Raw genomic sequence first — 113,056 nt, 5'->3', positions numbered from 1 at the left:
GTGCCAGGGGACTTTGGCGCACGCAAGCCTGTCGCCAATCGGGTGTTTTTTGGATGTCGACGCAATACCTTGACCACTGGTAAGTGCGCAGTTCGACCTGCGCTGTCACCTTGCTCCAGGTCCCAGCCCTCAGCCAGGTTGTACGGGAAATGGACCCTGAGTAAGAGGTCAACGCCCTCGTGAGGAAAGACCGTCACCCACGCCACGACATGAATTGATCGTGCGGCAGCGCTTGTATGGCAAGGAACCTTACCACTAGGTCCCGATTGCCCGCTCAAACTCAGATTTCGCACAACCGCCTTGTTATCACGCAAGCACGATTCCGAGGCAGCGCTCGGCGTGGGCATATCCGAACCGCTGATCCGCCGAGCGCGCGCGCTTGCGCCGCAGCATACGCCGGTTCCAATGATGCCGATTTCCATGGTGGATACCTCGTTCAAGCATGTTTCGTCGGCCCGCCGTGTCACGCGAGATGGAATTTCTTCCGCAGGCTTGCATCGACCGGGCCGGCAGGCATGAAGCGCCGCAACTTGCGCAGCAGCGACGCCTCGCCGGCCGGCGTGCGGCGCATCCGCCACGCGCCGAGCGCCGCGTCGACGATGGTGGCGGCCACGCCCTCGGGGAGCGGCGCGGTTTTCACGCTGTCGACGACGGCGCGCGACGCAAGCGTGCGCTCGCGGTCGTACTCGGCGATCGGCGCGCTGGCCTGCGGCGCATTGACGTCCAGGTGGGTCCGCGTAAACGACGGCTCGACCAGCGTCGCGCGAATGCCGAACTGGCGCAGTTCGTGATCGAGCGATTCGGTCAAACCTTCCACCGCATGTTTGGATGCCGAATAAAGCCCCATATAGGGCGCCGGCAGGAAGCCGAGCACCGAGCTGACATTGACGATCCGGCCGCGCCGTTGCGCCCGCATGTGCGGAAGCACCGCATGGGTCGTACGCAGGAGGCTGAATACGTTGGTGTCGAACAGGGCCGCTGCCTCGTCCACCGACGTTTCCTCCACCGCGCCGATCAGGCTCATGCCCGCGTTGTTCACGAGCACGTCGATACGCGCGGCGCGGTCGATGATCGTCTGGAATCCGGATCGAACGGACGCGTCGTCACGCACGTCCATCTCGATCAGCTCGACGCCGGCAACCGGCGCCGTTCGCGCGATGCCGCGCACGGTGCCGAACACGCGGCACCCGCGTTTGGCGAATCGTTCTGCGGCGGCGCGCCCGATGCCCGACGACACGCCGGTCACGACGACAACGGTGGAATTCGACATGGCTGCTTCCTTTGATACGGTGAATGGGGCGGAGTAATCAATCGCGCGCGTCCAGCACGGGCTGAAGTGCGGTCTCGCCGGGCGTTGCCGGTTCACGGCCGTGGCGGGCCGCGGAGGCAGGGTCGGGCCGGATCCTGAACCAGATCGCGTACATCGCCGGCAGGAACATCAGCGTGAGGATCGTCCCGGCGAACGTGCCGCCGATCAGCGTGTACGCGAGCGTGCCCCAAAACACCGAATGCGTGAGCGGAATGAACGCGAGCACGGCCGCCATCGCGGTGAGAATCACCGGGCGCGCCCGCTGCACGGTCGCTTCGACGACCGCGTGGAACGGATCCAGCCCCGCCTGTTCGTTCTGGTGGATCTGGCCGATCAGGATCAGCGTGTTGCGCATCAGGATCCCCGACAGCGCGATGAGGCCGACCAGCGCATTGATGCCGAACGGCTGCCCGAACAGGATCAGCGTCGGCACCACGCCGATCAAGCCGAGCGGGCTCGTCATGAACACCATCACCATCGCGGAGATCGAGCGCACCTGGAAGATGATGATGACGAGCGTGACCGCCAGCATGATCGGGAAGAGCGGCAGCATCGCCTTCGTGGCCTTGCCGGATTCCTCGATGGAGCCGGCTTCCTCGATTCGATAGCCGCTCGGCAGCGCGGCGACGATCGGCTGAAGCTGCTTCGTGATCGCGGCCGACACGTCCGGCGGCTGCAGGCCGTCGGCGATGTCGCCGCGCACCGTGAGCGTCGGCACGCGGTCGCGCCAGCGCATGATCGGCTCCTCCATCCGCACATCGACCTTGCCGACCTGCGACAGCGGGATGCGCTGTCCGTTCGCGCCGGCGAGCGTGAAGTCGTCGAGCCGCGCCGGGTCGAGCCGCGCATCGCCGCCCGAGCGCGCGATCACCTGTACGGTCCGGATATCCTCGCGCACCGCGGTGACGGGCACCCCGGTCAGCAGGAACTGCAGCTGCTGCGCGACCGCGCTGGAGGTCAACCCGACTGCCTGCAGGCGGTCCTGCTGCAACGTGAAGTGCAGCGTCGGCGCGCGCGTGCCCCAGTCCGCATTGACCGTGCGCATCATCGGGCTGCCGTTCATCACACGCTCGACATCCGTCGCGATGCCGCGCAGCGTGTCCGGATCGGGGCCCGTGATCCGGTAGGCCACCGGGAACGGCGAATACGGACCGAACACGAGCTGCGTCACGCGCACGCGCGCGTCGGGCGCGAGGCCGTCGGCGATGGCCCGCCGCAGGCGCGCCTTCAACGCGTCGCGCTCGTCCTGGCTGTCGGTGCGGATCACGATCTTCGCGAACGACGGATCGGGCAGTTCCGGCCCCATCGCCAGATAAAAACGCGGCGCGCCCTGGCCGACGTACGCGGTGACGATCCTCGCCTCCTTCTGCTTCGCGAGCCACGCCTCGACCTTCGACGTGGCGGCGCTCGTTTGCGAAATCGACGTGCCGTACGGCATCTGCACCTCGATCAGCACCTCGGGGCGATCGGAGATCGGGAAAAACTGCTTCTTGACGATCGCCATGCCGAGAATCGCGAGCACGAAGAGGGCGACGACCGACCCGGCGACGAGCCATTTGCGGGCGATCACGCGCGTCAGCAGTTGCCGGAAGCGGTTGTAGCGGGGCGTGTCGTAGATCGCATCGTGGCCGCCTTCGAACTTCTTGAGGTTCGGCAGCATCTTCACGCCGAGGTACGGCGTGAACGCGACGGCGACGACCCACGAGGCGATCAGCGCGATTCCGACGATCCAGAACATGTTGCTGGTGTATTCGCCGGCGGTGGAGCGCGCGAAGCCGTTCGGCATGAAGCCGACCGCGGTGACCAGCGTGCCGGCCAGCATCGGCGCGGCCGTATGGCTCCACGCATACGCCGACGCGGCCACGCGGTCGTAGCCTTCCTCCATCTTCACGACCATCATCTCGATCGCGATGATCGCGTCGTCGACCAGCAGCCCGAGCGCGAGGATCAGCGAGCCGAGCGTGATGCGGTCGAAGTTCTTGCCGGTGGCGGCCATCACGACGAACACCACGGCCAGCGTCAGCGGCACGGCCGCGGCGACGACGAGGCCCACGCGCCAGCCCATGCTGACGAAGCTCACCAGCATCACGACGAGCAGCGCGGCGAAGAACTTGACCATGAACTCGTCGACGGCGGAGCTGATGTTCACGGACTGGTCGGTGACCTTGGTCAGGCTCATGCCGAGCGGCAGCGCCGCGTTGATCGCGCCGACTTCCCGGTCCAGCGCGCGGCCGAGCTCGAGCCCGTTCCAGCCGTCGCGCATCACGACGCCGAGCAGCAGCGCGGGTTCGCCGTTGTTGCGAATCAGGAACGTGGACGGGTCTTCGTAGCCGCGCTCGACGGTCGCGATGTCGGACAGTTTCAGCGTGCGGCCCTGTGCGACGATCGGCGTGTCGCGAATTTTCTGCAGCGTGTCGAACGCGCCGTCCACGCGAATGAAGATCTCCGGCCCGCGCGTCTCGACGGAGCCGGCCGGCGTCAGCAGGTTCTGGCCGTTGAGCGCGGCAAACACGTCCTGCGGGCTCACGCCGAGCGTTGCGAGCCGGTCGTGCGACAGCTGCACGTAGATGCGCTCCGCCTGTTCGCCGATGATGTCGACCTTCTTCACGCCCGGCACATGCAGCAGGCGCTGGCGCTGCGTCTCCGCATCGCGCACCAGCAGGCGCTGCGGTTCGCCCTTGGCCTTCAGCGCGAACAGCGCGAACGTGACGTCCGCGTATTCGTCGTTGACCAGCGGGCCGATCACGCCGGCCGGCAGATCGTTCGTCACGTCGCCGATCTTCTTGCGCGCCTGATAGAACTGCTCCTGCACCTCGGACGGCGGCGTGCTGTCGAGCAACGTCAGCGTCGTGAACGCGAGGCCGGGGCGCGTGTAGGTTTCGCTGCGGTCGTACCAGCGCAGCTCCTGCATGCGCTTTTCGATCTTTTCGGCTACCTGGTCGTGCATTTCCTGCGCGGTCGCGCCCGGCCATGCGGTGACGATGGTCATCACCTTGACGGTGAAGGCCGGGTCTTCCGCGCGGCCGAGCTTGAAGAACGACACGAGCCCCGCGAGCGAAATCAGGCAGATCAGGAACAGTGTGATCGCGCGCTCGCGCACCGCGAGCGCCGACAGGTTGAAGCGGCGTTCGCTCAAGGTCGTGCTCCTTTGCTCGCGAGCGTGGCGGCCGGTGCGGCCACGCGAACCACATCGCCGTCATGCAGCAACTGCGCACCGAGCGCGACGACCCGCTCGCCTTGCCTGAGTGCGCCGGACACGCGCGCGCTGTCGTCGTCCACATGCTCGACCGTGACCGGCCGCCATCCCACCTTGGCCGGCTCGCCTGCGACGACCCACACGCCGGGCCCTTTGCCCCCGTCCAGCAGCGCGCCGATCGGCACCTGCAGGCCGGCCTGCGGCGTCACGCGTGCGTCGTCCGGTAGGCGGATCGTGACGGTCGCGCCCAGCGGCGCGGCAGCCAGCGGGCCTTGCAGCACGTAGCGCGCCTCGAACGTGCGCGTACGCGCATCGGCGGTATCGGAAAGCTGGCGCAGCGTGGCGGGGACGCTCGAGCCCGGCTTGCCGAACAGCTCGGCCTGCGCGACGGAGCCGACCGCGGGGCGCAGGGTTTCCGGTAACTGGATCACGGCTTCCCGGCTGCCGGCGTGCGCGAGCCGCACGACCGGCTGGCCGGCGCTGACGACCTGGCCGGGCTCCGCGAGCGTGTCCATCACGACGCCGTCGCCGTCCGCGACGAGTTCCGCATAGCCGGTCGCATTGCGTGCGACGCCGGCGTCGGCCTCGGCGGCGCTCAGCTGGGCTTGCGCGGCATCGGCCGCTGCCTTGACCTGGTCATAAGCGGAGGCCGATATCGCGCCGGTGCCGCGCAGGTCGCGGTAGCGCGCTTCGTCCTCGGCGGTCTGCCGCGCGCGTGCCCGTGCCGCGGTCACGGCTTCGTCGCGTGCGCGCGCCGCGAGCTTCAGGTCGACGGGATCGATTCGCATCAGGAGCTGGCCGCGCCGGACGGTTTGCCCGGTATCGACGAGCCGCTCCAGCACCTTGCCGGACACCCGGAACCCGAGGTCGCTCTGCACCCGGGCGGCGACGGTGCCGGTAAACGAGCGGAACGCGGGCGCGGCTGCCTGGACGATGGCAGTGCGCACGAGCGGCGCCTCCGTGCGCGGATCGGACGGCGCTTTTCCGCTGCAGGCGGCTAGCGCGAGGGGCAGTGCGGAAGCGACTGCGAGGAGAGCGAGGCGACGCCGGACCATGAAAGACCCACTGACGAAGTGATCGGGGCTTTCATTGTGTATCTAGTGACCAATATAGTCAATGGTCACAAATGGTGCCGGTTCAAGGGGCGAGGCTGCGGAGTACCAGGCTCGACAGCTGCGCGGGCGCGGCGTCGGTCGTGTCGAGGTTGTATTGCAGCAGCAGCGGATTCAGGTACGGCCGCATCACGAGGTAGATCGCCGTCGCGGTTTCGTCCAGCGGCGTCTTGCGCTCGAACTCGCCGCTTTGCCGGCCCGCCTGCAGCACCTCCTGCAGCAGTTGCTGCACGCGCGCCTCATAGGCCTGCACCGACTGCCAGTTGCCGGTCGCGGCCGACGCGGCGATGTCGTACAGCTTGCGGTCGCGGAAGAACAGCCGCAGGCTCGCTTCCGTAAAGACCTTGAACATGCGCCGCAGCTTTTCGGTGGGCCGTTCCGCTTCGGCGACGGCGGTGCGCACGTCGGTTTCGATTTCGTGCAGGCAGTTCGCGCAGATCATCTCGCCGATCGCCTGTTTCGATTCGAAGAACTTGTAGATATAGGCCTTCGAGAAACCGATGGACTTCGCGAGGTCGGACACGGTCGTCTTCTCGTAGCCATACCGGCTGAAGTGCTCGGTGGCGGCAGCCACGATCTGATCGCGCACGTCGTGATCGGCCGGGCCGCGCGCGGGCGCGGGGGAAGCGGTGGTTTCTTTCATGGATTGCGGCTGGCAGGGATGGACAACGAGTGACTATTTGGTATTATAGTCACCACCTGATCTCGGCTGAAACCGTCATGCTACCGAAACCCATCGTTGCCGCGGTGCTCGCCGCGCTCCTGTCGGCGGGATGTGCCGTCGGTCCCGACTACGTGCGCCCGGACATCGCCATGCCGCAGCGCTTCCAGGGCCAGAGTGCCGTGGAGCAGCGGCGCGCGGCGGCCGAGGCGGAGCTCGCGACTTGGTGGACAGGCTTCGGCGATCCGCAGTTGACCCGGTTCGTCACGCTCGCGCTCGCGCAGAACCTCGATCTCGCGCAGGCCGCGGCACGCGTCACGCAAGCGCGTGCCGGGCTCGGTGCGGCCAATGCAGCGCTGTTGCCTTCGGGCAATGTGACCGGTCAAGCCGCGCGTGTCTACCAGTCGGTCGAAACGCCGTTGGGGCGCGTGCTGAATTCCACGCCCGGTTTCGACCGTCACGGCAGCGACTACGAGGCCGATTTCAACGCGAGCTGGGAGGTGGACGTGTTCGGCGGGTTGCGCCGTGGGCGGGAAGCCGCGCTCGCCGACTATCAGGCCTCCGAAGCAGCGGCGGTCGCCACGCGCCTTGCCGTGGCCGCGCAGACGGCGGACATCTACATCACGATTCGCGGGTTGCAGGGCCGGCTGAAGGTCGCGCGGCATCAGGTGCAGACCGAACAGGATCTGTTGTCGACCATCAATCTGCTGTATGGAAAGGGGCTCGCGGCGGAGCTTCAGGTCAGGCAGGCCGAAGGTGCGCTCGCTCAGGTTCGTGCCACGGTGCCGGTACTCGAAGCGGCGCTGGACGCGGCGATGAATGCGCTCGACGTGATGCTCGGCTCGCAACCCGGTACGTATCGAGCGGAATTGCTCGACGGCGGTGACGTGCCGGTTGCACCGCGGATCGCGGCGACGGGAACGCCGGGCGAACTTCTCAGGCGGCGGCCGGACCTGATCGTCGCCGAGCGGCGCCTTGCGGCGTCGAACGCGCGCATCGGCGTGGCCATTGCCGAGTATTACCCGAAGTTCTCGCTGAGCGGGTTGATCGGCAGCGCGACGACGATGGGCGCGGGCAACCTGTTCGCCGGCGGCGCGAACCAGGCTGCCGGCGTGCTCGGCCTGCGCTGGCGTTTGTTCGACTTCGGGCGCATCAATGCGCAGATTGCCGACGCCAAAGGGAAGGATGCCGAAATGCTGGCCGCGTATCGGCTCGCGGCGCTGCATGCGACCGAGGACGTCGAGAACGCGTTCTCGGCGCTCGTCAAACGCGACGAACAGGCGGCCGTGCTCGCCGACGGCGTCGAATCGCTCGGCCGCGCGAGGGCCGCGTCGTTCGCGGCATACCAGAAAGGCGTCGTCAGCCTGATCGAGGTGTTGCAGGCCGATGAAAGCCTGCTGCGTGCTTCGGACGAGCGCGTGCAGGCGAAAACGGAAGCGGCCCGGGCGTCGGTGGCTGCGTTCAAGGCGCTCGGCGGAGGATGGCAAGGGCCGGCGCCTGAGGCCGTCGCCGGTCGATAACGGCCGAACGTGCCGACGCGTTGGCGGGGGGACGTCGTCGTCACTGTTCTTGGTGCGATACGTACTCTGGAACATGCGGCCCACGCGGATGACACGTGCGGAAAGCCGCTCACTCACCCGTCGGGATCTGCTCGATGCTGCCGCGCCGTGCATCGCCGAGAAGGGACTGGCGGCATCGAGCGTCGAGGACATCGTGGCGCGCGCCGGGTACACGCGCGGCGCGTTCTACTCGAACTTCAGGAGTACGCGTGAGCTTTTCGTCGAACTGCTTCGCGTCAAGCATCGCGACATTCAAGACAATCTGGAGACGTTAATGCAGGATGCCGCGGTATCGTTCGAGCCGTTCAACAGCAGTTCGCCTTGCTGTATGCGCGCTGCCATTCGAGCAACGTCGACTCAGTCGTTTGGGCCGAGATCCGCCTGCAGGCAGGGCGCGATGTGTACTTGTGCGAGCATGTGGAGGCCACGTGTGTTGATCGACGCGACATGATTGCGCACTTCTTGGATCACGGAGGCGAGCATCGCAGCACAAGAGCAGCGGCCCCGTCCGCCGATCGTGCGCTTATCCTGATCGCGATCATGGATGGCCTGCGGTACTTGGGGAGATCGTAATCTCCATGCATGTTTTCGGTTAGAGCGATCTAACGGGGTGCTGGCCAGGCCAAAGTAGGGTGTTGTGAATGACGCGCGCTGAGCACCGCTCGGCGCGTGCGGCGGCCATCCAGGCCCACCATCGATACATCGTGCCGTACGAAACCTGGCTCCAAAGCATGCGGATCGTGTCGCGGGCATGAGGGCGCCCGACGACACTATGACCCGGCTTCCGAGCCGGTCTTTTTTGTGTCTGGCGGCAGCTCGGGGTAATTGCGGACGGCTGCAGGGGCGTCAAGGTTTGTGGAGGGGGGGCGTCTGCGGCATTTAATAGTTTCAGTCAATGGAATCGAGTTCTGAATCCGAATTTCCAATTGAATGCGACTGGTCCAATGGCCGTTCTGAATCGTCTTAAGCGATTCGGAGCACGCATCGAATGTGCGAGCGCGGCGCGAGTGCGTTTCGCGCACGGCGCGATGCTCAGGTGCGTGAAGGTCCGATCAGGCGTCGCGTTTCGTGTTGACCGCTTGATCGTTCCTGGCGCATCAGCCCAAGCCGATGCGAGCAATGTCAGAGCGAGAACCCCTTTCCTGAAGCATGACCATGGCTGAAAACATCGCCCAAACCGTGATCCGCCGCGCCGACTACACGCCGCCGGCCTTCCTCATCGATGCCGTCGCGCTCGAATTCGATCTCGCGCCGGCCCGTACGATCGTCAGGAATACGATGCGCGTGCGCCGCAATCCGGACGCCGCGCCCGCGCCGCACCTGGAGCTGATGGGCGAAGCGCTCGAATTCGTTGGCGCCTGGCTGGACGGCGCGCCGCATGGCGCCGTGCGTGCGCACGAACACGGGCTGACGGTCGAGAACGTGCCCGATGCCTTCGAGCTGACGCTCGAAAGCGCATGCGCACCCGACCAGAATACGACGCTGTCGGGCCTCTATGTGTCGAGCGGCAACTTCTTCACGCAGTGCGAAGCCGAAGGCTTTCGCCGCATCACCTATTTCCTCGACCGTCCGGACGTGATGGCGTCGTACACGGTGACGCTGCGCGCCGACAAGGCCGCGTACCCGGTGCTGCTGTCGAACGGCAACCTCGTCGATTCCGGCGACCTGCCCGACGGCCGCCACTTCGCGAAATGGGAAGACCCGTTCCGCAAGCCGAGCTACCTGTTCGCGCTGGTCGCGGGCAAGCTCGTTGCGATCGAGGAGAAGATCACGTCCGGCTCGGGCAAGGAGAAGCTGCTGCAGGTGTGGGTCGAGCCGGCCGATCTCGACAAGACGCGTCATGCGATGGATTCGCTGATCCACTCGATCCGCTGGGACGAGCAGCGCTTCGGCCTCGAGCTCGATCTCGACCGCTTCATGATCGTCGCGGTGGGCGACTTCAACATGGGCGCGATGGAGAACAAGGGGCTCAACATCTTCAACACGAAGTACGTGCTGGCGAACCCCGAGACCGCGACCGACACCGACTTCGCGAACATCGAATCGGTGGTCGGTCACGAGTACTTCCACAACTGGACCGGCAACCGCGTGACCTGCCGCGACTGGTTCCAGCTGAGCCTGAAGGAAGGCCTGACGGTATTCCGCGACCAGGAGTTCTCGGCCGACATGGCCGCGGGCGACGACCTCGAATCGGCGGCCCGCGCGGTCAAGCGCATCGAGGACGTGCGCGTGCTGCGCCAGCTGCAGTTCGCCGAGGATGCGGGCCCGATGGCGCATCCGGTGCGCCCGGAAAGCTACGTCGAGATCAACAACTTCTACACGATGACCGTCTACGAAAAAGGCTCGGAAGTCGTGCGGATGTATCAGACGCTGTTCGGCCGCGACGGCTTCCGCAAGGGGATGGACCTGTACTTCAAGCGCCACGACGGGCACGCGGTGACCTGCGACGACTTCCGTCACGCGATGGCCGACGCGAACGGGCGCGACCTCGCGCAGTTCGAACGCTGGTACAGTCAGGCGGGCACGCCGCGCGTGTCGGTGCGCACCGCGTACGACGCGGCCGCGCGCCGCTATACGGTGACGCTCGCGCAGGGCTACGGCGACGCGTCGCCGGCCGCGCGCGACACGCAGCAAGGGCCGCTGCTGATTCCGTTCGCGATCGGCCTGATCGGCCGCGACGGCCGCGACCTGCCGCTGCGTCTCGACGGCGAAGCCGCCGCCGCAGGCACGACGCGCGTGCTCGACTTCACCGACACCGAGCAGACCTTCACGTTCGTCGACGTGCCGGAACAGCCGCTGCCGTCGCTGCTGCGCAATTTCTCGTCGCCGGTGATCGTCGAGTACGACTACAGCGACGACGATCTCGCATTCCTGCTCGCGCACGACAGCGATCCGTTCAACCGCTGGGAGGCCGGCCAGCGCCTCGCGACGCGCGCGCTGCTGACGCTCGCCGCGCGTGCGGCCGCGAACGAGCCGCTCACGCTCGGCGAGAACTTCGTCGCCGCATTCCGCCGCGTGCTGACCGATGAAAGCCTGTCGCCGGCATTCCGCGAACTCGCGCTGACGCTGCCGTCGGAAACCTACCTCGCCGACCAGATGGCCGAAGCCGATCCGGCCGCCGTGCATCGCGCGCGCCAGTTCGTGCGCCGCCGGCTCGCCACCGCGCTGCACGCGGAATGGCTCGCCGCCTACGCGCAGCACCAGACGCCCGGCGCCTACGAGCCGACGCCGGACGCCTCCGGCCGCCGCGCGCTGAAGAACCTCGCGCTCGCGTATCTCGCCGAACTCGAGGATCCGGCCGATGCGGTGCGCCTCGCCACTGCCCAGTACGACGCGGCGAACAACATGACCGATCGCGCGGCCGCACTCGGTGCGTTGCTGTCCGCCGCGGCCGCCGGCGCGACCGAACCGGCCGAGCACGCGCTCGACGATTTCTATCGTCGCTTCGAGAAGGAAGCGCTCGTGATCGACAAGTGGTTCGCGATGCAGGCGGCACAACGCGGCACGCCCGCGCAGCCGACGCTCGCGAAGGTCCGCAAGCTGCTCGCGCACCCGGCGTTCAACCTGAAGAATCCGAACCGCGCGCGCTCGCTGATCTTCAGCTTCTGCGCGGCCAACCCCGCGCAATTCCATGCGGCGGACGGCTCGGGCTACGCGTTCTGGGCCGAACAGGTGCTCGCGCTCGACGCGATCAACCCCCAGGTCGCCGCACGCCTCGCGCGCTCGCTGGAACTGTGGCGCCGCTTTACGCCGGCGCTGCGCGACCGGATGCGCGAAGCGCTCGAGCAGGTCGCCGTCGGTGCGAAATCACGTGACGTGCGCGAAATCGTCGAGAAGGCGTTGGCTTGACGGTTGGACGCGTCGGCGATTTCAGTTGATCCGGTGGTGCGGGATTCCATGTGTCGTGCAGATCGATGGCCAATGCCGAAGGCGGCGGTCACGTATCTGCCCATCATATGCGGAGCATTTGTCACCGAATGGATTCTTCCGTGACGGAAGACGCCTGCGCCCCCGCATCGCTCGCGACAGGCGTGACGCAATCACGTGGTCATACTAATTTTAATTCGGAAGATTTCAATTCGTATGTCGAATTTATCGATGTAACGACGAAGCGATTCCGAATAAAAATACTTTCCATATTTCTTTCGCGAGATCGTACCGCTTATCGCGAGGGGTTTCTTTTCAGGCTTGTCAGAAGTCGTTGCGCCGGGATTTATGCGTTCCTAATTCGTCATATCAAGTGAAACGTAATATATCGGGAGGGCGGTAGGAAATTATGTCGCGACAAAAGTGAAAAGCGCCCAAAAAAAGAAATTCATTCTAAATTGGCGTCGCTATGATGACGTCATCTTAGGGGCGAACGCTTGAAATTGATTTGGTCAGATCACGGCGCGGCAGCCGGTCAATTCTTACGATCTCCATGTATCGCTGGATGTGGGACGGAGCAACGCAAATGGCTAGCTTTATCGATGATCTCTTGCGGGGCTACGCCGACCTCCGCCGTGTTCTCACCCGGGAGTTGAGCGCCGACGATGCCGCCGATATCGCGCAGTCGTCCTTCGAGCAGGTGCTCCGCTATGCGGGGCAGCGCACGGTTGAGTCGCCGGCCGGCCTGCTGTTCGCCATCTCGCGCAACCAGCAGATCGATTCCGCTCGACGCAGGAAGCGTGTGCCGCACCAGTCACTCGACGACGTCGACGGACTCGCCGACCAGTTGCCCGTGTCCGAACTCACGCCGGAGCGACGCTATGCTGCGCGTCAGCGGATGGAGATTCTCGGCAAGGCGCTGGATGCGTTGCCACCCCGTTGCAGGGAGGCATTCGTGTTGTGCAAGTTGCACGGTCTTTCGTATGACGAGACCGCGCAGGAGATGGGAATCAGCACGACCGTCGTGCGCAAGTACCTGGTCCAGGCGATGAAAGAATGCAGAATCGCCTTGCTGTAGAATGAATCATTCGATTCGCTACGGATTGTGCCATTTTCAACGATGACATGGACCGAGTCGCAAAAGGACGAGGCTGACGAACTCCTCGTCACGATCCATTTTGGTCGGGGCGAGGAGCGAACCCTTGCGCGTGCTGCGCTCCAGCGCTGGGCGGGAGACGATCCGAAACGTCTGGCGTATATCGCCGAGCATATGAGCGTCGACCGAGAGGTTGACACTTTCGTGCACGAACTGCGCGGTCGCTACAGGCGTCATCTTTCACCTTCCCGGGAAGCAGTTGCGCGACGCGCGCCGAGATGGCCCGCAATCGCGAGTGCAATCGGTTTCAGTGCGTGCGCATTCGCCGTGGCCGCATGGGCGGTCAATCCGGTACTGTCGGAGCAGCGTTTTTCGTCGGCTGTCGGTGAACAGGTCGACGCCGCCCTGGATGACGGCAGCCATGTGCGCCTCAACACCGCGACGTCCATACAGTTCGTCAATCGGCTCCGGTCCCGCGAAGTAACGATGCTCGAAGGCGAGGCGCTCTATGCCGTCAAGCACGATTCCCTGCGTCCTTTTCATGTGATTGCCGGCGCGACCGATATCCGCGACGTCGGCACGCGCTTCTCCGTACGCGTTCGTCCCGCCGATGTGGACGTCGCGGTACTGGAAGGGCGCGTCGAGCTGTCGCTCCGCTCGGGCGGCCCTGTCGTCGATCTCGATGCGAACGAGGCGGCGAGGGCAACCGGAACCCAGATCGTCGAAGTATCCGACAGGCAGGAATTCGACGCGATGGTGAGCTGGAAGGATCGGCGCCTGCAATTCGACGGTACGCCGCTGTCCAGCGTCATACACGAATTGCAGCGCTACCGGGTCGCCCGCATCGTGCTGGCGGATAACGTCGCGGCGCGGTTTCGCGTGACGGGCGGGTTTTCAATTTCGGATCCCGATGTTTTGCTGAGATCGTTGCCCATGGTCGCCCCCGTGACGGTGAAGTTTCAGCCGGACGGGACCGCCGTGATCGCATCGCGTCGATAGCGTCGCTTCCGCGTGTTGCTGCTGCCGTCAATGTCCGCGCCTGACGAGGCGACGCCGGCGTTACACGTCCTCGCATAACGAAAACGCCGAAGAATGCTTTCGCGCTGGCAAGAGGCCAGCTGTCCATCGATCGGGCCTGGTCTGCGATCGTCGCAGCACCCGGTGCGCCCAAGCACGGACGCGCGCTCGTCATCGAAGCGCGATATCTTCCAGCAGCGCTTCACCCCAGTCCTCACAACTTGCCTCTGCCGAGCGGCTTCGTGATGGCGACATACAACCGACAAGCCGTTCTTTTGCGCGTGTGCAGGCAGCGCGACTCGAAAGCATTTGGCTATCGTCGCGATGAAAAATTTCAATAGCACGCGGCTGGTCTTTTTTGCTCCCTGCGTCGTCTTTAGTGGTGAAGCCTGACCGATAGCAACGTCAAGGCTCAATCACATCTTTGCACTGACAGAGAGGGGACAATGAAGCAATTCAAGCAGCCTGTGGCAAGGGCGTTGGCAAGGCATGTGGCGGCCAGTGTCGTCGGCATGGCGAGCATTTCGTTGTACGCGCAAACGTCGATCAATTTGCCCGCGCAGTCGCTTTCCACGACGCTGTCGCAGCTCGCTCGCGAGGCCGGCGTCAATATCCTCGCACCCGATAACATCGTTGCGGGCCGCGCCGCGCCGGCGGTGTCGGGCATGCTGACCGTGAATGACGCGTTGGCGCGCCTGTTGAACGGCACTGGTCTGCGCGTCGAGCAAGTGGACGCCAAGACTTACGTCATCAAGCGGTCCGACCCACCGCCTTCGCCGGGCGCGTCGAAGTCGGGACAGGATTCAGTACTCCCGACGATTACGGTCAGTGAAACCACCGGCAGCGCCGGCCTCGATAAGGGTTTCGTCGCCGATTCGACCAGCACGGCGACGCGCACCGATACGCCGATTTCGCAGACCGCGCAGTCGATTCAGGTCGTCACGAAGGACCTGCTCGACAGCAAGCAGACTCAAACGGTGTCCGAGGCACTCGCCAACGTGAGCGGTGTCACGGTGCAGGACTGGGGTAACGGTGCTCAAGTCAGTGTCCGGGGCTTCACAGCGGCCACGATGAGCAATGGCCACAACGATACGGGGTCCAGCAATTCGCTGGATATTCCGGTGGCCGGCGTCGAAAGAATCGAAGTGCTCAAAGGTGCCGACTCCATTCTGTCGGGAGCCATGGTTCCGGGGGGCGTGGTCAACATCGTGATCAAAAGACCGACCGCCGAAACCGTTCGGCAGCTGACGCTGCAAACGGGCTCCTACGGCGACTGGATGAGCTCGATCGATCTGGGTGGCGCACTGACGAGCGACAAGTCGCTCCGCTATCGGTTCGTCTTGTCCGCCGAGCGAGCCGGGGAGTCCTTCGGCGGTTACGACGGCCAGAGAAACTTCTACGTCGCGCCGTCGATCGAATGGAAATCGGGTAACACGGACATCGTTCTCGGCTACCAGCATCAGGTGGTCAACCGACCGCCGGTACAGCTGACACAGCCTCGGGTCGGCGACGACCCGCTGCCGATCCATTCGCGCAGTACGCCATCCCAGAATTCACTGAGCCAGATGGACACGCTGTCGGTCGATTTCACACAGCAACTCGGATCGATCTTCAAGTTTGAAAGCAAGGCGCAATATCAGGCGTCGACTTTTTCCCAGCGTGATTTCTATGATCCGATCGGCATCGGATCCGGGAAGACCGTTTTTTTGGGCTTCAATGACCACTCGCGTTCCTACGGCTTCGACCTGGACAATCATCTGCAGGCGAAGTTTTCTTTGGGCCCGGTCAAGCAAACCGTTCTCGTGGGCGTGAGCAACAGCGTCTATTGGACAGATTTCACCAGTTTGCCCATGAAGTTTCTCGTTGCCCCATTCCCGCTGGCTTCGGCACCGCCCATTACCGGGACGTCGCAATATTCGGGCAGCCCCGTCAAATCGTACTCGTCCACGGTCTACTTCCAGGATCAGATTACCTGGGACAGGCTGCATATCCTCGCGAGCATCGCTCGCGGAACGGTATGGGGCACCAATACGGCCTCTCAATCACAATGGTCGCCGAACCTCGGCATCCTTTACCAGCTCACGGATAACGTCGCCGTTTATGCAAACGCGTTGCGCAGTTTCTACCCGCAATATGGAACGCTTCTGCTGGATGGCAGTGTGCCGCCTCCACAAATCGGGCGATCGGTCGAGGCAGGCTTCAAGTTCAACTTCTTCGACGATCGCCTGAGCGCAACGGCCGACGTATTCAGAACGGCGCAAAGCAACGTCCTGGTTGGCATTCCCGGCACGAATTTCTCCACGCTCGGCGGCGGCATGGTGGTACGCGGCGCAGAACTGAGCGTCACCGGCCGTCTGTTGCCGGGGTTGAACGTTTTCGCGAACTACACCTTCAGCAATCAGCAGCAAATCACGGACGGTGTGAGCGAAGTGCCGCGTCATAGCGGCACGATCTGGATGACCTACGACCTGCAGGGCGAGCGTTTGCATGGGTGGGGCGTCGGCGCGGGCGTCGAAGCGCGCAGCGGCTATCAAGTGTCGAACTCGCGCCTCGGGGTATTCAAGGCCCCGGGGCAAGCGCAGACCGATGCGAGCGTGTATTACCGCGCGAAGCAATGGACGGCGACCCTGGGCGTCAAGAACCTGTTCAACCGCACCCTCTATCAGAACCAGATGACTTCAGCGATCGTCGGCCTGCAGCCGGGCCGACTGATTTACCTGACCGGACGCTATAACTTCTGAGGCATGTCGTGGATAGTTCGATCGTATTGCCGTCAAGGTACGCATCCGGCCCCGCAGCAGCGGGCCGGGAGGTTCGTATCGGTTATGGCCGGCCTGTCGCAATGGGCGTGGCGGTGGCGCTTCATGCATTGCTGCTGGTCGCGTTCTGGAAGGCCGACGTCCATCTCGACCTGCATGCCGGGAAGCTCGCGTCGGCCGGATCGTCGATCAGCGTGACGCTGGTGAACACGCCGCAACCGACCCCGACGCCCGTTCTGCCGCGGCCACCCGTCAAGCCGGTGACGCGCAAGCCGCCCGTGCCGCACCGCGCGCCCGTGCTCGCCACGCATCACGACGCACCGCGTGCGGCCCAGGCGGCGACCCCGCAAGCGCATGAACCGGAACCGCCGGTGCCTACGCCGCCCGCCGTCCAACCCGTCGAGACAAGCGCAAAGAGCACCCCGTCGGCGCAGCCGGCAGCCGCGCAGATGATGGCGCTCGCCGGCGGGCAGGACGCCAAGAGCGTGGCGCACGTTTCATGCGACATCGAGCGGCCGCCGTATCCCGCGCTTGCACGCCGGCTGAATCACGAAGGCAAGGTGGTGCTGCGCGTGACGATCGGCATCGACGGCCGCATCACGGAGGCGACGACCACCGAATCGAGCGGTTTCGAAGAACTCGATACGGCCGCGCGTGCCGCGATGCTCGCCGGGCGTTGCAAGCCGTACCTGGAGAACGGGACGCCGATCGTCGTTCGCGCGCTTCAACCACTTGAATTCAGATTGGACAACTGAGCTGCAAGCAGCTCGTCGAGGAGTACAGCAATGAACTACGGAATCGCAGACATCGTAAATCGTGGCGACACGATCAGTCACGCCATCGCGCTGGTCCTGGTCGTCATGTCGCTGACGTCGTGGGCGGTCATGCTCTACAAGGGCGCGCAACTGATCCGCATGAGAAGGCAGAGTAAAGCCGCCGAGCGCAAATTCTGGCAGGCGGGTTCGATCGAGGAAGGGTGTGCGGCACTGGGTCGCTTCGACCACAGCAACCCATACCAGAATCTCGCGGAGGCCGCGCGTGAAGCATCGGAGCGACATAACGATACGCACCTGAAGGAAGTGCTCTCGCCGGACGACTGGCTGCAGCGCTGCCTGAGCGTGGCGCTCGAAGAGCAGGTTGCCCGAATGGCGAGCGGCCTTGGGGCGCTTGCATCGGTCGGCAGCACGGCGCCGTTTGTCGGCCTGTTCGGCACTGTCTGGGGGATCTATCACGCGCTGCTCGGCATCAGCGAGGCGGGGCAGAGCAGTCTCGCGCAAGTGGCCGGGCCCGTCGGCGAATCGCTGGTCATGACCGCGTTCGGCCTGTTTGTCGCGATCCCGGCCGTGCTCGGCTACAACGCGGTGTCCCGCGGCAATCGCATGATCGTCCACAAGCTCGCGCGCTTCCGCCACGAGTTGCACGCGTATCTGATGAACTCGGACCGTCATCGCACGGCTTCCGTGCGCGTGAAGATCGAGCAGAAACGCGTCGCGACGGTCGAGGAGAGCTGACATGGCGTTCTTTGACGACAGCCACGACGACGTCATGAGCGACATCAACATGACGCCGCTCATCGACGTGATGCTCGTATTGCTGATTGTGTTCATGGTGACGTTGCCGGTGATCAATCACGCCGTCAAGCTCGACTTGCCGAGTGCGAACAGTAGTCCGAACGATACGCGGCCCGCGCACGTGAGTTTATCGGTCGACGCGAGCGGCACGGTGTTGTGGGACGAGAAGCCCGTTGAAGCCGATGCACTGGATGCCCGGCTGAATCAGGCGGCGGCCCAGCAACCGCAGCCGGAGATCGAGCTGTATGCCGACCGGGCCGCGCGTTATGAATCGGTGGCCAACCTGCTTTCGGCGGCCCAGCGCGCAGGCCTCGTGAAAATCGATTTCGTCACGCAGCCGAAATCAAAATAAATTTAGGAATATGAACGATGTCAATTCTTGATACGACCGCCGCGACGCTGCTCGACGACGTGTCGGGCGAAACAGCCGTACTCGTGGATTTCTGGGCGCCGTGGTGCGGACCTTGCCGCGCGCTCGCGCCTCATCTGGATCGGCTTGCGAAGGACTATGAGGGGCGACTGAAGATCCTGAAGCTGAACATCGACTCCGAGCCGGACGGCGGCAAGAAATTCGGCGTGCGGGCGATTCCGACGCTGATCTTTTATGCGAACGGCAAGGAGCACGACAGGCTGACCGGACCGTCGACCATACGGATGCGCATGACGATGGAGAAATGGTTCGCGCAATGCGGACTGGAGACGCCGGAATCGGCCGCGAGCGAAGCCGGAAGCGACGAGCCGGAAGCCGCCGCGGTCGATGCACCGGCCGCGGCATGGTGCAGCTTCGGCGGGGATGAAGCGCACAAGGATCGATGCATCAGCCGCTATCACGAGCTTTCGGACGAGCAGCGCGGCAGTGAGCGCGTCCAGGAACCGTCGACGCGGCTGGCAGGCGCCCGGGGGCAGTTCGAGGAGGTTGTCGGGGTACCACGGCAGTTCGGGGAACTCGTCGATTCGATCTGGATGTTCCTGAGCCGAGTCAAGGACGGTGCGGAAGAAGCCGATGCGACGGCGCTGAAGATCTTCCACGCCATTCCGGTGGGCGCGAATCTCGCACGCGCCGCGACCGACGTTCTCCATGAACTCGTTTACCACTCGCGCTGGGAGATCACGCAGTACTTCACGGGTGAAACCGAGCGAGGCATCGTGTTGCGCATCAAGGCAGCGCACGCGCGCGAGCGCGCCGGCGAGAAGATCGCGGCAAAGGAATGGGAGGCGTTGCAGCGCGCGGCCGTGATGCTGGGCGTGGGCGACGGATCGGCCGACCTTGAGGCAAGCCAGATGCTCGAGGGCTTGGCCGGTCCCATGTCGGACTGGTCGGCCAATGGGAAACTCCACATGATCCTGAAGTACGTGAATCGGGAGCTTCGCCGCAAGGCCGATTGGCGTGACGACGAAGAGCAGAAAATCACCGCGATGCTCGAACGCGCTACGGAACAGGTGCACAGCGAGATCGGAAGCGCGCCGCGCGACGACGCCGCAGCGCGGGCGGCATGGGTGTCGGCCTTCATCGAGCGCCGCGGGGCATTCATTCAACAGTGCCGGGAGCAGGACCCGGACCTCTGGAAGCGATACGACGTCGTCAGCATGGATAGCGTGCGGCAAGCCGCAATCGTCTGTGCGGATGTCGCGGAATCCCTGTTGACGTGGCTGAGCGCGAACGCTCCCCGTTCTGTTTGAACCTCTTTCCTTCCTTCGATTATTCATGATCTCTGTTGATCCCTCCTTGCGCAATCTGATCGTCGCAAAGGACATTCTGCTGACGCCCTACGGCGTCGACGAGAGCCTGCTCACGCGCACGATCGCCGACATCTTCACGCATCGCGTCGACTACGCGGACCTGTACTTCCAGGCACGCCGCAGCGAAGCATGGCGCCTCGAGGAAGGCATCGTGAAATCGGGCAGCTTCAGCATCGATCACGGCGTCGGCGTTCGCGCGGTCGCGGACGACCGCACCGCGTTCGCGTTTTCCGACGACCTCTCGCCCGCGGCGATCGCGCAGGCGGCCGCGGCCACCAAGGCGATCGCGGCGGCCGGCGGCGGCATGCAGAAGGTGACGGCGGACGCTTCGCTGAAGAGCGTGACGGGTCACGACCTGTATCTGCCGTCCGATCCGCTCGCGTCGCTCGACGCGACGGCCAAGGTCAAGCTGCTCGAGCGCATCGAGCAGATGGCGCGCGGCCGCGACCCGCGCGTCACGCAGGTGATGGCGGGCCTCACCGGCGAATACGACGTCGTGCTGGTCGCGCGCAGCGACGGCGCGCTCGCGGCCGACATCCGCCCGCTCGTGCGTGTGTCGGTCACGGTGATCGCCGAGCAGAGCGGCCGCCGCGAGATCGGCTCCGGCGGCGGCGGCGGCCGCTTCGACTACGGTTACTTCACCGACGATGTGCTGTCGCGCTACGTCGATGACGCGGTGCACGCGGCGCTCGTAAACCTCGACGCGCGCCCCGCGCCCGCCGGCACGATGACCGTCGTGCTCGGGGCCGGCTGGCCCGGGATTCTGTTGCACGAAGCGATTGGCCACGGCCTCGAGGGCGACTTCAACCGCAAGGGCTCGTCGGCGTTCGCCGGCCGCATCGGCGAGCGAGTCGCCGCGAAGGGCGTGACGGTGGTCGATGACGGCACGGTGCCGAACCGCCGCGGCTCGCTCAACGTCGACGACGAAGGCAACCCGACGCAGCGCACGACGCTGATCGAGGACGGCATCCTGACGGGCTACATCCAGGACACGCTGAATGCGCGCCTGATGAAGATGTCCGTCACCGGCAATGCGCGGCGCGAGTCGTACGCGGCGCTGCCGATGCCGCGCATGACCAACACGTACATGCTGAACGGCGACAAGGATCCGCAGGAAATCATCGCGTCGGTGAAGAACGGCTTGTATGCGGTCAATTTCTCCGGCGGCCAGGTCGACATCACGAGCGGCAAGTTCGTGTTCTCGGCGTCCGAGGCGTACATGATCGAGAACGGCAAGATCACCTACCCGGTGAAGGGCGCGACGCTGCTCGGCAGCGGCCCGGAATCGCTGAAGTACGTGAGCATGATCGGCAATGACCTGTCGCTCGACAAGGGTGTCGGCACGTGCAGCAAGGAAGGCCAGGGCGTGCCGGTTGGTGTCGGCCAGCCCACACTGCGGCTGGACGAGGTCACGGTCGGCGGAACGCATTAAGCCAGGATCGATGCGGCCCGCTTCGACGGACTTTCGCGCCCGATCAATGTACGAATAAAGACATGCTCACTGCCACCACGCAAGCGGACCCGAAGGACTACAGTCTCAACGGCCGCTTCTTTCGACGTTTCATCGACATATCCCGCCCCTACTGGACGAGAGCCGGCGCATCGCGCTCATGGCTGGCGCTCGGCATCTTCATCGCGTTCTCGCTGTTCGAGATCCTGCTTGGCGGCAAGGTCTCGATCCTGACCCGGCAGATGAGTGACGCGCTGGTGGGGCGCCACGAGCTGTCTTACTGGCGCCTGTTCCTGCTCGTGACATCGATCGGCCTGGTCATCAACAACGGCATCCTCAGTCAGTTCTTCGATTTCGTCTACACCCGGCTCGCCATCCACTGGCGCGCATGGATGACGAATGACCTGATGTCGCGATATCTGGGGGCCCGAACGTACTACCGGATCGAACAGGATGGCGACGTCGACAACGTCGACCAGCGCATTCAGCAGGAAACGGGGCCGTTCTGCAACATGGCGGCGATGTTGCCGCGCATCGCCATCTACTCGGCCGGCACGTTGGGCATCCAGGGCTTGCTGCTTCGTCAGATTTCCCCGCTCTTGTTCTACGGCGTCATTGCCTACGGCATCATTTCCGCCGTGGTGACGTGGCTGCTGTACCGGCCGCTCATTCGCCTGAATTTCGACTTGACCGTTTCCGAGGCCGAGCTTCGCTTCGGTATCCTGCATGTCAGGAGCAATGGCGAGACGGTCGCGCTTTACCGCGGCGAATCCGCCGAGGCGCGCAGCGTGGCGCGACGGCTGGACAAGGTCGTGGATATCGCGAGGGGCACGGCGCGCTACGCCTTCATCATGCGGTCGACCGAGTCGCTGGTCGGCGTCGTCTGGACGCTGTTGCCGGTCGTCATCCTCGTGCCGCTCTACTTCAGCGGCAAGATCAGTTTCGGCGTGGTGACGCAAGGAACGGCGTCGGCAACGCTGCTGCTTCAGGGCATCCAGCGCGTGACGACGTTCATGCCGATATTCGCGTCCGCCGCGCCCCATGTGGTGCGGCTTGCCCAGATCGTCGAAAAGGCGGATGCGGTGAACGCAGCCCGTGCCGATCGCGCGGAAACCATCGCATATCAGGAAGGCAACGCGATTCAACTGACGCGTCTTACGCTCCAGACGCCTGGCCGCGAGCGCACGCTGCTGCGAGGATTGAGCCTGGCAATCGGCTGGGGCGAGCACTTGCTGATCATGGGGCAAACCGGCGTCGGCAAGAGTTCGTTGCTGCGTGCCGTGGCGGGACTGTGGCGAACGGGCAGCGGAACGATCACGATGCCGCCGCCGCAGGATGTGTTGTTCCTGCCGCAACGTCCGTACATGCTGCTGGGAAGCCTGCGCGAGCAGATCCTGTACCCGGAGACGGAAAGCACGCATACCGATCAACAGCTCCAGGCCTTGCTGGAGCAGGTCAATCTGCCTGATCTCGCCCGCAGGCATGGGGGATTCAATACGGTGATCGATTGGTCGAGAGTGCTGTCGTTGGGAGAGCAGCAGCGGATCGGCTTCGCACGCGCACTGGCTGCGCGCGCCCGTTACGTGTTTCTCGACGAGGCAACGAGCGCTGTCGACCTGGCCACCGAGCAATCGCTGTATCGGGCACTCGCGCTGGCCGGTGCAACGTACGTCAGCGTCGGCCACCGCGATTCGCTGCTGGCGTACCACCGGAATGTACTCCGGCTTCAGGCGGAGGGCGCGTGGCAATTGCTGACGGCGGAGCAGATGCAACGAGAAACCGATCGCGTGAAGAATGAAGACGCCGCGTGACGGGCGATTCGGCAACCCTTCGCGGGCGCCATTCCAAACACAAACGAACGTTCATGAATCAACCTCTACCTGACATGACGCCGGCGGCGGCTCGCATTGCGCGACTGCGCGGCGCGATGATCCGCGAGGGGACTGCCGCGTATCTCGTGCCGTCCGCCGACCCTCACCTGTCCGAGTACCTGCCCGAACGCTGGCAGGCGCGCCGCTGGCTGTCCGGTTTCACGGGCTCGGTCGGCACGTTGGTCGTCACCGCGGATTTCGCGGGCCTGTGGGTCGACAGCCGCTACTGGGTGCAGGCCGAGGCCGAGCTCGCCGGCACCGGTGTACAGCTGATGAAGATGACGGGCGGTCAGCAAAGCGCGCCGCATGTCGAGTGGCTCGCGCAGAACGTGCCGACCGGCGCGACGGTCGGCGTCGACGGCGCGGTGCTCGTGGTCGCGGCGGCCCGCGCGCTGACGGGGGCGTTGAACGCGCGCGGCATCGCGCTGCGCACCGATCTCGACCTGCTCGATGCGATCTGGCCCGAGCGGCCGGGGCTGCCCGGCGACGCGGTATTCGAGCACGTCGCGCCGCAGGCCGACACGGGCCGCGCGAGCAAGCTCGCCGAGGTGCGTCGCGCGATGCGCGCGCAGGGCGCGCAATGGCATTTCGTGTCGACGCTCGACGATCTTGCGTGGCTGTTCAACCTGCGCGGCACCGACGTCGACTTCAACCCCGTGTTCGTCGCGTACGCGATGATCGGCAGCGATCGCGCGACACTGTTCGTCGCCGACGGCAAGATCTCGCCGGCACTGGCCGCGGCGCTCGCGCAGGACGGCGTCGAGGTTCGCCCGTACGATGCCGCGCGCGCCGCGCTCGCGGCGCTGCCCGACGGCGCGACGCTGCTGATCGACCCGCGCCGCATGACGTTCGGCACGCTCGAGGCGGTGCCGGCCGGCGTGAAGCTGATCGAGGCCGTGAACCCGTCGACCTTGGCGAAGTCGCGCAAGACGGCCGCCGAGATCGAGTGCGTGCGCGTGACGATGGAACACGACGGCGCCGCGCTCGCCGAATTCTTCGCATGGTTCGAGCAGGCGGTGAACCGCGAGACGATCACCGAGTTGACGATCGACGAGCAGCTCACGGCCGCGCGCGCACGGCGCTCCGGCTACGTGCAGCCGAGCTTCGCGACGATCGCCGGCTTCAATGCGAACGGCGCGATGCCGCACTACCGAGCGACGCCGGCTTCGCACGCGACGATCGCCGGCGACGGCCTGCTGCTTGTCGATTCGGGCGGCCAGTACACGACCGGCACGACCGACATCACGCGTGTCGTGCCGGTCGGCACGATCAGCTACCTGCAGCGCCGCGATTTCACGATCGTGCTGAAGTCGATGATTGCGCTGTCGCGCGCCCGCTTTCCGCGCGGGATCCGCTCGCCGATGCTCGACGCGATCGCGCGTGCGCCGATGTGGGCGGCCGGGCTCGACTACGGTCACGGTACGGGTCACGGCGTCGGCTACTTCCTGAACGTGCACGAGGGCCCGCAAGTCATCTCGCACTCCGCGCCGGCCGAGCCGCATACGGCGATGGAGGAAGGGATGATCACGTCGATCGAGCCGGGCGTGTACCGGCCCGGCAAATGGGGCATCCGGATCGAGAACCTGGTCGTGAACCGCGAGGGCGAGCAGACGGAATTCGGCGATTTCCTCGCATTCGAGACGCTGACGCTGTGCCCGATCGACACGCGCTGCGTGCTGATCGACCTGCTGCACGACGACGAGCGCGCGTGGCTGAACGCATATCACGCGACGGTGCGCGAGTGCGTCGGCGGGCACGTGAGCGGTGACGCGAAGGCATGGCTGGACGCGCGTACGCAGCCTGTCTGACGAAGCCAGCCGGTTCAACACAAGAGGGAGCGTCACGTCACCGACGGTGACGTGTGACGACACGTCGCAATGAACACGAGACAGTGGAACATGGAAGCCAACCTGAACATGCAATCGAATGAATTTCTGCATACGCAAGACGAATTCAACCAATATGCGGCCGACATCCTGGCGCACGCCAAGGCTATCGGTGCGACCAGTGCGATGACAAGGATCGCGGAAGGCAGCGGCTTCTCCGTATCTGTTCGGCGTGGTGCAACCAATACCATCGAACACAAGCATAGCAAGGGCGCCAGCGTCATCGTCTATGTCGGCAACAAGCAGGGTACGGCAACCACGTCCGATTTGTCCCCGGCTGCCCTGAAAGATGCGGTCGCTGCCGCCTACCATATTGCCAGCGCCACGGCCGAGGATGCGGCAACCGGGCTTGCCGACGACGACCAGCTCGAACATGCGCCGCGCGATCTCGACCTTTACCACCCGTGGCCGCTGTCGATCGACGGAGCGCTGGAGCTCGCGCGCCGGGCCGAGGACGCTGCGTTTTCGGTGAGCCCGCAGATCCAGAATTCGGAGGGGGCGAGCGTCGATACGATGAACGGACACTTCGTGCTCGCCGCGTCGAACGGGTTTCAGGGCGGCTACGCGTCGTCGAATCACTCGATATCATGCAAACCGCTGGCGGGAAGCGGCAGTCATATGCAGATGGAATCCTGGTACACGTCGGAGCGGCGGCCCCAGGATCTGGCGTCGCCCGAATTCGTGGGGCGTTACGCAGCCGAGCGCGCCATTGCGCGTCTGCAGCCGCGCCCCTTCGAGACCAGAAAGGTTCCCGTTCTGGTGGAGGCGCGGTTGGCGGCGGGATTGCTGATGAATTTCGTCCAGGCGGCGAGCGGCAGCGCGCTGTTCGCGAAAGCGTCTTTCCTGGTCGACAGTCTCGGGAAGGAGATCTTCGCGCCGCACATCCGGATCGACGAGGATCCGCATGTACCGGCCGCGATGGGCAGTGCGCCGTTCGATGGCGAGGGTGTGAGAACGCGGAAGCGTCGCGTGGTGCACGACGGTGTGATCGAAGGCTACTTCTTGTCGTCATACGCGGCAAGAAAGCTCGGCATGCAAACGACCGGCAACGCGCACGGTCCGCACGGTCTGTCGTTGCGCAGCACGGCAACCCTGCCGGGCGACGATCTCGACGGCATGCTCGAGCGACTCGGGACGGGGCTGCTGCTTACGTCGATGATCGGACAAGGCATCAATTTGGTGACCGGAGACTATTCGCGAGGTGCCGCCGGGTTCTGGGTCGAGAACGGCAAGATCCAGTACCCGGTGGAAGGCATTACGGTCGCCAGCACGCTGCAGCAGATGTTCAGGAACATCGTTGCGGTGGGAAGCGATACGTTCACGGCTGGCGCGTTGAAGTCGGGCTCGGTGTTGATCGAAGAAATGACCGTGGCCGGACGATGAGCGGTTTCGTCGAGATCGCGGCGGCTCGCAGGGCGTTGCATGGACGATTGCAGAATGGCCTTTCCGTGCTGCGTGGAAGGGGGATAGCCTTCGTCCGGCAATTTCCTGGACGGTGAACCATGCGTGATTTCCATAGCCGGGCTCGCCAATCCAGTCTGAGGAAACGCGCTCGAAAGATCGATTGCATGCCGCTTCCCCGGCATGTCAGGGATAGTCTGGCGCTCGAATATCATCTGCAGCTCGAAGCACTGAAGGCGGGCGTGGGGACGTTGACGTCGCTGCAATTGCTGACAAGAGTGGCACTGGCCGCCGAGATGCTGCGATCGTTGGGGTATGGCGCAGCGGAAACGCGGGGGTTCCATGAGTACGAGGCCGCTGCATGGAATGCGCTTCAGGCTGGGCGGGATGGCGAGATCCAGTTCGATGAGGACAGCTATCGGTTATTCGCCGAGCTGGTGACGAGCCATGATGACCAACTGGCTCGCGCGCCCGTGAGCGCGATCGAGGCCGTCGCGAATCGACTGGAATCGGCCTGTAGCCGGGCGTGACACTGCACGGCCGTCTTTTGGAAGTTGACCATGCAGAAGATATTTTCAATAAGAAATAAATTTATATTGGGGATCTCGCGATGGCAAATATAAATCATTGGATTTTTGCTATTTTATGTTCTTTGTTTTTGGTCGGTTGCAATGGAGATGGTCCGGCAGCTGAAAATTCCACATTGTCGACTTCAAATAAGGCGGCTACTGTATTTGCGGGATCTAAACAATATGGTTCGGTTGACAGTTCTGGAGTCGCGGCGTCATTTAATAGCCCGGTCAATTTGGCCGTCGATACAATGGGAAGTCTCTACGTCGCCGATGCCGGCAACAATAAAATCCGGAAGGTTGCGGCGAGTGGCGTTGTAACGACGGTCGCCGGATCAGGGCAACCCGGTTCGACCGATGGTGCGGGTATGGGGGCGACCTTTGACCATCCATCCGGTGTCGCCGTCGATGCAGGAGGTGCTCTGTACGTTGCGGACACAGCCAGCAATAAGATTCGGAAGATTTCTCCAGCAGGTCTCGTGACGACGCTTGCAGGATCTGGGCAATCAGGTTCGACCGATGGTCTTGGGGGGAATGCGTCGTTCAATCATCCGACGGGAATCGCTGTCGATGGAGCCGGTTCACTCTACGTAGCGGACACGGAAAACAACCTGATCCGCAAGATTACTGCAACAGGTCTTGTGACGACTCTTGCCGGATCCGGGCAAAGAGGTTCGACCGATGGTCTCAGTGGGAATGCGTTATTCAACCATCCCATGGGTATCGTCGTCGACGGAGCGGGTTCAATTTACGTGGCGGACACGGAAAACAGCCTGATCCGCAAGATTACGGCAGCAGGTCTTGTGACGACGCTTGTCGGATCTGGGCACACAGGCTCAGCCGATGGCCTCGGGCGGAATGCGTCGTTCAATCATCCCATGGGTATCGCCGCCGACGCAGCCGATATACTGTATGTAGCGGACACGGAAAGCAACCTGATCCGCAGGATTACGGCAGCAGGTCTTGTGACGACGCTTACCGAGTCTGGGCAGTCAGGCTCGACAGATGGTCTCGGAGCGAATGCTTCGTTCAATCATCCCATGGGTATTGCGATTAATTCATCTGGGATTGCCTATATTACTGAATCTGATGAAAATATAATCTACTCGGTTAATCTTGGAAGGGGGCGCGCCAAAATCAATTCCAAGAGATTTAATTCATTCCAGATTGATTGCCAGCAGGTCAAGCAAAGCTGCATAGCTCAATGCAGCGAAACAGCTTTGCCGACTCCGGATTATGGATTTGCGTTTTGGAATTGCATGACAAGCTGTATGGATGAGAAAGGATTTTTGTATGGGGTTGATTGCTAGGGGTGAACAATGATTGCCGATCTTGAAACTGCCAGAAAGATAAACGAGTTGATGCTTTCGATGGGGGCATCGTTGAATGAATCAGTATTTCTTGTTGTTGATAACTGCTCGGATGATGATGCTAAGAAATACAAGCTGATGATTGGTAATGTCATGAGTGGCTTGTACGACATACTGGCGCAAATTTATATCGATCACCCAACCCTCAAGCCAAAAGGGTTATTATAGGCATGTCGTTATACACAACGTCCTCGTTGTTAGGGAAACTCTGCGCAATTCGCACCCGTCTTGTGCTTGCAGTGAATCGTCGAGCAGGAGAGCATGTAGCGCATGAAACACGCTGACCTTGGGGCATTGTTGCAAAAATCGGGCGAGCCAGCGGCCGGCTGACGTTTACCCACAACAGCCGGTCCGGCACCCCTTTTAACAATTCGGGGTCCTGTGTAGATTCTCGATTTTTGGCTGCGAGAAGATGCGCAGGGACAAGGGCAAGACGTGCGAGCCGAAGGCGCGCTATCGTGTCAGGAACTGGTCGACCTGCAACGCCGGCCTGATCAACCGAGGTAACGTCACGATGTGGATCGATGCAGCCGCCCTTGCGGGCATACCCGACACCGAGCCGACCCGCGGCCGTCCGCGTCTGTACAGCGACGCACTGATCCAGGCGCGGTCACCCGCGTGAGTTCGGCCTTCAATCGCCGCGCCTCGGCACTCTGGTCTAGTTCCACCTGCCGCACGACATCTGGCTTATCGAACTTCGCTCGCCAGGCATATAGGCTGTGCGTCGTAATGCCCAAACGCTGGGCCACATCTGCAACCGAATGACCACGCTCGGTGACTTGCTTGACTGCTTCGATCTTGAACTCATCTGAACCGCCCCGGGAATCATGGAGGCTGGTTGGTTTAAGTTGATGCGGGTTCAGTGGTAGCTGTTTCAAGTTGCCGATAGTCGTTTGCCTCAGCTTCGGCGGGCGGGATATAGCCGAGGGGTTCCATCAACCGATGACGATTGAACCAAGCCACCCACTGCAGCGTTGCCAGTTCAACGGATTCTCGCGTTTTCCAGGTGCGGCGATGAATCAGTTCAGCCTTGTACAGGCCGTTGATCGTTTCAGCCAGGGCGTTGTCATAGCTGTCGCCCCGGCTGCCGACCGACGATTCGATGCCCGCTTCGGCCAGCCGTTCGCTGTAGCGAATGCTGACGTATTGGGACCCTCTATCCGAATGATGTATCAAGGTTCCGTCGTCGCCCGGGCGCCGCGCGTAAAGCGCCTGTTCAAGTGCATCCAGGACGAAGTCCGTGGTCATCGAACTGCTGATGCGCCAGCCGACGATACGGCGAGCGAACACATCGATCACGAAAGCCATATACAGCCAGCCCTGCCACGTCGAAACGTAGGTGAAAGCCGAAACCCAGAGCGGGTTCGGCCGTGCCGCCTTGAACTGGCGATTGACCCGATCCAGCGGGCGCAGGGCTATGGCATCAGGAACAGTCGTGCGAACACGCTTGCCTCGCATCACGCCGCGCAAACCCAGTTGCTTCATCAACCGTTCGACCGTGCAGCGCGCCACCGCGATACGCTCCCGGTTCATCTGCTTCCAGACTTTATCCGCACCGTAGACCTGCATGTTGGCCTGCCACACACGCTTGATATCCGGCCGCAGACGTTCATTGCGGATTGCGCGAACAGAGCGCCGCGACGGATCACGAAGCTGCGCGGCATGGCGTCGGTAACCCGACGGGGCAATCCGCAAGACCTTGCAGATCGGCTCGACCCCGAAGGGGTCGCGATGCTGATCGATGAATGCCTTCAGGACTTGAAACGGCGGTCGAGCTCCGCCTGGGCGAAAAACGCGCTCGCGACCTTGAGAATCTCGTTGGCACGACGCAACTCCTTGACTTCGCGCTCCAAGGCCTTGAGGCGCTCGCGCTCGTCTGTGGTCACGCCATCGCGCTCACCGTGGTCGACCTGGTCACGCTTGACCCACTCGTGCAGCGTCTGCGGTGTGCAGCCGATCATCGGCGCAATCGATTCGATCGCCGCCCACATCGACGGATGTTCGCTACGCTGCTCGCGTTCCAGGCGCAACGCGCGCTCTCGGACTTCCGGGGAAAACTTACTTGGCTTCTTGTTCATGGCTCCATTCTCTCAAGAGTTGGAGCCTCCACAAAATCCGGGGCGGTTTAGACAGGAGGTTTTCGCTCAGCACGCCCGCCTTGAAAGTCGCGCCGGTTTCATGAAACGATGGACTTCCCGTGACGTTTTCTAGAGCAGATCACCGGCGCGGTTCAGTTTGGCCAACATCCGAATCGGTGCAACAGATCCGACTGACGAGCGCATCGACGGGTGTCTGTTACTTGCCCGAATCCGGCCATCGCCAAACGGGTCGGTCGAGCTTGTGCTGCCCGAGAATCGTCGTCTCAGAGAATGCCTTTTCCAGGGTGATCTGGCTGAACTCCGTGTCCTCTTCAAGCGCTGACGCCAGCCGTGTCGAATGGGAAACGACCCAGATTTGAGAATACATCGCCGCCTGCCGAATGAGTCGGCCCAGCGCGGGAATGAGATCGGGATGAAGGCTCGCCTCGGGTTCATTGAGGACCATCAACTCGGGCGGCCGCGCAGTCAGCAAGGCTGCACACAACAGCAGATATCGCAGCGTGCCATCGGAAAGCTCGGCAGCCTTGAGCGGGCGGAACAGGCCGTCCTGTCGAAACACGAGCGAAAACAATCCGTCCCGCTCCGTTTCAATTTCGACATGCGCGCCGGGAAAGGCATCGGACACTGCATCGTCGAGTGCCTGATGATCACCGACTTCGAGAATCGTCTGCCACGCCGCAGCGAGATCGCGCCCGTCATGATGGAGAACGGGAGTACGGGTTCCCACATGCGACCGCCGTGCCGGCGCATCCACATCAATTCGAAAATGATCGTAGAAGCGCCAGCGGCGCATCACTTCCCTGACTTCGAATACCTCCGGACTGCTCCGATCGTTGCCGATTTGCGAGAAGAGGCTCTCATAACGGGGCAAGCTGTGTGTTACGGTATCCCAACCGTCGTCCGACCGGCGGTGCACGACATTACCGTCCCGATCAATCAGCATGTTCGAGGATCGAAGGAATGCGCCACTCCAAATCGCTTCGCGCTTGAATTCGGGGTCCAGCTTGAACGCCGAAGGCGATTCGGATGATTCCTGGGCAAGACCCATGGACACCGCGTAGCCGAATGTCATGCCGCCGAAGCCCAGCTTCAGGCGCGGCGCGGGCGTTCCTTTGGCCGGTCTTTGCAGCGGGATCTCACCACGTCGCATCGCCCCCGAGCGGTCCTCCGGCCCTGCCCATACGACCGACTGCAAGCCGCCCTCGGAGGCCAACGGCGCCACGATTCCATCCTGCGCTGTGCTGGCGAGCAACCGCAATGCACGATAAAGATTCGATTTGCCGCTGCCATTCGCTCCAGTGATCAAGTTGAGCCTCGACAACGGGATGACGAGTTCCTTGATCGAGCGGTAGTTGTTGATTGCCAGGGTCTCCAGCATGGTCGAGCGCAGTATCCGGTTTGGGTCGAATGCGGGATGGGGCATGACGCCTCGAACGCATTTGATATTGACGGCGTGTCGCGTGCAGGCCTGAGCGAGTTGAGGCGTCTTCGGTCACAGGTGCGCTTGCAAAAAAAATCGATCTCGTGGTCTCTAAATTATTTCTCTATCGAAGATCGTCGGTTGCTCTTCGCTGATGTGAGAGGAAGTTTCACGGCTGGTGACGGCCAGCGCTTCCCCGACCCGCATACGGAACAAAGGATTCGTATGACACTAAAGACGAACGAGCGAAGGATTTAGTACCGTCTCTTTTTTATGTATTTCATATATAGGTATGGTTGTTTAAATAGAAAATATAGATCGTTGATGTGCTGACGAGAAACCGCTTGCATCCGCGCTAAATCGGAAGCCCCTGAGCAAGGCGATGTGCTGCGGTGTAGTGAATCATCCAATCGGCGAAAGCATCGAGGGCGATGCCGCACGCCAGACCATTCAGGAATCTGCCTCGACGCCACTTGCAGCAAGAGGGTTATAACTTCTTGCCTGTGCGGAGGCATCGAACGGCGGCCCTCACGAATCGGAAATCCCTTGCACGTTGGGTCGGTCATTTGACCGATGTGCACCGGTCAAATGTTTTGCGATTCTTCAATGACGGAGAAGATGGCGTAGACACTATGACTTGTAGCGTACGGGAAGGGAAAAACGGCGTGGCCGCGACTGCCACCCAGGAATGGGCGCCAAGGGCGCCGCGACCTGACGAAACGAGGGCATATAAATCCAAGGTCGAGCGTTCGACTCCTGCACCCGATGGAATTGCCCGCGGAATGAAGTTCAGATCCTGGAGATCATGTCTTTTGATAAGTTCACTCGCCACTGTCATGTTATCTACATCGCCGTCGGCAGCGGTACCTCCAGGCAACGCGTCGACGTTAAGCGCGCTGTTGGATCTGACGGCGGCACGGCTACGAATTGCGAGGCAGGTCGCACTGAGCAAGTGGGACTCCGGAAAGCCCGTGGAGGATCTTTCGAGAGAGTCTGCGGTGATCGCTGCCGCGGTAAAGGAAGCGCGAGCCAACGGAGTACCGGCCAAGTTGGCAGTCCATTTCTTCACGGATCAAATTGAAGCCAACAAGCTTGTCCAGTATGCGCTGCTGGCTGAATGGCGGCGCTCTGATCACGCCCCGGATGATGCGCGTGCGGATCTCGAGAAAGAAATACGTCCCGAACTCGACCGTCTCAAAGGCGGGTTCATCCAAGTACTCGCACAATCCGGTGAATTTCGGGACCGTACTGACTGCAGCGAGCGCATTTCTCGCGCAACTCACGAGTACATCGCGACGCACTCTTTGAATTCGCTCTATGCACTCGCTATGGATCGCGCGCTTGCTCGGGTTTGCGAGCGTGACGAGCAACGTCCCTGACAAACGCACCGCGAATCGCGTATCTGTTTCGTTTTGTGTCGTCGCCGCCATTGCCTATGAAAAGTCCGCGGAACGCGCAGCAGAAGTGGTCGCTGCACTCGAAAAGCGTGGCCGGCAAGCCGTCGCCTGCTTCCCGTCCGGTATGGATGCCGTGACGCGCGCGCTCTGCGCCGGCACCGTCAAAACCCGCGATTCATGAATCTACTGCTGCGTTTGTGTCTGACGTTCCTGCTGAGCCTGCGTCGTCAGCGACTGCACATTCTCGACACCTGTGTCACGCCGTTTCGCGTGTGGCCAAACGACCTCGATGTGCTGCGCCACATGACCAATGGCCGCTACTTTGGCATTCTCGATCTGGGGCGGGTCGATCTGCTGCTGCGCTCGCGCGTCTGGCAACGCGTCAATGCGCAAGGGTGGTATCCCGTCGTCACGCTCGAGACGATACGATTTCATCGATCGCTGCATCTGTGGGAGCGCTACGACGTCACGACGCGTGTGATCGGTTGGGACGAAAAGCATGTGTTCCTGGAGCAGGGGTTCAGCCGCGGCGGGACGCAGGTCGCGGTCGGCGTCGTGCGAACCCGGTTCCTGAAGCGCGGCGGAGGTACCGTGCCGACCGACGAACTGCTGGCGTGGATCGGCGTGACGCAGCCTCCGCCCGAACTGCCCGAATGGGTCGTGCAATGGAGCCGAGCCGAGGGTGGGATGGCGATGCATGCGGAATCGGTTCTACAGACTTGACGCACCGCGATGGCAGCCGCTCGCGGACATGCCGTCAGCGGTCGCGATGGCCTTCGTCGGCGCCGGAAGTTTTCCGGCGCGGTGACGGCACGTGGCGGGATAAATCCGCCCCCTTCAACGGGCGCGACGGGCGGGACGTGGTCGACGTCGAAGCGAACCTTCGACTGGCCGGCCCGCGCCGACGGGTCGCGTGGCGGACGACCGCCATTGTTCCCGCCAGCCGCCTGACCGTCGGCTCGACAGGCGTCCGACGGGGTCGGTCGTTCGACCGATATCGCTGCGTCGCGGCAATTGCGATCCTTCTCGTCACGCCCCTGTCACCACGGCATGACGCGTGCACCATCCGCAAGATTACGAGGAAGTTCGCTGTGAAACGTTCGACGATTCATCCGCTGTGGGTCCGTCTTCTCCATTGGATCAATGCCGCCGCAGTCATCGCCATGTGCCTGAGCGGCTGGCAGGTCTACAACGCGTCGCCGATTGTCAGGGCGGTCACGTTTCCGCGTTCCACCACGCTTGGAGGCTGGCTGGGCGGTGCGCTCCTCTGGCACTTCGCGGCGATGTGGATCCTGGTCGGCAACCTGTTCGCCTATCTCGTGCTCGGCATGGCGACAGGGCGGTTGCGCAGGAAGCTGTTGCCGCTCGGCATGCGCGCGCTTCTTTCCGACCTCGCCGCCACGCTGCGCGGAAAGCTGGTTCACGAAGATCCCGCGCAGTACAACGCCGTGCAGAAGTTCGCGTATCTCGGCGCGCTCGCCGATATCGTGCTGCTCGTTCTGTCGGGGCTCGCCATCTGGAAACCGGTGCAGTTTGCTTTCCTGAAGACACTGATGGGCGGATTCGACAACGCGCGCATCGTTCATTTCGTCGCGATGAGCGTGCTCGTCGGTTTCCTTGCCGTTCACGTCGTGATGGTCGCGCTCGTTCCGCGCTCATTGCTCACGATGATTCGAGGGCGCTGATCATGAATGAACCCAAACGTTCGTCGCGGGCCGACCGCGTCTCGCAGCTCGATTCGCGTGCGATCGTCAAGGATGCGCGCAACGCGCTCCAGTCGACGCAACGCCGCCTGTTCGGCAAGCGGATCCTCACGCTCGGCGGCCTGATGCTGCTTTCCGGCTGCGACCTGACCGACGACCAATCGGTCAACACGATGCTGCGCCGCGTGTCTTCGTTCAACGACGACGTGCAGGCGTCGCTCTTCGATCCGCGCAAGCTTGCGCCGACGTATCCGGAGTCGATGATCGCGCGGCCCTTTCCATTCAACGCGTACTACGACATCGACCAGGTGCCGGACGTGGATGCGGAGAAATATCGGCTCCAGCTCGGCGGGCTGGTCAAGGGCAGGCGTACGTGGACGCTCGACGAGCTCCATGCGTTGCCGCAGGAAAGCCAGGTTACGCGGCATATCTGCATCGAAGGGTGGAGCGCGATCGGGAAGTGGGGCGGCGTGCGATTTTCCGATTTCCTGTTGCGCGCCGGCGCCGACACCACCGCGAAGTACGTCGCGCTGCATTGCGCCGACAACTACTGGACGAGCATCGACATGCCGACCGCGCTCCATCCGCAAACGCTGCTGACGCTCACCTATGACGGCCGCGTCTTGCCGGCGAAGTACGGCTTCCCGATGAAGCTGCGCATGCCGACCAAGCTCGGATACAAGAATCCCAAACACATCGTCGCCATCACGGTGACCAACGCATTCCCGGGCGGTTATTGGGAAAACCAGGGATACAACTGGTTTGGCGGCTCCTGAGCCCTTGGCCCTGGACACCTCGCCGGTCACATTCTCGATCGCAACCTCATCAAAGGAGCATTCATGTCCATTCGACTCAAACTCGCCGCCTCCGTCGTCGCGGCGACGCTGGCCGGCACCGCGTTCGCGCAATCCGCCGCGGTCAAGCCCGAGCGCATTCGTGGCGACATCGTCTCGTTTTCCGGAGACAGCCTGAAGGTACATCGCCGCAGCGGCGACACCGTGCTCATCAATGTCGCGGCGTCGACCAACGTGAACGCGGTGAAAGCGATTCAGCTGTCCGATATCAAACCGGGTTCCTATGTCGGCGCAGCGGCCACGCCGGGCGAGAACGGCAAGTTGATCGCGAAGGAAGTGCTCGTATTCCCCGAGGCCGCGCGCGGCATGGGTGAAGGCCACTATGCGTGGGATCTCGCCGCGAACAGCTCGATGACGAACGCGAATGTGGATACCATCGTTCAAGGCACGAGCGGGCGCGACCTGAAGCTTTCGTACAAGGGCGGCAGCAACACGATCAACGTGCCGCCCGACGCGCCGGTCGTGACGCTCATCCAGGCGACGCGCGCCGATTTGTCGGCGGGCAAGAAGATTTTCGTCGTGGCTACGCCGGGCAAGGACGGGGGATACGACGGACGCCAGATCGTGGTCGAGAAGGACGGGGTAGCGCCTCCGATGTAAGCCGGCCGCCGGCGGGCGACTTGTCGTTCGCCGGCGTGTCCGCGATTCGTTTTCTTTCGGGCCGACCGTTGCGTCGGCCCGAGACCGTCAATCGAAGTCGGTCGCGATGGAGCGCGCGCGCCATGCGTCGATGTCCCGGCGGAACGTCTTCAGCTTGCGCTCCGCAATGGCATGGGCACTCGGTCCGATCGGCAGGTGCAACGGTGGATCGTCCGAGTCGATCGCCTGGATGATCACCGCGGCGGCTTTGGCAGGATCGCCTGCCTGATGTCCGTCATTGCTGTCGCGGTAGCTGCGCGCGGAGCCCGCGGTTGCCGAATAGTCGCCGATTTGCTGCTTGGCGACCGTGATCGAGCGCCCCAGGAATTCGGTTCGAAACGGACCGGGCTCCACGATGACCACGCGAATGCCCATCGGTTCGACTTCCTGTGCGAGGGCCTCCGACAGGCCTTCGACTGCAAACTTCGTCGCGTTGTAATAGCCGCGGCCCCCCGAGCCGGCGATACCGGCACCGGACGACAGGTTGACGATCCTGCCACCGCCGGTGCGCCGCATCAGCGGCAACGCCGCGCGCGTCGTCTCGATGAGCCCGAAGACGTTCACATCGAATAACGGCCGGTATTCCTCCGGCGTGCCTTCTTCGATTGCGCCCATGAATCCATGCCCGGCGTTGTTGACCAGCACGTCCAACCTGCCGAACGCTTCAATCGTCAACGCCATGGCCGCGTGTATCGTCTCCGGCATCGTCACGTCCAACGCTGCAACACGCAGCGTGTCCGGATAACGCCGTGCCAGATCGCGTAGCGTTTCCGGTGCACGCGCCGTTGCCACCACGTGGTCGCCGCGCGCGGCCGCCGCGCGTGCGAGATGCAGGCCGAAGCCGCCGGAGCAGCCGGTGATCAACCAGGTTTTGTTCATGCGTTTCTCCTTTCGCTCGATTCTGCGTTTCGATACGCTCGACGGAGCGCGCCGATGCAGGATCGGCGCACGTTCCCGCGAGCATGGCGCGTCAGCGCATGCCGCCCGACGCGAGAATGATCTCGCCCGTCATCCATCCCGAGTCGTCGGACGCGAGAAACGAAACGATCGGCGCGATGTCCCGCACCTGGCCGATGCGGCCGAGCGGCGTCTGGTCCGCGTTCCACGTCTCGAAGTCCGATCCGATGACGCCGGCGGCATGGGTGCCCTCGGTTTCCACCAAGCCGGGGTTCACGGCATTGACCCGGATGCCGCGCGGGCCGAGCTCCCGCGCGAGCACCCCGGTGATGGCGTCGATTGCGCCTTTCGTGCCGCTGTAGATGGCACTCTCGGCCGGAAGGACGCGCGTGACGTTGGAGCTGATGTTGACGATGCTGCTGCCGTTGCCGAGGTGCGGCGCGGCGGCGCCGGCGACCAGCAGCGGACCGAGCACGTTGATGTCGAATTGCTCGCGGTAGCGCGCCTCGGTGGTTTCCTCGATCCTGGCGAACTGGTAGACGCCGGCGTTGTTCACCACGATGTCCAACCGCCCGAAATGGTCGATGGCTGCGTTGACGAGTGCCTCGACCTCCGCCTTGTTCGTCACGTCGGCGCGCACCGCCAATGCCTTCCCGCCGGCGGCCTGAATGTCCCCGACGACCTGTTCGGCACCGCTCGCACTGGATGCGTAGTTGACGACGACCTGTGCGCCGTCGGCCGCAAGCTGGCGCGCGATGCCTGCGCCGATGCCTTTCGATGCCCCCGTCACGATCGCGACCTTGCCCTTCAACTTGTTCATGTCTTCACACTCCGCAGAGGTTGGCCCCGAGCGGGGCGGTTCGGTAGATGCAAGTCACCATCGTGAGGCTCACACAATTGTTTGTGAATGGTCGTTCTTGTATATTGAATGTACATTTTTGAACGAAGGTTCATCGCATGGAATGGAGTGATGTCCGGGTGTTTCTGGCGGTCAAGCGGGGCGGATCTTTCGGTGCGGCAGCCCGAAGCCTGGGCGTGAGTCATCCAACGATCGGCCGCCGGATCAAGGCGCTGGAGGATGAATCCGGGCAGGCGCTGTTCCGCAGGACCGCGGATGGGCTGGTGCTCACCGACGCCGGCGATACCGTGCTGAGCCTCGCCGAAGCCATGGAAAACGCCGCGCTGGCGATGGAGCGGCGTCTGGCCGGTCATCACGACCGTCTCGAAGGCATCTTGCGGATATCGTGCGCAGAGTGGTTCGCCGGCTACGTTCTCGCGCCGGTTCTGGCGGAACTGGTGCGCCGTCATCCGGCCGTGGTGCCGGAAGTGATCGCGAGCTACCGATTGCTGAGCCTGTCGCGTCGCGAGGCCGACCTGGCCTTCCGGATCGTTCCTTTCACCGAACCGGACATTGTCCAGCGCCGCATGATGAGCGTTCCGTACGGCCTTTACGGCACGGCGGAAACCGCGCGTGCGTTGCGGCGCGATCCTGCTTCAGTGGGATTGATCGTGATGAATACGGCGCAGTCTCACTTCCCCGACGTCGCCTGGCTGCTCGACAGGTTCCCGCGGTCGCGGCGCGTGTTCACCAGCACGAGCCGAGCCGTTCAGGGCCGGATGTGCGCGGCAGGCATGGGCATGGCGGTGCTGCCGCGACCGCTGGGCGACGCGATACCGGCAGTGCAGCGCATCGAAACGCCGGAACCGCCCCCATCCCGAGACATCTGGGTGGGGTACCACCATGACCTTCGGCATATGGATCGCTTGCGCGCGATGCTCGATATCGCCGATACGATGCTGACCGAATCACCGATTGCCGCGCGCTGAATTGAACTTCGTGGGTGCTCTCGGCCAGATACGGTCATCATCCGCGCCGCGGTGAATGACCGCTTCAATCCTTAACGGGTAAGACACATGACCATCCGTGAATTGATCATCCCGCCGACGATGCAACGTATCGTAGAGCGCGCCGGTTATGTACCGGCCGTGAAGGTTGGGTCCATTGTTTTTTGCGCCGGACAGGTCGGGCGTACCGTTGACCTCGAAGTCATCGCCGATCCCGAAGCGCAATTCCTGGCATGCTGGGAAAATTTGCGCGTGGTTCTGGAAGCGGCTGGGTGCACTTTTGAAGATGTTGTCGATATGACGACATACCACGTGCAGATGGGCACGCATATGCCCGTATTTCGCGACGTGAAGAATCGGGTTTTTCCACGCGGCACATGCGCGTGGACTTCGATCGGCGTGACCGAACTCGCGCATCCCGGCTTGCTGGTCGAGATCAAGTGCGTGGCAGTCAAGCGAGATGCCGCTGCGGCGGGAGCGTCAGCCAATCGCTGAAGGGCGGCCGTTTTCCACGCATTCCCAGCGGTAGGGCGCCCGCGCTGGCGACAGCCGCCAGCCGATACAGCGGTGCCGGACGAACGCGTCGGGGTGGCCGGGCGCGCCGTGTTTTTCGATGTAACCGGGCGCGGCCGCCGCGCGTTCGCGTTGCCCGCCGCCCAGCGGCATGGCGATCATGTCCTTCTCGATGCATTGTCCCAGTCGGATCCCGGCATCGAATCCGCGCGACGATGTCGAATTCGTGGTTCGTGACGGATGAATGCTCTCCGCACCGCGGAGAGCATTCAGGTGATGCCCGTCAGGGCCCACTCCTTGCTCAACGTCCTTCTCGGTAGTTCCGAGAACGTTCGAACAAGGAGGGCCTGACATGAAAGCAGTCGTATTTCACGGTATCGGCGACATTCGCATCGACACGGTGCCCGATCCCGAAGTCACCGACGCGACCGACGCGGTCGTGCGCCTGACGGCCAGCGCGATCTGCGGCACCGACCTGCACATGGTGCGCGGCACCCTCGGCGGGATGAAGCCGGGCACGATCCTCGGCCACGAGGGTGTCGGCATCGTCGAGACGGTCGGGCGCGACGTGCGCAACCTGCGGCGCGGCGACCGCGTGCTGATTCCGTCGACGATCGCATGCGGCAGTTGCGCGTACTGCCGCGCGGGCTACACCGCGCAATGCGACGTCGCGAACCCGGGCGGCCCACGCGCGGGTACCGCGTTCTTCGGCGGTCCGGCCGCGAGCGGCGCGTTCGACGGGCTGCAGGCCGAGTACGCGCGCACGCCGCTTGCGCATGCAAGCCTGATTCGGCTGCCGGATGCGATCGACGACGATCGCGCGATCCTGATGTCGGACATTTTCCCCACCGGCTATTTCGGCGCGCAGCTCGCGGAAGTGAGCGCGGGCGACACGGTCGCCGTGTTCGGCGCGGGGCCGGTCGGCCAGTTCGCGATCGCGAGCGCGAAGCTGATGGGCGCCGGGCGCGTGATCGCGATCGACCGCGTGGCGTCGCGTCTCGAGATGGCGTGCGCGCAAGGCGCGGAGATCGTCGATTTCGCGGAGGACGATCCGGTCGAGACGGTGCTGCGGCTGACGGGCGGAATCGGCGTCGATCGCGTGATCGATGCGGTGGGCGTCGACGCGATGCGCGCGACGCACGGGCCGGCCGCGGCCGATCGCGACGCGGCGCATGCATTCGATGCGGAAGTCGAGGCGATCGCGCCGCACCGCAAGCCGGACGGCCGCAACTGGGTGCCGGGCGACGGGCCGTCGCAGGTGCTGCAATGGGCGGTGCGCGCGGTCGCGAAAGCCGGCACGGTCGCGGTGATCGGCGTGTATCCGCCGGCGGCCCGCGTGTTTCCGGTCGGCGATGCGATGAACCGCAACCTGACGATCAAGATGGGCAACTGCAATCACCGAACGGTGACGCCGCCGCTCGTCGAGCTCGTGCGCAGCGGCGCATTCGACCCGCTGTCGGTGCTCACGCGTTGCGAGCCGCTGACGAATGCGATCGAGGCCTATCGCGCGTTCGACACGCGCGAGCCGGGCTGGATGAAGGTGAAGCTGACGCTGACGCCATGACGATGCCAACCGAAACCGGGAGGACTGCGATGAACGATCCCTATGACAACTGCATGGCCGCTTGCGACGCGTGCGCCCACGCCTGCGATGCCTGTACGGCCGCGTGCCTCGCCGAACGCGACGCGCAGGCGCTGGCCGACTGCATCGCGCTCGACATCGAATGCGCGCAGCTGTGCCGCTTCGCGTCGGGTGCGATGGCGCGCCGCAGTGTGCTCACGCCCAGCGTCTGCGCGCTGTGCGCGCAGGCATGCGACTTGTGTGCAGCCGAATGCCGGCAGCATGCACACGATCATTGCCGCCGCTGCGCGCTCGCGTGTGAAGCATGCGCGGCGATGTGTCGGGCGGTGGCTTGAGCACGGCGGTCACGGCGTGCGGCGAACCCGGCGCGCGACGCGCTGCAGCAGCGCGTCGAGCACGGCTATTTCGACGGGCTTCACGAGGTGCTCGTCGAAGCCTGCGCGTTCGGTGCGCTCCAGGTCCGCCGCGCTGGCATGTCCCGACAGCGCCACGCAGGTCGTGTCGCGCAGCGCGTCGATCGCGCGCAGTTCGTGCAGGAGCGTGAAGCCGTCGACGTCGGGCATCGTGAGGTCGAGGATCATCAGCTGCGGGGCGTAGTCGCGGGCGAGCGCCACGGCGTCGTGCGCGTTGTAGGCGACGCGCGGCGCGTGCCCCTTCACCTGCAGCAGCACGGCGAGCGTGTCGGCCGAATCGCGATTGTCGTCGACGATGACGATACGGAGCGGCGTCGTGTCCGTCTGCGCGGACTTGACCGGCCCGCGCACGTCGCCGCGGGTCGCGCGCGCCATGCGGTCGATCGGCAGCCGTACCGTAAACGTCGCACCTTGACCGGGCCCGGCACTTTCGGCCGAGATGCGCCCGCCGTGCAGTTCGACGAACGTCCGGCAGATCGCGAGACCGAGCCCGAAGCCGTCGGTCGGCCGCCGGCCCGCCCCGCTTTCCTGCTCGAACAGGTCGAAGATGGTTTCGAGCGCGTCGCGCGCGATGCCGACGCCGCGATCGGTCACGCGGATCGCGACGACCGGCCCCTCGATCGTGGCGCCGACGTCGATGCGTCCGCCGAGCGGCGAGAACTTCGACGCATTGTCGAGCAGGTTGTGCAGCACCTGGACGAGCCGCGCATCGTCGCCGTGCAGCGGCACGGCATCGGCCGGCAGATCGACGTGGATGTGCTGCCCGCGCGCGGCCAGCTTCGGCTGGATGCTTTCGACGCCGCGGCACACGATGTCGCGCACGGTAATGGGGCGGTCTTCCAGCTCGAGCTTGCCGGCGGTGATGCGCCCGACGTCGAGCAGGTCGTCGACGAGGCGCGTCAGTTGCGTGACCTGACGATGCACGGCGTCGCGGCACTGCGCGAGCGCGGGTGCCGGGTCGGCCAGGCTCTGCAGCACGCCGACCGAATGGCGCAACGGCGCGAGATGGTTGCGCAGCTCGTGCGCGAGCATCGCGATGAACACGCTGAGCCGGTGCGTCGACGCTTCGAGCTCCTCGAGGCGCTTGCGCTCGGTCATGTCGCGCGTGATCTTGATGAAGCCGCAGAGCTGGTTCGAGTGATCGTGCACGGGCGTGATCGTCACGCTCGCCCAGAACTGCGAGCCGTCCTTGCGCACGCGCCAGCCTTCGTCCTCGAAGTGGCCGTTGGCGGCCGCTTCGGCGAGCCCGAGCGACGGCCGGCCGGCCGCGATCGCGTCGGGCGGATAGAAGCGCGAGAAGTGGTGGCCGACGATCTCCGCGGCGCGATAGCCCTTGATGCGCGCGGCCCCCGCGTTCCAGGTCGCGACGTTGCCGTACGGGTCGAGCATGAACACCGCGTAGTCGGTGATCGACTCGACGACCGTCTGGAACCGGAACTCGGCGAAGCGGTGCAACAGGTCGCGCGCGTCGGATTGCCCGAGCGGCGGCGGAGGCGAGCGAGGATTGAGGTCGTCTTTCATCATCGGAGCGGCTTGTCGAAGACGGGCGGGCGAGCGCCGCCCGGCCGCCGTCGGGGGGCCGGCGGCGGCGGTACGAATCGGATTGGCACCCCCGAAAGCATAAGGGAACTCAATTCGGCTGATCAATGAGCGCGCATCGGTTGTGCCGATCGCCATCCCGGCCGCGCGCAATCGGTTCCGGTGCGCGGGGCGGCACGCCGATTGCACGCGTTTGCATTCCGCCGGCCGTGCCGCGTTGGCCGGCTGCCCGCGGCCGCGAGCCTTGCAAGGAGATCGACATGAACAGCACGCTGAACCCCGACAACGAACCGGCCGAACCGGACGACGACAATGCCGGCCGCGGCCGCGACGGCCGCGCCCTGGGCCCGAGCGATTCGTCAGACAGCGGCAGCGACACGGCCGGCGCGCGGCGTCATCCTTTCGACGTCGATTCGCCGCTCGACGAACACGCGCTCGAACGCGGCGATGCCGCGCTCGACAGCGATACGGACCGTGCGGGCACCGGTGAGCGCGCGTCGGCGGACGGCGATTCGACGCTCGATGAAGGCATGGACATCAAGCCGGACCGCACCGAGCGGCTGAGCGAGCCCGGCGGCACGACGGAACCGGAGGACGGGGACGAAGCGGGCGATGACGGCACGCCGTGACGCCCGGCACGCAAAAACTGCAATCGCATTGCAGATTCTCGCGTCCGGCAGCCAATCGGCGTCGCCAGGCGCGCCGGTCTTCCATCGGCCACGACATCGGCACGCGACTTGCATCCGAGCTGACCGACGCGCGCCGTGACACGGCATGGGGCCGTGCGCGGCGCAGGCGCGATCAAGGAGGGACACGATGCAACGACGATATCCCGGACGGCACGGCGAACGCGGTGGCCCGCCCGACTGGCAGGAGCGCAACGAACGCGCAGCCCGAGGCGCCGGCGAGCGCGGCATCCCGGACGATCCGGCGCGATGGCCCGACGCGGGCGACGAGTCGGCGTACCGCCGCTTCGCGAGCGAGGACGTCGGCCCGGAAGATTGGGGCAGCGAATGGAGCGAACGCGCGGCGCGGCCGGTCGGCCAGCGGCGCGGCGGGGCCGATGCGGGCTGGCAGGGCGACTTCCCGCGCCAGCCGGCGCGCGAACGCGATCCCGGCTACGGCGAACGCGACTATCACGCGCAGGGCCGCGACTGGCGGGAAAGCCCGTACCGCGGCGTTCCCCCGGAGTTTCGCGGGCATCACCGGATGGGCGGGTACGACCGCGACCGCGCCTATGGCGATCCGCGCGACGATGCGCGCTACCGCGGCGACGCCCCCGACTTGTCGCGATTCGGCAGCGACGCCGAACGCGACGCGCTGCGCAATCGTCGCGGGCCGAAAGGCTATACGCGATCGGACGAGCGGATCCGCGAAGAGGTGTGCGAGCGGCTCGCGCATGCGCTCGACATCGACGTGAGCGACGTCGCGGTGCAGGTGCAGGACGGCCGCGTCGAACTGGACGGCACGGTGCCGGCCCGATGGATGAAGCACGGCATCGAGGACCTGGCCGATGGCTGCATGGGCGTGCGCGACGTCGAGAATCGCGTGCGGGTGCGTCGTGACGAGGGCGAGCACGATTCGGGGATGGTGCTGCATCCCGACCAGCGCACCGTGACGCCGACGCAGCCCGCCGTACTCGATCCCGAGCCGGGCACCGTCGGTCGCGACCGCGAGCGCAAACCGCACCACTGAGCGCGCGTGCACGAACCGGCGCGCCCCAAACCGCGTCGCGCACGCATGATCACGGGAACCGACGATATGCCGCTCGGGCAGTGCTCGTGATCGTCATCGGCACGTGCGGCGGCGGTTTCGTCACATTCGCGATCGATGCGGCATGCACGGCCGTGTTTGCGCGCCGGCGGATGCGCTGCCAGCGGCGTGTCATTCGCCCGATCGACGCCGCGCATGATCGAGAAGGCTGCGCGCAGCCTGAGGGCCTGGCGCTGTCCGGCCACGCGCTCGACCGCGACCGCGACCGCACGCGCGCGGTCGAGGCCGGTTTCCACGCTGACCTGACCCAGCCCGCGGCAACGGCCGACCGGATCGCGCCGTTGCGCGCACTCGCATTTCCCTCTGGAGAAACCCATGTCCCACCCGCCACCCGAAGCGCTGACCGGCCGCCGCGCCGGTAGCGCGTTCGTCGACCGCCAGACCGCGGTCGCCGCGGTCGAACTGCTGCTGCCGAGCCTGTCGGCCGCGCTGCAGAGCGACTTCGTCGGCGACAGCGGCTGCCTGCACATCGTGATCATGGATCCCGCGCTCGGGCCTCGCGACGCGCCGTTCGAGGACGCGATCCTGTACGAGTTCTCGTTGCCCGACCCGAAGGACTGGGATGCCGACTACCGTGCGTATGCGCGCGCGAAGGCGCGGCTGTCGTGGGAAACGGGCCGCGACGGCCACGTCGTGCAGGCACTGGAGCCGTACCGGCTGCGCGCGGGCGATACGAACCTGTGGGGCGGGGTCGCGCTCGGCGGGATCGTGGTCGGCGTGTCGGGCGCGCAACCGTGGTTCGACGAGGCATTCGCGGGCTGCATCGCGCACTGCCTGCGTGCGCTCGCGAAGCGCCGCGCGCAGGCGACGCCGGACGCGCTGGCGATCTGAGCGCGGCCGGCCGGGGCGGTTTTTACAGCACGTTATAAAAAAGCCAGCGATGGCGTGCCGGCGCGCGAGGCGGCACGGGTGCCGGCAAGCCGGCACGGTTCTCGCTGCATCTCCTGCATCGACGCTTGTCGCGACAAGCGTCACAGCCAGTCCGGATGCGTCCGGACGTTCGCAAGGAGGTGCAGGTGAACGACGTCAAACACGATTCGACCCAAGCGCCGCTCGCCGGCCGCGTCGTGCTGGTGACCGGCGGCGGCCGCGGCCTCGGCGAGGCCATTTGCGAAGACCTGGCGCGGCACGGTGCGCACGTGGTGGTCGCCGATCTCGACGGCGACCGCGCGGCCGCCGTCGCGCAGCGGCTCGAACGGCACGGCGGGCAGGCGATCGGCCGGCCGCTCGACGTGCGCGACGAGGCGTCCGTGCTGCAGGTCGTGCACGACGCGCGGGAAGCACTCGGCGACCTCGACGTGATCGTCAACAACGCGGCGATCGACGTGACCGCGCCGATCGACGACGTGAGCGTCGACGCATGGCGGCAGGTGCTGATGACGAACCTGCTCGGCCCTTACCTGATGTGCCACGCCGCGGTGCCGATGATGAAGGCGCGCGGCACCGGGCATATCGTCAACATCGCGTCGACCGCGTCGAAGCGCGCGTGGCCGAATGCGTCCGCCTATCACGCGACGAAGTGGGGGCTGCTCGGCCTGTCGCATGCGCTGCATGCCGAACTGCGGCCGGCCGGTGTGAGCGTGTCGGCGATCGTCGCGGGCGGGATGCGCACGCCGTTCCTGCTCGACCGCTTCCCGGACATCGACGCGGACACGCTGCAGCCGGCGGAGAACGTCGCGGCCGCCGTGCGCTTCGTGCTGATGCAGCCGCCCGGCACGGTGGTGCCGGAAGTGATGGTGCTGCCGATGAAGGAGACGTCATGGCCCTGACGCGCGAAAGGGGGTTGCCCGGCGCCGTGCTGATCGACAAGGACGGCACGTTGCTCGACGACGTGCCCTACAACGTCGATCCGGCGCGGATGCGCCTCGCACCGGGCGCGGCACGTGCGCTGCGCACGCTCGGCGCGACCGGCATGCCGCTGGTGGTCGTCTCGAACCAGCCGGGCGTCGCGCTCGGCCGCTTTACCGAAAACGAGGTTGGCGCGGTCCGCCGGTGTCTCGCCGAACTGTTCGAAGCAAACGGCGCGACGCTGGCGGATTTTTTTTACTGCCCGCATCACCCGCGGGGCAGCGTGCCGGCCTATACGGTTGACTGCGTCTGCCGCAAGCCGCGCCCCGGCATGTTGCGTCGTGCGCTGGCCATGCTGGGCGTCGTCCCCGAATGGAGCTGGATGATCGGCGACATCCTCGACGACGTCGCGGCCGGGCGCGCCGCGCGTTGCCGCACGATCCTCGTCGACTGCGGGCACGAGACCGAATGGCGCACCGGCGCCGCGCGATCGCCGCACCACATCGTCGATCGCGTCGACCGCGCGGCCGACATCGTCGCGCGCGAAGCCGTGCGGCGGCACGGCACCTGGGGCCGGCGATGAACGCCGCGTGGCGTCGCGCGCGACGCATCCTCTGCGTGCGGCTCGACAGCGTCGGCGACGTGCTGATGACGACGCCCGCGTTGCGCGCGCTGAAGGAAAGCGGCGAGGGGCGCCGGCTCACGCTGCTGACGTCACGCACGGGCGCCGCGCTGGCGGCGCACCTGCCGATGGTCGACGACGTGTGGACCTACGATGCGCCGTGGGTCAAGCACCCCGACGTGCGCGGCGATCCGGTCGCCGATCTCGACATGATCGACCGGCTGCTGGCCGGCCGTTTCGATGCGGCCGCGGTTTTTACCGTCTACAGCCAGAATCCGCTGCCCGCCGCGATGATGTGCTGGCTGGCGGGCATTCCGCTGCGGCTCGCGCATTGCCGCGAGAACCCGTACGAACTGCTGACCGACCGCGTGCCGGAAAGCGAACCGGAGTCGCACGTGCGGCACGAGGTGGCGCGGCAGCTCGCGCTCGTGCGCGCGATCGGCGCCACGACGTCGAACTGGCGGATGGCGTTCGAGCCGGGCGACGCGGCGCGGCGTGCGGTGAGCGCGCGGTTGCAGGCCACGGTGCAGCGCATCGGCGGCCCGCGCCGGCCGGGCGCGCCATCCGCGCGCTGGCTCGTCGTGCATCCGGGCGCGAGCGCGGCGTCGCGTCGCTGGCCGGCCGAGCGCTTCGGCGAGGTGGCCGCGAGCGTCGCGCCGCTGTTCGACGGCATCGCGGTGACGGGCAGCGAGAGCGAGCGCGCGCTGGTCGACACGGTGTGCGCCCGCGCCGGCCCGCGCGCGGTGCCGTTGGCGGGCGTGCTGTCGCTCGGCGAACTCGGCGCGCTGATCGAGACGGCCGACCTGCTGCTGTCGAACAATTCCGGCCCGGTGCATCTCGCGGCCGCGCTCGGCACGCCGGTGGTCGATCTCTATGCGCTGACCAATCCGCAGCACACGCCGTGGCGGGTGCCGCATCGGGTGCTGAACGTCGACGTGCCGTGCCGCAACTGCTACCGCAGCGTGTGCGATCAACCCGGCCATCCGTGCCTGCGGGAGGTGAGCGTCGACGATGCGGTCGCCGCCGTGCACGCGCTGCTGCGCGGCCGTATGCGCCATGCGCGGCGGGCGGCCGTGCGGGCCGCCATGCAGGGTGACGGACCGGTCGACGCGAGCCCGTCGAACGTGATTCCGTTCTCGCCCGCCATCACGAGGAGCTGACGCATGCCCGAACCGATCCATACGCTCGGCATCAATGCCGCCTTTCACGACAGTGCCGCGTGCCTCGTGCGCGACGGCATCGTGATCGCGGCCGCCGAGGACGAACGCTTCACGCACGTGAAGCACGCGAAGCGCCCGGTACCGTTCTCGACCTGGGAGCTGCCCTACCATGCGATCGACTACTGTCTCGCGGAGGCCGGCATCGTGCTCGCGGACGTCGACCACGTCGCGTATTCGTACGATCCGTGGTTCGAGCTCGACCGCGACACGGCCGAGCCGTCGCTGACCTTGCCGCTTTCGCCGTCGGCCCACGCGCCGCGCAACGGCGGCGCGTCGCCATGGCATCCGCTGTTCCTGTCGTCGATCGTGAACGCGCCGCGCCAGCTCGCGGACGGTGCGCCGCACCACCTGCAGCGGCGTTTTCGCGGTGTCACGCACGACGGGCCGTTCCGCTGGCATTTCGTCGAGCACCATCTCGCGCACGAGGCGAGCGCGTTTCTCGCGGCGCCTTTCGCGCGCTGCGCGGTGATGACGATGGACGGGCGCGGTGAGCGTGCGACGACGAGCTACGGCGCGTTCGACGGCCGGTCGTACCGGCGGCTCGGCCAGGTCAACCTGCCCCATTCGCTCGGGTTGCTGTACGAACGCGTGACGCGCTACCTCGGCTTCCTGCATTCGTCCGACGAGTACAAGGTGATGGCGCTCGCGTCGTACGGCAAGCCGGTGTTCGCCGACGCGATGCGCAAGCTGGTGCGCTATGACGGCGACGGACGCTACGCGATCCTCGACGGCGATCTCGTCGCGCTGTTCGGGCCGCATCACTGCGATATCGCGCATGCGTTGCAGCGCGTGCTGGAAGAAACGGCATTGCAGGCGGTCGACTGGCTGGCCGCCGGCACCGGCGAGCGGCAGCTCGCGATGGCGGGCGGGGTCGCGCTGAACTGCGTGATGAACGCGAAGATCCGCGATCGCGGCCCGTTCGACGACGTGTGGGTGCAGCCGGCCGCCGGTGACGCCGGCACCGCGCTCGGCGCGGCGCTGTGGACCGACTTCCGGATGCGCGGCGAGCGCGGCGTATGGCGGATGGAGCATGCGTATCTCGGGCCGTCATACGGTGACGACGCGATCGAGGCGTTCCTGAAGGACGCGCAACTGCCGTACCGGCGGCTGGCCGACGTCGCCGCGCAAACGGCCGCGCTGCTCGCGGCGAACCGCGTGATCGGCTGGTTCCAGGGGCGCATGGAGTTCGGCCCGCGCGCGCTCGGCGCACGCTCGATCCTCGCGTCGCCGACCGATCCGGACATGCAGCGCAAGCTCAACCAGATCAAGGATCGCGAGGACTTTCGGCCGGTCGCGCCGGTCGTGCTCGAAAGCAAGGCGCATCACTGGTTCCGCGGCGGACGGCGCACGCCGCTGCGCGCGCCGTTCATGCTGTTCGTGTACGACGTCGCGCCCGGCGCCGAAGCGACGATTCCGGCCGTGCGCCATATCGACGGCACCGCGCGCGTGCAGACCGTCGACGAGGCCCAGCACCCGCTGCTGCACGCGTTGCTGACCGAGTTCGACGCGCTCACCGGCGTACCGGTGCTCGTCAACACGTCGTTCAATACACGGGGCGAGCCGATCGTCTGCTCGCCGCGCGACGCGCTCGAATGCTTCTGGACGTCGCCGCTCGACGCACTCGTGATCGGTTCGTTCCTGCTGGAGAAACCGAGATGAACGCGCGCGATACGCAACGGCCGCCGGTCGTGTCGGTCGTCGTGCCGACCTACCGGCGGCCCGACCTGCTCGAACGCTGCCTCGACGCACTGTGCGTGCAGGTGTTCGACCCGACGACCTACGAGATCATCGTGGTCGACGACGACGCCGCCGGCAGCGCGCGGCCCGTCGTCGAGCGGTGCCGTGCGCGCGTGACCGACGTGCCGGCGATCCGCTACATGACCGCGCCCGCCACGCAGGGGCCGGCCGGTGCGCGCAACGTCGGCTGGCGCAGCGCGTGCGGCGCGTTGATCGCGTTCACCGACGACGACACGATTCCCGATCCGGCGTGGCTGCGCCACGGCACGGCCGCGTTGCTGGCCGAACCGTCCGCGTCCGCCGCCGCGGGCCGCATCGACGTGCCGTTGCGGCCGCACCCGACCGACTACGAACGCGACGCGGCCGGCCTCGCGCATGCGGAATTCGCAACCGCGAACTGTTTCGTGCGGCGCGTGGCGCTCGAACGGGTCGGCGGCTTCGACGAACGCTTCACCCGCGCCTGGCGCGAGGACGCGGACCTGATGTTCGCGTTGCGCGAACACGCGGGGCCGATCGTCGACGCCGGCGCGGCGTGTATCGTTCATCCGGTGCGCCCCGCGCGCTGGGGCGCGAGCATCGGCCAGCAGTCGAAGGTCTATTTCGACGCGCTGCTGTACAAGAAGCACCGTGCGACCTACCGCCGCCATATCCGGCCGGTGCCGCCGTGGCACTACTACGCGGCGGTGCTCGCCGCGCTCGGCGCGATCGTGTGCTTCGCGGCCGGGTGGCCGGCGCCGGGCGCGGCGTGCGCGGCGGCCTGGATCGTGATTACCGCGGCGTTCTGCGTGAAGCGCCTGCGCGGCACGCGGCTCACGCCGTCGCACGTGGCCGAGATGATCGTCACGTCCATCGCGATTCCGCCCGTGTCGCTGTACTGGCGCATGCGCGGCGCGCTTCATTTCCGGGTCTTGTTCCTATGACGACCGAACCTGCCGATTTCGAGCGTGTGCGGCGCCCGACGCGCATCGCGGTGTTCCGTGCGCTGCAGCTCGGCGACATGCTGTGCGCGGTGCCCGCGTTGCGCGCGCTACGGCGCGGCGAATCCGACGCGCGGATCACGCTGATCGGGCTGCCGTGGGCGCGCGAGTTTGCGTCGCGTTTCTCGGACTACCTCGACGGTTTCATCGGGTTTCCCGGTGCGCCGGGGCTCGACGAACAACCGGTGCCCGACGCAGCCGCCCGTGAAGCGTTCATCGCCGAATGCCGCGCGCGGGATTTCGACCTCGCGATCCAGCTGCACGGCAGCGGCACGCACACCAACGCGATCGTCGCGTCGCTCGGGGCCACGCGCACGGCTGGCTTCGTCCCGGCCGACGGTGGCGCGACCCGGCTCGACCACACGCTCGCGTGGCGGGACGACGAGCCGGAAGTCACGCGTTACCTGGCGCTGATGCGCGCGCTCGGCTATGCGGCATGGGGCGACTACCTCGAATTCCCGCTCGGCGGGCTGGATTACGCGTTGTGGCACGTGCTGTGCGACGAGCATGCGCTCGATCCGGGGCGCTACGTGATCGTGCATCCCGGTGCGCGGATGGCGTCGCGGCGCTGGCCGGTCGAGCGGTTCGCGCTCGCCGCACGGCAGCTCGCCGACGACGGCTGGCAGATCGTGTTGACCGGCACGCGTGCGGAACGGGCGCTGGCCGATACGTTCGCCGAGCAGCTCGCGCGGCCCTGCGTGAACCTGTGCGGCCGCACGCCGCTCGGCGCGCTGGCCGCGCTGATCGGACGCGCACGGCTGGTGCTGTGCAACGACACGGGCGTGTCGCACGTCGCGGTGGCGCTCGGCACGCCGAGCGTGGTCGTCGCGTGCGGCAGCGACACGGCCCGCTGGGCGCCGCTCGACCGCGCGCGTCATCGCGTCCTCGCGAACTATCCGGCGTGCCGGCCGTGCATGTTCGACACGTGCCCGTATGGGCACGAATGCGCGATGGCGATCGGCGTCGGCGACGTGATCGAGCGGGCGGGCGAACTGCTGGCGGAGGAGAGGCGTCATGTCACGTAAGCGGCTGCGCGTGCTGACCTGGCACGTGCATGGCAATTACCTGTATTACCTGTCGCAGGCGCCGCACGAGTTCTTCATCGTGACGAAGCCGCACGATCCGCCCGGCTATGCGGGCCGCGTCGGGCACCTGCCTTGGGGCGACAACGTGCACGAGGTGCCGGCGGAGTGCGTGCGCGACACCGCATTCGACTGCGTGCTGTACCAGCATCAGAAGCATTACGAGCACGACCGCCTGCGGCTGCTGAGCGACGACCAGCGTGCGTTGCCGACCCTGTTCGTCGAGCACGATCCGCCGCGCGGGCATCCGACCGATACGCTGCATCCGGTGCAGGATCCGAACGTGCTGCTGGTGCACGTGACGCCGTTCAACGCGCTGATGTGGGACAACGGCGTGACGCCGACGCGGGTGATCGAGCATGGCGTGCTGATGCCCGACCACGTCGCGTATCACGGGACGTTGCCGAAAGGCGTGACGGTCGTGAACAACCTGGCGCGCCGGGGGCGTCGGCTGGGCGCCGACCTGTTCGAGGCCGCGCGTCACAGCGTGCCGCTCGAACTGGTCGGGATGGGCTCGGCCGAGCTCGGCGGGATCGGCGAGGTGCCGAACCCGGCGCTGCCGCATTTCCTGTCGCACTACCGGTTCTTCTTCAATCCGATCCGCTATACGAGCCTCGGGCTCGCGGTGATCGAGGCGATGATGATCGGGATGCCGATCGTCGCGCTCGCGACGACCGAGATGGCGCTGCTCGTCCGGAGCGGACGCAACGGCATGGCCGATACGCGGCCGGCCGTGCTGATCGATGCGATGCGCATGCTGATCCGCGATCCCGATCTCGCACGCGAGTGGGGCGCCGCCGCGCGACGCGACGCGTGCGAGCGCTTCGGCATCGAGCGGTTCGTGCGCGACTGGGACGCGGCGTTGCACGACGTCGCGACCTGAGCCGCACGCGTGCCGCGCGGGCTCAGGGCGTCGGTGCGTCGGGCGGGTTCGGCACGTTCGACGTGCCGGTTCCGCGAAACGCCTCCCGTTCATGTTCGGGCAGGAGCGCGAGCCGGTTGTACAGCGTCTTCAGGCTGATGCCGAGCGCTTTTGCGGTGCGCGGCTTGTCGCCGTTGAAATGCCGCAGCGACGCGACGATGAAGCGCTGCTGCGTGTGCGCGAGCGTCGTGCCGATATGCAGCGTGATCGCGTTGTGACGACATTCGTCGCGCGGCGGCGCACGGCGCGGCAACTGCAGCTCGATCTGCTCGTCGGCGAGGATGAACGCGCGCTCGAGCGTATTGCGCAGCTCGCGCACGTTACCGGGCCACGTATAGGCGCGCAACGCCTTCATCGCCTGCAAGGACAGCCGCTTTCTCGTGCGGTGCCGCGCGTTCAGCCGCTCGACGATCTGCAGCGCGATATCGTCGACGTCGTCCTCGCGCTGCCTGAGCGCGGGCACGTGCAGCGCGACCGTCGCGATCCGGTAGAACAGGTCCTCGCGCAGCCGCCCGCTGCGCACGGCCTCGACCGGGTCGTGATGGGTGGCGGCGACGATCCGCACGTCGAGCGGGATCGATTCGTGGCCGCCGACCCGCACGATCGTGTTCGACTCGAGCGTGCGCAGCAGCTTGACCTGCAGCTCGGCCGGCATTTCGGCGATCTCGTCGAGAAACAGCGTGCCGCCGCGCGCGGCCTCGAACATGCCGACGTGCTGCGCGACGGCGCCGGTGAAACTGCCTTTCTCGTGACCGAACAGGTGCGATTCCGCAATGTCGTGAGGAATCGCGCCGCAATTGACGGGAACGAACGGCCCGCGGCGGCGTGGGCTCATGTCGTGCAGGAGCCGCGCGACGATGTCCTTGCCCGCGCCGCTTTCGCCGACGATCAGCACGCCGACGCGCGTGACGGCCACACGCGACACCTTCAGCAACAGGGTCTGGATCGTACGCGAGCGGCCGAAAAGCCGCATGCCGTCATCGACGGATTTCGACATGGTGTGATATCGAGTGGGAAGATTTGACCGAATGCGTCGAGACCAGGTGAAAAAATGACGTGGCATGCGTCACCGTTTTCCTATACCGAGAATACCTGTTATGCCGGCGATGAGACATTGAATCTGCAATGCGGGCCGCGCGGCCGGATAGATTTATTCGATAGGCGGAGATTGCAGGACACCATTCTTCTATACTGCTAAGCGTTGCATCCCGGGCAGGAACGCTCGCCCGTCCGATCATGCGCAGCGCGGCGCGTGCCGCCGCGAAACGAGGCGGAGACGGTGCGCTGCGCGTCCGTCGCGGTTCCGGCCATGCAGGGTCGGGCCGCTTCACGAGGAGCCTCGATGCCCTATGTCCTGATCGTCGAAGACGATGCCGATACACGCACCATGCTTGCGACGCTCGCCCGCACCCAGCAGCTTGCCTGCGATACGGCCGCGACGCTCGAGGAAGCGCGCACGCTCGTGTCGACGCATACCCCCGATCTCGTGCTGTGCGATCTCGTGCTGCCGGACGGCAACGGGATGGACCTGTTCGATGCATTGCCGAAGCGCGCGCACTGCGAAATGGTGCTGACCACCGGCCACGCGAGCCTCGAAACCGCGATCGACGCACTGCGGCGCGGCGCGACCGACTACCTGGTGAAGCCGCTGAACATGCAGCGGCTGAACAGCATCTTCGCGCGCGTGCCGCGCACCACCGCGCTGCATGAAGAGATTGCCGAACTGCGCTCCGAACTGCAGCGTCTCGGCCGCTTCGGCCGCATGCTCGGCAGCTCGCCCGCGATGCAGACCGTCTACGACGCGATCGGCCGGGTCGCGCGCACCGAGGCATCGGTGCTGCTGACGGGCGAATCGGGCACCGGCAAGGAGCTGGCCGCGCAGACGGTGCACGACCTGAGCCTGCGCCGCCGCGGCCCGTTCCTCGCGGTGAACTGCGGCGCGATTGCCGCGAACCTCGTCGAGAGCGAGATGTTCGGCCACGACCGCGGCAGCTTCACGGGCGCGGAGCGACAGCACAAGGGCTTCTTCGAACGCGCGGACGGCGGCACGCTGTTTCTCGACGAGATCACCGAGATGCCGCTCGAGTCGCAGGTCAAGCTGCTGCGCGTGCTCGAGACGGGGCGCCTCACGCGGCTCGGCTCGACGCGCGAGATCGACGTCGACGTGCGCATCGTCGCGGCGACCAACCGCGACCCGGAGGCCGCGATGGCCGACGGCAAGCTGCGGCCCGACCTGTTCCACCGGATCAACGTGTTCCCGATCCCGCTGCCGTCGCTGCGCGAGCGCGGCGACGACATCCCGATGCTGGCCGATGCGTTCCTGCAGCGCTACAACGAGGAAAGCGGCCGTTCATTGCGCTTCTCGCCCGCCGCGCGCGACGCGCTGAAGACGTATGCGTGGCCCGGCAACGTGCGCGAGTTGCGCAACTTCGTGCAGCGCGCGAGCATCTTCAGCGATACGGACCTGATCGATACGCTGCCGCCGCCGATCATGGACGAGTTGTCGAGCATGGTCGATTCGCATGACGATCGCGTCACCGTGCCGTTCGGCACGCCGCTCGAGGAAGTCGACCGCAAGCTGATCCTCGGCACGATCGCGCAATGCGGGGGCGTGAAGGCGCAGGCGGCCGAGGTGCTCGACGTCAGCCTGAAGACGATCTATAACCGGCTCGCGCAACTGGACGACGATGCGGGAAAACCGGAATCCTGATGGCGCCGCCGCGTTCATGCTCCGTCGCACGCATCCGGACGCGTATCGCGCTCGAGCTGGCGGCGCATGCGTTCCACGTGCGGCGGGATCGTCCGGCGCTCACGCAGGATCCACGCCAGGCCCGCGAACGTGCGCGCGAGCATGCGCTCGCGCCACAGGCGCGGCAGCAGCCGCACGGTCTGCCGCAGCGCGGCCGGGGCCGGCCACCTGAGCCAGGCGGTCCATACCGCGTTGCGGGTGGTCACGCGTGCGCGCGTGCGCGCGTCGCGCTGCGGCGACGGGTCATGGTGAACCGTGAGGCGCGGCGCATAGACGAGCCATCCGCCGGCGCGATACAGGTCGAGCGCGAGCAGCGCTTCCTCGCCGCCGAGAAAGTAGCGCGGATGGTAACCGCCTGCCTGCATGAACGCGTCGCGCCGGAACGCCGTCGCGCCGGCCAGCAAGCCGAGGATCGGGCGGCCGGGCAGCGTGACGGGCGCGTCGAGCGGGCTGTCGGCCATCAGGCGGCAGGTCGGGTCTTCGCGCTGGTTAGCGCCGACGAGCACGCGTGCGGTGACCGCCGCGACGTGCGGATACGCGTCGAGCAGGTCCGCCGCTTGCTCCATCGAACCGGGCGCCCACCATGTGTCGTCGTCGCAGAACGCGACGTGGCGCGTGCGGGCGACGGCCACGCCGAGATTGCGGCCGGCCGCGCCGAGATTGACGGGCGCCTGCACGAGTACGACGTGCGGAAAGCGGTGGCGGATCAGCGCGGCGGTGTCGGCTTGCGCGGCATTGTCGACGACGACGATGACGGGCCGGTCGGGCAGCGACGAGAGCCGGGCCAGCGTGTGCGCAAGTCCGGCCGGTCGTCTGAACGTCAGCACGATGGCGGTCACGCGCGGTTCAGGCGGCGGCGCAACGTGGCGCGCGGGGGTTACGCGAACGTGACGTCGCATTCGAGCCGCCAGTACGTTTCGGGTTCCTTGAGATCGGCGCGCATATGAGGATCGAACAACGCAATCTGGCTAGCATACGCGGCGACCGCGTCGGCTTTCGCGGCGATGGCTTCCGCGCGGTCGCAGGCCGGGGCGCCGGCCGGATGGGCGATCCAGCCGCGCTCGCGCCAGCCGCTCACGCGCCGGGCCATCAGCCCCGCGATCCGGCGGTACGGGACGTCCTCGTAGAAGCGCCACGTGCGCGCCGCGTCGGGCGACGCGCGTGCGCGCTCCAGCAGCGACAACGCGGCTTGCTGCACGTGCAGATGATCGCGGTGGAACAGGCCGGCCGGCGCGAGGACACCGAACCCGGCGTGGGCGTCGATCTCCTGTGCCACGCGCGCGGCAATCGCGGCCGATGCGGCGGGCGTGCCGTATTGATCGTCGAGAAAGTCGAGCCAGACCGGCCGCGCGTCGAGCCGGGCGAGCGCGCGCCGGTCTTCGTCGCGGCGCGCGCGCACGGCTTCGCCGGCGCGCTGGAAACCTGCGCGGCGATCCCACGGCGGCGCCAGCGCATCGCGCGGCGGAATCCCGGCGAACACGGTGACGACGATCGAACCGGGCGCTGCCGCAAGCAGGCGCCCGCAACTGAAGACGGCGTCGTCCAGATGCGGCGAGACGACGAGCCAGCGTGTCGGGGCAGGCGTCACGAGATGATCTCCCTGGTGGATGGCCAGCCGGGCGAGCAGGCATCGTGCCCGGCCGTCGTGGCCCCGAGGGCGCCCGGATGCGCGCGACAGGAATGCGTCCGATGATTGAAATGACCCATCCGCGCGCCGGCAATTACGTGATGGCAGCGATGCTGGTCGCGATCGCGACCGTGCTGCAGGCGCTCGCGATCCGTTTCGGCGGCGTGAACCTGCCGTTCGTGCTGTATTACCCGCTGCTCGCGGCCGCGGCATGGGCGACGTCGTTCCTGTTCGGTGTCGTGTCGACCGTGGCCAGCGGCATACTCGTGTGGACGTTGTTCCTCTCGGATCCCGCGGCCTATACGCAGCCGTTGCCCGCTCGGCTCGTCCAGCTCGGCACGTTCATGATGGTCGGCGTGCTGGTGTGCGCGCTCGCGGCGATGCTGCGCCAGACGCGGCTCACGAACGATCGTGCGCGCCGGCGCGAGGCGGCCGCGCGGCAGCGGCTCGAAGCCGTGTTGCAGGCGCTGCCGCACGGTGTGATCGCGGCCGATGCGAACGGGCGGCTCACCTACCTCAACGCGGCCGCGGCCGCGCTCGTCGGCTGCCGGCCGGAAGACGCGACGGGGCGGCCCGCGCGCGACGTGCTGCGGATCGTCGACCACGCGGGCCGCCGCGTGCCGACGACCCCGCTCGAACGCGCGCTCGGCGGCGCCCATGCGACCTCCGACCGGCACTGGCTGCAGGCGACGGAGGGCGGCGATCCGGTACCGGTCGTCGAGGTCGCGTCGCCGCTCGGTGACGCGCACGGCAACATCGACGGCGCGGTGATGATCGTGCGCGACGCCAGCGCGGACCGCGCGCGGGTCGACGCGTCGCGTCTTCAGCAAGCGGTCGTCGACGCATCGCCCGACGCGATCGTCGGCGTCGACGGCGAGGGCCGCATCGTCAGCTGGAACCCGGCCGCGCAGCGGATTTTCGGCTACGACGAAGACGACGCACGCGGCCGTTTGCTCGATACCCTGGTGGCGATGCGCTGGCTGCGGCGCAGCCCGCTCGCCGAATCGTTCGACGACCTGAGCGACGCGGTCGGGCCCGTCGAACTGCTGTGTGTCCGGCGCGACGGCCGGCGGTTTCGTGCGACCGTGTCGGCGCGCCGGTTGCGCGGCGACGCGGTCGCGACCATTGCGCTGTCACTGACGCTGCACGAGACCGGTGCGCGGCGCCGCCATGACCTGCGCGCGCAGCGGTCGCTGCAGGGGGCGCGCGATGCGCGCGACCAGGCCGATACGTCGAACCGGTTGAAGGACGAACTGCTGGCCACGGTGTCGCACGAACTGCGCACGCCGCTGAACGTGATCTACGGTTGGGTCGAGGTACTGCGCAATTCGGTCGACCACGCGCTGCAGCGTCAGGCGATCGATGCGATCGACCGCAGCGCGCGCTCGCTCACGCGGATGGTCGGCGACATTCTCGATGCGTCGTCGCTCGCAACCGGCAAGCTGCGGCTCGACGCGGCGCCGGTCGACCTCGCGCGGCTGTTCTCCGACTCGGTCGGCACGTTCCAGACAGCCGCGTCGTCGGCCGGCGTCATGCTCGAATTCGCTTGCGGGTCCAGCACGTTCATCGTGTCCGGCGACGCCGAACGGTTGCGGCAGATGCTATCGAACCTCGTGTCGAACGCGCTCAAGTTCACGCCGGGCGGCGGCAGCGTGCATGTCGGGCTGGCGCGCAACGGCACGCACGCGGTGTTGACCGTCGCCGATACGGGGCAGGGGGTCGCGCCCGAGTTCGTGCCGTACGTCTTCGACATGTTCCGTCGCGCGGACGATTCGCCGGCGTCGTCGCGGCGCGGGCTCGGCCTGGGGCTGTCGATCGTGCGGCATATCGCGGAGCTGCACGGCGGCACCGTGACGGCCGAAAGCGCGGGCCGCGATCTCGGCTCGACGTTCACGGTGACGCTGCCGGCCGGCTGGCAGCCGGCCGGCGCGATGGCGTGGGGGCTCGCGCAGGCGGGCGACCGTCAGGCGCCGCTCGGGCTCGCCACGCAGCGGATCCTGATCGTCGACGACGACGCGACGACGCGCGCGAGCCTGACGGCCGCGCTGACGACGTTCGGCGCGGCCGTCACGGTCGCGTCGTCGGGCCGCGAAGCGCTCGCGATGGCCGCCGGGCTGCAGCCCACCGTCGTGCTGTCCGATCTCGCGATGCCGGACGGAGACGGCTTCTGGCTGCTCGACGCGCTTCGGCGCGGTGCGGGCAATGGCGACGGCGACGGCAACGGCGACACGCGGAACTTGCGCGTGCTTGCCGTCACCGCGCACGCGGGCCCGGCGGATGAGCGCCGAGCCCTCGAGGCCGGCTTCGACGGCTATCTGTGCAAGCCGGTCGACGTGCGCGAACTGGCGCACAAGATCATGCTCGTGACGAAGCGCGACGACTGACGGACGGCGCGCGCCGGATGCGCCGGCATCGTCACTGCGCCGGTGCCGGGCGGCGCGGCATATCGGCCTGCGCGAGCAGGTGCGACGCGATCTGCGTGCTGCGCACGAGATCGCCCGGTTGGTGAAGCGCGGCCTGCCGATGAATGAAGTACCGGACGGTACGCGCGAGCCCGGTGGCGAGCGGCGTGGTCGCGCGCCAGTCGAGGCGCCGCTGCGCGGCTTCGAGGTTCGGCCGCCGCTGGCGCGGATCGTCGGACGGCAGCGGCCGGAACTCGATCGCGACCGTCGCGCCGACGATCCGCACGACTTCGCGCGCGATGTCGAGCATCGCGATTTCGGCGTCGCTGCCGAGATTGACCGGTTCGCTCGCGTCGCCCGGCTCATTCATCAGCCGGATCAGCGCGTCGACCATGTCGTCCACGTAACAGAACGAGCGCGTCTGCCTGCCGTCGCCATAGACGGTCAGCGGCGCGTCGGCGAGCGCCTGCGTGATGAAGTTCGACACGACGCGGCCGTCGGCCGGATGCATGCGCGGGCCGTACGTGTTGAAGATGCGCGCGATCCGCACGTCGACGCCGTACTGGCGGTGGTAGTCCATGAACAGCGTTTCCGCGCAGCGCTTGCCTTCGTCGTAGCAGGCGCGCAGGCCGACCGGGTTCACGCGGCCGCAATAGTGCTCGTGCTGCGGGTGGACGTCGGGGTCGCCGTACACCTCGCTCGTGGACGCCTGCAGGATGCGCGCCTTCACGCGCTTCGCGAGACCGAGCAGGTTGATCGCGCCATGCACGCTCGTCTTGGTCGTCTGGACGGGGTCGCGCTGGTAGTGGACGGGCGACGCGGGGCACGCGAGGTTGTAGATCTCGTCGACCTCGACATAGAGCGGAAACGTCACGTCGTGCCGCATCAGTTCGAAGGTCGGCGCGTCGAGCAGATGCGCGATGTTGTCCTTCGCGCCCGTGTAGAAATTGTCGACGCACAGCACGTCGTGGCCGTCCGTCACGAGGCGTTCGCACAGGTGCGAGCCGAGGAAGCCGGCGCCGCCGGCGACGAGCACGCGTTTGCGATCATGGCCCTTCATCATGCGTTCTCCTTGCGATGGGCGAGCGCGCCCGATGTGATCGACACGGGCGTGCGGCGACCGGTGCCGGCCGACGCGCCGGCGCTGCGCGGCCGCGCGACGTCGCGATAGATGTCGACCAGCCGGTCGGCCACGCCTTGCCAGGTATAGAACCGGTGCGCGCGCAGGTAGCCGGCGCGTCCCAGCGCCGCGCACAGCTCGGGTTGCGCGCGCAGCTCGACGAGGCGCGCGGCCAGCGCGGCGGGATCGCGCGGCGGCACGAGATAGCCGGTCTTGCCGTCTTCCACCGTCGTGCGGATGCCGCCGACGTGGCTGCCGATCACCGGCGTCGCGCAGGCCATGGCCTCGACCGGCGTGATGCCGAACGGCTCGTACCACGGGGTCGTGACGAACACGTCGGCCGCGCTGTAGTACAGGTGCAGCGTGTCGCGGTCGCGCCGGCCGACGAAGGTCACGCGATTGGCGATCCCCAGGTCGTGCGCGAGGCCCGCGAGGCGGGCGAGTTCCGGGTCGCGGGCCGGGTCGGGTGTGGCCTGGCTGCCGCCGACGATATAAAGGTGGGTCGGCCGGCGCGGGTCGCGCGGCATGCGGGCCAGCGCGTCGATCACCGTGTCGATGCCTTTGCGCGGCACGAGGCGGCCGAGCTGCAGCACGACGAAGGCATCCTGCGGCCAGCCGAGCTGCGCGCGCGCATCGATGCGCGGCGTCGGCCTGAGTTCCCGCACGTCGAAGCCGCACGGCACGATCTCGATGCGCGCGGCGTCGGCGCGATAGTGCGTCGTCAGGTCGAGCGCATCCTGCGGGCATTCGGCGATCACGCGGTCCGAACGGCGCGCGAGCGTGTCCTCGATCGCGAAGCGCGCATCGGGGAAACCGTCGGCGTCGCCCTGATGCAGCCGGCGCACGCGGCCGAGTGCATGGAAGGTCGTGACGAGCGGGATGCCGAGCTGCCGCTTCACGCGCAATGCCGCGTCGCCCGACATGAAGAAGTTCGCGTGCATCACGTCGACCGGGTCGGGCTCGCGCCGCATGCGCGCGACCATGCCGTCCGCGAACGCGACCATGTACGGCAGCAGCCGCTCCTTGGGTACGTCGGTCGGTGGCCCGGCCGGTACGTGGATCACGCGCATGTGCGTGCCGATCGGCACGACTTCCGGCAGGTGCGGATTGTCGCAGCGCGTATAGACGTCGACGTCGAGGCCGCGCTCGGCCAGTTGCTTCGCGACGTTCGCGACGTAGATGTTCTGCCCGCCGGCATCGACGCCGCCGATCACCCCCAGCGGCGATGCGTGCTCACTGATCAACGCGATTCTTTGCATGGTGTTGCTCCCGGTATCGGGGCCGCGTGGATGGGCCGCCGTTGCCGGTGGTTCGGCAAGCAGCGTACCCGGTGCATTGCCCGCGAAGCCCCCCGTCGGAATACCGAAAAAATTACAACGGGTTGGATGAAAGGGCGTCTGATCGGGCGAACCCGCGGCGGCGGCGCACCGGCACCGCGCCGGCACCGAGGCACGCGACTTGCGCTGTCCCGCTCACCCGCCGGCTATCCCGGCTCGACGAAAGGAGGTCACGATGAAGGCATTCCCGCTGCAAGTCCGTTCCTTGAGGATCCGTCGTCGCAACGCGATGCGCGCCGGCATGGCGATCGCGATCGCCGCCACCACGACGTGCGCGGTGATCGCGCCGAATGCGTTCGCCGCCGGCGACGACAGTGCCGCGTCCACGTCAACGTCAACGGCGTCGTCGTCGCATACGACGACCGGCACCAAAATTCGCGATGCCACGATCACGACCAAGGCGAAGGCCGAGCTGGTCGGGACGAACGGCCTGTCGTCCGGCGACATCCACGTGAAGACGCGGCGCGGCATCGTGACGCTCACCGGCAGCGTGCCCGAGGAGGCGCAGCGCACGCAGGCCGTCAGCGTCGTGAAACAGGTCGACGGCGTGCAGGACGTGCGCGATCAGTTGACGATCCGGGCCAAGTGACCGCGGCCGCGCCGCACAAGGAGTCCAGCCATGAACTGCATGCTCAAACCGGTCGGCGAGCAGACGATCGTGATCACCGGCGCGACGAGCGGCATCGGTCTCGTCACCGCGCGCAAGGCCGCGCGCCGCGGCGCGAAGCTGGTGCTGTTCGCGCGGAACGAAGCCGCGCTCAATACGTTGTGCGAGGAGCTTCGCCAGCATGGCGATCTCGCGGTGGCGGTCGCGGGCGACGTGGGCAATCTCGAGGATCTGCAGCGCGCGGCCGCCAAGGCGGTGGAGACCTACGGCGGTTTCGACACGTGGATCAACAACGCCGGCGTATCGATCTTCGGCCCGGCTTCCGCGGTGCCGCTCGACGACCAGCGCAAGCTGTTCGACACCAACTACTGGGGCGTCGTGCACGGCTCGCTCGTGGCGGCCGACCACTTCCGGCGCAAGGACGACTTTCACGGCGGCGCGATCATCAACATGGGCAGCGAGGCGTCCGACGCGCCAGTGCCGTTGCAGAGCGCGTATGCGGCGTCCAAGCATGCGGTGAAGGGCTTTACCGATTCGCTGCGGCTCGAGATGGAGGGTGACCACCTGCCGGTGTCCGTGACGTTGATCAAGCCGGCCGCGATCGACACGATGTTCGTGATGCACGCGAAAAACTACATGAACGTCGAGGCGAAGCTGCCGCCGCCGATCTACGACCCGGAACTGGTGGCCGACGCGATCCTGTTCGCGGCCGCGCATCCGCGCCGCACGCTGTTCGTGGGCGGCGCGGCGAAGTTCACGTCGGCGAGCGCGTATCACGCGCCGCACCTGTTCGATCGCATCGCGACCCGGCTGTTCTGGCGCAGCCAGCGCACGGATCGCCCCGCCCGCCCGCGCGACGACAACGCGCTGTACGAGCCGCGCCATGCGCTGCACGAGCGCGAAGGCATGGACGGGCCCGTGCTGCGCGGGTGCGCCTACAACACGGTGGTTCAGCGGCCGAAGGTGGCGGGGGCGGTCGCCCTCGGTGCGGCGGCGCTGGTGGTCGCCGCGCTGGCGCGTGCGCGCCGCGCGTCGACGTGATTTCGTTCATCCCCAAGGAGATTTCCATGACATCCCGACACCATACGGGCCACGAATACAGCCACTCGCGCGCGCACGAAGGCGAGCGCGTGCAGCAGGACCATGACAAGGGCGGCCATCAGGGCGGCCACGGCAAGGCGCCGAGCCCGATCGACGTGCAGAAGGCGTTGAAGGGCATGGACTATCCGGCCAGCAAGGCGGCGGTCGTCGAGTGCGCGGAACGCTCGCATGCGGATCCCGGCGTGATCGACATGCTCCGCCGCATTCCCGATCGCGAATACGGCACGCCGGCGTCGGTGTCGAAGGAACTCGGGCGGTTGATGTGAGCGCCGCCCCGTCGCGTCGCGTGCGGTGGCACGCGGCGCCCCCCCCGTCACGAGGAGCACGACCATGGCGATGATCGTCGCAGGCCGCTTCACGACGTTCGACGAAGCGGAAGGTGGGGCACGTCACCTTTACGGGCGCGCGTTCGGTTCGGACGACGTATCGATCTTCTTCCTGAATCCGGACGGACAGCATGCGCGCTTTCCGATCGGCGGCGACGTCTATGCCGATACGGCGGCGAAGCCGGGCGGGCGCGGCGCGATGATCGGCGCGATCCGCGGGGTGCTGATCGGCATCGTCGTGGGGCTCCTCGTCTATGCGATCGGCGTGCGCTACTGGTTCGTTCCGGCCGCCGCCGCGCTGGCCGGCGCGTATCTCGGCGCCTTCGGCGGCGCGCTGGGCCGCATGCGCGGCGAGCAGGCCGAGGGCAAGGGCACGCTCGCGCGGAGCGAATCGGGCGTGATCCTCGCGGTGCGCGTGGCGCCGGACACCGCCAATACCGCGGAAGACGTGTTGCGCGCGACCGGGGCGTCGTCGATCGAGCGTGTCGAGGGCGACTGGCAGGACGGCGAATGGCGCGACTTCGATCCCGTACGCCGGCCCGGCGAGCCTGCATCGAGCGACCATCCACGCTGAATTTTTGACGCCCGTTTGTAGCGTTGCGCGCGCAACGATGGCGTTGCCCGGTGCGGCACGCCGCTTGCGAGCATTTGACGACACCGTTCAGGGAGGAACGCACCCATGACTACCGCACAGACTCCGCCGCCTCAGAAGCAGGACCACCAGCCGGGCACCGAGCGCGACATGCATCCGCAGCCGCGCGACTCGGCGGCCGACTACGTCGGCAGCGGCAAGCTCGCCGGCAAGGTCGCGCTCGTGACGGGCGGCGACAGCGGGATCGGCCGCGCGGTTGCAATCGGCTTCGCGAAGGAAGGGGCCGACGTCGCGATCGTCTACCTGAAGGAGTCCGACGACGCCGCGCAGACGAAGCAGTTGATCGAGCAGGCCGGGCGGCGTTGCGAGGCGATCATGTGCGACGTCGGCGACCGACGGCAGGCGCACGATGCAGTGGCGCGCACGGTCGAGCGGCTCGGGCGGCTCGACGTGCTCGTGAACAACGCGGGCGAACAGCATCCGCGCCCGGGCATCGAGGACGTGACCGAGGAACAGCTCGAACGCACGTTCCGCACGAACGTGTACGGCATGTTCTTCTGCACGCAGGCCGCGCTGCCGCACATGAAGCACGGCGGACGCATCGTCAACACCGCGTCGGTGACCGCGTATCACGGCAATCCGACGCTGCCCGACTACTCGGCGACCAAGGGCGCGATCGTCGCGTTCACGCGGTCGCTGTCGGCGGAGCTGGCCGAACGCGACATCCGCGTCAACGCGGTCGCGCCCGGGCCGATCTGGACGCCGCTGATTCCATCGACGTTCACGGCCGAGCAGGTCGCGAAGTTCGGCGCGAACGTGCCGCTCAAGCGGCCGGGGCAGCCGGACGAACTGATCGGCTGCTACGTGCTGCTCGCGTCGGAAGGCGCGAGCTACATGACCGGGCAGACGCTGCACCCGAACGGCGGCTCGATCGTCGGCGGCTGACCGCCGTCTCTCGCCAAATGCAAGGAGGAAGCCCATGAAACGACCCCACTGGACGATCGCGGCGTTCGCCGCGGCCCTGCTCGCCGCTGGCGGGCCCGCCCGCGCGCAGATGCCGAGCGAGCCGCCCGCATCGAATTCGCACGTGCCGGGCGGCGTGATCAACCCGTCGTCGGGCGCGGGCGACGCGATGATCGCGAAAGCGCCGCAAGGCGGCGACGCGGAATTCGTCGACAAGGCGGCCATCGCCGGCAAGGCCGAGGTGCAGGCGAGCCAGCTCGCGCTGCGGCAGGCGCAGTCGCCGGACGTGCGCGCGTTCGCGCAGCGCATGGTGGCCGATCACGGCAAGGCGAATGCGCGCCTGAACGAGATTGCCGCGCGCCAGGGCATGAAGCCGCAGGTCGAGCAGATCCAGGACCCCGACGTCGAGGCGCTGCGCGGCAAGCACGGTCGCGACTTCGACACAGCGTACGTCGCGGCGGTCGGCCCGGAGGCGCACCGCAAGGCCGTCGCGCTATTCGAAGGCGAAGCGCGAAACGGGCGGGATCCGCAATTGCGCGAGTTCGCGAGCACCACGCTGCCGACGCTGCGGCATCACCTGAGCATGGCGCAGGCGCTCGAACGCAAGGTGGGCGCGCAGTAACGCGCGCCCGTTCAACCCCGGGCCGCGGGTGCGGCCCGTCTTTTTGGAGAGTCAGTCATGGCCCATCGGCAACCGAAGCATGAAGGCATCCGCGAATTGCTCTGCCAGGCATACGAAACCGAGCTTGGCGGCGCGAAGATCTACGAAGCCGCGCTGCAATGCGCGACCGACGAGGATCTGCACAAGGAATGGGAGAAGTACCACCGCGAGACGCTGCATCACCAGGAGGTGCTGCGCAAGGTGTTCGACACGCTCGGCATGGATCCCGACGCGCAGACGCCCGGCCGCAGCGCGGTGGCGGCCATCGGCAAGGCGCTCGTGCATACGATCGAGCAGGCGCGGAAGCAGGCCGACCCGGCGGTCGCGCAGGTCGTCGCGGCCGAGTGCGTGGTGCTCGCGGAGACCAAGGATCACCTGAACTGGGAGCTGATCGGCTATGCGGCCGACCAGCTGTCGGGCGATGCCGCGAAGACGCTGAAGGACGCGCACGACGAGGTCGAGGCCGACGAGGATCATCACCTGTATCACACGCGGGGCTGGGCGCGCGAGATGTGGATCCAGTCGATGGGCTTCAAGGCGGTGCTGCCGCCGCCGGAAGAAGTGAAGAAGGTCGAATCGGCGGCGGACGCGGCGCGCGCCGAAAAGTCGCGCGGCAAGATGATGTAAGTGCGGCGGGCCGGGCTTGGCGGGAGGCAGTCAGCCCGGCCCGGCGCGACGAAAGTGGCGTGCGCCATGAACGGTCGATGCGCGGTTCAGGTCAGCAGGTCGACGACCATCGTCACGACCGACGCCGCCATCAGCACGACGGCGAGCCAGCCAAAGGTTTTCGACACGATGCCGCTGCCGGGTTGCCCGGCCGCCTCACGCCGCTGCGACAGCAGCATCACCATCACGAGCATCGGTACCGCCGCGACGCCGTTGAGCACCGCGCTCCAGTACAGCGCCTTGATCGGGTCGATCGGACTCACGCACATCGCGATGCCGACGAACACGCACAGGGCCAGCACCGCATAGAACGTGGGGGCACGCCGCACCGGCTCATTCAGCCCTTCGCGGAACTGCCACGCTTCCGCGCAGCCGTACGCGGCACTGCCCGCGAACGCGGGAATCGCGAGCAGCCCGCAGCCGACGATGCCGAACGCGAACACGAGAAACGCGGCTTCGCCGGCGATCGGCCGCAGCGCTTCGGCGGCTTGCGCGGTGCTGCCGATGTCGTGCCGGCCGTGCTCGAAGAACACGGCGGCGCCGATCACCATGATGCAGAACGACACCGCGTTCGTGACGACCATGCCGAACCACGTGTCGAACGTGACGCGCCGCTCGGTCTCGCTGCGCGTGTCGCGCTCCGTGGATGCCGTTTCCTCGACTTCGAGCGCGGCCTGCCACACGAACAGGTACGGGCTCAGCGTCGTGCCGAGCACGGCCACCGTCGTGGTGGCATACGCATGCGTGAATTCGATCCGGGGCAGCACGATCGCGTGCAGTACGGCGTGCCAGTCGATCTGCACGAAGCCGAGTTCGAGCACGTAGGCGATCAGCCCGAGCGTCATCCATTTCAGCCAGCGCGCATAGCGTTCGTACGACAGCATGACCTGCAGCGCGAGCGAGGCGACCCCGTAGACCGGGGCATACCAGTAGCTGTGACCGCCGATCACGAGCGCGGTCGCGTCTCCCATCGCCGCGAGATCGGCGCCGACGTTGACGACGTTGACGATCGCGACCATCACGATCAGCGCCTTGGCGAGCCGGTCGGAGTAGTGCTCGCGAATGCCCGCGACGAGGCCCGCGCGGTTGCGGCGCCCGATGAACGCTGACGCGAGCTGCACGGCCACCATCATCGGCAGCGTGACGACGATGATCCACAGCATGTTGAAGCGGAACTGGCTGCCGGCCTGCGCGTAGACGGCGATGTTGCTCGGATCGGCATCGGACGCCCCCGCGAGCAGGCCGGGGCCGAGCCGCCGGTACCACGGTGTCGGAGTGCGCCGCGCGACGCCCGCGGCCGGCTGCGCGTCGTCGCCGGGTGCGCTCATCGGGTGCCTCCGCGTGCGCCGGGCCGGCTGTCGCGATCGAGGTCGCCGTCGCGGTCGGGTGCGCCGGCCAGGCGCGATGCGGTGCGCAACGCGTCGACGAGCCTCCGGTACGCATGCTCGCGCGAATCGGCGCCGCGCGTGCGCAGCACGTACGACGGGTGATAGGTCGCGACGACAAGCAGGCCTTGCGCCGTGCGAATCGGCGCGCGCGCGGCCTCCAGCGTCGCATCGTTGTCTTGCAGCAGCGCGCGCAACGCGGTGCCGCCGAGCGCGACGACGACGCGCGGCCGTACCGCGTCGAGCTCGCGTTCGAGCCAGTAGCGGCACGCGGCCACCTCGCGTTGCGCGGGCGTTTTATGCAGCCGGCGCTTGCCGCGCGGCTCCCATTTGAAGTGCTTGACCGCGTTCGTCAGGTAGCAGTGCGCGCGCTCGATCCCGGCTTCATCGAGTGCGCGGTCCAGCATGCGCCCGGCCGCGCCGACGAACGGCAATCCCTGGCGGTCCTCCTGGTCGCCCGGCTGCTCGCCGACCAGCATGATCGTCGCGTCGACGGGGCCGGCCCCGGGCACCGGCTGGGTCGCATGCTCCCACAACGCGCAGCGGCGGCATGCGCCGAGTGTCGTCGGTGCGTCGTCGGCGGCGGGCGGCGGATGGCGCGTCATGTGACGACGCCCGTGCGGCCCGGGGCGCGACAGGTCGCCCACGCCGGTGGGGCGGGACAGAAACGAAAGCGCAGCGTGACGCGCATGAAGGGCTCCGGTACGACGATTCGACCTGTACAGCAACCGCCGTTCCGCATCGGCCGGGACGGGCGCGGGGTTTGCGTGGAGGCGGTGTCAACGACAGGAGAAACGCGATGCTTCCCGATCCCGGCGACGATCCGGCCGCGGACGACGTGCTGCTGTGGCGCGCCCCCGACAGCGTGCCGCGGCGCCCGCGTCGCGTGCTGATCGTCGACGACTATCGCGACGCCGCCGATGCGCTGCGCCTGCTGCTCGAGGCGCGCGGCTTCGAATGCCGCGTTGCCGTCGATCCGTTCGCCGTCTGCGCGATCGCGCGCGACTGGCAGCCGTTCGCGGTCGTGCTCGATATCGCGATGCCGGGCCTCGACGGGCTGCAGCTGGCGGCGCGGCTGCGCGGTGATCCGCACACCGGCGACATGCTGCTCGTCGCGTGCAGCGGGTTAGCGTCGCGACGCGATTGCGAGGCGGCGAAGCAAGCCGGGTTCGACGCGCACTGCGCGAAGCCGCTGACGCCGCACCGGCTACTGGGCTATCTGGACGCGGCGAGCGGCCGCGCGACGCCGGACGGGGCGGTTACACGGTGCTTGTAAAAAAGCCGCCGGGGCGTCGCGGCGCAGGCATCAACCGCCGGTGCGCGTGGCGGCATGTCGGGCCGACCGGCCCGCGACGGCGGCCAGCCCGCCGGCGAGCGCGAGCAGCGCCGCGCTCATCGCGAAGGTCGCGCGGTAGCCGTGCAGGTCGAACAGCATGCCGCCGATCGTCGCGCCGAGCCCGATCGCGAGTTGCACGACCGCGACCATCAGCCCGCCGCCGGCTTCCGCATCGTGCGGCAGCGTCCGGGCGAGCCACGTCCACCAGCCGACCGGCGCCGCGGTGCCGAGCAGCCCCCAGGCGCCGAGCAGGCAGGCGGTGGCCGCCGTGGAGCCGCCGAACACCATCAGCGCCGCCGCAATCGCGGCCATCAGTGCCGGCGTGGCCACGAGGGTCCGGTAGAGCCCGCGTTCCAGCACGCCGCCGATCAGGAACGTGCCCGCGAAACCCGCGACGCCGATCACGAGCAGGAGCAGCGACAGCGTGACGGTGCCCGCGTGCGTGACGGTTTCGAGGAACGGACGCAGGTAGGTGAACAGCGTGAACTGGCCCATGAAGAACACGCTCACCGCCGCCATGCCGAGCGCGACCGGCGGCCGGGCCAGCAGCCTGAGCGCGTTGGCCGACGCGCGGCGCGGCGCGGACTGCATCGACGGCAGGCTGACGAGCTTCCAGCCGAATGCGATCGCGGCGACCGGCACGACGCAGAAGAACGCCCAGCGCCACCCGACGATTCCGCCCAGAAAGCTGCCGAGCGGGGCCGCGACGACGGTCGCCAGCGCGTTGCCGCCATTCACGATCGCCAGCGCGCGCGGCACGTGCGGCGCCGGCACGAGGCGCATCGCGGTGGCGGCCGACATCGACCAGAAGCCGCCGATCGCCACGCCGATCAGTGCGCGGCCGGCGATGAACGCCGCGTAGTTCGGCGCGAAGGCGACAAGCGTGCCGGACACGATCGTCAGCAGGGTCAGCACCAGCAGCAGCGGCTTGCGATCGCGCCGGCCGGCGAGCGAGGCGATGAACAGGCTCGTGACCAGCGCGAACGCGCCCGATACGGAGATGGCCTGGCCGGCCTGGCCTTCGCTGACGTGCAGGTCGCCTGCGATCGGCGTGAGCAGGCTGACCGGCATGAACTCGGAGGCGACCAGCGCGAACGCGCCGAGCGACATCGCGAGGACGGCGCCCCATGCGGCCGCACCGTCAGGTGCCGTGCCGCGATCGGGGGTCGAGACGGATGGCATGTCGGGAACCGGATCGGAGAAAGGAGTGGGTCGCGCATTCAGTCGCAACGCGTCGTGGCGCCGTGCACGGCGAGTTGCGTGCGCGCGTCGTCGGCGCGCCCGGCCTGCACCCGGGCCGCGGCGGCCTGGGCGTCGTCGACCCAGCTGCGCGGGTTCATGCGCGCCGGATTGAAGCCGGCGGCCTCGTAGCGCTGCAGGTCCTGGCGGACCTGCTCGCGCGTCAGGCCCGGTGCGGATTGCGCGAACGGCGAGCCGGACGCGACCAGCATGGCGATGGCGGCGACGGCGGTGAGAAAGCGGGTAGGCATGAGGTTGGGCTCCGGAATGCGGGTAGTCCGAGCGTCCGGGCGCTGCCGCGACGCATCGGGTCGATGGCTTCGCAGTCTAGTGATTCGTCGCGGATCGATTAAGTAGCGCGGCGCGCTTGGACTCATGAGCCAAACTGATGAATCGCCGCCGGCGGTGCTACGATGAGCGTCCGTCCCGACCGGAGCGTTTCGACATGGCGCGCGAAAATCTGAACGACCTGCTCGTGTTTCTCGCGGTGGCCCGCGAGCGCAGCTTCACGCGTGCGGCCACGCGGCTCGGCGTGTCGCAGTCGGCGCTGAGCCATACCATTCGCGATCTCGAGGCGCGGGTCGGCGTGCGGCTGCTCACGCGCACGACGCGCAGCGTGTCGACGACCGACGCGGGTGAGGCGCTGTTCCAGGCGGTGGCCCCGCGCATCGACGAGATTACCGCGCAACTGGCCGCGCTGTCGGATTTCCGGGACAAGCCGGCCGGCGTGGTGCGCATTACCGCCACCGAGCATCCGATCGATACGATCATCTGGCCGAAACTCAGGCAGGTCCTCCCCGACTACCCCGATATCCGCATCGAGCTGTCGGTCGATTACGGGCTGTCGAACATCGTCGAGGAGCGCTACGACATCGGCGTGCGCTACGGCGACCAGGTGGCGAAGGACATGATCGCCGTGCGGATCAGCCCGGACGTCCGGATGGCGATGGTCGCGTCGCCGGCCTATCTCGACGGCCGCAAGCCGCCGAAGAAGCCGCAGGACCTGCTCGATCACGATTGCGTCACGTTGCGGCTCGCCACCGCGAAGGGCATCTATGCGTGGGAGCTGAAGAAGGGCAGGAACGACGTGCTGGCGCGCGTGAACGGCCGGATCACCTGCAACACGCAGCCGCACATGGTGCAGGCGGCGCTCGACGGCTTCGGCATCGCGTTCGTCACCGAGGACATCGTGCTCGAGCATGTCCGCGACGGCCGCCTGCGGATCGTGATGCCGGACTGGTGCCCGGTCTTTCCCGGCTACCACGCGTACTATCCGAGCCGCCGCCCGGCGTCGCGCGCGTTTACCGTCGTGATCGACGCGCTGCGGCATCGCGCGTAGCGCCTGTCGCCAGTCGCGTCCGGGCCGCCCCCGCGACGGCCGGCAAGAAAAACGCCCCGCGCGGGCGGGGCGTTCGAAGCGGCTGCGCCGGTGAACCGGCGCAGCGCGATGGCGCGATCAGAGACGGTCGCGTGAGCGCGGATCGTTCAGTTCCTCGGTCGGGTCGGTCAGCCCGAGTTCGTCGCCGGCGCTCCAGTACGGCGTGCTGCCGTAGAACTCGTGCAGCGGTGTCGCCCATTGCGGATCGGCCATCGCCGGCCAGTGGTCCTTGTCGAACCCCGGCGCGTTGCGGATCCGCTCGGACGACACCGACAGCAGGAAGCATTTGCGCTCGGTGTCGAGCGTGAGCGCGCTCCACGGGATCGCGTGCAGCTTGTCGCCGATGCCGAGGATGCCGCCGCTCGACAGTACCGCGTAGGCGACGCGGCCGGAGCGCACGTCGAGCATGATGTCCTTGATCTTGCCGACATCGTCGCCGTCGGTCGTATAGACCTTGTCGCCTTCCAGCGTATCGGCCGCCATCACGTCGGGGCCAGGGCCGGCCGCCGTCGCGGCACCCTTGCCGATGATGCGGGTTTGACCTTGATCGGAAGTCTGCATGGTTTCCTCCAGGCTGCATGGGGCGCGACGGTGCCCGGGGCGGGCCCTGCGGGTCGCGCGGGTGGGTCGGGACGGGGCGAGGGTCGCTCCGTCACGTCTGCTTCGGTTGCGACACGCCTTCGAGCGTGTTCGCGAGATCGTCCCGCTCGGGGCCGGCCATGCGCGTCGCGATGTCCGCGAGCGACAGCATGCCGACCAGCCGCTTGTCGTGATCGACGACCGGCAGGCGGCGCAGTTGCGCGTCCGCCATGTAGTGCTGGATCTCGTCCAGCGAATCGTCGTCGAAACACCATTCGATCGGGCCCGATGCGACTTCGTGGATGCGCGTCTCCGGCGGCTTGCCGGCCGAAATCGCGCGCACCGCGAGATCCCGGTCCGTCACCATCCCGATCAGCCGGTTGTTGTCGCACACGGGCAGCGCGCCGATGTCGTAGCGCTCCATCAGTTGCGCGGCATGACGGATCGAGTCGGTCGGTGCGATGTGCACGACGTCCTGCGACATGATTTCGTTGACGCGATGCATGAAATTCTCCTCACGAATGCGGTAGTGCAATGGATCGAAATGGGCCGCACAAAATCAGCAAGCCACGTGCCGTGCGCGCTCACGCGTCGCCGCGTTCGCGCTTGTCCTGCCACGGCCCCTCGTCGTGCGTGCCGGGCGGCGTGTCCGGCTCGATGCGCGTGACGCCGCCGGTCGCGGGCGGGTCGCTCGCCGGAAACGTGTCCTCGAGCTGCTTGTCGATATGGCGTTCCGAATGGCGCGTGCGCGCGCGGTCGTGGTGCTTGAGCGGCGGCGACGGATCAGGTTGCCGTTCGTGTGCCGGCGCGTCGTGGCCGGTCCGGGTCGAATCCTTCATCGCAAGCCTCCGTGTCGATGCCGATGGCGTGTCCCATCCGCAACGGCCATGCCCGGTCTGCGCCGAGATACGCCGATATGCACCGAACGCACGCGGCACGCGACTTGCCGCGAGGGCGATGACGATGTTGATGACGCAGGCGGATGGCGCAACCGGTGCCGGCCGTGTCTACATCTACATCGAGCGGGAGGCACGATGACGATTCCGAAACGACGACCGGGCGTGCGCTACGAGGTCAACATATGCGGCGGCGGATTCGATTCGTTGAAGAGCCATTTCAACGAATGGAAGCATGAACCGCTGATCTACCGGCCCGAGCGCCGGATGTTCGAAGGCAAGGCAGACGTGAGGCCGCTCGGCGGCGAGACGTTCGGCTCGACCGAGCCCGCGCGGTTCGCGCTGCAGCGTGCGTGCGAGCCGTCCGACGCGTATGCGCTCGCCGCGCAGGTGCGCGATGACGGCCGCGAGCTGTGGCTCGTGATGGCCGCTTTCGACGCGTAGCCGCGCCGTTGCAAGATTTGCAGCGGACGGTGTAGCGAAGGCACGGCAGGCCGTTCGCGGCACCCGCGTGCGCGTCGCGGCGGACACGCGGATGGCGAGAACGACGGCATGCGGCTTGCGCACCCTGGGCAGGCGAAGGTCGCGCCCGCTGTCGACCCGCCGACCCCGCAAGGAGGGAGTGCCGATGACACCTGACCCAGCGCAGTGGCTGCAGCGGCCCGAACCGCCGCTACCCGGCATCGGGCCGGATCCGGAACCGCCCGATCCCGACGACGTGCCCCCCGACCTGCCCGAGCCGTACCGGCAACCCGAGGGCGACCCGCCGGGGCATGCCCCGCCCGAGCGCGAGCCGCCGGAGCATACGCCCCCGATGGGCGTGGTATCGCGAACGCGCACCGAGGCATCGCCATGAGCATCCGCGTGAAACCCGGCGTGCTGCGCGACATCGCCGAAACGCTCGGCCGCCATTTCGAGGCGCGCGCGATGCCGTTCCATATCGAGGAAAAGCCGCTCGGCGCGCTGCATATCGGCTTTCGCGTCGACGGTCATCCGGCGTCGCTGACCGTGGCGTTCGACGCCGACGCGTTCGCCGCGCTCGAGCACGCCGGCATCGACTCGCAGCGCCGCGCGCTCACGCGCGTGGCGGTCGAATTCGACGCGATGATGGCGCGTCGCGCCCCGACCGCGTACGCCGGCGATTTCCATTTCAACCGGCTATGAGATGCCGGTCACAGGGAGGATTGCGATGAACCCGATCCGGAAGACGATACGCATGGGCATCCTTGCGTGCGCCGCCGCGTGCGCGCTGGGCGCATGCACGCAACCGGCGAACGGCCCCTACGGCGCCCGCGGGACGCCACCCGACAGCCGTGGCGCACAGTCGACCACGACGATGCCCGACGCGAATACACGTGGCGACACGCGCCCGGCGCCGGGCACCCTGATGCCGCAGGGCGCGGCCGGCGGCGAAGCGGCCGACGGGCCCTCGACCGGCGCGAACGGTGCGCAGGGCGACCGGCCGCTGCCGGGCACGCCGCCGCTGATGCAGTACTGACCCGGCGTCCGTACCTCGCCCACGGCATGCGCGCGGGATCGCGTGCGCCGTGCAGCGCGCCGTCCAATGCGGCGCACGGCATGCCGCCCCCCGATGCGGCCGGAGGAAACCGATGGCGAATCCGCGCGAACACCTGGAAGACTGGCTGCGCGATGCGTATGCGATGGAGCGGCAGGCGGAGATGCTGCTCGCCGCGCAACTGAAACGGCTCGATCACTATCCGCAACTGCAGGATCGCTTGCGCCAGCATCTCGACGACACGATCGGCCAGCAGGCGCTCGTCGAAGCCTGCCTGGTGCGGCTCGGCACGACGCCGTCCGCGATCAAGGATCTGGCCGCGCGCGTTGCTGCGTATGGCCGGATCGCGAGCGGCATGCTGGCCGTCGATGAAGTGGTGAAGGGCGCGCTGGCCGGGTACGCGTTCGCGCACGTCGAGATCGCCGCGTATACGGCGCTGGCCGCGGCCGCGCAGGCGGCCGGCGAAGCGGAGATCCACGCATGCTGCGAACGGATCCTGCAACAGGAGCGCAGCCTGGCCGCGTGGCTGCTGCGCCACCTGCCGGCACTGACGACCGCCTTTCTCGACCGTTCGGCCGTCGATCGCATCGACGCCAAGCGATGACGGTTGACGATCCGGCATGCTTCACGGCTTACGGAATGTGTGTCCAAAACTTGCCGTCGGCTTGTAAATAATCCGCTCCCGCTCGCGGCGACACGCAGCGCGAACCCGCCACGGACGCGCTTCGACGAGCTGGCACGCTCAATGCATGAGGCATGCAGACGGTCAACCGTGAATCGACTCATCGGGCGGCTTTCGAGGCGGGCTTCGCCGGGGCCACGCGGCCGAGGCATCGTTCTTGCGCGTGGCACCGTGGCGAAGGATCGCCGGACGATGACGATTTCGCGAGCCGGCCCGCCGTGCCGCGACGCGGCGTGACGGCCGGGCGATTCGACCGCACTCGACCACGTTCAACCGCGTGCGCGCCACCGCTTGCCGCGATGCGCGCACCCACGAGAGGAGCACGACCATGCCAGCCAAATCGCAGGCCCAGCAACGCGCCGCCGGGGCCGCCCTGTCGGCCAAGCGCGGCGAGACGAAGATGAAGGATCTCAAACCGCCTTCGAAGTCGATGGCCAAATCGATGAGCGAAAAAGAGCTCGAGAAAATGGCTTCCACGCCGGCTCACGGCAAACCGAAACACAAGCACGACGCCTGATCGACGCCGATACGTACCGGCGACCGCTGTCATCCAGGAGGGTTCCATGCTTCGATACGCCATCATCTTCTTCATCATCGCGATCATCGCGGCCGTGTTCGGCTTCGGCGGCATCGCAGCCGGCGCGGCGGAGATCGCCAAGATCCTGTTCTACATCTTCGTGGTGATCTTCCTGGTCACGCTGCTGCTGGGCGTTGTCCGACGATGAGCGTCACGCCCGACCGGTCGCAGCGCATCGCGGAACTCGAGCATGCGCTCGCGAACGGTTTCCCGTCGGCATCGACCGTCGTCGTGCACGCGGACGATGCGTCCGGGCGGCTGACGATCCAGGTGTCGTGGGTGCGTGTGCCGGCCGACGCAAGCGCACGCGACTGGCGGTGCGCGGTCGACCTGCGGTTCGATCCGGACGTGATCACCCGCTATGCGTCGCTCGACGCGGCCGAACGGCTGCGCGTGCGCACCCATCTGGGCGACCGCGCGCGGCGCGCGGTGGACGCGCGCCAGCCGCGCGTCGAGGACGCGGCGATCGAATGCAACGTCGCGCTCGACGTGACGCGCGCCGAACTCGACGCGGCGTTGCGCGCACCCTGAATGAAGCCACCGCCGGCCGGCGGGGCGGTCGCGCCCGGCCGCGCCGGTTTTCCTGCCGTCCGCCCGTGCGCGCCGCAGCCATGCGGCGCGCGCGCGGCGGATACCCTTCCGAACGCCACGAGGACCCGATCGATGACCCATTCCCCCTCATCCGGCAAGACGCCGCCCGCCCAGCAGCAGGACAGCGCGAAATCGCGCCAGCTCGACGAGCACCGTTCGCGGCCCGACCACGAGGCGCTGCGCACCAACCAGGGCGTGCGGATCGCCGACAACCAGAACACGTTGCGCGGCGGCCCGCGCGGCCCGTCGCTGCTCGAAGACTTCATCATGCGCGAGAAGATCACGCATTTCGATCACGAGCGCATTCCGGAGCGCGTGGTGCACGCGCGCGGCTCGGCCGCGCACGGCGTGTTCCGCGTGTACGAGCCGATGGCCGACTACACGAAGGCCGCGTTCCTGCAGGACCCGGCCGCCGAAACGCCGGTGTACGTGCGTTTCTCGACGGTCCAGGGGCCGCGCGGCTCGGCCGACACAGTGCGCGACGTGCGGGGCTTCGCGGTGAAGTTCTATACCGAAGAGGGCAACTACGACCTCGTCGGCAACAACATGCCGGTGTTCTTCATCCAGGATGCGATCAAGTTTCCCGATTTCGTGCATGCGGTGAAGCCCGAGGCGCCGAACGAGATGCCGACCGGCGCGTCCGCGCACGACACGTTCTGGGATTTCGTGTCGCTGGTGCCGGAGACCACCCACACGGTGCTGTGGCTGATGTCCGACCGCGCGCTGCCCGCGAGCTTCCGCGCGATGGACGGCTTCGGCGTGCACACGTTCCGCTTCGTGAACGCGGCCGGCGCCGAGCGTTTCGTGAAGTTCCACTGGCGGCCCGTGAGCGGCGCGTATTCGCTGCTGTGGGACGAGGCGCAGCGGATTGCCGGCCATGACCCGGACTTCAACCGGCGCGACCTGTGGATGGCGATCGAGCGCGGCGACTATCCGGAGTTCGAACTCGGCGTGCAGATGATCGATCCGGCCGATGCCGACAAGTTCGACTTCGACCTGCTCGACCCGACCAAGCTGGTGCCGGAAGAACTCGTGCCGGTGCGGCCGATCGGCCGGATGACGCTGAACCGCAATCCCGACAACTTCTTCGCGGAAACCGAGCAGGTCGCGTTTCATCCGGGGCACGTGGTGCCGGGCATCGACTTCACGAACGATCCGCTGCTGCAGGGGCGCCTGTTCTCGTACACCGATACGCAATTGAGCCGGCTCGGCGGCCCGAACTTCCACGAGATCCCGATCAACCGGCCGGTGTGCCCGTTCGCGAACAACCAGCGCGATGCGATGCACCGGCAGACGATCAACGTCGGGCAGGCGTCGTACGAACCGAATTCGACGAGCGGCGGCTGGCCGCGCGAGACGCCGCCCGCGCCGGCCGGCGGCGGCTTCGAGACCGTGCACGAGCCGCTCGAAGGCGACAAGGTGCGCGTGCGCAGCGAGACGTTCGCCGATCATTTCTCGCAGCCCGCGCTGTTCTACCAGAGCATGTCCGAGATCGAGCAGCGGCATATCCGCGACGCGTACTGCTTCGAGCTCGGCAAGGTGACGCAGCCGCACATTCGCGAGCGGGTGGTCAACGACATCATCGCCCGCTTCGACGCGGGGCTGGCCGCGCAGGTGGCCGAACGGCTCGGGCTGCCCGCGCCGCACGGGGGCGCGACGCCGGCAGTTGCGCAGCGTTCGCCCGCGCTGAGCCTGATCGGCCGCGCGAAGCCCGGCATCCGGTCGCGCAAGATCGCGCTGATCGCGACCGGCGGCACGAGCGAGGCGCTCGTCCAGCAGGTGCGCGATGCGCTGCTGGCCGCGCACGCGGTGCCGACGATCGTCGCGCCGACGCTGGCGCCGATCGGCAGCATCGTGCCGCAAGCGACGCTGGCCGGCATGCCGTCGGTGATGTTCGACGCGGTGTTCGTGTGCGGCGGCGATGGCGACGGCCGCGACCTCGCGCACAGCGCCGACGCGCGGCATTTCGTGCGCGAGGCGTTCAAGCACCTGAAGCCGATCGCGGCCGTCGGGTCGGGGCGGCAATTGCTGAGCGCCGCCCACCTGCCGGACCCGGCCGAAGGCGTGTGCATCGGGCAGGCCGTCGATCTCGACGCAGTCCTGAACGACCTGTCCGACCACCTCGGCCGCCATCGCGTCTGGGCACGCGAGCAGCAGGCCGCCGAGTTGCCGGCCTAGCGCCACGCGATCATGGACGTCGTCGTCGCGCTGTTCGGGCAGGGCCGGATGCTCGGCCCTGGGCAGATGGTGCTGCGCTCGATCGTCGTGTTCGCGATCGCGCTGGTGCTGATCCGCATCGCCGGGCGGCGCGCGTTCGGCCAGCGTTCGCCGTTCGACTACGTGGTCGGCATCCTGCTCGGTGCGATCCTGAGCCGCGCGGTGGTCGGTGCGTCGCCGTTCGTCGCGACGGTGGCCGCGTCGCTCGCGATCGCGCTGCTGCATCGCGTGATCGGCCTGGCCTGCTTGCGCTCGCGCCGGCTCGAGCGGCTGCTGGTCGGCGCGGAACGCGAGGTGTATCGCAACGGCCGCTTCGACGACGCGCAGATGCGCGCGGCGCTGATCACGCCGACGGACGTCCATGAGAGCGTGCGTCAGGCGCTCGGCGCGGACGACCTGTCGGACGTCGACGCGGCGATCCTGGAGCGCAACGGCCACGTCAGCATCGTGCGGCGCAGCCGTTCCCGAAAGCCCTGACGGCTGCGCGCGGCGACGGACGCCGCAAGGAGGACATCGATGACACGCATGATCTGGAAAGGCGCGATCAGCTTCGGGCTCGTTCACGTGCCCGTGCAGCTGTTCCCGGCCACGCGCACCGTGAAGCCGTCGTTCCGGCTGCTCGACAAGCGCTCGATGGACCCGGTCGGCTATCGGCAGGTCAACAAGCGCACCGGCAAGGAAGTCACGCGCGAGGACATCGTGCGCGGCTACGAGTACGAGAAGGAGCGCTATGTCGTGCTGACCGACGACGAGATCCGCGCGGCGAACCCCGAGTCGACGCAGACCGTCGACATCGTCACGTTCGTGGACGCGGACGCCGTGTCGTTCCTCTATCTCGACACGCCGTACTACCTCGTGCCCGACCGCAAGGGCGAGAAGGTCTATGCGCTGCTGCGCGACGCGCTGAAGGACAGCGGCAAGATCGGCATCGCGCACGTCGTGATGCGCGACCGCCAGCATCTCGGCGCGCTGATTCCGGTCGGGCCGCTGCTTGCGCTCGATACGCTGCGCTGGCAGGAGGAACTGCGGCCGCTCGACGAACTGTCGGTGCCGGCCGACGACGCGAAGCGCGCGGGCGTCAGTGCGCGCGAACTCGCGATGGCGAAGAAACTGATCGACGACATGTCGGGCTCCTGGACGCCCGACGAGTATCACGACACGTTCCGCGACGACATCCTCGAGCTGGTCGAGCGCAAGGTGCGCGCGGGCCGCATCGAGGAAATCGAGGATCGCCCCGCGCAGACGGCGCGCACGGCGACCAACGTGGTCGATCTCACCGAGCTGCTCAAGCGCAGCCTGAAGGGCGGCGGTGGTGCGCGTGCCGCGCGCGCGGACGACGACGAGGAAGACCGTGCGCCTTCGCCGTCGCCATCGACGGGCGCGCGGCGCAAGCCGGCGGCGAAAACGTCCGCGAAAGGCACGACGAAGACGCCGGCGAATGCAGCGGCGAAGCGCGCGGCCGCGAAGCACGGTGCGACCGGCACGCACACGGCGAAGAAGACCGCCGTGCGCCGCAAGCACGCCGCGTGACGAGGCGGGAAGGAGGGTGACGCGATGGCCGGCAAGCTCGAACCCTATCGCCGCAAGCGCCGCTTCGATGCGACGCCGGAACCCGAAGGGGCGCATGGACGGCGGCGCGCGCACGCGGATGCGGACGCGAGCGTGCAGAAGGCAGGTGAGGCGCACAACGCGCATAAAACACGACCCTCCGCGCGCAGCGCCCGGCCGCTGCGCTTCGTGATCCAGGAGCATCACGCACGGCGGCTGCACTACGATTTCCGTCTCGAACTCGACGGCACGCTGAAGTCATGGGCGGTGCCGAAAGGGCCGAGCGTCGACCCGTCGGTGAAGCGGCTGGCCGTGCACGTCGAGGATCATCCGCTCGAATATGCGTCGTTCGAAGGCGAGATCCCGGCCGGCCATTACGGCGCGGGCTCCGTTACCGTGTGGGACGAGGGCACCTGGACGCCCGACGGCGGCATCGCCCGGGCGCGCGACGGCTACCGCGCGGGCAAGCTGACGTTCCGGCTCGACGGCACGAAGCTGCACGGCGGCTGGGCGCTGGTGCGCAGCGGGCGGCAGCAGGGGCGCCAGGAGCAATGGCTGCTGATCAAGGAACGCGACGACGACGCGCGCGATGCGGCCAGCTTCGATGTCGTCGCGCAGCAGCCGGGCAGCGTGCATGACGGCCGGACAAAGGCGGCGCGCAAGGCGCCTGCCTATCCGCCCCCTGACGGCGGGGCGCGCACGACGGCGCTCGATCCGTCGCAGGTGGAAGGCGCGGTGCGCGCGGCATTGCCCGAGCGCGTGACGCCGCAACTCGCGACGCTCGTCGATGCCCCGCCCGCTCACGATGATTGGCGCTACGAAGTGAAATTCGACGGCTACCGGATCCTGGCCCGGATCGCGGGCCGCGGTGCGCGACGGCACGTCACGCTGATGACGCGCGAAGGTCGCGACTGGACGTCGAAGCTGCGCATGCAGCGCGACGCGCTCGCGGCGCTCGAGGTCGAGAACGCGTGGCTCGATGGCGAGGCCGTCGTCCTGGGCGAGCACGGGCTGCCCGATTTCCAGGCGCTGCAGAACGCGCTCGGCGCGGGCCGTTCGGACGCGGTGACGCTGTTCGTGTTCGATCTGCCGTTTCTCGACGGATACGACCTGCGCGATGCGCCGCTCACCGCGCGGCGCGCGCTGCTCGAACCGTTGCTCGCCGGCAGCGATCCCGCGCGGCTGCGCTACTCGCCCGATCTCGGCGACGACGTCGCGTCGCTGATCGCGAGCGCGTGCGACACGGGGCTCGAAGGGCTGATCGGCAAGCGCGCGGATTCACGCTATCGCGGCGGCCGCTCGTCCGCATGGATCAAGCTGAAATGCCGGCGGCGGCAGGAGTTCGTGATCGGCGGCTATACCGAGCCGTCGGGCAGCCGGCACGGCTTCGGCGCGCTGCTGCTCGGCGTGTACGAACCGGCCGCGGGCGGCAAGCAACCACGCGGCAAACCGCCGTTGCGCTATGTCGGCCGGGTCGGCACCGGGTTCGATACGCGTCTGCTCGACCGGCTCGCGGCGACGCTGCGCGAGCACGAACGCGGCACGACGCCGTTCGATCCGCCGCCGCGCGAACGGTCCCGCACGCGCGTCCACTGGGTCGAGCCGACGCTCGTCGCCGAATGCGAATTCGCGGAATGGACGAGTGACGGCATCGTGCGGCAGGCGGCGTTCATCGCGCTGCGCGAAGACAAGCCGGCGCGGCAGATCGTCCGCGAAGTGCCACGGCCAACCGAAACGGAGGCGACGATGAACGAAACCCGCGCGGCGCACCACGCATCCTCGCGTGCCCCGCAACCCGATCCGGCGCACGGACGCACGCGCGGCGCGCGAGCGTCCGCGTCTGCCGGCGACACGCCGCGCGCGGCCGCCGCCGATCGTGTCGGCCGCGTGCGCATCACGCACCCCGATCGGGTGCTCGATCCGCACAGCGGCACGCGCAAGATCGACCTCGCGCACTACTGGCAATGGGTCGCGCCGTGGCTGCTGCCGGACCTGAAGGGCCGGCCCGTATCGCTCGTGCGCGCACCGGGCGACATCGCCGGCGAACTGTTCTTCCAGAAGCATGCCGAGCGCCGCGAGATCCCGTTCGTCACGCAGCACGAAGGGCTCGATCCCGGCCACGGGCCGCTGCTGTCGATCGACAGCGTCGATGCGCTGCTCGGCGCCGCGCAGATGGGCACGGTCGAGCTGCACACGTGGAACGCGCACGCGTCGAACATCGAGCGGCCGGACCGCATCGTGTTCGACCTCGATCCCGATCCGGCGCTGCCGTGGCGCGCGATGATCGACGCCGCGCAGCTCGTGCGCGGGCTACTCGACGAGCTGGGCCTCGCGTCGTTCTGCAAGACGAGCGGCGGCAAGGGGCTGCACGTCGTCGTGCCGCTCACGCGGCATGCGGGCTGGGACGACGTGAAGGATTTCTCGCGCGCGGTGGCGCAGCATGTCGCGGGCGCGCTGCCCGACCGTTTCACGGCGACGATGGGGCCGCGCCACCGGCGCGGCAGGATCTTCGTCGACTACCTGCGCAACGGCCGCGGCGCGAGCACGATCGCCGCGTATTCGGTACGCGCGCGGCCCGGCATGGGCGTATCGGTGCCGCTCGACTGGGACGAGGTGCCCGACACGACGGGCGGGGCGCAATGGACGATCGACACGTTGCGCGAACGCCTCGATGCGTTGAAACGCGATCCGTGGGAAGGCTATGCGAACGCGCGGCAGCGCATCACCGCGTCGATGCGCGCGCGGCTGGGGGCTGAAACGTGAATGCGTCAACGCCGACGCTGCAGACGGGGGTGCCCGTTTTTCGGCGGCGCTGCGGAGATCCCGCGTGCGATCACGGAGGTCGACACGACGGCCCGCATGCGTGACGACCGCGGCATGGGCCTTGCTGAAAGGAAGGGGCAGGAATTTCCTTCACGTGATCTCTATCAGGGAGAAAACCTCATGAAATCCGCATCCGAATCGAAGTATGTCGCGCCGCGCGTGTTGGCGTGCGCGGCTGTCGCGATCATCGCGGCCGCGCCTGCCGCATGGGCGCAGAACTCGCAGCGGCCGGACGAGGGCACCGGTGCGCCGAATCCGTCGATGGACATGCCGACGCCGGGCACCAACGGCAATACGACCGCGCCGCCCCCGCCCGCGCGCATGCAGCAGCACGGTGCGACACAAGGCACGCGTTCGCACAGCGGCTCGGCCGGCCATGTGAAGCCGGGCGGCGGCCCCAACGGCGCGGGTGCGGGCGGCAGCGGTGCCGGCAATGGCAGCGGCACCGGCGCCGGCAACGGCAGCTCGCCGGGTTCGACGGGCACGGGCGGCGGCGGTGCCGGCGGGGCGGGCAGCGCGGGTTCCAGCGGCTACTGACGGCACCGTGCCGACGAGGGCGGCGAGGTTTCCCGGGACGGGCACGCCGCCACGACACAGGAGGGCATCATGCAATCCAATTCCCGGAACAGGCGGGAGAACGACGACATCGACGACGACGCGATCGAGGCGGACGAACTCGATACGACGGTCCATGTCGACGTCGCGACGGGCAGGATCAAGTTCCACTCGACCTGGGCGCTGACGGCCGATGCGCCGCCGGAATACGCACGGCATGCGGTCGAACTCGCGCTCGACAGCGACACGATGGAGCGGTATGCGGCGCTCGACGACGGCACGCGGATGCGCGTGCATGCGATTTTGCACGACACGGTGCAGGCGATGCTCGACCGTGTGCCCGATACCGATGAGAGCCTGACGCTCACGATCGAAGTGACCGACGCGATGCTGGACGCGGCGAGTCACCTGCAGTAGCGGGGTGCGCGACAGCGTCTCACGGTTCGCAGGCGGCGGTCGCCGCCCGGACGGCATCGGCCCTTGCACGCGAGAAATCCGCGTGCAAGGGCGCGCATCCTCGATGCCCTGCGCGGTCTCGATCGCCCTCGGATCCTTGTCGAACGCGAACAGCCGCCCGCCCGGCGCGAAACCGTTCCCGGATGGCGCGCGTCCCATGGGCGGAAACGGCACGCCGCTTGCTGCGAAACCGGCGCGGCACGACGTGTGCCGCGTCACTGAAGGAGGGCTTCATGAGCGGAAGGCTGGTTCATTGCAAGGTGGCGATCCTCGCGGTCGACGGCTTCGAGGAAGCCGAACTCGTCGAACCGCAGCGCGCGCTCGCGGCGGAAGGCGCGCAGGTCGACGTGATTTCGGAGAAGGGTGGCGAGATCCAGGGCTTCAGGCACGTCGACAAGGGCGCGCGCGTGAAGGTCGACCGCACGTTCGACGACGCGCGCGAGGGCGATTACGACGCGGTCGTGCTGCCCGGCGGCGTCGTGAACGGCGACGCGATCCGGATGGTGCCGGCCGCGCGCGAGTTCGTGACGGCGGCCGTCGGCGCCGGCAAGCCGGTCGCGGCGATCTGCCATGGGGGCTGGCTGCTGGTGTCCTCGGGCCTCGTGGAAGGCCGCACGATGACGAGCTGGCCGAGCCTTCAGGACGATATCCGTCATGCGGGCGGCAAGTGGGTCGACCAGGAGGTCGTCCGTGACGGCCCGTTCATCACGAGCCGCAAGCCGGACGACCTGCCGGCCTTCAACGGCGCGCTGATCGATTCCCTGGCGCCACGGGCGGCGTGACCCGCGTCGGGCGACGCCATTCGCCGTGTCACGCTGACCGACGTCCACCGACGTTCCGCGGCATTACAAACCGTTGAAAACATTGCACCGACAACCGGCGTGCGTCGAGCCTGCAAGCCCGACGCACGTGCGATTCACCGTGCGATCGCGACCGGTGAATTGACGGCCACGACAGCGGTGTCGTGGTCGAACGGCGGCGCATACACGAACCGGTCGATCACACCGGCTTCGAACAGCAGGCAACAGGTCGATCCGCCGAACTGGAAGTATCCGATCTCGTCGCCCTTGTCGACGCGCTGGCCCGGCACGACGTCGATCACGCAGGACGACACGTCGCCCATGCCGACGAACACGGCGGCCACGGTGCCGATGCCGGGATCGTCGCAGGCAATCGCGACCACGGCGCGCGTCGCGACCGCCGTCGTGTACCCCTGGGAGTCGTTCAGCCCGGCCGGGTCGGGGCCTTCCGCCTCGACGATCGAATAGTAGGTGCCGTGGACCCGGTACGCATGCGTGACGACCCCGCGCACCGGTGCGTGCCAGCGATGGTAGTTGTACGCGCTGAGATAGGCCTGGTACAGGTCGCCGCCGACGAAGCGCTCGGCGAGCGACAGCCGGGCCGGCGTGAAGATGTCGCGCAGCGAATACGGCTGCGCCTTGATCCAGAAGCGGTCGCGCAGCTTCACGTTCGATTCGACGTGGTACGGCGCGGCCTCGCACGCGCTGACGATCACGTGCGGATCGTCGGGCGCCGCGACCGGGCGCGCGCCGTCGCGAAAGCGCCGCGTGAAGAAGTCGTTCCACGACGTGAAGCCCCCGTGCGGCTGGTCGTCGCGATACTGGAACTGCGATAGCCCGATGCGCTTGCTCGCCGCGTCGCAGAACCAGCCGTCGGGCGCCGACGTGTCGAGATGCGCGCGCGAATGCGGGCCGCCAAGGAAGCCGCACCATACGTTCAGCACGTTCTGCAGATGTGCGTTGACGGCGGCGTCGCGAAACAGCGCATGGCCCGACGGCATGCACATCGGCCAGTCGAGAAAGGCGTTGATCGGGCACACGATCAGGCTCGCGTCGCTGAACGGCGGCGTGTAGGTCATCAGGTGATCCAGGACGGTCATCAACTCGTCGATGGACGTATAGCCGAGCCGGCGGCCTGAATCGACCGCTTCATCGATCGCGCGGACCAGGGTCATGCGCAGCACTGCATGATCGTCGAACAGACGCGCGAGTTCCTGCACGGCCGGCGTACGCAGCCGGTCGCCGGCATGCGCGCGGGCCTCGGCCGCGATTTTTTCGCGGAACGCGGCCATGTGCGCTTCTTCGCGGGCCATCCATTCGCCGAGCCGATGGCGCTGGGGCGGCGGCGGGTTGAGGTCGGTCGGCATCGTTGTCTCCGGGGCGATGATCAGGAACCGATGCAAGTAGCAATCCGCCTGCCCGGTGGGGGCATCGATCTTGCGGATCGAGTGCGCGCCCATGGCATGCCGCAAGCGCGACGAGCCGCTCCGGCATGCATTCGCGGATTGTTCTGTTTCACGCAACATGCTGATGTTGTCTGCCGACCTACTGCCGGATTCACGATGAACCTAGGATGTGCCGCGTAGGCTGTCGCACAGGCACCAGGGTGAGCCCCGTCATGGGTGCGACTCATGGTTGAAGTGCGAGCCTTGAATCCGCGTCGACGATCGTTGCATGCACGGCATATCGCGTGTCAATCCGGTCGTGCGAAACATCACATCGAATTTCTCTCAGGATCCCGCCATGAGATTGGGTATTTTTCTGCGATCGAGTATCTGCTCCACGGTACTTTTCGCAGCCGTGCCCGCAGTTGCTTTTGCTGATCCGCTGACGGTAACGGTTGACGATCTCGACCATGACGGTCGGTTCACGAATGCTCAGGTGTACAACGGATTTGGATGTCGTGGCGACAACGTCTCGCCTCGCGTCTCGTGGGCACACGTTCCGGCTGGCACCAGAAGCATCGTCGTCACGATGTACGATCCTGATGCCCCGACCGGGGGGCTCGGCTGGACGCATTGGGAAGTCGTCAATATCCCGCCTTCGGAAACGTCGATTCGGAAAGGGGCATCGGGCGATGTGCGGCTCATGCCGGTGGGCGCGCTCGAGACGCTGACCGATTTTGGCGAATCCAGGTACGGTGGGCCATGCCCGCCGCAAGGCGAATCTCATCGATACATCGTGACGGTATCCGCGTTGTCCATTCCGCGTGTCGACGTGAAACCGACGTCGAGTCCGGCGGTCGTTGCCTATCAGATGCACGGAAACATCCTTGGACAGGCACGATATATCGCGACTTACCACCGATCGTCGAATTGACCGTGAGCGCCGGTTCGCTCGTGGGACGATGTTCCGTTTGAGGGGCCGCAGAGGAAAGGCTGACAGGCATTGGCCGACCGCACCGCCACGATTCCACGATCAATGAACTGCGATGGGTTTCCGGGTGAACCGGCCGGCGCACGGCATGCGGTTTGCCCTATCGCACCAGTACCGCCTTCACGCAGGCCGGGCCCAGCGGCTCGCCGTTGTCGGAGAACGCCCTGACTGGGTAGACCCTGATATCCATGCGTGGCCGCTCGAAAGCATCGAAGACCCACCGCCCATGTTCGCCGTAATGGGTGCGGCGACTGAACCCCATTGACTCCAGTGCCTCCGTGAATTGAGCGAAGGTGGGTTCACACGTCGTCAGCGGAGAAGCCTGCGTACCGGGAATCGGATCAAATATCAGATCCACACGCGGGCCGGTATCACCGACCGTTACCCGCTGGAGACTGAATGCCCAGTTGCCCGGCAGGCGTTGACCATAGCCGAACTGATCCTTGCCAATCGCCGTGGTCTGCACGCCGAAGAGGCGGCGTACCGTGTCGGGCGTGATGTCGGTAACCTGGCCGCTTGCCCGAATCAGCGCCAGCATGCGTTGCAGCGCTTGCGTCGTGCTCAGGTCGGCTGGCGCCTGGGACGCGATAGGCGATTTGCCTGCGGAGTCCGGCGTGGCCGCGTCCGCAGGCTGTCCGTACACGCTGCCAAACGGGAGGCAGACACTCAAGGCCGCCACGATGATCCACCGCGTGACGAACCTGCTATCGGTGTGCCGGACTGAAAGTTCGGGAGTGCTGCGTCGGGGCGGCGTCATGCTGAATCCTTGTGGCGGGTGATGATGGGTAAAGGAACCGCTTCGCACTCCAGATGGCCAATTAGAGCGGACTGATTCGGGTCATGTGCGAGGAGGCTTCGCACCGGCAGAATCGTGCATGTCTTCAACCCGCGTGGGAATGAACATCGCCAACGCACCCGATGCGCGCGGTTCTCAGCGCGCCGCGCGAGGGTAGCGGCTGTCGGTCAGGCAGGCGCGTAGCCAGCCCGTGTCTTCCGTGCCCAGTTCGGCTTCGGCATCCAGCTTGGGCAGGGCCGTTGGCGTCAAGGCCGGGCGGCCTGGATGGAGATTCCAGCCGGCGGCCGCCTTGCGCGTCTCATCCGCATCCGGACACGGGCTGCCGCCTTCGGAGCCGTCGCCGCACGCCGCAACGGTTTCCAGCCTGCCCTGGACGACGTTGCCGACCAGGCGCGTCTCGTAGTAGCCGCCGCTCGCCCAATCGTCCTGCAGGGTGCAGATCCTGTCCTGGTTCTGATAGCGGCGTTCGCTGAAGCATCCGTAGCTCAGTTGACCGTCGTGGGGCAGGAAGTCGCATCGGGTCTCGAATCCGGCGAACGGGCCGCCCGTGAATTGCGTCAGAAAGGTGCGCTGCGCAAGGGCCGTTTCAAGCAGGCGCGGCGCGGCCTTGCCGCGTTCACTCAAGGTCTCGGTGCGCTGGCGGATCGCCTGCAGCAGGCTCGCCCGCAGGGCCTTGGCATTCGGTGCGCCGGGGAAATCGACCGGATCCGCGAAACGCTTGTCACGCGCCGCGAGCCAGCGTTTCTGACTGCGGACCAGCATCGCGCGCAATTCGCTATCGTTGCCCGCCTGCTGCATGACGGCCGTATAGGCTTTGCCCATTTCCGCATCGGCGGCCTTGAGTTTTTCATCGGCACAGATCGTGTGCTCGACGCGGTTGCCGGCCTTCTGGCAGTCGATTGCATGTGCGGAAGCCGCGGTGAAGAGCAGGGCGACACAGGCGGCGTGCTGGAGGGTGGGTTTCATGCTGGTTTCCGTGCCGATTCGGTTGTTCGAAGCCTGGGTGAGGCCGCGCTTCAGGTTTTTGGCGGTCATGGCGATGATCGGGGCGTGCGCTCAACGCACGCCGAGCGAATAGTCCTGACCGTACACCGAGCGAAGTTCGCCCGGCTTGCCCAGGAGCTTGAGCGGGCGATACCTGGCGTTGGACAGGATGCGCGTGGCGCGAGGGTAGAACCCCGGGTCGGATGCCAGGCCCTGCACGTGCGCCATGTCGGCCGGGATGCGTGTGAGGGTATAGCGCGTCAGGTCGCACTGGATCTGGCCGCTGACGATCTCGCAGGCTTGCTTGTCGTAGTCCGCGTTGGGCGGCGTGGGGTACAGCCCGTCGATCACGACGGCTTCGCCCGCCGCGACGCTGAACGAAGCAAACTCGCGCTTGAGCCGGGTCGAGACCGCCAGCCCGTCCACGGACTTCTCCCGGGTGACGGTCTTCCAGCCCGCGGGCTCGGTCATCTCCGATACCGTTCTCTTCTCCGTCGCCCAGAATGCGCAGCCGCCGCTCTGGACGAAGACCGACGAGCAGTACGTATCCGTGACCTCACGGTCGCGAAACTGCGCGTTGAACCATTCCTGCGACTGGATGAAGTCGGTGTTCTTCTTGGGCAGCAACGCGATCTGCCCCAGCGGCGAACGCCCCGGCTTCTGCTGGGTGCCGAGCTGCGACATCGCGTTGGCGGTCGTCTCGTAGGTGTTGCCGGCGACCGTGTAGGTACCCGGATTGACGATGTAGACGAAGTACTGCGCGTTGCCCGCCACGAAGGTCGAGACATAGCCGTGCAGCCCCACCTCGTTGAAGGGTTCGTCCGGCCCCACGCGTATCACGTCACGGGCGTTGGCCTTGTTTTGCCAGATGGTGGTGGCGGTCACGTCGGTACGGAATGCCCATTTCTTCTCGTTGACGGCTTCGTCGCCGGTGTACTTTCTGTCGAGGTTGATGGCGGGCACGATCACGAGGGACTTGCCGGCCACCACGGCGCGGTTGATCAGCCAGTCGATGCCGGCGTGCCAGCGTTCCAGCTTGCGCTCGCGGGGCAGCGCCGGCGGCTCTTTCGATTCGCCCGGCGGCGCCGCGGTGGCGGCCGCGACGAGCGAGCAGATTTCCTTGCGCAGCGTGTCGTCGTCCATCTCCTGCTTCGGGTTGAGTCGGGCGACGACGGAGATCACGCCCAGCGACTCCTCCAGCATGAAGCGGATCGGGAACGCGCGCTTCTCGCCCTGGTCCGGAAGCGGCTGGACGAGCGTGACTTCGGTCAGCGTGCCGTGCCGTTCGTTCGACGTCACGCTCAGGTTTGCCGCGGTGGCCGCTTGTGTCAGCCGGGCGGCCGCGTCCGCCGGGTTCAGCGCCTTGATCGGCAACCAGGTGGTGTAGTGGCGGCCGGTGACGCCATCCAGCGCGGGGCGGAAGTTGTACGTGCAGGTGGTAAAGGCGGGCGCGCCCGGAAAGGCGTCGCCGGACGACGCGGGCGCCGTGGCGGCCACGCCGGTGCTGGCTGCGCTGCGGCTCATGTCGACGCGGCCGAGCATGCCGCACATGCCGCCCCGGATGGCTTCGGGTGCTGCCTGCATGCCCGGGGGCAACGTCGTCGCCACGGAAAGGGTTTTCGAGTCCTGATTGGCCGTCAGCGTGATGGCGAATCCGCGGGCGCGGTCACTTTGCTGTTGCTGGATCGTCAGCTGGCCGGTCGAACCGGTGTAGTGCTCGTCGCCGATCAGGAAGCCGTCGCCCGCGGCGATCTGCTTGAGTTGCGCGATGGCGTTGCGTGCATCCAGGCCCGGCACCGTGGCGAACGTCGAGAAGCGTGTGCCGGCACCGGTGTCGGCTTCACGCTTGAAATTGTCCTCGCAGCCGGCCGCCGCCGCCGCGTGGTGCCAGCCGAGACCCAGCATGAGCCCAAGGAAGGTCAGGCGCAGGCGTGCGGAATTCATGATGGTACTTCCCCCGTGTAGTGATGGCGTCAAGCCGATGTCTTCCATTCGATCAGCAGTCCGGATGGGCGGTGATGCGCCCGAAACTCGCCGCGTCGGCCGCCTTGGCGGCGCCAGGCAGGCGCCGGCATGCACGGCTCGTGCGGATGCCCTTGCGCCGAAGCGCGCCTGCTCAGACGTCGGCGCGCTTGCACTTCATGCTCGCGATACGTTGATCCGGCCGGGTGCGGTAGAACACGAAGTTCGTCGCCCCCGGGCCCTGATTGCCGCCCTCTTCATCGACGTAGGTTTCCGCAAACACCGGCACGGCGGCGTTGGCGATGCTGACCCGGAAGAACACGTTGTTTTGTGTGTTCGGCGCGGTGGTGCCGTAGTCGAGCGCGCATCGGCCGGCGATGCGCTTGACCGTGGCGCGGCGGCCGAGCTGGCGCAGCAGGATGTCCTGCGTGTCGTCGCTCGGGTAGAACTTGCGCAACGCGATCGACAGGACCGCGGTGGCATTGCCATTGAGGACGACGCCGACGTGGCCTTCGTTGTCCGTTTTGATGCCGGCGTCCTCGCCGACCTTGCCGTCCGGCACATCCACGTCGCCGAAGCCGGTGAGCAGCGTGCTGCCGCTACGGTAGTGCGTGGTCTCGGGGGAATGGCCGTCCGGATTGCCGAGCGGCTTCGCGTCGGTCCATTGCACGCCGGGCAGGTTGTCGAACGCCGGCCAGGTTGCCGGCTTCGCCGCGCCGAATACGCCCAGCAGCGTTTGCAGCGGCGATGCAGGGGTCGTTTCCGGCACATGGACGGCCGGCAACGACACCGCGGATGCCGGATCCGCCGTCGGGTTGGCGGGCGGCATGGCGCGCTTGCACGCGCTCAGGCCGATCAGCAGGACGCCGGCGGATAGCGCGCACCAGACGGCGGGCGGGGGGCGCATGGGCAGGCGTTGCATGTGGCGCTCCTGGTTGGCGCGGCGGCCTGGGTAAGGCAGCCGACGACGGGCGATCAGCGGCACTTGACGTCGTAATCCGTGACGGACGGGAAGTCCCTCAACTCGGACACCGCGCGTGGCGCGCAGGCATGCGTTTGTGCGGCGGCCGGCACGGTGAGCGCAAGGCCAGGTAGCCGGCCGGCGCCGACCAGGCCCTTCGTTGCGAACGACGCGAACGACGCGAACGATGCGGCGAGAAGCGGCAGAACGGCGGCACGGCGGCACGCGGCATGGCGGAAGATCCGGAGAGATCGGTGGAAGCGGGCTTCAAGGGACGACGCACATAGGTCTGCCTGTCGCCGGCATGTCGGGCGTGTATTAACCGCCGAATAGCACTTTTATGAAACGTGTTCATTTCCCAAATATTAGGATCGGAAAATATATCGAGAAGTAGAAACACGGCGATCGTTGTGCGTGCGCCGATTGCCTCGGTCTTGCTGATCGCGATTCTAGTCAAAGTAGATCGACTAGTATACATTCATCATATCGTTCTTCTCGCGTCGTCAAGCTGTGGACCGGATGCGAAGCGGTGCAGGGGCGCCGAGTGTGGCTTGCGCAGGAATTTCACGATGACACGGACAGCCAGTATCGATGAGATTGCCCGTAGCCTGAACGGGTTGGAGCCACCCTGGCTGCCGGCCTATGACATGCGCGCCTATGCAGCAAAGGTGGATTCGGAGTGCGGATATAGCTCGGAAATGATGGTCGCCCTCGAGATCAATACGCGAATGTTCGAGGAAGTCGTTGCGTACGTGCATTTGTGCGGCGCGTTCGCATCGCTGCATCCATCCACGGCGCGGCAGTACGAATGCGTGCGCAACGACTCGGCCGAAATCGACGATGTGCTTGCACACCATGCGACCGGCGCATGTCCTACGTACACGGGGTTGCTGGCGTCGTTCGTCGACCGGGGCATCGTCGTGCGACGTGCGCCTGGTTGAGGTGCCGCCCCAGTAACGGCTTCGTGCCGCTTTCCTTTCGACTGCGACGCATCGCATTCGCAGTCGCGATCAGGACCCAGCTCAAGATGACCACGCCTTCCGGACACCCTGCCATGCAGACAAGAACCATCAAGCAAGCCTTTGCTTTGTTCGCCTGGGTCAACCGGGCGACCGCCGACCGGTCGCGTCGATGCGCGTCGGCTGTTTGCGCGACAGCCGGGCTATTGCTCGCCGCCAGCATGTTTTCCGGGTGTGCGCCGCTGTCGGCGTCCGCGCCGGCCGATCCTCAACAACAGGCTGTCGCGGAGCAGCGGAATGCGAATGCGTTGTATAGCCGGAAGGTGTTGGCATACAAGCCGATGTTCGAGAATCCTGGCGGCTACGGTCAAGCGCAGATACTGGATGCGTACGAGGCAGTCCTCCAGCAGTACTCCGCCGCTGCGATCGTGTATGCCCGCATCATCTATCCCGACGCTCGACAGACGCTTCCACCTTCGCTGCAGCCATTGCCGGCGCCGTCGGGGCCGGTCACGCTGGCGGTCGTCAATCGCGACTACGAACACGTGCTCGGCATGAGCGCTGCGTTGTGGGAGATGGATATGGCGGCGAACTTTGGCCGGCCGTCGAAATTGCCGATACCGAAATACAACGGCCCGGTGCTGATCATGCCGCCGTTGCCGCCGTTTCCGCCGCTGCAGGATGTTCGCGATCCGAAGTTCGCCCGGCTCGTGACGATGACGAAGAAAGTGGACGACGCGCAGAAGGCGGATCTGGCACGAGAGCACGCCGCGATCGAGCAACAGTATGCGGAGCAGGCCGCGTGGCGGGCACGACACCCCATGGGGCAGTATGACCACCTCGATCCGAGGACCGGGCTGCCGTACGCGCCCCCGCCCCAGGAGACGCAGCGATGGTGCATGATGGGCGGCGGCCGGGTGCCTTGCTGAAACCGCTGCGCGCAGCGGCAATGGTGGCATCCGTTTCCGACGTGGGGCCGTCTGCTTCAAAACCCGTGCTCGTGTCGGCCTGCGTGACGCTGTTCGCGGGCAGCGTATCGGTCGCGCATCCTGGTCAACCGGTATCCGGCAGCGGGCACACGTGCCCGACAGGCTGAAGGGAACGGTGCGGGCGGCGGTGCTAAGATGCCCGCCCTGTAGTCAGGAGATGCATGAATGCGCGCGAGCAAACGCCAGCAGGTGGTCGACAAGGCAGGTGAGTTGTTTTCCCTCCATGGCTTTCATCCGGTCGGCATCGACCGGATCATCGCCGAAGCGGACGTTGCCCGCATGACGCTCTACCATCACTTCGCCGGCAAGGACGATCTGATCAAGGCCGTGCTGGAGCAGCGCTACGCCTTCATCATGGAGAGCATCGCCGCGAAGCTCGACCCCGTGCCGCACGCCGCTGCGCGCCTGAAGGGGATTTTCGACTGGTACGGCACCTGGTTCAGCAGCCCGGCGTTCGCGGGCTGCCTGTTCGAGCGTGCGCTGGCCGAGTTCGGCGCGACCTGCCCGAAGGTGACCGACGTGGCGGTGCGCTATCGGGACGACTTGCTGGCCCTCATGGAGCAACTGCTCGCCGAGATCGTTCCGCGTCGCCGGGCGCGTCAGCTGGCAGGCGTGTACGTGATGTTACTGAGCGGGGCGACCGCGGATGCGCGTGCGATTGGGGATTCGCAGGCTGCCGCAAGGGCCTGGCAGGCGGCGGAGATGTTGCTGAACGAGTCCAGGGTCGCAGCGGAAAGCACGCGTAAAGCCCGTAGCCGTCGTGCTTGATCGTTGGGGGCCCCGTTTAGCCTTGGCACAACGTCGACCGTAGCGAGTACGAATACGGGCCGACGCTGTCAAGCATGCGGCGAATGCGGTGCCAGATACTCCCGGCATCCATGCCGATGGGTTTCACAAGAACGCGCCGCGATTTCTGCACTGCGTTTTACCGAAGGCAATGCAAGAAGGTAAACGCGCGCCGCGGCCGCCTCATCGATTGAGCACGGAGCTGGCCAGCGTTGCCGCGAACGTCAGCAACACCAGCGACGAGCACCGCAGCACGAGGGAAGCCAGTCGACCCTCCGAGCGGTTCATGACCAGCAGCCGCCCCGACCGGGACCATATCAGTCCGATCGGAATCAGGGTGATCAGAAATACACCGGTCGACATCAGGAAAATGTCGAGCGACCTGAACGCCGCCTCCGGAAAAATGGCGCTTGAAAACAACAAGGCCTTGGGGTTCATCAAGGTCGCAACGAAAAGTGCTCGGAACCCCAGCGGCGGCGAGTCGGTGGCGTCAAAGTCGGCGCCTTTGAACCACATGTTCACGGCGAGGTAGAAGATGAACGTGGCGCTGAGCAACTTGACGCAACTGACGATCCACGGATATTGCGTCGCCAACGACCACAGAAAGAATCCCCATACGGTGATGGCTATCACATAGCCTGACGCCTCCGCCGCGACCAGCCGGCACGCACCCCGCAGATTCAGCTTGAGCCCGGCAGACAGCAGCAGCGTGTTGGTCGGCCCGGGGACCAGCAGCACAATGGCCGCGTAGAACGACATTTTCAGCATGGGACTCAATGTCAACATGGGCTAACCTCGTTTTTCCAACGATGGGCTCGGTGCAAGTGTCGATGACTGGCGACGTGTGAATCTGCATGGGTTGCCGGAAGGCGACCCCGGCAGGGCTGCGCCGGTAACGTAGAAAGGGGCAGGCAGGCAAGGCGACGGTGTCGCGCCCATCATTGTCAGGGTCAAGTCGCTTCCCGGCATACCTGCCGGATAATCATAAGTCGCGAAAAGTGTCACTGACAACGCTTGTTCCTCGCGTTTGGTATTCCGAAACTCCGCGAGCGATTGCTTCGTCCGTTCATCATTGTATATGAATCCTGGACATGATTTATCCGGTTCGAAATTAATATCTGCGAACCTGGAATTGTCGTTGTTATTGGTCCGTAAATTTGAAGGTTCCAGGTCGAACTTACCGCGATAAATATATTCACGTATTAATGACGTAATTTTTGCGTGGTCGTGTTCGAGAATGTAATGTCGGCCACCGATGCGTCTGGCAAGGCAGTGCGAAAAATAGGGATAATTTAATGACAATGCACGAATCATTGAATTGATGACAAATATAGTATTCAGTGTGAAGCGCTTTTCATGTTGGCGTGCGTCGTATTCAGTATTTGGATCGCACAATGAAATATTGAATAATGAAAATAAAAATACTGTCAAATATGCCAGTTTAATTTAATTAATCGACGGCCTATTCTAAATGCGGATCAATTGAGCACCCTCGCAGAAGTCCATTCGGGTTTTAAATCCTATGGGAAGCGCGTCATGAGCAATCCGATCAAGCATATCGTCATCGTGGGCGGCGGCACCGCGGGCTGGATGTCGGCCTCGTACCTCGTCCGGGCACTCCAGCAGCAGGCGAGCATTACGCTCATCGAGTCCGAGGCGATTCCCCGGATCGGCGTGGGCGAGGCGACCATCCCCAATTTGCAGAAGGTATTCTTCGACTTCCTCGGGATACCGGAGCGGGAGTGGATGCCCCAGGTGAACGGCGCGTTCAAGTCCGCCATCAAGTTCGTGAACTGGCGGAAGTCGCCCGACCGCTCGCGCGACGACCACTTCTACCATTTGTTCGGCAGCGTGCCGAACTGCGACGGCGTGCCGCTGACCCATTACTGGCTGCGCAAGCGCGAGCAGGGCTTCCAGCAGCCGATGGCGTACGCGTGCTACCCGCAGCCCGAGGCGCTCGACGCCAAGCTGGCGCCGTGCCTGCTCGACGGCACCCGCCAGATGCCCCACGCGTGGCACTTCGACGCGCACCTGGTGGCCGATTTCCTGAAGCGCTGGGCCGTCGGGCGCGGGGTGAAGCGCGTGGTCGACGAGGTCGTGGAGGTTCACCTGAACGAGCGCGGCGATATCGCCAGCCTGTCCACCAAGGAGGGTCGGACGCTGGAGGCGGACCTGTTCATCGACTGCTCCGGCATGCGGGGGCTCCTGATCAACCAGGCGCTGAAAGAGCCCTTCATCGACATGTCCGACTACCTGCTGTGCGACAGCGCGGTCGCCAGCGCGGTGCCCAACGACGATGCGCGCGTGGGGATCGAGCCGTACACCTCCGCGATCGCGATGAACTCGGGGTGGACCTGGAAGATTCCGATGCTGGGCCGGTTCGGCAGCGGCTACGTGTTCTCGAGCAAGTTCACGTCGCGCGACCAGGCCACCGCCGACTTCCTCAACCTCTGGGGCCTCTCGGACCAGCAGCCGCTCAACCAGATCAAGTTCCGGGTCGGGCGCAACGGGCGGGCGTGGGTCAACAACTGCGTCGCGATCGGGCTGTCGTCGTGCTTTCTGGAGCCGCTGGAATCGACGGGGATCTACTTCATCTATGCGGCGCTTTACCAGCTCGTGAAGCACTTCCCCGATACCGGGTTCGATCCGCGGTTGAGAGACGCGTTCAACGCCGAGATCGTCTACATGTTCGACGACTGCCGGGATTTCGTCCAGGCGCACTATTTCACCGCGTCGCGCGACGACACACCGTTCTGGCTCGCGAACCGGCACGACCTGCGGCTCTCGGATGCCATCAAGGACAAGGTCGAACGCTACAAGGCGGGGCTGCCGCTGACCACCACGTCGTTCGACGACGCCACGTACTACGAAACGTTCGACTACGAATTCAAGAACTTCTGGCTGAACGGCAACTACTACTGCATCTTTGCCGGCCTGGGGCTGCTGCCCGACCGGTCGCTGCCGCTCTTGCAGCACCGGCCGGCGTCGGTCGACAAGGCCGACGCGATGTTCGCCCGCATCCGGCGCGAGGCCGAGCGTCTGCGGGCCAGCCTGCCGACGAACTACGACTACCTGCGGTCGCTGCGTGACGGCGACGCAGGGCGGGCGCGCAGCCGGCCCGGGCCGGTCGCGGCGCCGGAGACCTTGTAGTGGAGCGCGTCCTGGGCCGGGCACGCGCATTCGCGGCCACGCACGCCGCGGTGGCGGCCTGCGATCCGCTGCGCGCGCGGGCGCTCGTGCTGCAGCTGCCGGCCCTGAATCGCAAGAACGACGTGCCCGGCATCGTCGGCCTGTTGCGCGAGTTCCTCCCGGCGCGCGGCGTGCCGTCCGGCTGGGGCTTCGTCGAAGCCGCCGCCGCGATGCGGGACATCGGGTTCTTCCTGGGGTCGCTGAAGCGGCACGGACACGAGCCCGTGGACGCGGTGCCCGGGCTCGAACCGGTGCTGCTCGACCTCGCGCGTGTGACCGACCTGCCGCCGCGCGAGACGCTCCTGCATGTGACGGTCTGGAACCCCGCGACGGCCGACGCGCAGCGGAGCTACACCGGGCTCGGCGACGAAGCGCACCTGCTCGAGAGCGTGCGCATCTCGATGGCGTCCCTCGAGGCGGCCATCGCGTTGACCGTCGAGCTGTCCGACGTGCCGCTGCGCTCGCCCGCGTTCGAGGAAGGGTGCGTCGAGCTGGCGGCCCATCTTCAGAAAATGGTCGAATCGATCGTCTACGCGTACCGCTTCATCTCGCCGCAAGTCTTCTACGACGAGCTTCGCCCGTTCTACGAACCGATTCGGGTCGGGGGCCGGAGCTACCTCGGCCCCGGCGCCGTGGAAATGCCCCTCTTCGTGCTGGAGCACGTCCTGTGGGGCTCGCAATCGGAGCACCCGGCCTATCGGGAATTCAAGGAGACGTACCTGCCCTATGTGCTTCCCGCGTTCCGGGCGGTCTACGCCCGGTTCGCCGGCCGGCAGGCGCTCGTCGACCGCGTGCTCGGCGAGGCGCAAGCGGCCCGCGTGCGGGGCGAGCCCGTCGAGGCAGGGCTGGCGGCCCTCGAGCGGATCTTCGAGATCCTGCTGCACTTCCGCGCGCCTCACCTCAAATTGGCGGAGCGAACCTACGCAGCCGGGCAAACCGGCCCGACGATCGGCAGCGGCGGGTACGCGCCCAGCATGCTCGGCGATCTGCTCATGCTCACGCGCGACGCGCGGTCCCGCCTCCACGCCGCGCTCGCCGAGCCCTGATACCTGACGCCTGACGTGCTTGGCCATGTGTTCCATCTCACCCGGAGAGCTTGCCCCCATGACTCAGAAGAGCACTGCAAACGAGCGCGATAACCATCATTTCGACGTGATCATCCTCGGTTCGGGCATGTCCGGCACCCAGATGGGGGCCATCCTGGCCAAACAAAAGTTTCGTGTCCTGATCATCGAGGAGTCGTCGCACCCGCGGTTCACGATCGGCGAATCGTCGATCCCCGAGACGTCCCTGATGAACCGCATCATCGCCGATCGCTACGGCATTCCGGAGCTGGACCACATCACGTCGTTCTATGCGACGCAGCGTTACGTCGCGTCGAGCACGGGCATCAAGCGCAACTTCGGCTTCGTGTTCCACAAGCCCGGCGAGGAGCACGATCCGAAGGAGTTCACGCAGTGCGTCATTCCCGAGCTGCCGTGGGGGCCGGAGAGCCATTATTACCGGCAGGACGTCGACGCCTATCTGTTGCAAGCCGCCATCAAGTACGGCTGCACGGTTCGCCAGAAGACGAGCGTGACCGACTACCACGCGGACAAGGACGGCGTCGCGGTGTCCACCGCGCAGGGCGAGCGGTTCACGGGCCGGTACATGATCGACTGCGGGGGGCCCCGCGCGCCGCTCGCGACCAAGTTCAACCTCCGCGAGGAGCCGTGCCGCTTCAAGACGCACTCGCGCAGCCTCTACACGCACATGCTCGGGGTCAAGCCGTTCGACGACATCTTCAAGGTCAAGGGGCAGCGCTGGCGCTGGCACGAGGGGACCTTGCACCACATGTTCGAGGGCGGCTGGCTCTGGGTGATTCCGTTCAACAATCACGCGCGGTCGACCAACAACCTGGTGAGCGTCGGCCTGCAGCTCGACCCGCGTATCTACCCGAAAACGGATATCCCCGCGCAGCAGGAGTTCGATGAATTCCTCGCGCGGTTCCCGAGCATCGCGGCGCAGTTCCGCGATGCGGTGCCGGTGCGCGACTGGGTCAAGACCGACCGCCTGCAGTTCTCGTCGCGCGCCTGCGTCGGCGACCGCTACTGCCTGATGCTGCATGCGAACGGGTTCATCGACCCGCTCTTCTCCCGGGGGCTCGAGAACACCGCGGTGACCATTCACGCGCTCGCGGCGCGCCTCATCAAGGCGTTGCGCGACGACGACTTCTCTCCCGAGCGCTTCGAGTACATCGAGCGCCTGCAGCAGAAGCTGCTGGATCACAACGACGACTTCGTCAGCTGCTGTTACACGGCGTTCTCGGACTTCCGCCTGTGGGACGCGTTCCACCGGCTGTGGGCGGTCGGCACGATCCTCGGGCAGTTCCGGCTCGTGCAGGCCCACGCGAGGTTTCGCGCCTCGCGCAATGAGCGCGACCTCGATCACCTCGACGACAACGCGCCGTATCTCGGCTTCCTGTGCGCGGACATGGAGGGGTACTACCAGTTGTTCAATGACGCCAAGGCCGAGGTCGAAGCCGTGAGCGCCGGGCGCAAGACGGCCGGGGAGGCCGCCGCGCGGATTCACGTCCTCATCAACGAACGGGAATTCGCGAAGCCGATGTTCGGCTTCGGGTACTGCATCACCGGGGCCAGGCCGCAGCTCAACAACTCGAAGTACAGCCTGCTGCCGGCGATGAAGCTGCTGCACTGGACGCAGACGAGCGCGCCGGCCGAGGTGAAAAAGTACTTCGACTACAACCCGATGTTCGCGCTGCTCAGGGCGTACGTCACCACCCGCATCGGCCTGGCGCTGAAGTAGCCGGCCGACACTGCCACGACAACATGGACGACGTTCAATATCAATTGCATCCAGCGGATGCCCGGGAGCAACCGTCGGGGGCATACGACGCGACCACGCGCGTGGCCGCGAGCTGGTACGTCGCGATGCGTTCGGACGCCCTCAAGGACAAGCCGCTGGAACTGACGCTCTTCGGCCGGCCATGCGTGGCGTGGCGCGGCGCGACGGGGCGGGCCGTGGTGATGGACCGCCATTGCTCGCACCTCGGCGCGAACCTGGCCGACGGGCAGGTCCGGGACGGGTGCATCCAGTGCCCGTTTCACCACTGGCGGTACGACGAGCAGGGCCAGTGCGTTCACATTCCCGGTCACAGTACGGAGGTGCACCGGCTGGAGCCCGTTCCTCGCGGGGCGCGCCAGCCGACGTTCGTCACCGCCGAGCGATACGGCTACGTGTGGGTCTGGTACGGCGCGCCGCAGCCGCTGCACCCGCTGCCCGAGATCGCCGCGGCCGACGTCGACAACGGCGACTTCATGCACCTGCACTTCGCGTTCGAGACGACGACGGCGGTCCTGCGGATCGTCGAGAACTTCTACGACGCGCAGCACGCGCACCCGGTCCACGCGCTGCCGATCTCGGCCTTCGAGCTCAAGCTCTGCGACGACTGGCGCCCGTGGCCGGAGGTCGAGCCGCTGGCCCGGGCGGGCGCGTGGTTCGGCGCCGGGATCGACTTCACCGTGAACCGCTACTTCGGGCCCCTCGGCATGCTGTCGCGCGCGCTCGGCCTGAACATGTCGCAGATGAACCTGCACTTCGACGGCTACCCCGGCGGGTGCGTCATGACCGTCGCGCTGGACGGAGACGCCAAATACAAGCTGCTCCAGTGCGTGACGCCGGTGAGCGACGGCAAGAACGTCATGCACATGCTCATCTCGATCAGGAAGGCGGGCGGCCCCCTGCGCCGCGCGATCGACTACGTGCTGTTCGGACTGCAGACCCGGCAGGCCGCGGGGTACGACGTCAAGATCTGGAACGCGATGAAGCCGGACGGCGGCGGCGCGTACAGCAAGTACGACAAGCTCGTGCTCAAGTACCGCGCGTTCTACCGGGGCTGGGTCGACCGCGTCGCCGCCAGCGAGCGGCCAGGCGCGAGTCGACGGCCCTAGTCGATGCCGGCTCCGATCGGCGAGCCGGCATCGACGACGCATCAATACGTGAGACCGAATCCGAACGGATACAACGGATGCGCGGTATCGTGCGGCACGTCTTCCCGCTGCGCCGCGACTTCCGCCATCGACGATGGCAGCTCGAACGGCAGCTTCCCTTGCGGTTGACCTTTGCCGGTCAGCACGTCGAACAGCGCGGCATCGGTCACGCCGAAATTGGCGAGGATCGCGGTGGCCTTGTCCTGCACGTTGGTCAGGATGGCCGGGCGATCCATGTACACCGAGACGATCGACTTCGGCGCAAGCGCGGCCTGCTTGATGGCTTCGTAGTCCGCACTGCCGTCGACGAACGCGAGACTGCCCTCATGCTGCATCGAGCCGAACATATAGTTCGGGTGCAGCGTCTGATAGGGCGTGCTCACGCGGAGAATCGCGACGTCCGCGGCTTGCGGCGTATCGACGACCTGATAACCGTATTGCCGTGCGACGGCGGGATCGATGCCGTACAGCCAGACTTTCTTGCCCGCTGCCGTCATCGGCAGCAGCTTGCCGTTGTTCTGCAGCAGCACCATCGAGCGGCGCTGCGCATCGAGCGCCTGGGCCTGGAAGCCGGCATTTCCGACGATCTTGCCGGCCGCGTCCGCATCGACGTACGGATGGTCGAACAGGCCCTGCTGGAATTTCTGCAGCAGGACGCGATAGGCCGACTCCGACAAGCGCGCTTCCGACAACTGCCCGCGGTTGACGGCGTCGATGAGGTCGCTCGGATCGTCGTCGCCGCCGAACTGGTCGATGCCGGCGTTGACCGCCCGCGCGAAACGCTGCACGCGGGTCGCGCCCTCCATCCCCCAGGGCATGCCCAGTCCGACGAACGACGGGGCCCCCGACGACACGCCGTTGATGCAGTTCGCGTCGCAGTCGTCGGCGATCAGCCAGTCGGACAGGATCACGCCCTTGAAGCCGTATTTCCCGCGCAGCAGGTCGGTCAGCAACGCCTTGTCGTAAGCGCCGCCGACGGGCTCCAGCGTGATGCCGTCGACCGTCACCGTCATGTCCGGTTCGGAATAGGTCGGCATGACCGCGCCGACGTTGGCGGCGAAGGCGCCTTCGAACGGCTTCAGGTGATAGGCGAAATTGTTGCCCGGATAGGTCGCATAACGGCCGTAGTAATTGTGGCTGTCGAAGCCGAGTTTCTGCGCGCCGTATCCGGCCCAGTGCTTGACGACGGCGATGACGCTCTTGGCCTGGATGCCGTTGCTGCCGCCCTGGAAGCCTTCGATATAGGCCTGGACCTGCGCGCGGGCGAGATCGGCGTCCTCGCCGAACGTGCCGTTGATGCGGGCCCAGCGCGGCTCGGTCGCGAGATCGGCTTGCGGCGAAAGCGCTTCGGTGATGCCGACGGCGCGATACTCCTGGCGCGCGATGTCGCCGAAGTTTCGCGTGAGCGCCGCGTCTCCCATCGCGGCGAAGCCGAGCGTTTCGGGCCACTGCGAGAAACCGCTGCTGCCTGCGCTGGCGCCGAGCGTGTACTGGAAATGATTGCGCGGGTCGGAGCTGATCGTCACCGGGATGCCGAGCCGGGACTGCTCGGCCAGCGTCTGGATCTGGTTGGCCTGGACGGCCATGGTGTGCGCATCGGCACTCATGCGCGTGATGTAGGTGTTGACGCCCCGCTGATCGATGAGCGTCTTGAGCGCGGCCAGGTCGTAAGCGGAGCCGGTGCCCGCACCGGTCGTGTCGTTCAGCACCGGCGCGGTGCCGTGCATCATCAGGCCGGCTTTCTCGGCCAGCGTGAGACGGCCGACCAGGTCCCGTGCACGCACTTCTGCGCTCAGCCGCCAGTCTTCGTACGGTTCGAGCTGGCCGCTCTTGTCCATGTCCTTGAACTTCAGGCCGTCCCGGGTGATCAGGTTCAACGTCGTGTAGCCGAAGTCCTGCTGCGTGACCGGCGGGGACGAGGAATCGACGCCGCCGCAGGCAAACAGCCCCAGGGCGAGCGCGGTGCCCGACGCGGCCCATGCCGATCGATGAATGGCTGATCTCGTGATGCGTTGCATGCTTGTCTCCTGAATCGGATTTTTTTGGCGCGGCCGTGATGCGTGACGCATGGCCGCAGGCCACTTTACCGAGCTGTTTCAGGAGACGTTTTGCCGCCGGGTGCAGTTTTTGCCCCGCCGGGGCGCGATGTGTCAGGCGGCGGGGGGCGTCGAGGGTTCGGGGCGGGCAGGCGCGCCGCCCGACGCGCCCTTGCGTTCGTCCGCGATCCAGCCGCCGAACAGCTGGATCTTCTGCTGCTGTTCCGCACAGTCCGGATACACGAAGTAGTAGCCCATCCCCGTCGGCAACGAGAGGTCGAATGGCATCACCAGCCGGTGCGCCGCCACGCTTTCGTCCGCGAGCGTCCGGTCGCCGATCGCGACGCCGTAGCCGTCGATCGCCGCGTGGGTCGCGAGATCCAGCGTTTCGAAGCTCAAGCCGCGCGTCGAGTCGACGTGCGGCGCGCCCGCATGGTCGAGCCACCGCTTCCAGTCGCGATGATCGCGGGTCGGATGCAGCAACGTGTGACGGGCCAGGTCGTCGACACTCGCGAGCGGCTGCCGCGCCGGCAGGCTCGGCGCACAGACCGGCGTGAGCCGTTCGTCGAACAACGGGATCGCATGCATGTCGGGCCCGGCGCCGGCCGCGTAGATCACCGCGGCGTCGAACGGCTCCATGCGGAAGTCGACCTGGTGATCCCAGGTGGTGGTGATCTGCACCTGCAGTTCGGGATGCTCGGCCTGGAACCGCATGATGCGCGGCAGCATCCACTGCATCATGCAGGTCGGCACCTTCAGTGCGAGTTCCGTCCGCCGGCGCGACAGGCGCATCGACACCTCCTCGATGCGCGCGAAGCTTTCGCGCACGGTCGGCAACAGGAGTTCGCCTTCGGCCGTCAGCGTCAGCCCCTTGGGCGTGCGCTTGAACAGCGCGAACTGATAGAAGCTCTCGAGCGCGAGGATCTGCCGGCTCACGGCCCCCTGGGTCAGGCACAGGTGCTCGGCGGCGCGCGTGAAGCTGCCGTGACGGGCAACGATGTCGAACACCTGCAGCGCGTTGAGGGAGGGAAGTCGTTTCATCGGAAGAGTCGGGGGTGGAACGGGCGCGCGGCGGCGCGCCACGGTATCGCTCAGTGCAGGATCTTCGCGAGGAAGTCCGTCGCGCGTTCCGATTTCGGATTCGAGAAGAAATCGTCCTTGCGGGCGTCCTCGACGATCGCGCCCTGGTCCATGAAGATCACGCGATGGGCGACCTTCTTCGCGAAGCCCATCTCGTGCGTGACGACCATCATCGTCATCCCTTCCTGCGCGAGTTCGACCATCACGTCGAGCACTTCGTTGATCATCTCGGGGTCGAGCGCGGACGTCGGCTCGTCGAACAGCATCGCGACCGGGTCCATCGACAGCGCGCGTGCAATCGCGACACGCTGCTGCTGGCCGCCCGACAGCTGGCCCGGGAACTTGTGCGCGTGCGCCTTCAGGCCGACGCGCTCAAGCAGCTTCAGGCCCTTCTCGTTCGCCTCGTCCTTGCCGCGGCCGAGCACCTTGACCTGCGCGAGCGTCAGGTTCTCGGTGATCGACAGGTGCGGGAACAGCTCGAAATGCTGAAACACCATCCCGACCTTCGCGCGTAGCTTCGACAGGTTCGTCTTCTTGTCGCCGACCGACTGGCCGTTCACGAGGATCCCGCCCTGCTGGAACGGCTCGAGGCCGTTCACGGTCTTGATCAGCGTGGATTTGCCCGAGCCCGACGGGCCGCACACGACGACCACTTCGCCTTTCCTGACCTCGGTCGTGCAGTCGGTGAGAACCTGAAACGGGCCGTACCACTTCGAAACGTTGCTGATGGAAATCATGGAAGTTCCTGGATCGTAATGAAGCGCGCGCGGCGCCGGTTCAGCGTGCCTTCGCGACGCGATAGCGACCTTCGAGCACGCGGGCATACCACGTCAGCGGGAAGCACATCGCGAAGTAGAGCAGCGCGACCATCGCGTAGATCGGAAACGGCTTGAATACCGCGTTGGTGATGATGTTGCCCGTCTTGGTCAGTTCGGTCAGCCCGATGATCGACGTCAGCGCGGTGCTCTTGACGGCCTGCACGAGGAAGCCGACGGTCGGCGGCAGCGCGATCTTCCACGCCTGCGGCCACACCACGTAGCGCAGTTGCTGGGTCCACGTCATGCCGAGGCTGGCCGCCGCGTGCCACTGGCCGCGCGGCACCGCGTCGACGCAGCCGCGCCAGATGTCGGTCAGGTACGCGCTGGCGTTCAGCGTCAGCACGACCGACGCGGCCACCCACGGCGTCACGTCGATGCCGACGAGCGGCAGCCCGAAGAAGCCGAGGAACAGCTGCATCAGCAACGGCGTGCCCTGAAACACCTCGACGTACAGGATCACGAAGCGACGCAGCGCGGCCGACGCCGAGACGCGCATCGCCAGCAGCGCGAACCCGGCGACGCCGCCGCCGACGAACGTGATCAGCGACAGCAGCAGGGTCCAGCGCGCGGCGAGCAGGAGGTTCCATGCGATGTCCTGGAAGGTGAATTCGATCATCGTGCACGCTCCGTCGACAGGCGGGTTTCAGGGGAACGGGCCCGCCATGCGAGGCGGGCAAAACAGCCGCGCCGAGGCGCGGCCGCCGCGCCGCGCTGCATGCGGCCCGAGAACAGGCGCCGGCCGAGACGATTGAGCAGCATGCGCAGCGCGATCGACAGCAGCAGGTAGATCGCGGTCACGACGATGTAGATCTCGAACGCACGGAAATTGCGCGACTGGATGAAGTTCGCCGCATAGGTCAGGTCGGGCACCGAGATCTGCGAGACGACCGCGGAGCCGAGCATCACGATCAGCACCTGCCCGAGCAGCGCGGGGTACACGTTCGCGAGCGCCTGCGGCAGCACGACGTGACCGAACACCTGCCGGCCATGCAGCCCGAGCGCGCGCGCCGCCTGTACCTGCCCGTGCGGCACCGATTCGATGCCGGCGCGCAGGATCTCGACCGCGTACGCGCCCAGGTTGACCGTCATCGCCAGCACGGCCGCCTGTACTTCGTCGATGTGCACGCCGATCCCGGGCAGCCCGAAGAAGATGAAGAACAGCTGGACCAGGAACGGCGTATTGCGGATCAGCTCGACATAGGCCGCGACGAGCGTGCGTGCCCAGCGCGGGCCGGCGAGCGCGACCCACGCGCCGGTGGTGCCGATCAGGCCGCCCAGCACGGTGGCGGCCGCGGTGAGGCCGAGCGTCACGCCGACGCCGCGCGCGAGCAGGCCGGCGTACAGGCCGAAATCGCTGAAGTCGAACACGTAATTCATCGCGATGCCTTTCGTCGTGAATGCGGGGCGGGGGCGGCGCGCATCACAGGTCGGCCGGCAGGGCCGCGTGCAGCCACTTCTGCGACAACGCATTCAGCGTGCCGCTCTTGCGGGCGCCGGCGATCGCATCGTTGACCTTCTGCATCAGGCGCGGCTCGTTCTTGTTCAGGCCGACGTGATCGGGCGAGCTGAACAGCGAGAACTTCTGCTCCGGATCGATCGACGGATGGCGCGCGATGATCGTCGCGCCGACGTCGTTGCCGACCACGAGCAGTTGCGCCTGCCCCGACAGGAACGCGGCGATCGCGCCGTTCGGGTCGTCGAAGCGCTTGATCGTCGCGCTCGGCGGCGCGACCTTGCTCACGCTGAGATCCTCGAGCGTGCCGCGCGCGACCGCGACCGACTTGCCGGCGAGATCGGCGTTGCCCTTCACGGCCAGCGATTTCGGGCCGAACACCGCGAGGTAGTACGGTGCATACGCGTTCGAGAAATCGATCACCTTCGCGCGTTCCGGCGTCTGCCCGACCGACAGCAGCATGTCGGTCTTGCGGTCGGCGAGATAGGCCATCCGGTTGTCGCCGGTGACCTGCACGAGTTCGACTTTCGCGTTGAGTGCGCGGCCGATCAGGTTCGCCATGTCGATGTCGTACCCTTGCGGCTTCATGTCCGGGCCGATCGAGCCGAACGGCGGGTAGTCCTCGAACACGCCGATGCGCACGACACCCGATTTCGCGATCGTGTCGAGTGCGTCGGCATGCGCGAGCGGCGCGAACGCGGCAAGGGCCGCGGTGCCGGCGCAGGCGCAGAGGAGGACGGTACGGGCGAGCAGGCGCTGCACGTGACGGGTGGTTTGGGACGTTGCGTTCATGGTGAGATCCTCGTTGCTGGGCTGGACTGCGCGGGAGAAAGACAGGAAATCAGGCGCCGCGGGCGGCGATGAGCTTGCAGGCATGGGCGGGCAGTTCCGCGAGCACCGGCATGCCGACGTGGAGGTCGGGCGTCTCGCGCGGCGTCGTCGCGGCGGTCAGCGTGAAGCCGCGGCAGTCGATCGTCGCTTCGATCGACGCGCCGACGTCGCGCACGAACGTGATCGTGCCCGCCAGCGTATTCGGCGCCGCGGCCGGCTGGCCCGGGCGCACGCAGACATCCTCGGGACGAATCAGCAGGCGCACCGCGTCGGTCGCGCGCGGCGTGTCCGGCATGCGCCGGATCGCGAGACGCTGCCCACCGGGTAGCACGATGGCGTCGTCGCCGTCGCACGCGACCGGCAGGATGTTGCCGAGGCCGATGAAGTCCGCGACGAATTCGTTGACCGGATCGCGATAGATGTCGAGCGGCCGGCCGACCTGCTGGATCCGGCCTTTGTCCATCACGACGATCTCGTCGGCCATCGTCATCGCTTCGCGCTGGTCGTGCGTGACCATGATCGTCGTGATGCCGAGCCGTTGCTGGAGCAGCCGGATCTCGACCTGCATCGCCTCGCGCAGCTTCGCGTCGAGTGCCGACAGCGGTTCGTCGAGCAGCAGCAGGCGCGGCGACGATGCGATCGCGCGTGCAATCGCGACGCGCTGGCGCTGCCCGCCCGACAACTGCGTGACGAGCCGGTCGGCCATGTGCGGCAGCTGGATCAGCTCGAGCAGCTCGGCCACGCGCCGCGCCTGCGCGGCCTTGTCCGTCTTGCGCAGCCGCAGCGGATACGCGATGTTCTGCGCGACCGTCATGTGCGGAAACAGCGCGAGCGACTGGAACACCATGCCGAAGTCGCGGCGGTTGGCGGGTACGTGCGTGAGGTCGCGGCCGGCGAACGTCAGCGTGCCGGCGGTCGGCGTCTCGAGGCCGGCGATGATCCGCATCAGCGTGGTCTTGCCGCAGCCGGACGGGCCGAGAAAGCAGACGAGCTTGCCGTCCGGCACCGACAGGTCGACGTGATCGACCGCATACGCCTGGTGGAAGCGCTTCGTCACGTTCTGGAGGATGAGCTGGGTCATGAGGGTTCCTTGCACGGGCGAGGGCGAGGCGGCGTGCGCGTCAGAGCGCGACACCCTTGTCGCCGACGAGTTTTTCGAGCATCCAGATCAGCGCGAAGTCGATCGCGACGGTGAACACGGCGAAGCAGAACACGGTCGGGTCGAGCGACGAGACGGTGCGGCTGTAGAGCCAGACCGGCAGCGTCATCGTGTCGATGCTGTACAGGAAGAACGTCACCGTGAATTCGTTGAACGACACGATGAAGGCGAACAGCATGCCGGCGAGGATGCCGGGCCGCATCAGCGGCAGCACGACGTCGACGAGCGCGCGGCGCGGGCTCGCGCCCATCAGGCACGCGGCTTCCTCGAAGTCGGGGCCGATCGACGCGACCGACGCCGCGCAGTTCTTCACCGTGAACGGCAGCGTCAGGATCACGTGCGCGACGACGAGCCGCACGATGCCGAGTTCGACCGGCAGCGCGTTGAACACGATCAGCAGCGCGAGGCCGAGCATCACGAGCGGATAGACGATCGGCAACGCGACGAGCTGCTCGACGAGCGTCTTGCCGCGAAAGCGGTAGCGCGACAGCGCGTAAGCCGCGGGTACCGACACCGAGGTCGCGATCAGCATCGTCGCGACCGCGACGACGAGGCTCGTCGTCAGCGCGGCGCCCATCGATTGCGCGCTGCTCGCATCGGACGACACGAACGTCTGCCACGCGGCGCGATACCAGTGCAGGCTGAATTCGCGCGGCGGGAATTCGAGCGTGCCCGAGGCGCCGAACGACATCGTGATCATCGTCAGGATCGGCAGCGCCGCGAGCAGCAGCACGAGCGTCGCGAGCGCGCCGGTCGCGCGTCCGAGGCGGCCGGGCATCGGCGCACGGAGGAGCAGGGCGTTCATCGGTTCACCTCGCCGGCACGTTGCAGGGTGCGCACGAGGCGCTGTGACACCGCCATCACGACGAGCGTCGCACCCATCAGCACGACGCCGGATGCCGACGCGGCGGGCCAGTTGAGCAGCGGTGCGACCTGGTCGTGCACGAGCACGGCGAGCATCGGCACGCGCCGGCCGCCGAGCAGCAGCGGCACCGCGAACGCGCTGGCGTTGTACGCGAATACGAGCAGCGCACCGGAGACGAGGCCGGGCATCGCGAGCGGCAAGGTCACGTGCCGCAGCGTCTGCCAGCGGCTCGCGCCGAGCGTCGCGGCGGCTTCGTCGTAGGCGCGGGACACCGCGCGCAGCGCGCTCGACAGCGGCAGCACCGCGAGCGGGAACGCGGTCTGGATCAGGCCGAGCAGCACGCCGTGCTCGCGGTACAGCAACTGCAGCGGCCGCCCGATCACGCCGCTGGCCAGCAGCGCGCGGTTGAGCAACCCGGCCGGCCCGAGCATCACGAGCCAGCCATAGCCTTGCAGCAGCAGGTTCACGAGCAGCGGCAACAGCACGCCGGCGAGCAGCAACCGGCGCGCGAGCCGCGATTCGGTCCGCGCCATCGCGAGCGCCACCGGGATCGCCAGCAGCACCGCGCACACCATGCTCTGGAACGCGAGGCGCAGCGTGAGCCACAACGACGTCGTGAAGTACGGGTCCGCGAGGTCGAGGTAGTTCTGCAGCGTGAAGGTCCGCCATTCGTCGCCGGACACGCCGACGCTCATGCGCAATACCGTGACCGTCGCGGCGACGAGCACCGCGAGGAACGCGAGGATCGGCGCGAGCAGCAGCCAGGGCGGCACGCCGGGCAGCGCGGGCGCCTCGGCGCGCGCACCGACCGTGCCGGCGGCGGCCGGCGCGGCGTCTCGGGGAGGGGACAGGGAGGCCATGTCGTTACGCCGAGAAGAGGCCCGTGTAGCGCTTGATCCATGCCGGCTGCACGGCCGCGAGCGCCTTGTCGTCATGCAGCACGGCTTTCTCCGCGATCTGCTGCGGCGACGGCACGAACGCGCGGCTTTCCGCGGGAATCACGGCCTTGCCGTTCACGGGGCCGTTCAGGACGTCGGCCGCCATCCGGCCCTGCACGCCGGCGTCGAGCGAATGATTGATGAACGCGTGGATCAGGTCGAGGTCGCCCGGGTGCGCCTTCGGAATCACGGTGAACATCAGCTGCGTCGCGAAGCCTTCCTTCATACCGTACGTCACGCCCATCTTGTAGTCGGGCTTGCGGATCTGGTCGGGGAAGAACGCGGGCGAATAGATGCCGCCGAGGTCGAGCGAGCCCGTGCGGAATAGGTCGGCGACCTGGTTCGGGTTTTCGCCGAGGGTCATCACGCGGTCCTTCAGTTGCGCGAGCTTCCGGAATCCCGGATCGATGTTCTGCTGCGAACCGCCGGCCAGCTTCGCCGCGATGATCGCGAGGTCGACCGCTTCCGCCCATTCGGGCGGCGGCAGGAACAGGCGGCCCGCATATTTCGGATCCCACAGCGCCTCGTAGCTCGACGGCGCGCTCTTCACGGTCGCCGTGTTGTAGATCAGCCCGTCCGACCACAGCAGGTAGCCGATGCCGAAGCCGTTCGCGCCGGTGCGGTACTGCGGCGCGACGTCCTTCAGGTTCGGCAGCCGGTTCAGGTCGGGCTTCGCGAGCAGCCCCGCTTCCGCGAGGCC

At 66.6% G+C, this 113,056-nt stretch carries 109 protein-coding genes, 3 pseudogenes and 1 other annotated feature (1 of these 113 only partly in view); of the genes and pseudogenes, 73 read left to right on the top strand and 39 right to left on the bottom strand.

What is annotated here, in order from left to right; translation table 11 throughout:
- Nucleotides 1-463: 463 nt before the first annotated feature.
- From LGM89_RS24410 to LGM89_RS24395, 4 genes are all read right to left on the bottom strand, one after another.
- A complete protein-coding gene (locus tag LGM89_RS24410; RefSeq protein WP_226274155.1) occupies nt 464-1,270 on the bottom strand; it encodes an oxidoreductase in 807 nt (268 codons plus the stop codon).
- Nucleotides 1,271-1,307: 37 nt separating this feature from the next.
- The gene (locus LGM89_RS24405) at nt 1,308-4,445 is read right to left on the bottom strand and encodes an efflux RND transporter permease subunit (RefSeq protein WP_226274154.1); all 3,138 of its coding nucleotides are present in this window, start codon (nt 4,443-4,445) and stop codon (nt 1,308-1,310) included.
- Nucleotides 4,442-5,560, bottom strand: a complete 1,119-nt coding sequence (locus tag LGM89_RS24400) for an efflux RND transporter periplasmic adaptor subunit (RefSeq protein WP_226274153.1) — start codon at nt 5,558-5,560, stop codon at nt 4,442-4,444. The genes LGM89_RS24405 and LGM89_RS24400 overlap by 4 nt, the downstream gene beginning before the upstream one ends.
- An 82-nt stretch (nt 5,561-5,642) precedes the next feature.
- Nucleotides 5,643-6,260: a TetR/AcrR family transcriptional regulator gene (locus LGM89_RS24395; protein ID WP_089498268.1), complete on the bottom strand. Its 618-nt coding sequence runs from the start codon at nt 6,258-6,260 to the stop codon at nt 5,643-5,645.
- Between the two features lie 77 nt (nt 6,261-6,337).
- Here LGM89_RS24395 and LGM89_RS24390 point away from each other — a divergent pair, with 77 nt between their 5' ends.
- From LGM89_RS24390 to LGM89_RS24305, 18 genes and pseudogenes are all read left to right on the top strand, one after another.
- Entirely contained in the window at nt 6,338-7,798 is a 1,461-nt protein-coding gene (locus tag LGM89_RS24390; RefSeq protein WP_089498269.1) for an efflux transporter outer membrane subunit, read from the top strand.
- Between the two features lie 73 nt (nt 7,799-7,871).
- On the top strand, nt 7,872-8,288 hold the full coding sequence (locus LGM89_RS24385) for a TetR/AcrR family transcriptional regulator (protein ID WP_089498270.1): 417 nt from the start codon (nt 7,872-7,874) through the stop codon (nt 8,286-8,288).
- Between the two features lie 704 nt (nt 8,289-8,992).
- Nucleotides 8,993-11,686 carry an aminopeptidase N gene (gene pepN / locus LGM89_RS24380; protein WP_226274150.1) on the top strand — a complete coding sequence of 898 codons (2,694 nt, stop codon included), beginning with the start codon at nt 8,993-8,995 and terminating at the stop codon, nt 11,684-11,686.
- Nucleotides 11,687-12,290: 604 nt separating this feature from the next.
- Nucleotides 12,291-12,782 (top strand): RNA polymerase sigma factor, encoded by a 492-nt coding sequence (locus tag LGM89_RS24375; RefSeq protein ID WP_226274149.1) that lies wholly within the window; start codon nt 12,291-12,293, stop codon nt 12,780-12,782.
- 42 nt (nt 12,783-12,824) lie between these two features.
- Nucleotides 12,825-13,799, top strand: coding sequence for a FecR family protein (locus tag LGM89_RS24370; protein ID WP_226274148.1), 975 nt, complete (start codon nt 12,825-12,827; stop codon nt 13,797-13,799).
- A 464-nt stretch (nt 13,800-14,263) separates the two neighbouring features.
- Nucleotides 14,264-16,558 (top strand): TonB-dependent siderophore receptor, encoded by a 2,295-nt coding sequence (locus LGM89_RS24365; RefSeq protein WP_226274147.1) that lies wholly within the window; start codon nt 14,264-14,266, stop codon nt 16,556-16,558.
- 8 nt (nt 16,559-16,566) lie between these two features.
- Nucleotides 16,567-17,331, top strand: a complete 765-nt coding sequence (locus LGM89_RS37340; RefSeq protein WP_226274145.1) for an energy transducer TonB — start codon at nt 16,567-16,569, stop codon at nt 17,329-17,331.
- A gap of 30 nt (nt 17,332-17,361) precedes the next feature.
- On the top strand, nt 17,362-18,087 hold the full coding sequence (locus LGM89_RS24355) for a MotA/TolQ/ExbB proton channel family protein (RefSeq protein WP_089459807.1): 726 nt from the start codon (nt 17,362-17,364) through the stop codon (nt 18,085-18,087).
- 1 nt (nt 18,088) lies between these two features.
- Nucleotides 18,089-18,499 carry an ExbD/TolR family protein gene (locus LGM89_RS24350; protein ID WP_089498276.1) on the top strand — a complete coding sequence of 137 codons (411 nt, stop codon included), beginning with the start codon at nt 18,089-18,091 and terminating at the stop codon, nt 18,497-18,499.
- 17 nt (nt 18,500-18,516) lie between these two features.
- Nucleotides 18,517-19,827 (top strand): thioredoxin family protein, encoded by a 1,311-nt coding sequence (locus tag LGM89_RS24345; protein WP_226274144.1) that lies wholly within the window; start codon nt 18,517-18,519, stop codon nt 19,825-19,827.
- A gap of 25 nt (nt 19,828-19,852) precedes the next feature.
- Nucleotides 19,853-21,319, top strand: a complete 1,467-nt coding sequence (tldD, locus tag LGM89_RS24340; protein ID WP_226274142.1) for a metalloprotease TldD — start codon at nt 19,853-19,855, stop codon at nt 21,317-21,319.
- A gap of 62 nt (nt 21,320-21,381) precedes the next feature.
- Nucleotides 21,382-23,148, top strand: a complete 1,767-nt coding sequence (locus LGM89_RS24335; protein ID WP_226274141.1) for an ABC transporter ATP-binding protein/permease — start codon at nt 21,382-21,384, stop codon at nt 23,146-23,148.
- A 53-nt stretch (nt 23,149-23,201) separates the two neighbouring features.
- The gene (locus LGM89_RS24330; RefSeq protein WP_226205923.1) at nt 23,202-25,016 is read left to right on the top strand and encodes an aminopeptidase P family protein; all 1,815 of its coding nucleotides are present in this window, start codon (nt 23,202-23,204) and stop codon (nt 25,014-25,016) included.
- 90 nt (nt 25,017-25,106) lie between these two features.
- Entirely contained in the window at nt 25,107-26,477 is a 1,371-nt protein-coding gene (locus LGM89_RS24325) for a metallopeptidase TldD-related protein (protein WP_089498281.1), read from the top strand.
- Between the two features lie 119 nt (nt 26,478-26,596).
- On the top strand, nt 26,597-27,025 hold the full coding sequence (locus tag LGM89_RS24320; RefSeq protein ID WP_089459813.1) for a Fis family transcriptional regulator: 429 nt from the start codon (nt 26,597-26,599) through the stop codon (nt 27,023-27,025).
- Nucleotides 27,026-27,105: 80 nt separating this feature from the next.
- A complete protein-coding gene (locus LGM89_RS24315; RefSeq protein ID WP_089498282.1) occupies nt 27,106-28,374 on the top strand; it encodes an NHL repeat-containing protein in 1,269 nt (422 codons plus the stop codon).
- Between the two features lie 9 nt (nt 28,375-28,383).
- On the top strand, nt 28,384-28,602 hold the full coding sequence (locus tag LGM89_RS24310; protein ID WP_143060042.1) for a hypothetical protein: 219 nt from the start codon (nt 28,384-28,386) through the stop codon (nt 28,600-28,602).
- Nucleotides 28,603-28,846: 244 nt separating this feature from the next.
- Nucleotides 28,847-29,041 (top strand): annotated as a pseudogene (locus LGM89_RS24305) (IS5/IS1182 family transposase); the annotation flags it as partial.
- Nucleotide 29,042: 1 nt separating this feature from the next.
- On the opposite strand, the pseudogene LGM89_RS24300 reads toward LGM89_RS24305, so the two are convergent.
- The 3 genes and pseudogenes from LGM89_RS24300 to LGM89_RS24290 form a co-directional block, all read right to left on the bottom strand.
- Nucleotides 29,043-29,297: pseudogene (locus LGM89_RS24300) on the bottom strand (transposase); the annotation flags it as partial.
- Nucleotides 29,278-30,512, bottom strand: a protein-coding gene (locus LGM89_RS24295) for an IS3 family transposase (RefSeq protein ID WP_226274140.1) whose coding sequence is annotated in 2 segments (ribosomal slippage) — nt 29,278-30,221 and nt 30,221-30,512 — 1,236 coding nt in all. Because the reading frame shifts where the segments join, the coding sequence is not laid out codon by codon here. The gene LGM89_RS24295 and the pseudogene LGM89_RS24300, both read right to left, overlap by 20 nt.
- Nucleotides 30,115-30,231: a sequence feature (AL1L pseudoknot), on the bottom strand. It overlaps the preceding gene by 117 nt.
- A gap of 217 nt (nt 30,513-30,729) precedes the next feature.
- Nucleotides 30,730-31,911 (bottom strand): AAA family ATPase, encoded by a 1,182-nt coding sequence (locus tag LGM89_RS24290; RefSeq protein WP_226274139.1) that lies wholly within the window; start codon nt 31,909-31,911, stop codon nt 30,730-30,732.
- 473 nt (nt 31,912-32,384) lie between these two features.
- Here LGM89_RS24290 and LGM89_RS37335 point away from each other — a divergent pair, with 473 nt between their 5' ends.
- The 6 genes from LGM89_RS37335 to LGM89_RS24260 all read left to right on the top strand — a co-directional run bounded on the left by LGM89_RS37335 (nt 32,385) and on the right by LGM89_RS24260 (nt 36,507).
- Nucleotides 32,385-33,332, top strand: a complete 948-nt coding sequence (locus LGM89_RS37335) for a chorismate mutase (protein ID WP_319001512.1) — start codon at nt 32,385-32,387, stop codon at nt 33,330-33,332.
- Complete coding sequence (locus tag LGM89_RS24280; RefSeq protein WP_179254957.1) at nt 33,313-33,531, top strand: hypothetical protein; 219 nt, start codon at nt 33,313-33,315, stop codon at nt 33,529-33,531. Before LGM89_RS37335 ends, LGM89_RS24280 begins: the two co-directional genes overlap by 20 nt.
- Complete coding sequence (locus LGM89_RS24275; RefSeq protein ID WP_089498286.1) at nt 33,528-34,073, top strand: thioesterase family protein; 546 nt, start codon at nt 33,528-33,530, stop codon at nt 34,071-34,073. Before LGM89_RS24280 ends, LGM89_RS24275 begins: the two co-directional genes overlap by 4 nt.
- 368 nt (nt 34,074-34,441) lie before the next feature.
- The gene (locus LGM89_RS24270; protein WP_226274199.1) at nt 34,442-35,035 is read left to right on the top strand and encodes a cytochrome b/b6 domain-containing protein; all 594 of its coding nucleotides are present in this window, start codon (nt 34,442-34,444) and stop codon (nt 35,033-35,035) included.
- Between the two features lie 2 nt (nt 35,036-35,037).
- Nucleotides 35,038-35,829: a molybdopterin-dependent oxidoreductase gene (locus LGM89_RS24265; protein ID WP_226205932.1), complete on the top strand. Its 792-nt coding sequence runs from the start codon at nt 35,038-35,040 to the stop codon at nt 35,827-35,829.
- Nucleotides 35,830-35,892: 63 nt separating this feature from the next.
- Entirely contained in the window at nt 35,893-36,507 is a 615-nt protein-coding gene (locus LGM89_RS24260) for a hypothetical protein (protein WP_089498289.1), read from the top strand.
- A gap of 87 nt (nt 36,508-36,594) precedes the next feature.
- Here LGM89_RS24260 and LGM89_RS24255 read toward each other — a convergent pair whose 3' ends face one another.
- Entirely contained in the window at nt 36,595-37,425 is an 831-nt protein-coding gene (locus LGM89_RS24255; protein WP_089498290.1) for an oxidoreductase, read from the bottom strand.
- A gap of 91 nt (nt 37,426-37,516) precedes the next feature.
- The gene (locus LGM89_RS24250) at nt 37,517-38,263 is read right to left on the bottom strand and encodes a glucose 1-dehydrogenase (protein ID WP_226205934.1); all 747 of its coding nucleotides are present in this window, start codon (nt 38,261-38,263) and stop codon (nt 37,517-37,519) included.
- 137 nt (nt 38,264-38,400) lie between these two features.
- Between LGM89_RS24250 and LGM89_RS24245 the strand changes: the two genes are divergently transcribed.
- Both LGM89_RS24245 and LGM89_RS24240 read left to right on the top strand, forming a co-directional pair.
- Complete coding sequence (locus LGM89_RS24245; RefSeq protein WP_089498292.1) at nt 38,401-39,270, top strand: LysR family transcriptional regulator; 870 nt, start codon at nt 38,401-38,403, stop codon at nt 39,268-39,270.
- Nucleotides 39,271-39,357: 87 nt separating this feature from the next.
- A complete protein-coding gene (locus tag LGM89_RS24240) occupies nt 39,358-39,783 on the top strand; it encodes a RidA family protein (protein ID WP_089498293.1) in 426 nt (141 codons plus the stop codon).
- Here the strand turns inward: LGM89_RS24240 and LGM89_RS24235 are convergent.
- On the bottom strand, nt 39,769-39,963 hold the full coding sequence (locus tag LGM89_RS24235; protein ID WP_089498294.1) for a hypothetical protein: 195 nt from the start codon (nt 39,961-39,963) through the stop codon (nt 39,769-39,771). The genes LGM89_RS24240 and LGM89_RS24235 overlap by 15 nt on opposite strands.
- 190 nt (nt 39,964-40,153) lie before the next feature.
- Here LGM89_RS24235 and LGM89_RS24230 point away from each other — a divergent pair, with 190 nt between their 5' ends.
- Together LGM89_RS24230 and LGM89_RS24225 are read left to right on the top strand one after the other, a co-directional pair.
- Nucleotides 40,154-41,365 (top strand): zinc-dependent alcohol dehydrogenase, encoded by a 1,212-nt coding sequence (locus tag LGM89_RS24230; protein ID WP_226274138.1) that lies wholly within the window; start codon nt 40,154-40,156, stop codon nt 41,363-41,365.
- Between the two features lie 29 nt (nt 41,366-41,394).
- Nucleotides 41,395-41,718 (top strand): four-helix bundle copper-binding protein, encoded by a 324-nt coding sequence (locus LGM89_RS24225; RefSeq protein ID WP_226274137.1) that lies wholly within the window; start codon nt 41,395-41,397, stop codon nt 41,716-41,718.
- 9 nt (nt 41,719-41,727) lie between these two features.
- On the opposite strand, the gene LGM89_RS24220 is transcribed toward LGM89_RS24225, so the two are convergent.
- Nucleotides 41,728-43,320, bottom strand: coding sequence for an ATP-binding protein (locus tag LGM89_RS24220; protein WP_226274136.1), 1,593 nt, complete (start codon nt 43,318-43,320; stop codon nt 41,728-41,730).
- 275 nt (nt 43,321-43,595) lie between these two features.
- Here LGM89_RS24220 and LGM89_RS24215 point away from each other — a divergent pair, with 275 nt between their 5' ends.
- The 11 genes and pseudogenes from LGM89_RS24215 (at nt 43,596) to LGM89_RS24165 (ending at nt 53,417) form a co-directional block, all read left to right on the top strand.
- Nucleotides 43,596-43,964 carry a chemotaxis protein gene (locus LGM89_RS24215; protein WP_226274135.1) on the top strand — a complete coding sequence of 123 codons (369 nt, stop codon included), beginning with the start codon at nt 43,596-43,598 and terminating at the stop codon, nt 43,962-43,964.
- A gap of 187 nt (nt 43,965-44,151) precedes the next feature.
- Entirely contained in the window at nt 44,152-45,030 is an 879-nt protein-coding gene (locus LGM89_RS24210) for a BON domain-containing protein (protein ID WP_226274134.1), read from the top strand.
- A gap of 77 nt (nt 45,031-45,107) precedes the next feature.
- Nucleotides 45,108-45,470 (top strand): annotated as a pseudogene (locus tag LGM89_RS37390) (hypothetical protein); the annotation flags it as partial.
- The gene (locus tag LGM89_RS24200) at nt 45,424-45,939 is read left to right on the top strand and encodes a hypothetical protein (protein ID WP_226274133.1); all 516 of its coding nucleotides are present in this window, start codon (nt 45,424-45,426) and stop codon (nt 45,937-45,939) included. The pseudogene LGM89_RS37390 and the gene LGM89_RS24200, both read left to right, overlap by 47 nt.
- Nucleotides 45,940-46,094: 155 nt before the next feature.
- A complete protein-coding gene (locus tag LGM89_RS24195; RefSeq protein ID WP_226274132.1) occupies nt 46,095-46,877 on the top strand; it encodes an SDR family oxidoreductase in 783 nt (260 codons plus the stop codon).
- Entirely contained in the window at nt 46,868-47,479 is a 612-nt protein-coding gene (locus LGM89_RS24190; protein ID WP_226274131.1) for a D-glycero-alpha-D-manno-heptose-1,7-bisphosphate 7-phosphatase, read from the top strand. The genes LGM89_RS24195 and LGM89_RS24190 overlap by 10 nt, the downstream gene beginning before the upstream one ends.
- Nucleotides 47,476-48,678 (top strand): glycosyltransferase family 9 protein, encoded by a 1,203-nt coding sequence (locus tag LGM89_RS24185; protein WP_089498301.1) that lies wholly within the window; start codon nt 47,476-47,478, stop codon nt 48,676-48,678. Before LGM89_RS24190 ends, LGM89_RS24185 begins: the two co-directional genes overlap by 4 nt.
- Nucleotides 48,679-48,681: 3 nt before the next feature.
- Nucleotides 48,682-50,397 carry a carbamoyltransferase gene (locus tag LGM89_RS24180; protein WP_226274130.1) on the top strand — a complete coding sequence of 572 codons (1,716 nt, stop codon included), beginning with the start codon at nt 48,682-48,684 and terminating at the stop codon, nt 50,395-50,397.
- A complete protein-coding gene (locus LGM89_RS24175) occupies nt 50,394-51,395 on the top strand; it encodes a glycosyltransferase family 2 protein (RefSeq protein WP_226274129.1) in 1,002 nt (333 codons plus the stop codon). Before LGM89_RS24180 ends, LGM89_RS24175 begins: the two co-directional genes overlap by 4 nt.
- Nucleotides 51,392-52,477 (top strand): glycosyltransferase family 9 protein, encoded by a 1,086-nt coding sequence (locus LGM89_RS24170; protein WP_226274128.1) that lies wholly within the window; start codon nt 51,392-51,394, stop codon nt 52,475-52,477. Before LGM89_RS24175 ends, LGM89_RS24170 begins: the two co-directional genes overlap by 4 nt.
- Entirely contained in the window at nt 52,467-53,417 is a 951-nt protein-coding gene (locus LGM89_RS24165; RefSeq protein WP_226205956.1) for a glycosyltransferase, read from the top strand. The genes LGM89_RS24170 and LGM89_RS24165 overlap by 11 nt, the downstream gene beginning before the upstream one ends.
- Nucleotides 53,418-53,439: 22 nt before the next feature.
- Here LGM89_RS24165 and LGM89_RS24160 read toward each other — a convergent pair whose 3' ends face one another.
- Nucleotides 53,440-54,453: a sigma-54 interaction domain-containing protein gene (locus tag LGM89_RS24160; RefSeq protein WP_226274127.1), complete on the bottom strand. Its 1,014-nt coding sequence runs from the start codon at nt 54,451-54,453 to the stop codon at nt 53,440-53,442.
- Nucleotides 54,454-54,798: 345 nt separating this feature from the next.
- On the opposite strand from LGM89_RS24160, the gene LGM89_RS24155 reads away from it, so the two are divergent.
- Entirely contained in the window at nt 54,799-56,166 is a 1,368-nt protein-coding gene (locus LGM89_RS24155) for a sigma-54-dependent transcriptional regulator (RefSeq protein WP_226274125.1), read from the top strand.
- Nucleotides 56,167-56,180: 14 nt separating this feature from the next.
- Here LGM89_RS24155 and LGM89_RS24150 read toward each other — a convergent pair whose 3' ends face one another.
- A complete protein-coding gene (locus LGM89_RS24150; RefSeq protein WP_226274124.1) occupies nt 56,181-57,104 on the bottom strand; it encodes a glycosyltransferase family 2 protein in 924 nt (307 codons plus the stop codon).
- Nucleotides 57,083-57,793 (bottom strand): PIG-L family deacetylase, encoded by a 711-nt coding sequence (locus LGM89_RS24145; RefSeq protein WP_226274122.1) that lies wholly within the window; start codon nt 57,791-57,793, stop codon nt 57,083-57,085. The genes LGM89_RS24150 and LGM89_RS24145 overlap by 22 nt, the downstream gene beginning before the upstream one ends.
- A 92-nt stretch (nt 57,794-57,885) precedes the next feature.
- On the opposite strand from LGM89_RS24145, the gene LGM89_RS24140 reads away from it, so the two are divergent.
- Nucleotides 57,886-60,216, top strand: a complete 2,331-nt coding sequence (locus tag LGM89_RS24140) for an ATP-binding protein (protein ID WP_413227476.1) — start codon at nt 57,886-57,888, stop codon at nt 60,214-60,216.
- A 31-nt stretch (nt 60,217-60,247) separates the two neighbouring features.
- Here the strand turns inward: LGM89_RS24140 and LGM89_RS24135 are convergent, their stop codons facing one another.
- On the bottom strand, nt 60,248-61,294 hold the full coding sequence (locus LGM89_RS24135) for a UDP-glucuronic acid decarboxylase family protein (protein ID WP_226274198.1): 1,047 nt from the start codon (nt 61,292-61,294) through the stop codon (nt 60,248-60,250).
- On the bottom strand, nt 61,294-62,613 hold the full coding sequence (locus tag LGM89_RS24130) for a glycosyltransferase family 4 protein (protein WP_226274119.1): 1,320 nt from the start codon (nt 62,611-62,613) through the stop codon (nt 61,294-61,296). The genes LGM89_RS24135 and LGM89_RS24130 overlap by 1 nt, the downstream gene beginning before the upstream one ends.
- A 253-nt stretch (nt 62,614-62,866) precedes the next feature.
- Here LGM89_RS24130 and LGM89_RS24125 point away from each other — a divergent pair, with 253 nt between their 5' ends.
- The 7 genes from LGM89_RS24125 to LGM89_RS24095 all read left to right on the top strand — a co-directional run bounded on the left by LGM89_RS24125 (nt 62,867) and on the right by LGM89_RS24095 (nt 67,568).
- A complete protein-coding gene (locus tag LGM89_RS24125; RefSeq protein WP_226274118.1) occupies nt 62,867-63,280 on the top strand; it encodes a BON domain-containing protein in 414 nt (137 codons plus the stop codon).
- Between the two features lie 30 nt (nt 63,281-63,310).
- Nucleotides 63,311-64,339: an SDR family oxidoreductase gene (locus tag LGM89_RS24120; RefSeq protein ID WP_226274117.1), complete on the top strand. Its 1,029-nt coding sequence runs from the start codon at nt 63,311-63,313 to the stop codon at nt 64,337-64,339.
- A 26-nt stretch (nt 64,340-64,365) separates the two neighbouring features.
- The gene (locus LGM89_RS24115) at nt 64,366-64,665 is read left to right on the top strand and encodes a DUF2795 domain-containing protein (RefSeq protein WP_226274116.1); all 300 of its coding nucleotides are present in this window, start codon (nt 64,366-64,368) and stop codon (nt 64,663-64,665) included.
- Nucleotides 64,666-64,729: 64 nt separating this feature from the next.
- Complete coding sequence (locus LGM89_RS24110; protein WP_226274115.1) at nt 64,730-65,299, top strand: hypothetical protein; 570 nt, start codon at nt 64,730-64,732, stop codon at nt 65,297-65,299.
- Between the two features lie 105 nt (nt 65,300-65,404).
- On the top strand, nt 65,405-66,262 hold the full coding sequence (locus LGM89_RS24105) for an SDR family oxidoreductase (protein WP_089459844.1): 858 nt from the start codon (nt 65,405-65,407) through the stop codon (nt 66,260-66,262).
- A 34-nt stretch (nt 66,263-66,296) separates the two neighbouring features.
- On the top strand, nt 66,297-66,902 hold the full coding sequence (locus tag LGM89_RS24100; protein ID WP_226274114.1) for a DUF4142 domain-containing protein: 606 nt from the start codon (nt 66,297-66,299) through the stop codon (nt 66,900-66,902).
- A 57-nt stretch (nt 66,903-66,959) separates the two neighbouring features.
- Nucleotides 66,960-67,568, top strand: a complete 609-nt coding sequence (locus tag LGM89_RS24095; protein ID WP_089459846.1) for a DUF892 family protein — start codon at nt 66,960-66,962, stop codon at nt 67,566-67,568.
- 86 nt (nt 67,569-67,654) lie between these two features.
- Here the strand turns inward: LGM89_RS24095 and LGM89_RS24090 are convergent, their stop codons facing one another.
- Both LGM89_RS24090 and LGM89_RS24085 read right to left on the bottom strand, forming a co-directional pair.
- Nucleotides 67,655-68,935 (bottom strand): NRAMP family divalent metal transporter, encoded by a 1,281-nt coding sequence (locus LGM89_RS24090; RefSeq protein WP_226274112.1) that lies wholly within the window; start codon nt 68,933-68,935, stop codon nt 67,655-67,657.
- Nucleotides 68,932-69,597 (bottom strand): UdgX family uracil-DNA binding protein, encoded by a 666-nt coding sequence (locus LGM89_RS24085; protein ID WP_226274111.1) that lies wholly within the window; start codon nt 69,595-69,597, stop codon nt 68,932-68,934. Before LGM89_RS24085 ends, LGM89_RS24090 begins: the two co-directional genes overlap by 4 nt.
- Nucleotides 69,598-69,791: 194 nt before the next feature.
- On the opposite strand from LGM89_RS24085, the gene LGM89_RS24080 reads away from it, so the two are divergent.
- Nucleotides 69,792-70,268: a response regulator gene (locus LGM89_RS24080; RefSeq protein ID WP_089498318.1), complete on the top strand. Its 477-nt coding sequence runs from the start codon at nt 69,792-69,794 to the stop codon at nt 70,266-70,268.
- Nucleotides 70,269-70,298: 30 nt separating this feature from the next.
- Here the strand turns inward: LGM89_RS24080 and LGM89_RS24075 are convergent, their stop codons facing one another.
- Both LGM89_RS24075 and LGM89_RS24070 read right to left on the bottom strand, forming a co-directional pair.
- A complete protein-coding gene (locus LGM89_RS24075) occupies nt 70,299-71,510 on the bottom strand; it encodes an MFS transporter (RefSeq protein WP_089498319.1) in 1,212 nt (403 codons plus the stop codon).
- 38 nt (nt 71,511-71,548) lie between these two features.
- Nucleotides 71,549-71,818 (bottom strand): DUF4148 domain-containing protein, encoded by a 270-nt coding sequence (locus LGM89_RS24070; protein WP_226274109.1) that lies wholly within the window; start codon nt 71,816-71,818, stop codon nt 71,549-71,551.
- A 194-nt stretch (nt 71,819-72,012) separates the two neighbouring features.
- On the opposite strand from LGM89_RS24070, the gene LGM89_RS24065 reads away from it, so the two are divergent.
- Nucleotides 72,013-72,906 (top strand): LysR family transcriptional regulator, encoded by an 894-nt coding sequence (locus LGM89_RS24065; RefSeq protein WP_089498321.1) that lies wholly within the window; start codon nt 72,013-72,015, stop codon nt 72,904-72,906.
- A 117-nt stretch (nt 72,907-73,023) separates the two neighbouring features.
- Here the strand turns inward: LGM89_RS24065 and LGM89_RS24060 are convergent, their stop codons facing one another.
- The 3 genes from LGM89_RS24060 to LGM89_RS24050 all read right to left on the bottom strand — a co-directional run bounded on the left by LGM89_RS24060 (nt 73,024) and on the right by LGM89_RS24050 (nt 74,363).
- Nucleotides 73,024-73,506: a PRC-barrel domain-containing protein gene (locus tag LGM89_RS24060; RefSeq protein ID WP_089429293.1), complete on the bottom strand. Its 483-nt coding sequence runs from the start codon at nt 73,504-73,506 to the stop codon at nt 73,024-73,026.
- Between the two features lie 91 nt (nt 73,507-73,597).
- A complete protein-coding gene (locus tag LGM89_RS24055; RefSeq protein ID WP_089459853.1) occupies nt 73,598-74,029 on the bottom strand; it encodes a CBS domain-containing protein in 432 nt (143 codons plus the stop codon).
- 79 nt (nt 74,030-74,108) lie between these two features.
- Complete coding sequence (locus tag LGM89_RS24050; protein ID WP_089498322.1) at nt 74,109-74,363, bottom strand: hypothetical protein; 255 nt, start codon at nt 74,361-74,363, stop codon at nt 74,109-74,111.
- A gap of 195 nt (nt 74,364-74,558) precedes the next feature.
- Between LGM89_RS24050 and LGM89_RS24045 the strand changes: the two genes are divergently transcribed.
- The 15 genes from LGM89_RS24045 (at nt 74,559) to LGM89_RS23975 (ending at nt 86,167) form a co-directional block, all read left to right on the top strand.
- Complete coding sequence (locus LGM89_RS24045) at nt 74,559-74,864, top strand: hypothetical protein (RefSeq protein ID WP_226274107.1); 306 nt, start codon at nt 74,559-74,561, stop codon at nt 74,862-74,864.
- Between the two features lie 184 nt (nt 74,865-75,048).
- Complete coding sequence (locus tag LGM89_RS24040) at nt 75,049-75,276, top strand: hypothetical protein (RefSeq protein ID WP_089498324.1); 228 nt, start codon at nt 75,049-75,051, stop codon at nt 75,274-75,276.
- The gene (locus tag LGM89_RS24035; protein WP_226274106.1) at nt 75,273-75,584 is read left to right on the top strand and encodes a hypothetical protein; all 312 of its coding nucleotides are present in this window, start codon (nt 75,273-75,275) and stop codon (nt 75,582-75,584) included. The genes LGM89_RS24040 and LGM89_RS24035 overlap by 4 nt, the downstream gene beginning before the upstream one ends.
- A gap of 25 nt (nt 75,585-75,609) precedes the next feature.
- Nucleotides 75,610-75,918: a hypothetical protein gene (locus LGM89_RS24030; protein ID WP_089498326.1), complete on the top strand. Its 309-nt coding sequence runs from the start codon at nt 75,610-75,612 to the stop codon at nt 75,916-75,918.
- A gap of 112 nt (nt 75,919-76,030) precedes the next feature.
- Entirely contained in the window at nt 76,031-76,540 is a 510-nt protein-coding gene (locus tag LGM89_RS24025; protein ID WP_226274105.1) for a DUF892 family protein, read from the top strand.
- A 406-nt stretch (nt 76,541-76,946) separates the two neighbouring features.
- Nucleotides 76,947-77,135 carry a DUF3008 family protein gene (locus tag LGM89_RS24020; RefSeq protein WP_039371381.1) on the top strand — a complete coding sequence of 63 codons (189 nt, stop codon included), beginning with the start codon at nt 76,947-76,949 and terminating at the stop codon, nt 77,133-77,135.
- A 46-nt stretch (nt 77,136-77,181) separates the two neighbouring features.
- Nucleotides 77,182-77,343, top strand: coding sequence for a DUF1328 family protein (locus tag LGM89_RS24015; RefSeq protein WP_006767422.1), 162 nt, complete (start codon nt 77,182-77,184; stop codon nt 77,341-77,343).
- The gene (locus LGM89_RS24010) at nt 77,340-77,726 is read left to right on the top strand and encodes a DUF3022 domain-containing protein (protein WP_226274104.1); all 387 of its coding nucleotides are present in this window, start codon (nt 77,340-77,342) and stop codon (nt 77,724-77,726) included. The genes LGM89_RS24015 and LGM89_RS24010 overlap by 4 nt, the downstream gene beginning before the upstream one ends.
- A gap of 132 nt (nt 77,727-77,858) precedes the next feature.
- A complete protein-coding gene (katE, locus tag LGM89_RS24005) occupies nt 77,859-79,964 on the top strand; it encodes a catalase HPII (protein ID WP_226274103.1) in 2,106 nt (701 codons plus the stop codon).
- A gap of 12 nt (nt 79,965-79,976) precedes the next feature.
- Nucleotides 79,977-80,480, top strand: coding sequence for a DUF421 domain-containing protein (locus tag LGM89_RS24000; protein ID WP_089443856.1), 504 nt, complete (start codon nt 79,977-79,979; stop codon nt 80,478-80,480).
- A 39-nt stretch (nt 80,481-80,519) separates the two neighbouring features.
- Entirely contained in the window at nt 80,520-81,533 is a 1,014-nt protein-coding gene (locus tag LGM89_RS23995; RefSeq protein WP_226274102.1) for a Ku protein, read from the top strand.
- Nucleotides 81,534-81,557: 24 nt separating this feature from the next.
- Nucleotides 81,558-84,314: a DNA ligase D gene (gene ligD / locus LGM89_RS23990; protein ID WP_226274101.1), complete on the top strand. Its 2,757-nt coding sequence runs from the start codon at nt 81,558-81,560 to the stop codon at nt 84,312-84,314.
- Nucleotides 84,315-84,494: 180 nt separating this feature from the next.
- Nucleotides 84,495-84,911 carry a hypothetical protein gene (locus tag LGM89_RS23985; protein WP_226274100.1) on the top strand — a complete coding sequence of 139 codons (417 nt, stop codon included), beginning with the start codon at nt 84,495-84,497 and terminating at the stop codon, nt 84,909-84,911.
- 69 nt (nt 84,912-84,980) lie between these two features.
- Complete coding sequence (locus tag LGM89_RS23980; protein ID WP_226274099.1) at nt 84,981-85,346, top strand: DUF3022 domain-containing protein; 366 nt, start codon at nt 84,981-84,983, stop codon at nt 85,344-85,346.
- A 272-nt stretch (nt 85,347-85,618) separates the two neighbouring features.
- Nucleotides 85,619-86,167, top strand: coding sequence for a type 1 glutamine amidotransferase domain-containing protein (locus tag LGM89_RS23975; protein ID WP_089498333.1), 549 nt, complete (start codon nt 85,619-85,621; stop codon nt 86,165-86,167).
- A gap of 134 nt (nt 86,168-86,301) precedes the next feature.
- Here LGM89_RS23975 and LGM89_RS23970 read toward each other — a convergent pair whose 3' ends face one another.
- Complete coding sequence (locus tag LGM89_RS23970; RefSeq protein WP_226274098.1) at nt 86,302-87,552, bottom strand: phosphatidylserine decarboxylase family protein; 1,251 nt, start codon at nt 87,550-87,552, stop codon at nt 86,302-86,304.
- A gap of 376 nt (nt 87,553-87,928) precedes the next feature.
- Here LGM89_RS23970 and LGM89_RS23965 point away from each other — a divergent pair, with 376 nt between their 5' ends.
- Nucleotides 87,929-88,504, top strand: coding sequence for a YbhB/YbcL family Raf kinase inhibitor-like protein (locus LGM89_RS23965; RefSeq protein ID WP_089498334.1), 576 nt, complete (start codon nt 87,929-87,931; stop codon nt 88,502-88,504).
- Nucleotides 88,505-88,661: 157 nt separating this feature from the next.
- Here the strand turns inward: LGM89_RS23965 and LGM89_RS23960 are convergent, their stop codons facing one another.
- From LGM89_RS23960 to LGM89_RS23945, 4 genes are all read right to left on the bottom strand, one after another.
- The gene (locus LGM89_RS23960; protein ID WP_226206006.1) at nt 88,662-89,318 is read right to left on the bottom strand and encodes a hypothetical protein; all 657 of its coding nucleotides are present in this window, start codon (nt 89,316-89,318) and stop codon (nt 88,662-88,664) included.
- Between the two features lie 174 nt (nt 89,319-89,492).
- On the bottom strand, nt 89,493-90,392 hold the full coding sequence (locus LGM89_RS23955; protein WP_226274097.1) for a lysozyme inhibitor LprI family protein: 900 nt from the start codon (nt 90,390-90,392) through the stop codon (nt 89,493-89,495).
- A gap of 21 nt (nt 90,393-90,413) precedes the next feature.
- Nucleotides 90,414-92,285 (bottom strand): hypothetical protein, encoded by a 1,872-nt coding sequence (locus LGM89_RS23950; RefSeq protein WP_226274096.1) that lies wholly within the window; start codon nt 92,283-92,285, stop codon nt 90,414-90,416.
- Nucleotides 92,286-92,457: 172 nt separating this feature from the next.
- Complete coding sequence (locus tag LGM89_RS23945; protein WP_226274095.1) at nt 92,458-93,288, bottom strand: hypothetical protein; 831 nt, start codon at nt 93,286-93,288, stop codon at nt 92,458-92,460.
- 545 nt (nt 93,289-93,833) lie between these two features.
- Between LGM89_RS23945 and LGM89_RS23940 the strand changes: the two genes are divergently transcribed.
- From LGM89_RS23940 to LGM89_RS23930, 3 genes are all read left to right on the top strand, one after another.
- Nucleotides 93,834-94,205 (top strand): hypothetical protein, encoded by a 372-nt coding sequence (locus LGM89_RS23940; protein WP_144023158.1) that lies wholly within the window; start codon nt 93,834-93,836, stop codon nt 94,203-94,205.
- Between the two features lie 86 nt (nt 94,206-94,291).
- Nucleotides 94,292-95,152, top strand: coding sequence for a hypothetical protein (locus tag LGM89_RS23935; protein ID WP_226274093.1), 861 nt, complete (start codon nt 94,292-94,294; stop codon nt 95,150-95,152).
- A gap of 225 nt (nt 95,153-95,377) precedes the next feature.
- The gene (locus tag LGM89_RS23930) at nt 95,378-95,980 is read left to right on the top strand and encodes a TetR/AcrR family transcriptional regulator (protein WP_226274092.1); all 603 of its coding nucleotides are present in this window, start codon (nt 95,378-95,380) and stop codon (nt 95,978-95,980) included.
- 201 nt (nt 95,981-96,181) lie between these two features.
- Here LGM89_RS23930 and LGM89_RS23925 read toward each other — a convergent pair whose 3' ends face one another.
- Nucleotides 96,182-96,784 carry a LysE family translocator gene (locus tag LGM89_RS23925; RefSeq protein ID WP_226274091.1) on the bottom strand — a complete coding sequence of 201 codons (603 nt, stop codon included), beginning with the start codon at nt 96,782-96,784 and terminating at the stop codon, nt 96,182-96,184.
- A 750-nt stretch (nt 96,785-97,534) separates the two neighbouring features.
- On the opposite strand from LGM89_RS23925, the gene LGM89_RS23920 reads away from it, so the two are divergent.
- From LGM89_RS23920 to LGM89_RS23905, 4 genes are read left to right on the top strand one after another with little or no spacing between them, the layout of a single operon-like run.
- Nucleotides 97,535-99,148: a tryptophan halogenase family protein gene (locus tag LGM89_RS23920; RefSeq protein WP_226274090.1), complete on the top strand. Its 1,614-nt coding sequence runs from the start codon at nt 97,535-97,537 to the stop codon at nt 99,146-99,148.
- Nucleotides 99,148-100,233, top strand: a complete 1,086-nt coding sequence (locus tag LGM89_RS23915) for a monodechloroaminopyrrolnitrin synthase PrnB family protein (protein WP_226274089.1) — start codon at nt 99,148-99,150, stop codon at nt 100,231-100,233. Before LGM89_RS23920 ends, LGM89_RS23915 begins: the two co-directional genes overlap by 1 nt.
- A gap of 58 nt (nt 100,234-100,291) precedes the next feature.
- Nucleotides 100,292-101,992, top strand: a complete 1,701-nt coding sequence (locus tag LGM89_RS23910; RefSeq protein ID WP_089498344.1) for an NAD(P)/FAD-dependent oxidoreductase — start codon at nt 100,292-100,294, stop codon at nt 101,990-101,992.
- A gap of 23 nt (nt 101,993-102,015) precedes the next feature.
- A complete protein-coding gene (locus LGM89_RS23905; protein ID WP_226274087.1) occupies nt 102,016-103,137 on the top strand; it encodes a Rieske 2Fe-2S domain-containing protein in 1,122 nt (373 codons plus the stop codon).
- A 41-nt stretch (nt 103,138-103,178) separates the two neighbouring features.
- Here LGM89_RS23905 and LGM89_RS23900 read toward each other — a convergent pair whose 3' ends face one another.
- The 10 genes from LGM89_RS23900 to LGM89_RS23855 all read right to left on the bottom strand — a co-directional run.
- Entirely contained in the window at nt 103,179-105,194 is a 2,016-nt protein-coding gene (locus LGM89_RS23900; protein WP_226274086.1) for a glycoside hydrolase family 3 protein, read from the bottom strand.
- A gap of 132 nt (nt 105,195-105,326) precedes the next feature.
- On the bottom strand, nt 105,327-106,253 hold the full coding sequence (locus LGM89_RS23895) for a LysR substrate-binding domain-containing protein (protein ID WP_226274085.1): 927 nt from the start codon (nt 106,251-106,253) through the stop codon (nt 105,327-105,329).
- A 50-nt stretch (nt 106,254-106,303) separates the two neighbouring features.
- Nucleotides 106,304-107,029 (bottom strand): amino acid ABC transporter ATP-binding protein, encoded by a 726-nt coding sequence (locus LGM89_RS23890; RefSeq protein ID WP_226274084.1) that lies wholly within the window; start codon nt 107,027-107,029, stop codon nt 106,304-106,306.
- Nucleotides 107,030-107,069: 40 nt separating this feature from the next.
- Nucleotides 107,070-107,726, bottom strand: coding sequence for an amino acid ABC transporter permease (locus LGM89_RS23885; protein WP_089498349.1), 657 nt, complete (start codon nt 107,724-107,726; stop codon nt 107,070-107,072).
- The gene (locus LGM89_RS23880; protein WP_226274083.1) at nt 107,723-108,487 is read right to left on the bottom strand and encodes an amino acid ABC transporter permease; all 765 of its coding nucleotides are present in this window, start codon (nt 108,485-108,487) and stop codon (nt 107,723-107,725) included. The genes LGM89_RS23885 and LGM89_RS23880 overlap by 4 nt, the downstream gene beginning before the upstream one ends.
- A gap of 43 nt (nt 108,488-108,530) precedes the next feature.
- The gene (locus tag LGM89_RS23875; protein ID WP_089498351.1) at nt 108,531-109,355 is read right to left on the bottom strand and encodes a transporter substrate-binding domain-containing protein; all 825 of its coding nucleotides are present in this window, start codon (nt 109,353-109,355) and stop codon (nt 108,531-108,533) included.
- Nucleotides 109,356-109,404: 49 nt separating this feature from the next.
- Nucleotides 109,405-110,475, bottom strand: a complete 1,071-nt coding sequence (locus tag LGM89_RS23870; RefSeq protein WP_226274082.1) for an ABC transporter ATP-binding protein — start codon at nt 110,473-110,475, stop codon at nt 109,405-109,407.
- Between the two features lie 40 nt (nt 110,476-110,515).
- Complete coding sequence (locus LGM89_RS23865) at nt 110,516-111,358, bottom strand: ABC transporter permease (RefSeq protein ID WP_226274080.1); 843 nt, start codon at nt 111,356-111,358, stop codon at nt 110,516-110,518.
- Nucleotides 111,355-112,278 (bottom strand): ABC transporter permease, encoded by a 924-nt coding sequence (locus LGM89_RS23860; RefSeq protein WP_226274079.1) that lies wholly within the window; start codon nt 112,276-112,278, stop codon nt 111,355-111,357. The genes LGM89_RS23865 and LGM89_RS23860 overlap by 4 nt, the downstream gene beginning before the upstream one ends.
- Nucleotides 112,279-112,282: 4 nt before the next feature.
- Nucleotides 112,283-113,056, bottom strand: the 3' portion of a protein-coding gene (locus LGM89_RS23855) for an ABC transporter substrate-binding protein (RefSeq protein WP_089434133.1). The gene runs 324 nt beyond the window's last position; only the last 774 of its 1,098 coding nucleotides appear in the window; its start codon lies off the right edge, out of view — the gene reads right to left on this strand; its stop codon occupies nt 112,283-112,285.

The organism is Burkholderia sp. AU31624, from assembly GCF_020420065.1.
Lineage (GTDB): Bacteria > Pseudomonadota > Gammaproteobacteria > Burkholderiales > Burkholderiaceae > Burkholderia.
The sequence above is the reverse complement of the archived record's forward strand: the minus strand, read 5'-3'. Positions and strand labels throughout refer to the sequence as shown.

Bases quoted from the DNA above. Each gene is read 5' to 3' on its own strand.
- LGM89_RS24410 (WP_226274155.1), bottom strand. From the start codon at position 1,270: ATGTCGAATTCCACCGTTGTCGTCGTGACCGGCGTGTCGTCGGGCATC.
- LGM89_RS24400 (WP_226274153.1), bottom strand. From the start codon at position 5,560: ATGGTCCGGCGTCGCCTCGCTCTCCTCGCAGTCGCTTCCGCACTGCCC.
- LGM89_RS24395 (WP_089498268.1), bottom strand. From the start codon at position 6,260: ATGAAAGAAACCACCGCTTCCCCCGCGCCCGCGCGCGGCCCGGCCGAT.
- LGM89_RS24390 (WP_089498269.1), top strand. From the start codon at position 6,338: ATGCTACCGAAACCCATCGTTGCCGCGGTGCTCGCCGCGCTCCTGTCG.
- LGM89_RS24385 (WP_089498270.1), top strand. From the start codon at position 7,872: ATGCGGCCCACGCGGATGACACGTGCGGAAAGCCGCTCACTCACCCGT.
- pepN (WP_226274150.1), top strand. From the start codon at position 8,993: ATGGCTGAAAACATCGCCCAAACCGTGATCCGCCGCGCCGACTACACG.
- LGM89_RS24375 (WP_226274149.1), top strand. From the start codon at position 12,291: ATGGCTAGCTTTATCGATGATCTCTTGCGGGGCTACGCCGACCTCCGC.
- LGM89_RS24370 (WP_226274148.1), top strand. From the start codon at position 12,825: ATGACATGGACCGAGTCGCAAAAGGACGAGGCTGACGAACTCCTCGTC.
- LGM89_RS24365 (WP_226274147.1), top strand. From the start codon at position 14,264: ATGAAGCAATTCAAGCAGCCTGTGGCAAGGGCGTTGGCAAGGCATGTG.
- LGM89_RS24355 (WP_089459807.1), top strand. From the start codon at position 17,362: ATGAACTACGGAATCGCAGACATCGTAAATCGTGGCGACACGATCAGT.
- LGM89_RS24350 (WP_089498276.1), top strand. From the start codon at position 18,089: ATGGCGTTCTTTGACGACAGCCACGACGACGTCATGAGCGACATCAAC.
- LGM89_RS24345 (WP_226274144.1), top strand. From the start codon at position 18,517: ATGTCAATTCTTGATACGACCGCCGCGACGCTGCTCGACGACGTGTCG.
- tldD (WP_226274142.1), top strand. From the start codon at position 19,853: ATGATCTCTGTTGATCCCTCCTTGCGCAATCTGATCGTCGCAAAGGAC.
- LGM89_RS24335 (WP_226274141.1), top strand. From the start codon at position 21,382: ATGCTCACTGCCACCACGCAAGCGGACCCGAAGGACTACAGTCTCAAC.
- LGM89_RS24330 (WP_226205923.1), top strand. From the start codon at position 23,202: ATGAATCAACCTCTACCTGACATGACGCCGGCGGCGGCTCGCATTGCG.
- LGM89_RS24325 (WP_089498281.1), top strand. From the start codon at position 25,107: ATGGAAGCCAACCTGAACATGCAATCGAATGAATTTCTGCATACGCAA.
- LGM89_RS24320 (WP_089459813.1), top strand. From the start codon at position 26,597: ATGCGTGATTTCCATAGCCGGGCTCGCCAATCCAGTCTGAGGAAACGC.
- LGM89_RS24315 (WP_089498282.1), top strand. From the start codon at position 27,106: ATGGCAAATATAAATCATTGGATTTTTGCTATTTTATGTTCTTTGTTT.
- LGM89_RS24310 (WP_143060042.1), top strand. From the start codon at position 28,384: ATGATTGCCGATCTTGAAACTGCCAGAAAGATAAACGAGTTGATGCTT.
- LGM89_RS24290 (WP_226274139.1), bottom strand. From the start codon at position 31,911: ATGCTGGAGACCCTGGCAATCAACAACTACCGCTCGATCAAGGAACTC.
- LGM89_RS37335 (WP_319001512.1), top strand. From the start codon at position 32,385: ATGCCGCACGCCAGACCATTCAGGAATCTGCCTCGACGCCACTTGCAG.
- LGM89_RS24275 (WP_089498286.1), top strand. From the start codon at position 33,528: ATGAATCTACTGCTGCGTTTGTGTCTGACGTTCCTGCTGAGCCTGCGT.
- LGM89_RS24265 (WP_226205932.1), top strand. From the start codon at position 35,038: ATGAATGAACCCAAACGTTCGTCGCGGGCCGACCGCGTCTCGCAGCTC.
- LGM89_RS24260 (WP_089498289.1), top strand. From the start codon at position 35,893: ATGTCCATTCGACTCAAACTCGCCGCCTCCGTCGTCGCGGCGACGCTG.
- LGM89_RS24255 (WP_089498290.1), bottom strand. From the start codon at position 37,425: ATGAACAAAACCTGGTTGATCACCGGCTGCTCCGGCGGCTTCGGCCTG.
- LGM89_RS24250 (WP_226205934.1), bottom strand. From the start codon at position 38,263: ATGAACAAGTTGAAGGGCAAGGTCGCGATCGTGACGGGGGCATCGAAA.
- LGM89_RS24245 (WP_089498292.1), top strand. From the start codon at position 38,401: ATGGAATGGAGTGATGTCCGGGTGTTTCTGGCGGTCAAGCGGGGCGGA.
- LGM89_RS24240 (WP_089498293.1), top strand. From the start codon at position 39,358: ATGACCATCCGTGAATTGATCATCCCGCCGACGATGCAACGTATCGTA.
- LGM89_RS24235 (WP_089498294.1), bottom strand. From the start codon at position 39,963: ATGATCGCCATGCCGCTGGGCGGCGGGCAACGCGAACGCGCGGCGGCC.
- LGM89_RS24230 (WP_226274138.1), top strand. From the start codon at position 40,154: ATGAAAGCAGTCGTATTTCACGGTATCGGCGACATTCGCATCGACACG.
- LGM89_RS24225 (WP_226274137.1), top strand. From the start codon at position 41,395: ATGAACGATCCCTATGACAACTGCATGGCCGCTTGCGACGCGTGCGCC.
- LGM89_RS24220 (WP_226274136.1), bottom strand. From the start codon at position 43,320: ATGATGAAAGACGACCTCAATCCTCGCTCGCCTCCGCCGCCGCTCGGG.
- LGM89_RS24215 (WP_226274135.1), top strand. From the start codon at position 43,596: ATGAACAGCACGCTGAACCCCGACAACGAACCGGCCGAACCGGACGAC.
- LGM89_RS24210 (WP_226274134.1), top strand. From the start codon at position 44,152: ATGCAACGACGATATCCCGGACGGCACGGCGAACGCGGTGGCCCGCCC.
- LGM89_RS24200 (WP_226274133.1), top strand. From the start codon at position 45,424: ATGTCCCACCCGCCACCCGAAGCGCTGACCGGCCGCCGCGCCGGTAGC.
- LGM89_RS24195 (WP_226274132.1), top strand. From the start codon at position 46,095: ATGCGTCCGGACGTTCGCAAGGAGGTGCAGGTGAACGACGTCAAACAC.
- LGM89_RS24190 (WP_226274131.1), top strand. From the start codon at position 46,868: ATGGCCCTGACGCGCGAAAGGGGGTTGCCCGGCGCCGTGCTGATCGAC.
- LGM89_RS24185 (WP_089498301.1), top strand. From the start codon at position 47,476: ATGAACGCCGCGTGGCGTCGCGCGCGACGCATCCTCTGCGTGCGGCTC.
- LGM89_RS24180 (WP_226274130.1), top strand. From the start codon at position 48,682: ATGCCCGAACCGATCCATACGCTCGGCATCAATGCCGCCTTTCACGAC.
- LGM89_RS24175 (WP_226274129.1), top strand. From the start codon at position 50,394: ATGAACGCGCGCGATACGCAACGGCCGCCGGTCGTGTCGGTCGTCGTG.
- LGM89_RS24170 (WP_226274128.1), top strand. From the start codon at position 51,392: ATGACGACCGAACCTGCCGATTTCGAGCGTGTGCGGCGCCCGACGCGC.
- LGM89_RS24165 (WP_226205956.1), top strand. From the start codon at position 52,467: ATGTCACGTAAGCGGCTGCGCGTGCTGACCTGGCACGTGCATGGCAAT.
- LGM89_RS24160 (WP_226274127.1), bottom strand. From the start codon at position 54,453: ATGTCGAAATCCGTCGATGACGGCATGCGGCTTTTCGGCCGCTCGCGT.
- LGM89_RS24155 (WP_226274125.1), top strand. From the start codon at position 54,799: ATGCCCTATGTCCTGATCGTCGAAGACGATGCCGATACACGCACCATG.
- LGM89_RS24150 (WP_226274124.1), bottom strand. From the start codon at position 57,104: ATGCGACGTCACGTTCGCGTAACCCCCGCGCGCCACGTTGCGCCGCCG.
- LGM89_RS24140 (WP_413227476.1), top strand. From the start codon at position 57,886: ATGCGTCCGATGATTGAAATGACCCATCCGCGCGCCGGCAATTACGTG.
- LGM89_RS24135 (WP_226274198.1), bottom strand. From the start codon at position 61,294: ATGAAGGGCCATGATCGCAAACGCGTGCTCGTCGCCGGCGGCGCCGGC.
- LGM89_RS24130 (WP_226274119.1), bottom strand. From the start codon at position 62,613: ATGCAAAGAATCGCGTTGATCAGTGAGCACGCATCGCCGCTGGGGGTG.
- LGM89_RS24125 (WP_226274118.1), top strand. From the start codon at position 62,867: ATGAAGGCATTCCCGCTGCAAGTCCGTTCCTTGAGGATCCGTCGTCGC.
- LGM89_RS24120 (WP_226274117.1), top strand. From the start codon at position 63,311: ATGAACTGCATGCTCAAACCGGTCGGCGAGCAGACGATCGTGATCACC.
- LGM89_RS24115 (WP_226274116.1), top strand. From the start codon at position 64,366: ATGACATCCCGACACCATACGGGCCACGAATACAGCCACTCGCGCGCG.
- LGM89_RS24110 (WP_226274115.1), top strand. From the start codon at position 64,730: ATGGCGATGATCGTCGCAGGCCGCTTCACGACGTTCGACGAAGCGGAA.
- LGM89_RS24105 (WP_089459844.1), top strand. From the start codon at position 65,405: ATGACTACCGCACAGACTCCGCCGCCTCAGAAGCAGGACCACCAGCCG.
- LGM89_RS24100 (WP_226274114.1), top strand. From the start codon at position 66,297: ATGAAACGACCCCACTGGACGATCGCGGCGTTCGCCGCGGCCCTGCTC.
- LGM89_RS24095 (WP_089459846.1), top strand. From the start codon at position 66,960: ATGGCCCATCGGCAACCGAAGCATGAAGGCATCCGCGAATTGCTCTGC.
- LGM89_RS24090 (WP_226274112.1), bottom strand. From the start codon at position 68,935: ATGAGCGCACCCGGCGACGACGCGCAGCCGGCCGCGGGCGTCGCGCGG.
- LGM89_RS24085 (WP_226274111.1), bottom strand. From the start codon at position 69,597: ATGACGCGCCATCCGCCGCCCGCCGCCGACGACGCACCGACGACACTC.
- LGM89_RS24080 (WP_089498318.1), top strand. From the start codon at position 69,792: ATGCTTCCCGATCCCGGCGACGATCCGGCCGCGGACGACGTGCTGCTG.
- LGM89_RS24075 (WP_089498319.1), bottom strand. From the start codon at position 71,510: ATGCCATCCGTCTCGACCCCCGATCGCGGCACGGCACCTGACGGTGCG.
- LGM89_RS24070 (WP_226274109.1), bottom strand. From the start codon at position 71,818: ATGCCTACCCGCTTTCTCACCGCCGTCGCCGCCATCGCCATGCTGGTC.
- LGM89_RS24065 (WP_089498321.1), top strand. From the start codon at position 72,013: ATGGCGCGCGAAAATCTGAACGACCTGCTCGTGTTTCTCGCGGTGGCC.
- LGM89_RS24060 (WP_089429293.1), bottom strand. From the start codon at position 73,506: ATGCAGACTTCCGATCAAGGTCAAACCCGCATCATCGGCAAGGGTGCC.
- LGM89_RS24055 (WP_089459853.1), bottom strand. From the start codon at position 74,029: ATGCATCGCGTCAACGAAATCATGTCGCAGGACGTCGTGCACATCGCA.
- LGM89_RS24050 (WP_089498322.1), bottom strand. From the start codon at position 74,363: ATGAAGGATTCGACCCGGACCGGCCACGACGCGCCGGCACACGAACGG.
- LGM89_RS24045 (WP_226274107.1), top strand. From the start codon at position 74,559: ATGACGATTCCGAAACGACGACCGGGCGTGCGCTACGAGGTCAACATA.
- LGM89_RS24040 (WP_089498324.1), top strand. From the start codon at position 75,049: ATGACACCTGACCCAGCGCAGTGGCTGCAGCGGCCCGAACCGCCGCTA.
- LGM89_RS24035 (WP_226274106.1), top strand. From the start codon at position 75,273: ATGAGCATCCGCGTGAAACCCGGCGTGCTGCGCGACATCGCCGAAACG.
- LGM89_RS24030 (WP_089498326.1), top strand. From the start codon at position 75,610: ATGAACCCGATCCGGAAGACGATACGCATGGGCATCCTTGCGTGCGCC.
- LGM89_RS24025 (WP_226274105.1), top strand. From the start codon at position 76,031: ATGGCGAATCCGCGCGAACACCTGGAAGACTGGCTGCGCGATGCGTAT.
- LGM89_RS24020 (WP_039371381.1), top strand. From the start codon at position 76,947: ATGCCAGCCAAATCGCAGGCCCAGCAACGCGCCGCCGGGGCCGCCCTG.
- LGM89_RS24015 (WP_006767422.1), top strand. From the start codon at position 77,182: ATGCTTCGATACGCCATCATCTTCTTCATCATCGCGATCATCGCGGCC.
- LGM89_RS24010 (WP_226274104.1), top strand. From the start codon at position 77,340: ATGAGCGTCACGCCCGACCGGTCGCAGCGCATCGCGGAACTCGAGCAT.
- katE (WP_226274103.1), top strand. From the start codon at position 77,859: ATGACCCATTCCCCCTCATCCGGCAAGACGCCGCCCGCCCAGCAGCAG.
- LGM89_RS24000 (WP_089443856.1), top strand. From the start codon at position 79,977: ATGGACGTCGTCGTCGCGCTGTTCGGGCAGGGCCGGATGCTCGGCCCT.
- LGM89_RS23995 (WP_226274102.1), top strand. From the start codon at position 80,520: ATGACACGCATGATCTGGAAAGGCGCGATCAGCTTCGGGCTCGTTCAC.
- ligD (WP_226274101.1), top strand. From the start codon at position 81,558: ATGGCCGGCAAGCTCGAACCCTATCGCCGCAAGCGCCGCTTCGATGCG.
- LGM89_RS23985 (WP_226274100.1), top strand. From the start codon at position 84,495: ATGAAATCCGCATCCGAATCGAAGTATGTCGCGCCGCGCGTGTTGGCG.
- LGM89_RS23980 (WP_226274099.1), top strand. From the start codon at position 84,981: ATGCAATCCAATTCCCGGAACAGGCGGGAGAACGACGACATCGACGAC.
- LGM89_RS23975 (WP_089498333.1), top strand. From the start codon at position 85,619: ATGAGCGGAAGGCTGGTTCATTGCAAGGTGGCGATCCTCGCGGTCGAC.
- LGM89_RS23970 (WP_226274098.1), bottom strand. From the start codon at position 87,552: ATGCCGACCGACCTCAACCCGCCGCCGCCCCAGCGCCATCGGCTCGGC.
- LGM89_RS23965 (WP_089498334.1), top strand. From the start codon at position 87,929: ATGAGATTGGGTATTTTTCTGCGATCGAGTATCTGCTCCACGGTACTT.
- LGM89_RS23960 (WP_226206006.1), bottom strand. From the start codon at position 89,318: ATGACGCCGCCCCGACGCAGCACTCCCGAACTTTCAGTCCGGCACACC.
- LGM89_RS23955 (WP_226274097.1), bottom strand. From the start codon at position 90,392: ATGACCGCCAAAAACCTGAAGCGCGGCCTCACCCAGGCTTCGAACAAC.
- LGM89_RS23950 (WP_226274096.1), bottom strand. From the start codon at position 92,285: ATGAATTCCGCACGCCTGCGCCTGACCTTCCTTGGGCTCATGCTGGGT.
- LGM89_RS23940 (WP_144023158.1), top strand. From the start codon at position 93,834: ATGACACGGACAGCCAGTATCGATGAGATTGCCCGTAGCCTGAACGGG.
- LGM89_RS23935 (WP_226274093.1), top strand. From the start codon at position 94,292: ATGACCACGCCTTCCGGACACCCTGCCATGCAGACAAGAACCATCAAG.
- LGM89_RS23930 (WP_226274092.1), top strand. From the start codon at position 95,378: ATGCGCGCGAGCAAACGCCAGCAGGTGGTCGACAAGGCAGGTGAGTTG.
- LGM89_RS23925 (WP_226274091.1), bottom strand. From the start codon at position 96,784: ATGTTGACATTGAGTCCCATGCTGAAAATGTCGTTCTACGCGGCCATT.
- LGM89_RS23920 (WP_226274090.1), top strand. From the start codon at position 97,535: ATGAGCAATCCGATCAAGCATATCGTCATCGTGGGCGGCGGCACCGCG.
- LGM89_RS23910 (WP_089498344.1), top strand. From the start codon at position 100,292: ATGACTCAGAAGAGCACTGCAAACGAGCGCGATAACCATCATTTCGAC.
- LGM89_RS23905 (WP_226274087.1), top strand. From the start codon at position 102,016: ATGGACGACGTTCAATATCAATTGCATCCAGCGGATGCCCGGGAGCAA.
- LGM89_RS23900 (WP_226274086.1), bottom strand. From the start codon at position 105,194: ATGCAACGCATCACGAGATCAGCCATTCATCGATCGGCATGGGCCGCG.
- LGM89_RS23895 (WP_226274085.1), bottom strand. From the start codon at position 106,253: ATGAAACGACTTCCCTCCCTCAACGCGCTGCAGGTGTTCGACATCGTT.
- LGM89_RS23890 (WP_226274084.1), bottom strand. From the start codon at position 107,029: ATGATTTCCATCAGCAACGTTTCGAAGTGGTACGGCCCGTTTCAGGTT.
- LGM89_RS23885 (WP_089498349.1), bottom strand. From the start codon at position 107,726: ATGATCGAATTCACCTTCCAGGACATCGCATGGAACCTCCTGCTCGCC.
- LGM89_RS23880 (WP_226274083.1), bottom strand. From the start codon at position 108,487: ATGAATTACGTGTTCGACTTCAGCGATTTCGGCCTGTACGCCGGCCTG.
- LGM89_RS23875 (WP_089498351.1), bottom strand. From the start codon at position 109,355: ATGAACGCAACGTCCCAAACCACCCGTCACGTGCAGCGCCTGCTCGCC.
- LGM89_RS23870 (WP_226274082.1), bottom strand. From the start codon at position 110,475: ATGACCCAGCTCATCCTCCAGAACGTGACGAAGCGCTTCCACCAGGCG.
- LGM89_RS23865 (WP_226274080.1), bottom strand. From the start codon at position 111,358: ATGAACGCCCTGCTCCTCCGTGCGCCGATGCCCGGCCGCCTCGGACGC.
- LGM89_RS23860 (WP_226274079.1), bottom strand. From the start codon at position 112,278: ATGGCCTCCCTGTCCCCTCCCCGAGACGCCGCGCCGGCCGCCGCCGGC.